This window comes from Desulfosarcina widdelii (assembly GCF_009688965.1).
In the GTDB taxonomy this organism is placed as follows: Bacteria; Desulfobacterota; Desulfobacteria; order Desulfobacterales; family Desulfosarcinaceae; genus Desulfosarcina; species Desulfosarcina widdelii.
Map to the genome: position 1 here is coordinate 806,433 of NZ_AP021875.1, position 113,469 is coordinate 919,901.

121 protein-coding genes, 2 tRNA genes, 1 other RNA gene and 1 pseudogene (2 of these 125 running past the window's edge) are annotated in these 113,469 nt (G+C 54.6%); 91 read left to right on the forward strand and 34 right to left on the reverse strand.

From position 1 onward, the window contains the following. From GN111_RS03770 to GN111_RS03845, 16 genes are all read left to right on the forward strand, one after another. Positions 1-1,033, forward strand: partial view of a 3-deoxy-7-phosphoheptulonate synthase gene (locus GN111_RS03770; protein ID WP_155302468.1) — the 3' portion only. The gene continues 62 nt to the left of window position 1, outside the view; the window shows 1,033 of its 1,095 coding nt (coding positions 63-1,095); the start codon falls outside the window, past its left edge; it ends in the stop codon at positions 1,031-1,033. A 396-nt stretch (positions 1,034-1,429) separates the two neighbouring features. Further along, positions 1,430-1,582 carry a hypothetical protein gene (locus GN111_RS03775; RefSeq protein ID WP_155302469.1) on the forward strand — a complete coding sequence of 51 codons (153 nt, stop codon included), beginning with the start codon at positions 1,430-1,432 and terminating at the stop codon, positions 1,580-1,582. A 151-nt stretch (positions 1,583-1,733) separates the two neighbouring features. Then, entirely contained in the window at positions 1,734-2,393 is a 660-nt protein-coding gene (locus GN111_RS03780; RefSeq protein WP_155302470.1) for a YiaD family glycine zipper/OmpA-like lipoprotein, read from the forward strand. Between the two features lie 381 nt (positions 2,394-2,774). Then, positions 2,775-3,350, forward strand: a complete 576-nt coding sequence (locus tag GN111_RS03785) for an RNA polymerase sigma factor (RefSeq protein ID WP_170302115.1) — start codon at positions 2,775-2,777, stop codon at positions 3,348-3,350. Continuing rightward, complete coding sequence (locus GN111_RS03790) at positions 3,347-3,850, forward strand: anti-sigma factor family protein (RefSeq protein WP_155302472.1); 504 nt, start codon at positions 3,347-3,349, stop codon at positions 3,848-3,850. Before GN111_RS03785 ends, GN111_RS03790 begins: the two co-directional genes overlap by 4 nt. Then, on the forward strand, positions 3,840-4,295 hold the full coding sequence (locus tag GN111_RS03795; protein ID WP_155302473.1) for a hypothetical protein: 456 nt from the start codon (positions 3,840-3,842) through the stop codon (positions 4,293-4,295). The genes GN111_RS03790 and GN111_RS03795 overlap by 11 nt, the downstream gene beginning before the upstream one ends. A 177-nt stretch (positions 4,296-4,472) precedes the next feature. Beyond that, entirely contained in the window at positions 4,473-4,907 is a 435-nt protein-coding gene (locus tag GN111_RS03800; protein ID WP_155302474.1) for a hypothetical protein, read from the forward strand. 209 nt (positions 4,908-5,116) lie between these two features. Next, complete coding sequence (locus tag GN111_RS03805) at positions 5,117-8,677, forward strand: exodeoxyribonuclease V subunit gamma (protein ID WP_155302475.1); 3,561 nt, start codon at positions 5,117-5,119, stop codon at positions 8,675-8,677. Continuing rightward, positions 8,674-12,300, forward strand: coding sequence for a UvrD-helicase domain-containing protein (locus GN111_RS03810; RefSeq protein ID WP_155302476.1), 3,627 nt, complete (start codon positions 8,674-8,676; stop codon positions 12,298-12,300). The genes GN111_RS03805 and GN111_RS03810 overlap by 4 nt, the downstream gene beginning before the upstream one ends. Continuing rightward, a complete protein-coding gene (gene recD / locus GN111_RS03815; RefSeq protein WP_155302477.1) occupies positions 12,294-14,237 on the forward strand; it encodes an exodeoxyribonuclease V subunit alpha in 1,944 nt (647 codons plus the stop codon). The genes GN111_RS03810 and recD overlap by 7 nt, the downstream gene beginning before the upstream one ends. Positions 14,238-14,469: 232 nt before the next feature. Next, positions 14,470-14,796: a PilZ domain-containing protein gene (locus GN111_RS03820; RefSeq protein WP_155302478.1), complete on the forward strand. Its 327-nt coding sequence runs from the start codon at positions 14,470-14,472 to the stop codon at positions 14,794-14,796. Between the two features lie 112 nt (positions 14,797-14,908). Then, on the forward strand, positions 14,909-15,187 hold the full coding sequence (locus tag GN111_RS03825; protein WP_155302479.1) for an HU family DNA-binding protein: 279 nt from the start codon (positions 14,909-14,911) through the stop codon (positions 15,185-15,187). 170 nt (positions 15,188-15,357) lie between these two features. Continuing rightward, positions 15,358-15,822 carry a cereblon family protein gene (locus GN111_RS03830; RefSeq protein ID WP_155302480.1) on the forward strand — a complete coding sequence of 155 codons (465 nt, stop codon included), beginning with the start codon at positions 15,358-15,360 and terminating at the stop codon, positions 15,820-15,822. Between the two features lie 246 nt (positions 15,823-16,068). Further along, entirely contained in the window at positions 16,069-16,404 is a 336-nt protein-coding gene (locus GN111_RS03835) for a hypothetical protein (protein WP_155302481.1), read from the forward strand. 32 nt (positions 16,405-16,436) lie between these two features. After that, positions 16,437-16,619, forward strand: a complete 183-nt coding sequence (locus GN111_RS03840; RefSeq protein WP_155302482.1) for a hypothetical protein — start codon at positions 16,437-16,439, stop codon at positions 16,617-16,619. Positions 16,620-16,633: 14 nt separating this feature from the next. After that, positions 16,634-18,046, forward strand: coding sequence for a DEAD/DEAH box helicase (locus GN111_RS03845; protein WP_231715664.1), 1,413 nt, complete (start codon positions 16,634-16,636; stop codon positions 18,044-18,046). Positions 18,047-18,449: 403 nt separating this feature from the next. Here the strand turns inward: GN111_RS03845 and GN111_RS03850 are convergent, their stop codons facing one another. The 3 genes from GN111_RS03850 to GN111_RS03860 form a co-directional block, all read right to left on the reverse strand. Further along, a complete protein-coding gene (locus tag GN111_RS03850) occupies positions 18,450-19,034 on the reverse strand; it encodes a peptidylprolyl isomerase (protein ID WP_155302483.1) in 585 nt (194 codons plus the stop codon). A gap of 21 nt (positions 19,035-19,055) precedes the next feature. Then, positions 19,056-19,994 carry a radical SAM protein gene (locus GN111_RS03855; protein WP_155302484.1) on the reverse strand — a complete coding sequence of 313 codons (939 nt, stop codon included), beginning with the start codon at positions 19,992-19,994 and terminating at the stop codon, positions 19,056-19,058. A gap of 199 nt (positions 19,995-20,193) precedes the next feature. Then, positions 20,194-21,192 carry a potassium channel family protein gene (locus tag GN111_RS03860; RefSeq protein ID WP_155302485.1) on the reverse strand — a complete coding sequence of 333 codons (999 nt, stop codon included), beginning with the start codon at positions 21,190-21,192 and terminating at the stop codon, positions 20,194-20,196. Between the two features lie 175 nt (positions 21,193-21,367). On the opposite strand from GN111_RS03860, the gene GN111_RS03865 reads away from it, so the two are divergent. Beyond that, positions 21,368-22,282, forward strand: coding sequence for an ABC transporter ATP-binding protein (locus tag GN111_RS03865; protein ID WP_231715665.1), 915 nt, complete (start codon positions 21,368-21,370; stop codon positions 22,280-22,282). A gap of 12 nt (positions 22,283-22,294) precedes the next feature. Then, positions 22,295-23,347 (forward strand): ABC transporter permease, encoded by a 1,053-nt coding sequence (locus GN111_RS03870; RefSeq protein WP_155302486.1) that lies wholly within the window; start codon positions 22,295-22,297, stop codon positions 23,345-23,347. Between the two features lie 17 nt (positions 23,348-23,364). On the opposite strand, the gene GN111_RS03875 is transcribed toward GN111_RS03870, so the two are convergent. After that, positions 23,365-24,006 (reverse strand): HAD family hydrolase, encoded by a 642-nt coding sequence (locus GN111_RS03875; protein WP_155302487.1) that lies wholly within the window; start codon positions 24,004-24,006, stop codon positions 23,365-23,367. Positions 24,007-24,046: 40 nt separating this feature from the next. On the opposite strand from GN111_RS03875, the gene GN111_RS03880 reads away from it, so the two are divergent. After that, the gene (locus GN111_RS03880; protein ID WP_155302488.1) at positions 24,047-24,445 is read left to right on the forward strand and encodes a GGDEF domain-containing protein; all 399 of its coding nucleotides are present in this window, start codon (positions 24,047-24,049) and stop codon (positions 24,443-24,445) included. A 2-nt stretch (positions 24,446-24,447) separates the two neighbouring features. Here the strand turns inward: GN111_RS03880 and GN111_RS03885 are convergent, their stop codons facing one another. Together GN111_RS03885 and GN111_RS03890 are read right to left on the reverse strand one after the other, a co-directional pair. Next, positions 24,448-25,821 carry a PFL family protein gene (locus tag GN111_RS03885; protein ID WP_155302489.1) on the reverse strand — a complete coding sequence of 458 codons (1,374 nt, stop codon included), beginning with the start codon at positions 25,819-25,821 and terminating at the stop codon, positions 24,448-24,450. A 12-nt stretch (positions 25,822-25,833) separates the two neighbouring features. Then, the gene (locus tag GN111_RS03890) at positions 25,834-26,388 is read right to left on the reverse strand and encodes a glycine cleavage system transcriptional repressor (protein ID WP_155302490.1); all 555 of its coding nucleotides are present in this window, start codon (positions 26,386-26,388) and stop codon (positions 25,834-25,836) included. Positions 26,389-26,575: 187 nt separating this feature from the next. Here GN111_RS03890 and GN111_RS03895 point away from each other — a divergent pair, with 187 nt between their 5' ends. The 3 genes from GN111_RS03895 to nadE all read left to right on the forward strand — a co-directional run bounded on the left by GN111_RS03895 (position 26,576) and on the right by nadE (position 29,697). Beyond that, positions 26,576-27,406, forward strand: a complete 831-nt coding sequence (locus tag GN111_RS03895) for a hypothetical protein (protein WP_176603281.1) — start codon at positions 26,576-26,578, stop codon at positions 27,404-27,406. A gap of 52 nt (positions 27,407-27,458) precedes the next feature. Next, positions 27,459-28,796, forward strand: coding sequence for a CBS domain-containing protein (locus GN111_RS03900; RefSeq protein WP_155302491.1), 1,338 nt, complete (start codon positions 27,459-27,461; stop codon positions 28,794-28,796). A gap of 115 nt (positions 28,797-28,911) precedes the next feature. Next, positions 28,912-29,697, forward strand: coding sequence for an NAD(+) synthase (nadE, locus tag GN111_RS03905; protein WP_155302492.1), 786 nt, complete (start codon positions 28,912-28,914; stop codon positions 29,695-29,697). Between the two features lie 451 nt (positions 29,698-30,148). Here the strand turns inward: nadE and GN111_RS03910 are convergent, their stop codons facing one another. The 3 genes from GN111_RS03910 to GN111_RS03920 all read right to left on the reverse strand — a co-directional run bounded on the left by GN111_RS03910 (position 30,149) and on the right by GN111_RS03920 (position 31,996). Beyond that, positions 30,149-30,550 carry a hypothetical protein gene (locus GN111_RS03910; RefSeq protein ID WP_155302493.1) on the reverse strand — a complete coding sequence of 134 codons (402 nt, stop codon included), beginning with the start codon at positions 30,548-30,550 and terminating at the stop codon, positions 30,149-30,151. Between the two features lie 67 nt (positions 30,551-30,617). Beyond that, positions 30,618-31,124, reverse strand: coding sequence for a PocR ligand-binding domain-containing protein (locus GN111_RS03915; RefSeq protein ID WP_155302494.1), 507 nt, complete (start codon positions 31,122-31,124; stop codon positions 30,618-30,620). Between the two features lie 197 nt (positions 31,125-31,321). Then, positions 31,322-31,996 carry a transglutaminase-like domain-containing protein gene (locus GN111_RS03920; protein ID WP_155302495.1) on the reverse strand — a complete coding sequence of 225 codons (675 nt, stop codon included), beginning with the start codon at positions 31,994-31,996 and terminating at the stop codon, positions 31,322-31,324. A gap of 240 nt (positions 31,997-32,236) precedes the next feature. Between GN111_RS03920 and GN111_RS03925 the strand changes: the two genes are divergently transcribed. The 7 genes from GN111_RS03925 (at position 32,237) to GN111_RS03955 (ending at position 40,013) form a co-directional block, all read left to right on the forward strand. After that, a complete protein-coding gene (locus tag GN111_RS03925; RefSeq protein ID WP_155302496.1) occupies positions 32,237-32,620 on the forward strand; it encodes a thioesterase, FlK family in 384 nt (127 codons plus the stop codon). A 39-nt stretch (positions 32,621-32,659) separates the two neighbouring features. Beyond that, a complete protein-coding gene (gene elbB / locus GN111_RS03930) occupies positions 32,660-33,316 on the forward strand; it encodes an isoprenoid biosynthesis glyoxalase ElbB (protein WP_155302497.1) in 657 nt (218 codons plus the stop codon). 172 nt (positions 33,317-33,488) lie between these two features. Next, on the forward strand, positions 33,489-35,909 hold the full coding sequence (locus GN111_RS03935; RefSeq protein ID WP_155302498.1) for an aldehyde ferredoxin oxidoreductase family protein: 2,421 nt from the start codon (positions 33,489-33,491) through the stop codon (positions 35,907-35,909). A gap of 176 nt (positions 35,910-36,085) precedes the next feature. After that, the gene (locus GN111_RS03940; protein WP_155302499.1) at positions 36,086-37,249 is read left to right on the forward strand and encodes an iron-containing alcohol dehydrogenase; all 1,164 of its coding nucleotides are present in this window, start codon (positions 36,086-36,088) and stop codon (positions 37,247-37,249) included. A 9-nt stretch (positions 37,250-37,258) separates the two neighbouring features. Next, a complete protein-coding gene (locus GN111_RS03945) occupies positions 37,259-38,521 on the forward strand; it encodes an iron-containing alcohol dehydrogenase (protein WP_155302500.1) in 1,263 nt (420 codons plus the stop codon). Further along, positions 38,518-39,021 (forward strand): xanthine phosphoribosyltransferase, encoded by a 504-nt coding sequence (gpt, locus tag GN111_RS03950; RefSeq protein WP_155302501.1) that lies wholly within the window; start codon positions 38,518-38,520, stop codon positions 39,019-39,021. The genes GN111_RS03945 and gpt overlap by 4 nt, the downstream gene beginning before the upstream one ends. After that, entirely contained in the window at positions 39,018-40,013 is a 996-nt protein-coding gene (locus GN111_RS03955; protein WP_170302116.1) for a DUF3192 domain-containing protein, read from the forward strand. The genes gpt and GN111_RS03955 overlap by 4 nt, the downstream gene beginning before the upstream one ends. A gap of 54 nt (positions 40,014-40,067) precedes the next feature. On the opposite strand, the gene GN111_RS03960 is transcribed toward GN111_RS03955, so the two are convergent. The 3 genes from GN111_RS03960 to GN111_RS03970 are packed head-to-tail and all read right to left on the reverse strand — an operon-like array spanning position 40,068 to position 42,941. Then, positions 40,068-41,369 (reverse strand): TRAP transporter large permease, encoded by a 1,302-nt coding sequence (locus GN111_RS03960; protein ID WP_155302503.1) that lies wholly within the window; start codon positions 41,367-41,369, stop codon positions 40,068-40,070. Between the two features lie 48 nt (positions 41,370-41,417). Then, positions 41,418-41,909: a TRAP transporter small permease gene (locus tag GN111_RS03965; protein WP_155302504.1), complete on the reverse strand. Its 492-nt coding sequence runs from the start codon at positions 41,907-41,909 to the stop codon at positions 41,418-41,420. A gap of 15 nt (positions 41,910-41,924) precedes the next feature. Then, a complete protein-coding gene (locus GN111_RS03970; protein WP_155302505.1) occupies positions 41,925-42,941 on the reverse strand; it encodes a TRAP transporter substrate-binding protein in 1,017 nt (338 codons plus the stop codon). 107 nt (positions 42,942-43,048) lie between these two features. Between GN111_RS03970 and GN111_RS03975 the strand changes: the two genes are divergently transcribed. Further along, the gene (locus tag GN111_RS03975; protein ID WP_155302506.1) at positions 43,049-43,534 is read left to right on the forward strand and encodes an aminoacyl-tRNA deacylase; all 486 of its coding nucleotides are present in this window, start codon (positions 43,049-43,051) and stop codon (positions 43,532-43,534) included. Between the two features lie 222 nt (positions 43,535-43,756). Then, positions 43,757-44,182 carry a hypothetical protein gene (locus GN111_RS03980; RefSeq protein WP_155302507.1) on the forward strand — a complete coding sequence of 142 codons (426 nt, stop codon included), beginning with the start codon at positions 43,757-43,759 and terminating at the stop codon, positions 44,180-44,182. Positions 44,183-44,201: 19 nt separating this feature from the next. Here GN111_RS03980 and GN111_RS03985 read toward each other — a convergent pair whose 3' ends face one another. Further along, positions 44,202-45,818: a sigma 54-interacting transcriptional regulator gene (locus GN111_RS03985; protein WP_155302508.1), complete on the reverse strand. Its 1,617-nt coding sequence runs from the start codon at positions 45,816-45,818 to the stop codon at positions 44,202-44,204. Between the two features lie 152 nt (positions 45,819-45,970). Between GN111_RS03985 and GN111_RS03990 the strand changes: the two genes are divergently transcribed. Together GN111_RS03990 and GN111_RS03995 are read left to right on the forward strand one after the other, a co-directional pair. Continuing rightward, positions 45,971-47,110, forward strand: coding sequence for a lytic transglycosylase domain-containing protein (locus tag GN111_RS03990; protein WP_155302509.1), 1,140 nt, complete (start codon positions 45,971-45,973; stop codon positions 47,108-47,110). Between the two features lie 43 nt (positions 47,111-47,153). Continuing rightward, positions 47,154-47,972, forward strand: a complete 819-nt coding sequence (locus GN111_RS03995) for an NUDIX hydrolase (protein ID WP_155302510.1) — start codon at positions 47,154-47,156, stop codon at positions 47,970-47,972. A gap of 7 nt (positions 47,973-47,979) precedes the next feature. Here the strand turns inward: GN111_RS03995 and GN111_RS04000 are convergent, their stop codons facing one another. Beyond that, positions 47,980-51,267 carry a PAS domain S-box protein gene (locus GN111_RS04000; protein ID WP_155302511.1) on the reverse strand — a complete coding sequence of 1,096 codons (3,288 nt, stop codon included), beginning with the start codon at positions 51,265-51,267 and terminating at the stop codon, positions 47,980-47,982. Positions 51,268-51,504: 237 nt separating this feature from the next. Here GN111_RS04000 and GN111_RS04005 point away from each other — a divergent pair, with 237 nt between their 5' ends. From GN111_RS04005 to GN111_RS04020, 4 genes are all read left to right on the forward strand, one after another. Then, positions 51,505-51,960, forward strand: a complete 456-nt coding sequence (locus GN111_RS04005) for a hypothetical protein (RefSeq protein ID WP_155302512.1) — start codon at positions 51,505-51,507, stop codon at positions 51,958-51,960. Positions 51,961-51,986: 26 nt separating this feature from the next. Next, entirely contained in the window at positions 51,987-53,843 is a 1,857-nt protein-coding gene (locus GN111_RS04010) for a RiPP maturation radical SAM C-methyltransferase (protein ID WP_170302117.1), read from the forward strand. Continuing rightward, positions 53,840-54,778, forward strand: a complete 939-nt coding sequence (locus GN111_RS04015; protein ID WP_155302514.1) for a tRNA dihydrouridine synthase — start codon at positions 53,840-53,842, stop codon at positions 54,776-54,778. Before GN111_RS04010 ends, GN111_RS04015 begins: the two co-directional genes overlap by 4 nt. Before the next feature lie 229 nt (positions 54,779-55,007). Beyond that, positions 55,008-55,388 carry a response regulator transcription factor gene (locus GN111_RS04020; RefSeq protein ID WP_155302515.1) on the forward strand — a complete coding sequence of 127 codons (381 nt, stop codon included), beginning with the start codon at positions 55,008-55,010 and terminating at the stop codon, positions 55,386-55,388. A 28-nt stretch (positions 55,389-55,416) separates the two neighbouring features. On the opposite strand, the gene GN111_RS04025 is transcribed toward GN111_RS04020, so the two are convergent. Continuing rightward, positions 55,417-56,532 carry a GAF domain-containing protein gene (locus GN111_RS04025; protein WP_155302516.1) on the reverse strand — a complete coding sequence of 372 codons (1,116 nt, stop codon included), beginning with the start codon at positions 56,530-56,532 and terminating at the stop codon, positions 55,417-55,419. Positions 56,533-56,945: 413 nt separating this feature from the next. On the opposite strand from GN111_RS04025, the gene GN111_RS04030 reads away from it, so the two are divergent. Together GN111_RS04030 and GN111_RS04035 are read left to right on the forward strand one after the other, a co-directional pair. Next, positions 56,946-57,362 carry a hypothetical protein gene (locus GN111_RS04030; RefSeq protein ID WP_155302517.1) on the forward strand — a complete coding sequence of 139 codons (417 nt, stop codon included), beginning with the start codon at positions 56,946-56,948 and terminating at the stop codon, positions 57,360-57,362. A gap of 2 nt (positions 57,363-57,364) precedes the next feature. Continuing rightward, a complete protein-coding gene (locus GN111_RS04035) occupies positions 57,365-58,114 on the forward strand; it encodes a uracil-DNA glycosylase family protein (RefSeq protein ID WP_155302518.1) in 750 nt (249 codons plus the stop codon). 99 nt (positions 58,115-58,213) lie between these two features. Here the strand turns inward: GN111_RS04035 and GN111_RS04040 are convergent, their stop codons facing one another. Continuing rightward, positions 58,214-58,423, reverse strand: coding sequence for an FmdB family zinc ribbon protein (locus GN111_RS04040; protein WP_155302519.1), 210 nt, complete (start codon positions 58,421-58,423; stop codon positions 58,214-58,216). Between the two features lie 152 nt (positions 58,424-58,575). On the opposite strand from GN111_RS04040, the gene aroF reads away from it, so the two are divergent. Further along, the gene (aroF, locus tag GN111_RS04045; protein WP_155302520.1) at positions 58,576-59,595 is read left to right on the forward strand and encodes a 3-deoxy-7-phosphoheptulonate synthase; all 1,020 of its coding nucleotides are present in this window, start codon (positions 58,576-58,578) and stop codon (positions 59,593-59,595) included. Between the two features lie 122 nt (positions 59,596-59,717). On the opposite strand, the gene typA is transcribed toward aroF, so the two are convergent. Continuing rightward, entirely contained in the window at positions 59,718-61,550 is a 1,833-nt protein-coding gene (gene typA, locus GN111_RS04050; protein WP_155302521.1) for a translational GTPase TypA, read from the reverse strand. Positions 61,551-61,906: 356 nt separating this feature from the next. On the opposite strand from typA, the gene GN111_RS04055 reads away from it, so the two are divergent. Further along, positions 61,907-63,028: a 3-hydroxyacyl-CoA dehydrogenase family protein gene (locus tag GN111_RS04055; RefSeq protein WP_155302522.1), complete on the forward strand. Its 1,122-nt coding sequence runs from the start codon at positions 61,907-61,909 to the stop codon at positions 63,026-63,028. Positions 63,029-63,174: 146 nt separating this feature from the next. On the opposite strand, the gene GN111_RS04060 is transcribed toward GN111_RS04055, so the two are convergent. After that, entirely contained in the window at positions 63,175-63,831 is a 657-nt protein-coding gene (locus tag GN111_RS04060; protein WP_155302523.1) for a PilZ domain-containing protein, read from the reverse strand. A gap of 225 nt (positions 63,832-64,056) precedes the next feature. Here GN111_RS04060 and GN111_RS04065 point away from each other — a divergent pair, with 225 nt between their 5' ends. Together GN111_RS04065 and hpf are read left to right on the forward strand one after the other, a co-directional pair. Next, positions 64,057-64,863, forward strand: coding sequence for a DnaJ domain-containing protein (locus tag GN111_RS04065; protein WP_170302118.1), 807 nt, complete (start codon positions 64,057-64,059; stop codon positions 64,861-64,863). Between the two features lie 209 nt (positions 64,864-65,072). Continuing rightward, positions 65,073-65,372 carry a ribosome hibernation-promoting factor, HPF/YfiA family gene (hpf, locus tag GN111_RS04070; protein ID WP_155302525.1) on the forward strand — a complete coding sequence of 100 codons (300 nt, stop codon included), beginning with the start codon at positions 65,073-65,075 and terminating at the stop codon, positions 65,370-65,372. A 52-nt stretch (positions 65,373-65,424) separates the two neighbouring features. On the opposite strand, the gene GN111_RS04075 is transcribed toward hpf, so the two are convergent. Next, on the reverse strand, positions 65,425-65,826 hold the full coding sequence (locus tag GN111_RS04075) for a helix-turn-helix domain-containing protein (protein WP_155302526.1): 402 nt from the start codon (positions 65,824-65,826) through the stop codon (positions 65,425-65,427). A gap of 75 nt (positions 65,827-65,901) precedes the next feature. Continuing rightward, positions 65,902-66,984 (reverse strand): HDOD domain-containing protein, encoded by a 1,083-nt coding sequence (locus GN111_RS04080; protein ID WP_155302527.1) that lies wholly within the window; start codon positions 66,982-66,984, stop codon positions 65,902-65,904. 236 nt (positions 66,985-67,220) lie between these two features. Between GN111_RS04080 and GN111_RS04085 the strand changes: the two genes are divergently transcribed. Beyond that, entirely contained in the window at positions 67,221-67,838 is a 618-nt protein-coding gene (locus GN111_RS04085; RefSeq protein ID WP_231715666.1) for a dihydrofolate reductase family protein, read from the forward strand. Between the two features lie 12 nt (positions 67,839-67,850). Here GN111_RS04085 and GN111_RS04090 read toward each other — a convergent pair whose 3' ends face one another. The 6 genes from GN111_RS04090 to tadA form a co-directional block, all read right to left on the reverse strand. Further along, the gene (locus GN111_RS04090) at positions 67,851-68,744 is read right to left on the reverse strand and encodes an NAD(P)-dependent oxidoreductase (protein ID WP_155302528.1); all 894 of its coding nucleotides are present in this window, start codon (positions 68,742-68,744) and stop codon (positions 67,851-67,853) included. Positions 68,745-68,981: 237 nt separating this feature from the next. Next, positions 68,982-70,484, reverse strand: coding sequence for a PAS domain-containing sensor histidine kinase (locus GN111_RS04095; RefSeq protein WP_155302529.1), 1,503 nt, complete (start codon positions 70,482-70,484; stop codon positions 68,982-68,984). A gap of 14 nt (positions 70,485-70,498) precedes the next feature. Further along, positions 70,499-71,251, reverse strand: a complete 753-nt coding sequence (locus GN111_RS04100) for a J domain-containing protein (protein WP_155302530.1) — start codon at positions 71,249-71,251, stop codon at positions 70,499-70,501. A gap of 452 nt (positions 71,252-71,703) precedes the next feature. Continuing rightward, positions 71,704-71,780: transfer RNA gene (locus tag GN111_RS04105), tRNA-Pro, on the reverse strand. A 216-nt stretch (positions 71,781-71,996) separates the two neighbouring features. After that, complete coding sequence (locus GN111_RS04110; RefSeq protein WP_155302531.1) at positions 71,997-73,289, reverse strand: adenylosuccinate synthase; 1,293 nt, start codon at positions 73,287-73,289, stop codon at positions 71,997-71,999. Between the two features lie 63 nt (positions 73,290-73,352). Continuing rightward, a complete protein-coding gene (gene tadA / locus GN111_RS04115; RefSeq protein ID WP_155302532.1) occupies positions 73,353-73,817 on the reverse strand; it encodes a tRNA adenosine(34) deaminase TadA in 465 nt (154 codons plus the stop codon). Between the two features lie 123 nt (positions 73,818-73,940). Here tadA and GN111_RS04120 point away from each other — a divergent pair. After that, positions 73,941-74,017: transfer RNA gene (locus tag GN111_RS04120), tRNA-Arg, on the forward strand. Positions 74,018-74,388: 371 nt separating this feature from the next. Here the strand turns inward: GN111_RS04120 and GN111_RS04125 are convergent. The 5 genes from GN111_RS04125 to GN111_RS04145 all read right to left on the reverse strand — a co-directional run bounded on the left by GN111_RS04125 (position 74,389) and on the right by GN111_RS04145 (position 78,970). Continuing rightward, positions 74,389-75,498, reverse strand: a complete 1,110-nt coding sequence (locus GN111_RS04125) for a hypothetical protein (protein WP_155302533.1) — start codon at positions 75,496-75,498, stop codon at positions 74,389-74,391. Between the two features lie 80 nt (positions 75,499-75,578). After that, positions 75,579-75,824, reverse strand: coding sequence for a hypothetical protein (locus GN111_RS04130; protein WP_155302534.1), 246 nt, complete (start codon positions 75,822-75,824; stop codon positions 75,579-75,581). Between the two features lie 100 nt (positions 75,825-75,924). Then, positions 75,925-76,698 carry a hypothetical protein gene (locus GN111_RS04135; protein ID WP_155302535.1) on the reverse strand — a complete coding sequence of 258 codons (774 nt, stop codon included), beginning with the start codon at positions 76,696-76,698 and terminating at the stop codon, positions 75,925-75,927. 220 nt (positions 76,699-76,918) lie between these two features. Next, positions 76,919-77,779, reverse strand: a complete 861-nt coding sequence (locus GN111_RS04140; protein WP_155302536.1) for a hypothetical protein — start codon at positions 77,777-77,779, stop codon at positions 76,919-76,921. A gap of 573 nt (positions 77,780-78,352) precedes the next feature. Beyond that, positions 78,353-78,970, reverse strand: coding sequence for a helix-turn-helix domain-containing protein (locus GN111_RS04145; protein WP_155302537.1), 618 nt, complete (start codon positions 78,968-78,970; stop codon positions 78,353-78,355). A 222-nt stretch (positions 78,971-79,192) separates the two neighbouring features. On the opposite strand from GN111_RS04145, the gene GN111_RS04150 reads away from it, so the two are divergent. The 16 genes from GN111_RS04150 (at position 79,193) to GN111_RS04225 (ending at position 87,382) form a co-directional block, all read left to right on the forward strand. Then, positions 79,193-79,624, forward strand: coding sequence for a hypothetical protein (locus tag GN111_RS04150; protein ID WP_155302538.1), 432 nt, complete (start codon positions 79,193-79,195; stop codon positions 79,622-79,624). Further along, a complete protein-coding gene (locus tag GN111_RS04155; RefSeq protein ID WP_155302539.1) occupies positions 79,625-79,894 on the forward strand; it encodes a helix-turn-helix domain-containing protein in 270 nt (89 codons plus the stop codon). After that, the gene (locus GN111_RS04160; protein ID WP_155302540.1) at positions 79,894-80,085 is read left to right on the forward strand and encodes a hypothetical protein; all 192 of its coding nucleotides are present in this window, start codon (positions 79,894-79,896) and stop codon (positions 80,083-80,085) included. The genes GN111_RS04155 and GN111_RS04160 overlap by 1 nt, the downstream gene beginning before the upstream one ends. Before the next feature lie 13 nt (positions 80,086-80,098). Beyond that, positions 80,099-80,743, forward strand: a complete 645-nt coding sequence (locus tag GN111_RS04165) for a hypothetical protein (protein ID WP_155302541.1) — start codon at positions 80,099-80,101, stop codon at positions 80,741-80,743. 2 nt (positions 80,744-80,745) lie between these two features. Further along, positions 80,746-82,884: a Mu transposase C-terminal domain-containing protein gene (locus tag GN111_RS04170; protein WP_155302542.1), complete on the forward strand. Its 2,139-nt coding sequence runs from the start codon at positions 80,746-80,748 to the stop codon at positions 82,882-82,884. Positions 82,885-82,922: 38 nt separating this feature from the next. After that, entirely contained in the window at positions 82,923-83,675 is a 753-nt protein-coding gene (locus tag GN111_RS04175) for an AAA family ATPase (protein ID WP_155302543.1), read from the forward strand. An 11-nt stretch (positions 83,676-83,686) separates the two neighbouring features. Beyond that, complete coding sequence (locus tag GN111_RS04180) at positions 83,687-84,268, forward strand: hypothetical protein (RefSeq protein ID WP_155302544.1); 582 nt, start codon at positions 83,687-83,689, stop codon at positions 84,266-84,268. A gap of 4 nt (positions 84,269-84,272) precedes the next feature. Next, a complete protein-coding gene (locus GN111_RS04185) occupies positions 84,273-84,587 on the forward strand; it encodes a hypothetical protein (protein ID WP_155302545.1) in 315 nt (104 codons plus the stop codon). 131 nt (positions 84,588-84,718) lie between these two features. After that, a complete protein-coding gene (locus GN111_RS04190; protein ID WP_170302119.1) occupies positions 84,719-85,129 on the forward strand; it encodes a regulatory protein GemA in 411 nt (136 codons plus the stop codon). Then, on the forward strand, positions 85,126-85,500 hold the full coding sequence (locus GN111_RS04195) for a hypothetical protein (protein WP_155302547.1): 375 nt from the start codon (positions 85,126-85,128) through the stop codon (positions 85,498-85,500). Before GN111_RS04190 ends, GN111_RS04195 begins: the two co-directional genes overlap by 4 nt. Then, positions 85,497-85,667: a hypothetical protein gene (locus GN111_RS04200; RefSeq protein WP_155302548.1), complete on the forward strand. Its 171-nt coding sequence runs from the start codon at positions 85,497-85,499 to the stop codon at positions 85,665-85,667. The genes GN111_RS04195 and GN111_RS04200 overlap by 4 nt, the downstream gene beginning before the upstream one ends. Next, positions 85,664-85,864 (forward strand): hypothetical protein, encoded by a 201-nt coding sequence (locus tag GN111_RS04205; protein ID WP_155302549.1) that lies wholly within the window; start codon positions 85,664-85,666, stop codon positions 85,862-85,864. Before GN111_RS04200 ends, GN111_RS04205 begins: the two co-directional genes overlap by 4 nt. A gap of 19 nt (positions 85,865-85,883) precedes the next feature. Further along, complete coding sequence (locus GN111_RS04210; RefSeq protein WP_155302550.1) at positions 85,884-86,501, forward strand: DUF3164 family protein; 618 nt, start codon at positions 85,884-85,886, stop codon at positions 86,499-86,501. Further along, positions 86,502-86,575, forward strand: an RNA gene (locus tag GN111_RS04215) — hammerhead ribozyme type II. 199 nt (positions 86,576-86,774) lie between these two features. Further along, positions 86,775-87,191: a hypothetical protein gene (locus tag GN111_RS04220; protein ID WP_155302551.1), complete on the forward strand. Its 417-nt coding sequence runs from the start codon at positions 86,775-86,777 to the stop codon at positions 87,189-87,191. After that, positions 87,188-87,382 (forward strand): hypothetical protein, encoded by a 195-nt coding sequence (locus GN111_RS04225; protein WP_155302552.1) that lies wholly within the window; start codon positions 87,188-87,190, stop codon positions 87,380-87,382. Before GN111_RS04220 ends, GN111_RS04225 begins: the two co-directional genes overlap by 4 nt. A gap of 335 nt (positions 87,383-87,717) precedes the next feature. Here the strand turns inward: GN111_RS04225 and GN111_RS04230 are convergent, their stop codons facing one another. From GN111_RS04230 to GN111_RS04240, 3 genes are all read right to left on the reverse strand, one after another. After that, positions 87,718-88,539, reverse strand: coding sequence for an FRG domain-containing protein (locus GN111_RS04230; protein WP_155302553.1), 822 nt, complete (start codon positions 88,537-88,539; stop codon positions 87,718-87,720). 75 nt (positions 88,540-88,614) lie between these two features. Further along, positions 88,615-89,112, reverse strand: a complete 498-nt coding sequence (locus GN111_RS04235; protein ID WP_155302554.1) for a hypothetical protein — start codon at positions 89,110-89,112, stop codon at positions 88,615-88,617. Positions 89,113-89,222: 110 nt separating this feature from the next. Continuing rightward, on the reverse strand, positions 89,223-89,711 hold the full coding sequence (locus GN111_RS04240) for a hypothetical protein (protein WP_155302555.1): 489 nt from the start codon (positions 89,709-89,711) through the stop codon (positions 89,223-89,225). 848 nt (positions 89,712-90,559) lie between these two features. Between GN111_RS04240 and GN111_RS04245 the strand changes: the two genes are divergently transcribed. The 30 genes and pseudogenes from GN111_RS04245 to GN111_RS04390 form a co-directional block, all read left to right on the forward strand. Further along, positions 90,560-91,066 (forward strand): glycoside hydrolase family 108 protein, encoded by a 507-nt coding sequence (locus GN111_RS04245; RefSeq protein ID WP_155302556.1) that lies wholly within the window; start codon positions 90,560-90,562, stop codon positions 91,064-91,066. A 9-nt stretch (positions 91,067-91,075) separates the two neighbouring features. After that, entirely contained in the window at positions 91,076-91,609 is a 534-nt protein-coding gene (locus GN111_RS04250; protein ID WP_155302557.1) for a 3TM-type holin, read from the forward strand. Between the two features lie 3 nt (positions 91,610-91,612). Further along, positions 91,613-92,071, forward strand: a complete 459-nt coding sequence (locus GN111_RS04255) for a DUF2730 family protein (RefSeq protein ID WP_155302558.1) — start codon at positions 91,613-91,615, stop codon at positions 92,069-92,071. Next, positions 92,068-92,361 (forward strand): VpaChn25_0724 family phage protein, encoded by a 294-nt coding sequence (locus GN111_RS04260; protein ID WP_231715668.1) that lies wholly within the window; start codon positions 92,068-92,070, stop codon positions 92,359-92,361. Before GN111_RS04255 ends, GN111_RS04260 begins: the two co-directional genes overlap by 4 nt. 2 nt (positions 92,362-92,363) lie before the next feature. Continuing rightward, on the forward strand, positions 92,364-92,939 hold the full coding sequence (locus GN111_RS04265) for a DUF3486 family protein (protein WP_155302559.1): 576 nt from the start codon (positions 92,364-92,366) through the stop codon (positions 92,937-92,939). Beyond that, positions 92,939-94,582 carry a hypothetical protein gene (locus tag GN111_RS04270; RefSeq protein ID WP_155302560.1) on the forward strand — a complete coding sequence of 548 codons (1,644 nt, stop codon included), beginning with the start codon at positions 92,939-92,941 and terminating at the stop codon, positions 94,580-94,582. The genes GN111_RS04265 and GN111_RS04270 overlap by 1 nt, the downstream gene beginning before the upstream one ends. Positions 94,583-94,694: 112 nt before the next feature. Then, positions 94,695-95,105 (forward strand): annotated as a pseudogene (locus GN111_RS33625) (phage portal protein family protein); the annotation flags it as partial. Positions 95,106-95,256: 151 nt separating this feature from the next. Further along, positions 95,257-95,466 (forward strand): hypothetical protein, encoded by a 210-nt coding sequence (locus GN111_RS33630; protein WP_197740623.1) that lies wholly within the window; start codon positions 95,257-95,259, stop codon positions 95,464-95,466. Then, the gene (locus GN111_RS04285) at positions 95,463-96,593 is read left to right on the forward strand and encodes a hypothetical protein (protein WP_155302563.1); all 1,131 of its coding nucleotides are present in this window, start codon (positions 95,463-95,465) and stop codon (positions 96,591-96,593) included. Before GN111_RS33630 ends, GN111_RS04285 begins: the two co-directional genes overlap by 4 nt. 41 nt (positions 96,594-96,634) lie before the next feature. Further along, positions 96,635-97,000 (forward strand): head decoration protein, encoded by a 366-nt coding sequence (locus GN111_RS04290; RefSeq protein ID WP_155302564.1) that lies wholly within the window; start codon positions 96,635-96,637, stop codon positions 96,998-97,000. A 41-nt stretch (positions 97,001-97,041) separates the two neighbouring features. Next, complete coding sequence (locus GN111_RS04295; RefSeq protein WP_155302565.1) at positions 97,042-98,049, forward strand: major capsid protein; 1,008 nt, start codon at positions 97,042-97,044, stop codon at positions 98,047-98,049. Positions 98,050-98,097: 48 nt separating this feature from the next. Further along, the gene (locus tag GN111_RS04300; RefSeq protein ID WP_155302566.1) at positions 98,098-98,397 is read left to right on the forward strand and encodes a HeH/LEM domain-containing protein; all 300 of its coding nucleotides are present in this window, start codon (positions 98,098-98,100) and stop codon (positions 98,395-98,397) included. A 3-nt stretch (positions 98,398-98,400) separates the two neighbouring features. Continuing rightward, positions 98,401-98,832 (forward strand): gp436 family protein, encoded by a 432-nt coding sequence (locus GN111_RS04305; protein ID WP_155302567.1) that lies wholly within the window; start codon positions 98,401-98,403, stop codon positions 98,830-98,832. Further along, positions 98,832-99,284: a phage virion morphogenesis protein gene (locus GN111_RS04310; protein WP_155302568.1), complete on the forward strand. Its 453-nt coding sequence runs from the start codon at positions 98,832-98,834 to the stop codon at positions 99,282-99,284. Before GN111_RS04305 ends, GN111_RS04310 begins: the two co-directional genes overlap by 1 nt. 6 nt (positions 99,285-99,290) lie before the next feature. Further along, positions 99,291-99,710, forward strand: coding sequence for a phage tail terminator protein (locus GN111_RS04315; protein WP_155302569.1), 420 nt, complete (start codon positions 99,291-99,293; stop codon positions 99,708-99,710). Positions 99,711-99,768: 58 nt separating this feature from the next. Continuing rightward, positions 99,769-100,794: a hypothetical protein gene (locus GN111_RS04320; RefSeq protein ID WP_155302570.1), complete on the forward strand. Its 1,026-nt coding sequence runs from the start codon at positions 99,769-99,771 to the stop codon at positions 100,792-100,794. A gap of 21 nt (positions 100,795-100,815) precedes the next feature. After that, entirely contained in the window at positions 100,816-101,346 is a 531-nt protein-coding gene (locus GN111_RS04325; protein WP_155302571.1) for a hypothetical protein, read from the forward strand. A gap of 100 nt (positions 101,347-101,446) precedes the next feature. After that, positions 101,447-104,125, forward strand: coding sequence for a phage tail tape measure protein (locus GN111_RS04330; protein WP_155302572.1), 2,679 nt, complete (start codon positions 101,447-101,449; stop codon positions 104,123-104,125). Continuing rightward, complete coding sequence (locus GN111_RS04335) at positions 104,122-104,469, forward strand: hypothetical protein (protein WP_155302573.1); 348 nt, start codon at positions 104,122-104,124, stop codon at positions 104,467-104,469. The genes GN111_RS04330 and GN111_RS04335 overlap by 4 nt, the downstream gene beginning before the upstream one ends. After that, positions 104,469-104,990 carry a hypothetical protein gene (locus GN111_RS04340; RefSeq protein WP_155302574.1) on the forward strand — a complete coding sequence of 174 codons (522 nt, stop codon included), beginning with the start codon at positions 104,469-104,471 and terminating at the stop codon, positions 104,988-104,990. Before GN111_RS04335 ends, GN111_RS04340 begins: the two co-directional genes overlap by 1 nt. Then, positions 104,990-106,381, forward strand: a complete 1,392-nt coding sequence (locus tag GN111_RS04345) for a hypothetical protein (protein ID WP_155302575.1) — start codon at positions 104,990-104,992, stop codon at positions 106,379-106,381. The genes GN111_RS04340 and GN111_RS04345 overlap by 1 nt, the downstream gene beginning before the upstream one ends. Beyond that, the gene (locus GN111_RS04350) at positions 106,381-108,267 is read left to right on the forward strand and encodes a hypothetical protein (RefSeq protein ID WP_155302576.1); all 1,887 of its coding nucleotides are present in this window, start codon (positions 106,381-106,383) and stop codon (positions 108,265-108,267) included. Before GN111_RS04345 ends, GN111_RS04350 begins: the two co-directional genes overlap by 1 nt. A gap of 34 nt (positions 108,268-108,301) precedes the next feature. Further along, positions 108,302-108,463, forward strand: a complete 162-nt coding sequence (locus tag GN111_RS04355; protein ID WP_155302577.1) for a hypothetical protein — start codon at positions 108,302-108,304, stop codon at positions 108,461-108,463. A gap of 158 nt (positions 108,464-108,621) precedes the next feature. Then, positions 108,622-109,380, forward strand: a complete 759-nt coding sequence (locus GN111_RS04360; protein ID WP_197740490.1) for a DNA adenine methylase — start codon at positions 108,622-108,624, stop codon at positions 109,378-109,380. Positions 109,381-109,718: 338 nt separating this feature from the next. Continuing rightward, a complete protein-coding gene (locus tag GN111_RS04365; protein WP_155302579.1) occupies positions 109,719-110,402 on the forward strand; it encodes a hypothetical protein in 684 nt (227 codons plus the stop codon). Between the two features lie 84 nt (positions 110,403-110,486). Beyond that, positions 110,487-110,783 (forward strand): hypothetical protein, encoded by a 297-nt coding sequence (locus GN111_RS04370; RefSeq protein ID WP_155302580.1) that lies wholly within the window; start codon positions 110,487-110,489, stop codon positions 110,781-110,783. A gap of 1 nt (position 110,784) precedes the next feature. Beyond that, positions 110,785-111,162, forward strand: coding sequence for a hypothetical protein (locus tag GN111_RS04375; protein ID WP_155302581.1), 378 nt, complete (start codon positions 110,785-110,787; stop codon positions 111,160-111,162). A gap of 314 nt (positions 111,163-111,476) precedes the next feature. Further along, positions 111,477-112,460, forward strand: coding sequence for an ABC-three component system protein (locus GN111_RS04380; RefSeq protein WP_170302120.1), 984 nt, complete (start codon positions 111,477-111,479; stop codon positions 112,458-112,460). Next, on the forward strand, positions 112,457-112,969 hold the full coding sequence (locus GN111_RS04385; protein WP_155302583.1) for an ABC-three component system middle component 2: 513 nt from the start codon (positions 112,457-112,459) through the stop codon (positions 112,967-112,969). The genes GN111_RS04380 and GN111_RS04385 overlap by 4 nt, the downstream gene beginning before the upstream one ends. After that, positions 112,962-113,469, forward strand: partial view of a hypothetical protein gene (locus GN111_RS04390; protein WP_155302584.1) — the beginning only. The gene runs 1,331 nt beyond the window's last position; the window shows 508 of its 1,839 coding nt (coding positions 1-508); it begins with the start codon at positions 112,962-112,964; the stop codon falls past the right edge of the window. Before GN111_RS04385 ends, GN111_RS04390 begins: the two co-directional genes overlap by 8 nt.

The window sequence follows — 113,469 nt, forward strand, 5'->3', positions numbered from 1 at the left end:
TCGGGAAGAATTCCCCATGACGGAAACCGCCACCCGGACCGTGATGGAGAGCCGTCAGGAAATCAAGGATATCCTGAGCGGCAAGGACAGCCGCCTGATGGTGATCGCCGGGCCGTGTTCCATCATCAGCCATCGTCAGGCCGTCGAGTACGGCAAGCGACTGGCCCGGTTGCAGGAAAAGATCAAAACGACCATCAAGCTGGTCATGCGGGTCTATTTCGAAAAACCGCGGACCAATGTGGGCTTCAAGGGCCTGATCTCCGATCCCCATATCGATAAAAAGACGTTCGACATCGATGAGGGCCTGCGCAAAGCCCGAAAAATATTGATGGATCTCAACGAGATGGGCGTGGCCGCGGGCACCGAGATCCTGAGCCAGACGGCTGCCGAGCGTCTGTCGGGGTTGATCGCCTGGGCCTGTATCGGTGCCCGGACGACCGAGTCCCAGAATCACCGCGAGTGGGCCAGCGCTTTTTCCATGCCTGTGGGATTCAAAAACGGAACCGACGGAAATCTGGACACGGCCATCAACGCCCTGCTGGCCGCCTCCAGTCCCCAGGTTTTTGTGGGCAACGATCCTCATGGCGTCACTTCGCGGGTATTTTCCGGCGGCAACCGTTACTGCCATATCGTTCTGCGCGGCGGGAAACGCCCCAATTACGACCCGGTCAGCATCGCTGAAGCCGTTGGCTTTCTATCCAAATACCCGTCGTTGATTCAATCGGTCGTCGTGGACTGTTCCCACAAAAATTCGGGCAAGGACTACCGCCGCCAGGGGGAGGTCTTCAATCACGTCCTGATTCAGCGCATGGGCCACACCAACGGCCTTTCCATTCGTCCCAACAAAGCCATCTGCGGTCTGATGCTGGAAAGCAACATCGAGGAAGGCAGCCAGCCTTTCGTTTATGGCGAAACCCGCAAGGAAGACCTCAATCCGTTCGTTTCCATCACCGATGCCTGCATCGGTTGGGAGGAAACCGAGGACATTCTGCTTACCGCCCACGGGCAGTTGCAGCAAAAATCGGGTTCATGACGATTAAAACCCGAACATAAGAAGTGAACTTTTTTCGGCCGCCGGTGTCTATCTGTACCAAACCGAACAACAGGAGGCCGAAAATGAAAATCAGAAACGGATTCATCGTAGCGGCTGTAGCCATTTCAACATTATTGCTCACGTACCCTTCTGCCTGGGCGGGTTCACAACAGCAGCATCGCTGGGAGGGAGTAGCCATCGGTGTGGGCGCAGCGATTCTCGGGAGCGCGCTGATCCATCATAATGGCATCCACGTTTACACACCGGCTCGGATGGTTCATTCTCCCAGAGCCTCTTTCAGGCACCACCCTCCAGAAATTCACCATCGTTATCATGGTCACCGAAAACCGCATTATCGAGCTTTTTATCCCCACTTGAAGCGACATCGCCAGGGATATGGCGTGCATCCAGGCGGTCTGTATAAGGAGCGCTTGGCCCCTAAGCGCAGCTACCGGCACCCCGGCAAACGGTTCCCATCCCATGGCCCTGATCACCATCGCCACGGACCGGGAGCCGGAAACCGTCACGAAAATCGGCGATCCTGATTGAAAGCCGATACCCATTGATAACGGAAGAAACGGCCGGGCCGTTTACAGGATGAAAGGCCCGGTCTGCCACTTTTTTGTTTTGGACATCCGCTGCGGCATGGATTATATTGGGAACCGATTGAATTCGGTAATATCAGACAGGAGATTTAACGATGAAAAAATCGCTATGGATCGGGATGATCGGGCTGTTGATTCTCAGCGGTTGCGCCGCCCCCCAGACCAATACCGGCAAAGGCGCCACCTATGGTGCCGCAGGAGGTGCGATAGCCGGTGCCATATTGGGACAGGCCATTGGCAGGGACACTGAAGGAACACTTCTGGGCGCCGCCGCAGGCGCTGCCGTGGGGGCTGCCGCCGGTGCTGGTGTCGGCCAGATGATGGATCGGCAGGAAGCGGAAATGCGCGATGCGCTGGCCGCGTCCGATGCCGCCGCCGTTAAAAGGGAAGGGGATTTGCTGGCCATCACCTTGAAAGGCGATGTGAGTTTCGATCTGGATTCCGATATCGTGCGGCCGGGACTGTATACCGAACTGGATCGTATCGCGCAAATCATGATCAAATACCCGCAGACTTCTATCCTGGTGGAGGGCCACACGGACAGCACGGGGTCTGAATCTTACAACCAGCAGCTTTCCGAGCGCCGGGCCAACAGCGTGAAAAATTTATTGGTCCAGCGGGGCGTCCAAGCCTATCGGATCAATATTCTCGGATACGGAGAGAGCCGCCCCGTGGCCACCAATGCAACGCCGGAAGGGCGCCAGATGAACCGAAGGGTGGAAATTCGCATCAACCCCACAACCGCCCAGGGGTAGTGGGACACCCCGGTAGTTCAAATCTACGAAATTAGGGCAACAAAGGTTTCGGATATCTATATGGCATGCGCTTTTATGCCATCGGAAAGGGCGGCGACGGCCGCCTTTTGTATGGTATGGATTTCTCATCAACAGGATCTCATCGCTTTTCATCCTGTTTTCTATCGTAATTGTTCAGATTCTGTTTGACCCGCCTGTGAAATAAATGTATCCACTTCTCATTTTCCCGGTCCGGACCGTATCTTTCGGTCATTATCGGGATATCTAAGGGGATACGCATCGCTTTTCGGCATGCCAACGATCTTCCCCACTGTCACCAGAACCGATAACCGATTGAACTTTATCTGCTGACCGGTGTCTAAGACTATACAAAACAGGATCGTGCATGACGAAGAACTGATTCTCCGACTTCAGCGGGGCGATGAATGGGCATTCCAGTTGTTGGTGCGCCGTTTTCAAAAAAAGATATTTTCGGTGGCGTATGGAATCACCCTGGACCGGGAGGAGAGCCAGGATATCGTTCAGGAAGTATTCTTGCAGGCGTATCGAAATATCGTCGGATTCAGGGGTGATTCATCACTTGCCACCTGGCTGCACCGGATCACAGTCAACCGGTGCCTGAACTGGAAACGAAGATGGGCTCGCCGTTTCAAATGGATGCACGTATCCACGGACAGTAAGGACGATGATGCACCGGCTGCCGAGATTGAAAGCCCGCTGCCGAATCCGGAAGACAGGGTCGCCGACGCACAGACCCGGCAGCAAATCGACAAGGCCTTGAAAATGCTGCCGGAACAAATCAGAACGGTCTTTGTGCTCAGGGAATTGGAAGGGCTTTCCTATGAGGAAATCGCGGATGTCACCGAAATCAAGCTGGGAACGGTGCGTTCCCGCCTGTTCCATGCCCGTAAGCGGCTCAAGGAGATTCTCCAGCCGCGGGTGAAGGAGGAGCTGTGACCAACATCCAATCCAATGGTTGCGATGACGCTTTACTGGTCCGCTATCTGGACGGCGATTTGGATAACGATGAAAAAAAATGGATGGAGGATCACCTGCAATGCTGCAAAACCTGTCGGCGGCAGTTGGCCTTCTTCTCTGATTTTTCACAGGATTTTCGAGATCATGTTCAACGGCAGACCGATCAGGTCGATTTTACGCCCATAGAAAAAGAAGCGATCAACAAGGCCCTGCGCCAACGGTACCATAAACGCGGACCTTCGAGCTTTTTCGCCTCGTTGAAATTCGCCGTGCCCGCTGCGGCAGTGGCCTGCCTGCTGCTTTTTTTCGGCTACACCCGGTTTATGGTCGATCATGGACCGGCACAACCCAGTGCAATCATAAATTCTTTTACAGGATCGATGACTTCTGTTATGATTTTTGAAACTCCCGAAACCCGACAGACCATCCTCTGGTATAATGAAGAACCGGATACGGAAAGTGAGCACAATGCGACTTAGATTGCCCGGTCTGCTGTTCCTTTTGATGTTGACCGGTTTGTGGGTGTCGTTCCCCACGACGGTTCTGGCCAAAGAACGCTGCCGCGTCAGCGTGGACACGATTCTGGCTTCGCGGCAGGGCTCCGGTGTCGATGCCCGTCTAAAAAAGGACGTAAGCGAACTGCAGAACATGTTCAACTACACCTCTTACCAGTTGCTCAGCAGCAAAACCCTCAATCTTAAGAAAGGAGAGTCCGGAACGGTCTCTCTTCCCGGCAATCGCCGGTTGAAGATCACTCCCCACAACATCCATGAAAACAGGGCCGATATCGCTTTGCAGATGATGAAAAAGAAACGTACGGTGTTCCAGAGCCAGATTCAACTGCTCAATCGAGGCAGCCTGTTTGTGGGCGGTCCCAAGTACGAAAACGGCAACCTGATTTTCAAGATTTCCGGCAGCTACTGAAACTTTCAAGAAAAGCTTTTTCAGGCCGCCCATGGCCGCACACCCGAACCGATGACACTCACTTAGAAGCCCGATATCCGCATATCGCTCCATCCCCCGAAAAAAATCAAAGCGGTTTGAACTTTTCCGGCGCTTTGGTGTCTAAGAAAATAACACCAACGCAAAAGGAGAAAGATCATGAAATCGAAAAAACGCTTGATCATTATAGCTGTCGTACTGACTTCGATTGCCTTGGTGACCGCACCCGCTTTTGCGGGAAGCAAGCAGCAGCATCGTTGGGAAGGAGTTGCCATCGGTGTCGGGGCTGCGATTCTGGGTCATGCCATCTATCAGGCCCACAAAGATGCATCCCCGCCACGGGTCGTTTATGTGGAGCCGGAGTCGGCCCCCAGATATCACCATCCGCGTCCCAAGCACCGCCACGGGCACTGGGAATGGCAGAAGACATGGGTGGCCCCCTCATACGAAAAGGTCTGGAATCCTGGCCATTACGACCGCAAAGGTCGCTGGGTGCCGGGACATTGGATCGAAGTCAAGACCTCCGATGGCTACTGGACCAAAGAACGCGTCTGGATCGCCGGCAACAGCCCGCATCCTCGCCATTACCAATAGGTTCCCGCTAAACACGCGTTTTAGCAACGTTTGAATATCCAGTCCCCCGATGGGCGAGCATGCCCCGGGGGATTGCTGTTTTTTGAAGCCTTCGATTGAAAATTGCAAAAATCGAAGCGGACTGATATTTTGCAGCCGTTTAATCGCTTGCTCGCTTTCCCGTACCTCGCAAACCGGTTTTTCGAAAACGACACACAGGAACACGAAGCATGGGGGTCACCCTATATTTCAGCAATCAGTTGATGCCGCTGGTGGAAAAGCTGCAGAAAAATCTGGCGCCCAAAGATGCCGCCACGAATCCGCTCGATCCACCGGTGGTGATCGTGCCCAACATGAATCTTTCCAAATGGATCAAACTTACCTGTGCGCGACGTTGCGGCATCTTCATGAATGTGGATTTTCAATACCTGGAAACCGGATTGTGGCGGATGCTTCGGTCCCTTTCGGACCCGGCTGAACCCGAACCCGAATTGCTGGACCGGGAGCGGATGACCCTGCTGCTGTTTTTTATTTTAATGGGTTCGGACTCCGGGACGCGTGACCTGGCCGTCGTCAACCGCTACCTGGGCAGCCATGAAGGAAGGGACAGGGAGATTCGCTGCTGGCAGTTGGCCGAAGAGTTGTCACGACTGTTTCAGGAATATGAATACCATCGGTCGGACATGATTCAGCGATGGCAGGAGGACCGTCCGGTAGACGATGCTATGGAACGGTGCCAGAAACGGCTCTACCTGGACATGGTGACGCTGAAGAACCAGTTGGGCCAGTCCGGCGGCCGGCCGATGGTTTCAATGGGCGAATACGCTGAAGCCGTCCTGGGCATCGCACCCGCCGATGCGAACCCGGACGACTTAGCCGTGGAACGGATTCATTTCTTCGGGCTTTCCCAGACATCCCCGTTTCATCTGCAATTGCTGGCCCGATTAGAATCGCGCTTCGACATCCACATTTACAGTCTGAACCCCTCCCGCGAATATTGGGAGGACATTAAAACCCCTTCCGAAAAAAAATGGATCCGGCGCAACACGTCCGGCCGCATGGCGCTCGAAGAAGCGGAAATTCTTGCCGGCGAACTTTTTAGCCAGGCGGACCATTCCCTGCTGTCTGCCTGGGGGAAGCCAGGCCGCGAGAGCATCCGACTGCTATGTCAATTGACCGACCACGATTTTCAGGCCGGTTTTACCCATCCGCCCAGTCCGGATTCGGTGCTGGCCGCCCTCGGCCATGGGCTGTTGACCCTTGATGCCGGAGACGGCCCGTCCGCCTCCCTTGCCCAGGATCGGTCCCTGCAGATCGTGGCCTGTCCGGGTATCCGCAGAGAGGTGGAAACCGTATACGACAGCATCCTGGTTAACCTGGAGGCCGATCCGACGCTGTGCATGACGGACATCGCCGTGATGGTTTCGGACATGGCACGCTACAAGCCCGTGGTGGACTCCGTGTTCAGCCGCCAGCCGGGCCGGATCGCCTACAACCTTGTCGATTCGGTTGCACGCACGGAAAGCGTCTTCGCCCGGGCCGTTGTCGCGATCATGGAACTGGCCCGGGGCAACTTTTCCAGGAAACAGGTATTCGACCTTTTGCGCAACCCATGTGTCATGCGAAAGTGGCGCTACGATACGAATGCGCTGAGCGTCTGGATTCGATGGGCCGATGCCCTGGGAATTTTCCACGGCTATGAAAATACGGTCGAAGGAGAAGAGGGCGGTCCCGGTGCCGGTTGCTTTTCCTGGCGCCAGGGATTGGAGCGGCTGCGGTTGTCCCGGATTATGACCCTTACAACAGATGCCGAAGGCTTCGATCGTCCCCATTTCAAAGGCCTGGTTCCTTTTGCCGACCTCGATGCGACCGACGATGCGCTGGTGGAAAAGTTCTGCCTGTTGATCGAATCTTTGGCTCGGGCGCTGGAACCGTTCAACATCCCGGCCGCTGCGTCCCGGCACTGGCGAACTGCCTTTTTCAGGGTCCTGGACGGTTTTGTGGAGATCGCTGCGGACATGCGCGGAGAGGAGGCGGTTTATCGATCCCTGGTGCAGTCCTTCGATCATTTCGTGCGGTACGACGATCTGGCGGCCATCCGGGAAGGCCGCGATCTTACCGCCGAAGCGCTGTGGGCCTTCGTCACGGCTCACCTCGACGGGATATCCGGCGGCCGGGGCGATTATCTGACCGGAGGGGTAACGGTGGCCGCCTTGATGCCCATGCGCCCCATTCCTTTCAAAGTGGTTTACGTACTGGGTCTGGAAGAGGGGGGCTTCCCCGGACACGAGCCGGAAAACCGGCTCGACCTGCGGACGCGCAAACGGCGCATCGGGGACATCACGCCCGTGGAGCGCAACCGCTATCTGTTCCTCGAAATCCTGATATCTGTTGGACGAAAGCTGTACCTGAGCTATGTCTCCAGGGATCTGCAAAAGGATCGGGACTTGCAGCCCTGCTCCGTGGTTCACCAGCTTCGGCGCTACGTGGAGCAGCATATCCTCGGCGGCGAGACATTCAAGATTCGGCAAATTCCCATCCGGCCAGACAGTACGGAATATATCGCCCAGGACGCCTCCAACGACTGGTCGGACGTGATGGTCAACAATTGCCCGGTGGACCGTCTGAGCTGTTATCGACGCAGCAGCCTGTGGGCGGCTTTCAAGGAACGGGCTTCCACTGACGAACGAGCGGTTGCCGACCGCTACCATCCCGATTTTGAAATATCGAAGCGAGCGCTGGAAGACGAAGCGCCTCCTGTCGTGCAGATGACCACAGGCCTGTTGCGAAGCTACCTGCTGGATCCGGTGGATACGGTTTTGCGATACCATCTGGGCATTGGCGATCCCCTCGATCCAACGGCCGAATGGGCCGAGGTGGAGGACGAGCCGCTGGCCTCACAATTTCCCATGGATTATAACATCCGAACCCTGCCGCTGCACCAATGGCTGGCGACGGGGTTGAAAGCGGATCGGTTCGTATACCCGGAGCGTTGCCTGGCGGAGGAATTCGATGCGCTATATGCAGACCTGTCCCGCAAGAGCCTGGTACCGGGCGGTGCATTCGGTTCCCATGACCGGGCCAGGCTGAAACAGCAGGTAGCGATGGTTGGCGAGATGCTCCATCCTCTCATAGAGCAGATGCAGGCGGCCCGCCGCTTCTTTCCCGGCGTGGCGATGGGAACGGCAGTCGAAGCCTCCCCGATCCTTGATGGCAATGTGCTGCGGTTGGATCCTGTTTTGATTACACTGCCCGATGACGACGAACTGCAATCCGTGGAACTCAGCGGCCAGTTGCCATGGCTCTGGCAGGCAGAAGACGAAAGCTGGCACTGCCTGGTGATTACCGGATCCAACCGAAAATCCAGGCACGCGGACAAGTACGTTGTGGGCCCTCTGTTGACCCTGATGGCTTTGGCCGTCGGCGGCAGCTCCTGCCCGTGGTCCGGGGCCAACCACATCCATTTGCACGTAGCCTATCGATCCCGGGTTTTAAGTCGGCAGTACGAGTTGAGTGCCAGACGCTCCGGAATCTATATGGCGGCCCTGCTAAAGGATTTTTTCACTCCCTTGCCGCTGCTTTGGCTTCCGTTTACGACCGTTTTCGACAATAGGGATCTGCGTGATTGGATCATTGCGGACGAGATAGAAGGTTCCGACCGGGCGGCTTTTTTTCTGACCCTGCAGGAAATCATGCGGACAACGGCGGATATGCGCGCCGAAATGGCCGGGGCCGTGCTTGCACCGGATATCCTGGACAGGGCCAGGCAGCGTTTCAGGGTGTTTGTATGATGTTCGATCCCATCGACAATCCGGACCATGTGGATATTTCCCGCCATGCCCTGGTGGAAGCCTCCGCCGGTACCGGAAAGACCTATACCATCGAGAACCTGGTTGTCCGGCTGCTTTGCGAGGAAGCCCAACTCCAATTGGAGAATATTTTGCTGGTGACCTTCACCGAAAAGGCCACCAGCGAACTCAAGCTTCGTATCCGGCAAAAAATCGAAGCGACCCTGGACAAAGAAGGGGACCTTTCCGATGCGGTCCGCAGCAAGCTGTGCGAAACACTGGACGCGTTTGACAATGCCACCATTACGACCATCCACGGCTTCTGCCATACGGTATTGAAGGATTTTCCCTTTGAAACCGGCAGCCTGTTTCGACAGGAGATCGTGGACGACGGTACACTGCTGACCAAGCTGCTCAAGGCGCAGATGCGTTCAACCTGGCCGGAACGCTATGGCCGGTATCTGGAACTGCTGATGGCGCTGGCGAATTTCTCTGCCGATCCGGACCGATTCGTCCGCACCGCGGTGACGCTGGCCCAACGGTTGTCGCACAGTTTTACAAACGAGACCCTGATCCCAGATCCGGCCGAGCTGGATGTGGAAAAAATGTGGGGGCGCTGCCGGCAGACGGTGCTGGAACTCAAGGCCCTGGTGGCAGGACCGCCGGACCTGGTTTCCAGCTACGAAAGGCTCAACATCAACAAACGCTCCCGGGCCGTTATTATTCGGGATATGGTGGCGCCCCTCCAGCAGGTGGTGGCGCAGGTGAACGACACTGACTGGCGGCCGATGGAAATCAAAGCGGTGGTCGATGTTCTGGGTGCGCGGCACAGCTCGGGCGAGCGCAACCTGGACCGGCTTGTTCCCCGAAAGTGGCTCAAATCCGGTGAAAATTCGGAAGTCTGTCCCAATCTGGTTCCTGTCCGCAACCGGCTTGATGCGCTCGTCGACCTTTTCGGTCGTATGGCCCACGTGCTGACCCTGGAGTCCGTGGCCCGGCTGCAAAAGGATGCCAAATCCATGAAGTCTCGCCAGGGGTGGATCAGCTACCAGGACATGATCAGTCGCGTAGCCGATTTTTTATCGGACAAAGGGGCCGAGGAAGGCATCGGCAACATTCGCCGGCGCTTTCCGGTGGCCTTCGTGGACGAATTCCAGGATACCGACGAATTGCAGTGGAAAATTTTTCGGAACCTGTTTCTGGAAACTTGCGGCGATGCGGCCCGATGCCGTCTTTTTCTGATCGGCGATCCCAAACAGGCCATCTATGCGTTTCGGGGCGCCGATGTTTTCACCTATCTGGATGCCCGGCGTCGGATGAAAAACCTGGCCGGCATGGGGCAGGCCAACTGTTACCGGCTTTCGGTAAACTGGCGCAGCTGCCCGCAGCTCATCACCGCCTACAATCTGATTTTTTCACAAAAAGACTGGTTCGGCGGCAGCGACGGCGACCAGTCCTACGCCATCGGCTACACGCCGTCGGACGAACCGCCGCCGGAGCACCCGGCTAATGCCATCGATGAGGATCGATCCCGGCGGCCGGCATTCAATGTCGTGGACTTGCGTGAAGCCAGGGGGCAGGTTGCCGCCAAAAACATGCTGGCTGAATTCATTTGCCAGGAGATTCATCATCTGGTCAGGTCCGGCGGCATTCGGATGGCCGCCGGATTGCAGGAAAAGCGCAGGCTGCATTATGGCGATATCGCCGTCCTGGTGAGAAGCCGGTCCGAGTTTTCTCTGCTTGAACCGATGTTACTATCAGCATCCATTCCTTATACCTTCTATCGCCAGCCCGGCCTGTTTCAATGCCGGGAAGCGTACTGGCTGAGCATGATTCTGCACGCCGTTGCCGAGCCGATGCAGACCGCGACCGCCAAACTGGCCCTGCTGACGCCGTTTTTCGATCTTGGCGCACAATGTCTGGAATCGATGCCGGAACTGCCGCCGGACCATGCCGGCCAGCGCCTGCTGATGCATTGGCACCATCTGGCCCAAAACAGGCGCTGGGGAGCCTTGTTTCAATCCATAATGGAAGATTCCGGACTGATCCTTCGTCACTGCACGGACCCAGGATGGGATCGCACCCAAACCAATTTTCGGCAGCTGTTCGATTACTTCGAAAATGCCGCCTATTTACAGAACCTGGAACCGGAGGGGGTGGTTGCCCTGCTGGATGCCCTGCGTCTATCCAGGATCGACATCGGCACCGACGCGGACATTCATCGGATCGAAGACGAATCCGACAAGGTCCGGATTTTGACCATGCATGTGGCCAAGGGACTGGAATTCCCGGTTGTTTTCATTGCCGGCGGCTTGACCGTGCGCAGCGAAAACGGCGTTCCCGTGTATCACGCAGTGGATTCGAATGATCCCGAACGGGGCTGTCGAAAGGTGATCGACCTCACCGGTGAAAGCGGTCGGGAAGAGGCCGAAAAAGAGAAGAATGACGAAAATAAACGATTGTATTATGTGGCCCTTACACGGGCAAGGCTAAAGCTTTACATTCCTTTTTTTCCGGACGACAGAAATTATGGTTGGATTGGACCTGTCTGCGGCTTCGTTTCCTCCAGCATCGCGTCTGCCGGGGACAACGATAATTTTGACTCCGGAGGCTGGATCAGGGTCGGTGAAAACGATGCGACGCCGCATGGCCCGAAAAGCTCGGCCAGGGAGACCGGAGTAGAGGCAGTAAAATTACCTTCGGATGCCTTGCTCCCCGACCAGGCGGATTTCAGAAGCCGGAAAATTGCACTGGAATCCTTTTCCAGCATCGGACATCGCCTGAACAGGCTAATCGACGCTTCTGGACTACCTTCGGTTTTCAGCCCGGCGGAAACCACCCAACGGGATATGGACGAACCGGCGGACCGGCTTTTCGCCGAATCGGAGATTTTGGGTTCCATCGACAAACTTCCCGGCGGCACAAGCATGGGGTCCATGTTCCATCAGATTTTCGAGCGGATCGATTTCGACAGGGTGATCGACGGCCCTAAAAACATCCTGGAATTGGAAGCGGCTGAACAGGTCGTTGTTTCCGCCATGTTTGACTATCGCATCGAATCGTCTTGGGCGCCCCGGATCGCGGACGTGGTGGCCAGGGTTTTAAGAGAACCCATTGTCCTGGACGGCGCCCCCATGGTGCTGGGAAGGCTGGCCCCCAAACGGAGAAGACATGAAATCGAGTTTTTTTTCCCCCTGGTGGAGACTTTGCCCGAAGGCGTCGAGGTGCCGGGGTGCGACACAAAAATCCAATCCTGCGGGGAAATGGTGCTGCGCGGGTTTATCGACCTGGTATTCGAACATGACGGCCGTTATTACATCGCGGACTGGAAATCCAATCGTCTGGCGGACGGGTACGACCAGGAAGCCATGGCCAGTGAAATCGAAGCAGCCGGCTACGACCTGCAATACCGTCTTTACACCATTGCCACGCTAAGGTGGCTCAAACGGTTGCTCGGCGACGGTTTCGACCCCGAACTTCATTTCGGCGGCGCACTTTACATTTTTATCCGGGGAGTCGGCTCCGGAGGACAAAACGGAGTGTTTCATGTCCCGGCGCATCAGTTACTCCCTTTGAAAACCCTTCAGTCAACCGTCGAGAAACAGATCGGAGGGCTTCAATGGTAAGCGCGGATAAAGCCCTTTTGGCCGAACGGCTTGGCAGATACGGGATTGAGGGGTCAAGCCCATTGTGGGCGCTGTTCGAAAAACTCGACCTTTCCGATCTGGATCTGATGCTCATCCGGGATTTGACCGCCTGCGCATCCGATCCACGGGACCATGGACTCGTGGGGATGCTAGGCCTTTTGCTGGCCGCCCTGAACGAGGGCAGCCTGTGCCTGGTATTGGATCGGAAGCTGTCAGCCTTTTTTCCTCATATCGATGCGTCCGCGCTGGGGACGTTGATTGACGACGTTGTCGCCAAATTGAATCAAGGCGCGTACGACAGTCTCGTCGACCGTTCCAAGGGGGAAAGCTTCAAGCCGCTGGTGATGGAGGGACCTGCCGGGCGGCAGCGGCTCTATTTCCAGAAATTTCACTATCACGAAAAACGGTTGAAAAGTGCTTTGTCCGCATTTTTGGGTCTGCCCCCAAAGCCAGGGCTGCCTGAAGCTGACGTCGAACGAATGATAGACGATCTATACGGTGAAAAGGCCGTTATTCGCAGCCGTTCGGGGGGGGCTCCGATCATCCGGGACGCCCGCCAGGTGGAGGCCATCCGGGCGTCCGTGAGTGCTCCGCTGCTGGTGGTTTCCGGGGGGCCGGGTACCGGCAAGACGTCGCTGCTCGTCAATATGCTCAGGGCGCTGGTGCGTACCGGTGCCGAGCCTTCGCGCATCCTTCTGGCGGCGCCAACCGGTCGTGCGGCCATGCGAATGAGCGAAGCCCTGACGGAGAGTCTGAACACCGTCGCAGGGCCCGACGACGGCGACCGGGCCCTTGGGCAGTTGCAGGGAGCCACCTTGCACAAGCTGCTGGCGTACCGCAAAAGGGCAGGGGACTTTTTCCACAACCGGCATCGGCCTTTCGAGGCCGATGTGATTGCCGTGGACGAGGTTTCCATGGTCGATGTGATCCTGATGGACCGGTTTTTTCAGGCTATCGATCCCAAGCGCACCCGGGTCATATTGATCGGGGACAAGGATCAGCTGCCCTCGGTCGAGGCCGGTTCGGTGCTTGCAGACCTCAGTGCTCAAACCGGCGGCCGTCTCTCCGACCGGTTTTTGACCCTCGATAACTGTTATCGAGCCGGTGGAAAGCTGCTTGAGCTGGGCCAGCGAATCAATTCGGGACAGCCAGTCACCTTGGAGCCGGTGTCCTTCGACGATGCCCTGAACCTTAAAAAAGGAGGGTGGGCATTCGTTCGTGCCAAAGATCAGGATGCGGTCCAGCGTGACCTGATTCGCTGGATTCACAACCATTACGTCGCCCGCAGTGGAGATCTCACCGATAGCTACGTGGAGCAGGTGAGTCGGTTCAACCGGCTTGAAGGAGACGCGTTGCCCGGCGAAACGCCGGAATCGGTGCAGCGGGTCGAATCGCTTTTCGCCATTGCCCACCGCTGCCGTATCGTCAGTCCGCTGCGTCAAGGACTTCGGGGAATTCATTGGCTCAACCGGTGTATTGCCGCCGAATTAAGACCGTATCTCGATCCGGACGGCGATCCGGAAAGCGATATCTTCAACGGCGCGTTGATCATGATTGCCCGCAACGATTATCAGCGCGAATTGTTCAACGGTGACGTGGGCGTGGTTACGCTTCGTCCGGATGGAATGTACCAGGCCACTTTCAGGCGGCAGGACAAGCTGGTGACCTTTCCTGTTTCGGGCCTGCCCGACTGGGATCTGGCCTTTGCCATGACGGTGCACAAAAGTCAGGGCGCCGAATTCGAAGATATCTGGCTCCTTTTACCGGACGATCCGGACCATCGATTGCTGACCCGGGAGATTGTCTACACGGCCGCCACGCGAGCCTCCCGAAGATTGATCGTATCCGGGGAGGAAACAGTTTTCCATCGGGCATTGCAGCGCAAGATCCACCGGCAATCCGGACTGACGCTGTGATTGCCGGGAGCGTCGATCGATTATGGTCGGTTAAGGGCGGAGAGATGAAATTTCCCAACAACTAGGAAGAAAAGTTCACAAATTCCTGTTGCGGAGGCCACACGGTGCTTCAGGCGGAAGGTTATAAAAAAATAAACCACTGAAATATAAGTAAAAGATGTTGTTTTTCAATCTTGGCCCACGATTTGCGTTATCTCTTTGACGATCAACGACAATCAAAGAAAGGCAGGTCATGGGTTTCAAACACTGGTTGAACAACGCCGGCAAGCACCTAAAGGGTCTCTCCAAATCACAGCGAATCTATCAACGCTCTCACATCCGCAACCAATGCCTGATCGCTTCGGAATTCGGTTCCTCCGGCAACAGGGATTCAGCCTTAATCAAAAACCTCAACGGTTCCGGCGCATACATTGAAACCCGCCGACGGTTTCGTGTCGGTGAAGTGGTGCAACTGAAATTTCCCCTGCACTATCTGGATCCGCCCATTGAGGTGACCGGGGTGGTGGCATGGACGGGAGCCGACGGTGTTGGCGTAAAATTTCAGTCGACAGGCAGTTGAATGAACGATGTCCGATTCGCCGGCCGGTTTCGTTACCGTTTCTCATCCACCCGTTGACAAGACGTCGATAAACCTTTACGATTCTTATCATTAACGAAGCCAAGGGGGGATCATGAACAAAGGGGATCTGATTGAAGCCTTGAAAAGGAAAAACGGTTTTACCCGTGAGAAGGCGGAGCGGGTCATCGACCTTTTCTTTGGTGAAATGACCCATGCGCTGGTAAAGGGCGACCGAATCGAGATTCGTGGATTCGGCAGTATTTTCGTGAAAGAATACGGTGCCTACAAGGGGCGCAATCCCAAAACCGGCGAATCGGTCATGGTCGGCGCCAAACGCCTGCCTTTTTTCCGCTGTGGCAAGGAATTGAAAGAGCGGGTAGACACTTTTTGAAACGGTTTTTGACGAGGCGTCAATCCCTTCCTCTAAAGTCATGGTCTTCGGGTTGATCGGCTACCATTGCCGTTTGCGCGGTCTTGCCCAATTTGCTTTATTTCCGGAAAATGGCGGGTGGTTGCTAAACCACCCGCAAAACCATCCGATTTGTCAACCTGCTGGTAATCATGCCCACGCATCTAGAAACAGGTCGCCGTTTCCAAACGACCAAGTCCGATCCCTATCGACGCCCTCAGCTTTTCCGACCGGTTCCCAAACCCAAAAAGAGCAGCCCGGGTCTGTCGGTCGATAAACGGAACCAGGCGATGGAGGCGGCCATGGATGCCATCGTCTGCCGGCGGTGTCTTCACGAGATCACCTCCCCTGCACAAATCCGGGAGATCAACGGCGCTCACACCCACACGTTTGCCAACCCGGAAGGCATTATTTATGAAATCGGCTGCTATGGGGATGCTTGGGGGTGCGGCTATATCGGCCTGCCGTCGACCGAATTCACCTGGTTTTCGGGATATGCCTGGCGCATCGCTGTTTGTATTAATTGCCATGTCCATCTTGGTTGGCTTTTTTCGGCACCGGACGGCCGTTTTTTCCACGGTTTGATTACCAGTCGGATCAGCACCAGGGAAAAGTAAACCGGCTGATGTTTCGGCGAGGTTGGCCAGCCACAAATTGTGCCATGAAGAAGGAGAAACCACCATCCAATGTGTTTTCACGTGAAACGTTTCGCCCGTGATTTCGATGGGTTATTTTCAAACGAAAAATGAAGGGCATTCACGTTTTTGACAGGCGTGACGATCCCTTTTTATAATTCGCGTGCATTTTGTAACGAAATCAGGTAGTCGTGATCATGCTGATGCCATTGAGAGGAGGCCCTGAAAATGAAGCTCCGTGATATCACCGACTGTTGCGTACATCTGGATGTCCATGAAAAACGGTGTGACCGGGAAGATTTTTTCGAACTGGTGTTCTTCCAAAAAGACGTTTCGGAATGGGAGCGAATCCTGGCCGCTTTCCTGGGAGAGCCGGTCAAACCCTCCGGTAAGCCGCCCACGGAAAAGGACCTGAAGATCACGGAAGCTACCGGCAGCATCCGCGTCGAACAGACGCTTTTTGAAAAAGAATTCGAAAACGGTGTGATCATCGCAAAATTCTGGCCGTGGAAAGACGACCGGTGTATTACCCTGCGCATGGCGCTGCTTCCCGCCGGGTCTTAGCGATACCATAACCCAAGGAGTTCCAACCTGCCATGACCATCCTGAAAGCCATACCGGTTCTTGTGGCTGCATTTTTTCTCGGCAACTGGTTTCTGTCCGAAGTCAGAAAAGCCAAAATCGCCGGTAAACCGTGGTATGCCCCCTACTTGACAGTTCCAGGGATTTTGATTCTGATCGTCTTCATGATTCCCGTTTACCTTCGTTTTTTTCATTAGGGCCGTTCGTGTCCATGTCGACAGTCAAACATATCGCCGGTGAAGATGGACTTGAGATCACCATCGACCGTTTCCTGAGGTTGAATCGTACGCCCGAGGCGCTTTTGTCCTCGCTGGTGGAGCGCTTCCAGATGGTCAACCCCAAATGGCTCGAAAACCATCGCATGGGGCGCTGGAATCGGGGAACCAAAAAAGTCCTTCGCTTTTACCATCGTTTCGGAAAGGACGGAATTCGGATTCCTCGCGGGTATGCCCGCCAGTTGTTGCTGAGCTTAAAACGGGACAATCTCGGGTACCGGCTTAACGATCGCAGGCGGCTGCTGGCCGAGGTGAATTTCCAATTCTCCGGCACCCTGAAATCCTTTCAATCCGCTGCCGTCGAGCAGATGAAAAAAAAGGATTTCGGTACCCTGAGTGCACCCACGGGAAGCGGCAAAACCGTCATGGGGTTGGCGTTGATTGCCAGCCGGCGCCAGCCGACCGTGATCGTGGTCCACACCAAGGATCTGGCTTTCCAGTGGATCGAACGCATCGAACAATTCCTGGGCATTCCTTCCGATGAAGTCGGGCTGATCGGCGCGGGCAAAAAAAAAATCGGCAACCGGATTACCGTGGCGCTGGTGCAGACCTTATACCGTTGCACCGACGAGATCGCCCCCCAAACCGGCCACATTGTGGTGGATGAATGCCATCGGACCCCCAGCCGCACCTTTACCGAAGCGGTAACGGCTTTTGACTGCCACTACATGCTGGGCCTCTCGGCGACCCCGTGGCGGCGGGACAAGCTGTCCAAACTGATTTTCTGGCATCTGGGAGATGTTCACCACGAGGTGGACAAGCAGGTACTGGAAGCCCGGGGGGATATCCTGAAGGCCGATGTGGTCGTTCGCATCACTTCGTTTACACCCTATTTCGATCCGGTTAACGACTATTCGCGAATGCTTTCCGAACTGACAAGCGACGATGACCGCAACCGGCTCATCGCCGGGGACGTAGCCAAAGAGGTAGAATCCGGAAAAGGGGTTTGCCTGGTGCTCTCGGATCGCAAGAAGCATTGCGAAACCCTGCAGGGGATCCTGCGGTTCAAGTTCGGCGTCCACGGGGAACTGCTTACCGGCGATGTGAAAGACGAGGAGCGCCGTCAGGTGCTCGAGCGCCTTCAACAAGGCAAAGTCCAGGTGCTGATCGCCACGGGCCAATTGATCGGGGAGGGATTTGACTGCCCGGATCTGGCCACCCTGTTCATGGCAACACCCATCCGGTTCAGTGGACGGGTGATGCAGTACCTCGGTCGAATTTTAAGACCCGCCAAAGGAAAAGCCCATGCCCGGGTCTACGATTATGTGGATGAACGGGTCCCGCCGCTGGTATCGGCCGCAAGGGCCAGGCAACGGGTGTATGGGAGCAGTGCCGGTGAAATTTTGTAAACAAGCGTGGGATGCAGAAACCGTCGGATCTCACAGCAGTGATGGCAAAGCCTTTCCCCCGACAACTATGATCAGGGAGGAAAGATTCCCGCGGCCAGCCGGCGGAATCGACACGATTCGACCGGCACCCGAAACGGGGTAGGGGGGCTGGTACCCGCTAAAACCATCTGCAATCCCACGCCTGTTTGCCGACAACGAAACCGCTGGCAGATGTGGATGGCTACGGAACTGCTGGATCAGGGTATTTGCGCACAATGGATAAGATGCAAATCGAAAGGTACAGGTGTAAATTCACGTTAAAATGGGATGGGGACGCTGTCAAGCATTAAAGCTTGACGGCGTCGTAAAAAGTCCGATATCTGCGTTACGCTTTGCTTCTCGTCAATACGGCCTATCCCGTCTTTTACCCGGCTATCAGGATTGCCTTTTCGATCACCACCGGTGTACCGGGAACATCGCGCATCCCCGCGCGGGATGTGGTCTTAACGTTCTCTATGGCCCGCACCACGTTCATGCCGTCCACCACCCGGCCGAATACGCAGTAGCCCCAGCCTTTGGCCGACTTGGCGCGGTGGTCGAGAAAATCGTTGTCTTTCACGTTGATAAAAAACTGTGCACTGGCTGAGTGGGGATCGTTTGTCCGAGCCATGGCGATGGTGCCGGTACGGTTGGTCAGGCCGTTGTCAGCCTCGTTGCGAACGGGAGCACGCGTGGGTTTGCGCTGCATGTCGGCCGTGAAACCGCCCCCCTGGATCATGAATCCGGCGATGACCCGGTGAAAGATGGTACCGTCATAGTGGCCGTCTTTGACGTAGGCCAGGAAATTGGCCACGGTTTTTGGGGCGGCGGTGCGGTCCAATTCCAGTACGATGTCACCCATGCTGGTGGTCAGCTTGACTTGGGGCTTTGTTTCATCGGCAAAGGAGGGGCCGATGCCCGTAAATCCAAGGGACAGAAAAAGAACAACCAGAACGATCCAGCGTCGCATAACGACCTCTCTTGAAAATGTTTACCACAATTGAAACACCCGCCGCGGCTTGTCCAACCGGCGGATGCCTGCCGCTTTGGTCGCACGCACCGCCTCTTCGTATTCCAGGGGCGACAGGGCGGACGCCAGTTCCGGCATCTCTTTGGCCCGGCCGCAGGGCCGATACTGGGCCATGACATTGACATAGGTGTTGGCAGAAACCCGGTCGGCGATAAACTGCATGATTTTGGCCGTTCCGGCCAGACCGCCGGGCAGCACCAGATGCCGCACCAAAACCCCCTTGTAGGCCAATTCGCTCTCCCGGTCAATCTGCAAATCGCCGACCTGGCGATGCATTTCCACCAGCGCCTGTCGGGCCACCTCGGGATAGTCCGGGGCGTTGCAGGTGTCCTTGGCCGTTGTCGAATCCCAGAATTTGAAATCGGGCATGTAGATGTCCACGATTCCCTCCAGCATCCGCAAGGTTTCCACCCGATCATAGCCCCCGCAATTGTAGACCAGCGGAACGCTCAGTCCCTGACGGGCGGCGATGAGCAGGGCCGACAGGATCTGGGGAACCACATGGGTGGGGGTGACGAAGTTGATGTTGTGGCAGCCGGACTGCTGCAGGTCCAGCATGATGGCTGCCAGTTGTTCGTCATCCAGTTCACGGCCTTCGCCAAGATGGCTGATTTCGAAATTCTGACAGAAGTTGCACAGCAGATTGCAATGGCTGAAAAAGATGGTGCCCGACCCGTTGCGTCCCACCAAGGGCACCTCTTCCCCGAAGTGGGCGTTGTAGGATGCCACTTTGGCCGAGCGTCCGGTTTTACAGATTCCGGTTTCCCCGGCGGTCCGGTCCACGGAGCACTTTCGGGGGCACAGTGTGCAGTTGGCCAGTTCGGCAAGGGCCTGTTCTGCACGACGCTGGAGCGTGCCGTCCTCCAGGGCATTTAAATAGGAGGGGGCGGGTAGCGCCATACGGCCTTCTCCTTTTTTCCTGCTGATACAAAGTGTTTCGATTTAACGCTTTCCCAAACAACCATTTTCAGGACGACTTCGTAAAAGGTCCGAGATCAAGGCTTGCGAATCCCGAGGAGCGAGGCGTACCTGAACGTACTCCGCAGTGACGAGGGATGAAGCGTAACGAAGATATCGGATCTTTTACGAAGTCGTCAGCTTAGCTTTGCAGCATTTTGGCCAACTGACTGACGCTCCTGGCGCGGCCGACCACGACCAGGGTGTCGTCGGTTTCGATGCGCGTATCGGCTTTGGGATTGAAGATCATCGATCCATCGGCTTTCTTGATGGTCAAAATGATCAGGTCCAACTGCTGCCGGATGCCCGAATTTTTCAACTCGACATTCAGCAGACGGGAGGTGCTGTGCACCAGAATTTCCTCCACCTGGATATCGGTGCTGTCGTCGGTGAAGGCCAGTTCCAGGAATTTGATCACCGTGGGTCGCAAAATGGCATGGGCCATGCGACGGGCGCCTAAATCGTAGGGCGAGATCACCTTCCCAGCACCGGCGGCCTGCAGCGTTCGTTTGGCCGTGTTCTGGATGGCCCGAGCCACGACGAAAAGATCGGGATTGAGCTGTTTGGCGATCAGCGTCAGAAAAACATTGTCCGAATCGGTAGCCACGGCGGTGACCAGACCCTTGGCCCGCTTGATACCGGCTTTGATCAGCAGATTTTCATCCGTGGCTTCGCCGATCAGGTAGAGCACGCCGTCTTCGTCCATCTTCTCCTGTCGATCGAGATTTTTTTCGATGATGACCACATCGAGGTACCGTTCGGTTAGATAACGGGACAGCACCCGGCCGATGCGGCCGTATCCGCAGATGATATAATGATTTTTGAGCTTGGCGATCTGGATTTCCAATTTACGTCTCCCGAGAATGACACGAAGGCGGTCTTCGACCAGAAATTGCACGATCAGGCCGACGACATACATGAAGTAGCCCACCCCCATGACGATCAGGAACATGGTAAAGGCACGGCCGGTGTCGCTGACCTGGTGTACCTCGCCGTAACCGACGGTGGCCATGGTGATGATGGTCATGTACAAGGCATCGTCAAAAGGCCAGCCCTCGATAACCATGTACCCGCCGGTACCGAAAAAAACGAGTGCAACGGTCAGGACTATGGTCAGGGTGAAGCGCTTTTGCCGTTCCATGGCTTAAAATGGTGTCCTTTGCCGTACGAAACGGCGTGCGGGGTATGGGGACCTGCTGCAAACCTGCTTGATTTACACGGTTGCTGAGACTATAAAAAAACCTCGGGTGCGTGTCAACTGCCAAAACGATGCAACCCCTTTTTATTAAATAGAATTTCATTCAAACGAGGAGCCTGTGAATCGTTCGCCCGACACGATGTCTTCTGATGATGCACTGATTGAAGCCATCCGGATCGAAAAGCGCTACCGGCAGGTTCGTGCCGTGGACGGCGTCAGCCTCGCCATCGGTCGGGGAAGCTGTTTTGGTCTGCTGGGTCCCAACGGTGCGGGCAAGACTACTCTCATCGAAATTATCGAAGACATCATCGCCCCTACCGCAGGAACCGTTCTTTACAAAGGCCGTCCGCGTTCGTTCCAGTTCCGGCAGGAGGTGGGGATCATGTTTCAGCAGACGGCGCTGCTTTCCTTTTTGACCGTTGCCGAAACCCTGGAAACGTTCGGACGGCTCTACGACAGCACCGACGATGTCGAAACGTTGATCCGCACCTGCCATCTGGAGGATGTCAAAGATCGGCCCAACGACAAAATCTCAGGGGGCCAGAAGCAGCGGCTGCTGCTGGCCCTGGCGCTGCTTAACCGGCCCGAACTGGTATTTCTGGACGAGCCTTCCACCGGACTGGATCCCCAGGCCCGACACAACCTCTGGAATATTATCCGCCGCGTAAAAGAGCAGGGCAAAACCATCGTTTTGACCACTCATTACATGGAAGAGGCGGAAAAGCTCTGCGACGACATCGCCATCATGGACAAGGGCAAGGTCATTGCCCGGGGGGCGCCCGAAAAATTGATTCACGAGCACTGCCGACGGGCGACGCTGGCCGTTCCCAAGGATCGCATCGGCGCAAACCGGCACAAGTTTTCCGGATTCAGCCGTGAACGCGGCGATAAGATTCTATTTCGAACCGAAGACGTCAACGGATTTATACAGAAATTGTTGGCCGAGGGAGTAGATTTGAGCGGGGTGAACCTGACCACCCCCAACCTGGAAGATGTCTTCTTGAAACTTACCGGCCGAAGCCTGCGGGAATGATTGGATTTACGAATGCGCTTTAAAAGAATGTGGGCCATGTTCAGGGCCAGAAACAGGGAATTTTTCCGGGATCGGGAGGCTTTCGGCTGGAATTTTCTGTTTCCTTTCCTGATCATTATCGGTTTTTCGCTGGTTTTCAAAGGCGATTACAAAGCCCAGTTCAAGGTCGGCGTGTTTCCTGTGCCGTCCGGCACAGCGGCCGGCAAGGCTGCCGACAACCTTCCCGCTTCCTTTTCCGGATTCGAAGCGGTCACCCTGGTTGGGTTCGAAGACGGCGACCAGGGACTGGAAAAATTGAAGCACCATAAAATCGACCTGCTGGTTCATGCCGGCACCGATCCGATACGCTATTGGGTCAGCGACGCCTCCCCTTCCGGGGCTATCGTGGAAAGGCTTTTAAAAGAGGCCGCGGAGCCGGGCGACGGAATGCTGCACCTGGAGAAAAAAGATATTCAGGGTGTTCCCATCCGCTACATCGACTGGCTGTTTCCGGGGATCCTGGGCATGAACATGATGTTCAGCGCCCTGTACGGCGTCGGCTGGGTGGTGGTTCGCTATCGCAAAAACGGGGTGCTCAAGCGGCTCAAGGCCACCCCTGTAACCGCCCTGGAATACCTGAGCGCACAGATGCTCTCGCGGATTTTCGTGTTGATGTTCACCCTAGTGATCGTCTGGGTTGGTTGTGACCTGATTCTGGATTTTACCGTCTACGGCAGTCTGGTCGACATGTTCGCAATTTTTCTTTTAGGCAGCGCCTGCATGACCGCCCTGGGGCTGATCATCGCCTCTCGTGGCACCAGCGAAGAGTTTGCCAACGGAATCCTAAATTTCATCTGCTGGCCCATGATGTTTCTTTCAGAGGTGTGGTTTTCCATCGAGGGGGCTCCGCATTGGCTGAAGGCCGCAGCCAAGATTTTTCCGCTGACACACCTGCTGAATGCGGCCAGGAAGATCATGAACGAGGGCGCCGGACTGTCGGCGGTGCTTCCGGAGATTGCGATCCTTTCCGCCATGACCGTGGGGTTTCTGGCGGTGGGCGCTGCGCTGTTTTCCTGGAACAAGTGATAGCTTGAATTCTCCGACTATTTGTCGAATGCGGTCTGCAAGGCCTCGGGATGCCGGATACACGCCTGTGCTCCCGATGCTTCCAGCTCGTCCCGCGTTCCGTATCCCCATAAGACCCCGATTCTAAAAATACCGTTGGATTTCGCGCCGATCATGTCGTGCCTGCGGTCTCCAATCATAATGGTTTCCGCTGGGGCGATCCCTTCGCTTTGGAGTAAATGGGCCAGCAGATCGGCCTTGTCGCTGTTCGTACCATTTAATTCGCTGCCATGAACGGCCCTGAAGTATTGCCCCAAACCAAAATGTTCGATAATCCGCTCTGCGAAAATCGTTGGCTTGGATGTGGCCACATAAAGGATGTGTCCAGCATCCCGAAGCGTCACCAGCGCTTCCGGGATGTCTTTATAGATTTCGTTTTCGAAGAGGCCGACGGTGCCGAACCGTTCCCGATAGATGGAGATGGCAGCCTGGATGAGATTTTCGTCATCGGTTTTAAGCAGTTTGGCGAAACTGTTTTTAAGTGGCGGCCCGATACACCATCGCAGATCCGTTTGGTGATGAACGGGCCGGCCAAGCGTTTTGAGGGCATGGCAAATGGATTTGGCGATTCCCTGATAAGGATTCGTCAGTGTGCCGTCTAAATCAAACAATAGGTTCATGGCGCCTCTTTATGTGACGTTGTCCATAAAATCATAAATTATGGAGGATATCGATCACTTCAAGGGAATTAATCACGAATACGGACGCATCGAGGTAGACAACGTCATTCGCCATATCGTTGGGTGCATGCGGACGAAGCTTCGCAGTACCGACCGGCTGGCCCGATATGGTGGGGAGGAGTTCGTCGTGATTCTGCCGGAGACACCCCCGCAAGGAGCAATACAAGCCGCGGAAATAATCCGCAGAAACATTGCCAAAGCGTCGCTTGAAATAGGACCTGACCGTTCCCTCAAGGTCACCGCCAGCGCCGGAGTGGCTGGTTATAATGTGTTGCCCGATGATATCGGGCTTGAAGAATTGCTGAGGCTGGCCGACGACGCTCTGTACAAAGCAAAGGAGGCGGGCAGAAATCGGGTTGTTGCAGCTGGAGGAGCATGATCTTAATTGACCAGGCTGTGAATGGGCGACGGAATCAGCCCGCCGCGACTGAGAAAACGGTTTTCTCCCGTGGCGTTGTTGACCGGCATGATAATGGATTCGCCCAGCAGACCGCCGAAAAAGGCGTGGTCGCCGGCCTTTTTCCCCGGTACGGGAATAATGCGGGTGGCGGTGGTTTTCTTGTTGATGACCCCGATGGCCATTTCGTCGGCGATGATGGCAGCCAGGGTTTCTTCGCTGGTGTCGCCGGGAATGGCCACCATGTCCAGACCCACCGAACAGACGCAGGTCATGGCCTCCAGCTTTTCAATGGACAGGTACCCCTCGGCGGCCGCCCGGGAGATGTTCAGATCCTCGCTCACCGGGATAAAGGCACCGCTGAGCCCGCCGACTTTGGAACTGGCAAAAGCGCCGCCCTTTTTAACGGCGTCGTTCAACATGGCCAGGGCAACGGTGCTTCCGGGAACGCCGATGGCGGCCAGGCCCAGGCTCTGGAAGATTTCCCCCACGCTGTCACCCACGTTGGGGGTCGGCGCCAGGGAAAGATCGACGACACCGAATGCAATGCCCAACCGCTGGGCCACTTCCCGGCCGATCAGTTCACCGACGCGGGTGACCTTGTAGGCCGTATTTTTTATGATGTCGGCAAGTTGTCCCAGGTTAAGGTTCGGGTTGGCCGTTACAGCCCGGTCGATGGCGTTTTTCACCACACCCGGCCCGCTGACGCCCACATTGATTACCGCGTCGGCCTCTCCGATTCCGAGGTAGGCGCCGGCCATGAAGGGGATATCCTGGGGGATGTTGGCAAACACGCACAGCTTGGCGCAGGCCAGACCATCGCTATCGGCGGTCAGGCGGGCGGCCTCCTTGATTTTCCGGCCCATGAGCAGGACGGCATCCATGTTGATGCCCGCACGGGTGGAGGCCACGTTGACCGACGCACAGACCCGCTGGGTGTCGGTCAAGGCTCGGGGCAGGGCGTCGATCAGGGCGCGGTCGCCTTTGGCCATTCCTTTTTCAACCAGGGCGCTGAACCCGCCGATGAAATCCACGCCGGTATCGGTGGCCGCCTCGTTCAGGGCCTTGGCCACCTCCAGCATCTGCTCGGCATTGAAGGGGGCGCCGGCAACGGCCATGGGGCTGACTGAAATGCGTTTATTGACCACCGGGATGCCGTATTTGTCGCCCACCTCGTCGCAGATCCGCACCAGATCCCGGGCCGCGGTGGTAATGCGGGTGTAGATGTTTTCCGTAAAACGCCCGATGTCGTCGCTGGCGCAATCCAGCAGGTTGAGACCCAGGGTCACGGTGCGTACATCCAGGTTTTCGTGTTTCAGCATCTCCACGACGGAGAGAATTTCACTATCGGTAAACATGGCAAGTTGTCCTTATACGCGGTTGATGGCTTCGAAGATTCGTTTATGCTGGATGGAGATATCCAGGGAGAGGCTCGATGCTTTCTCGCGCAGATCGCGGCGAAGGGCCTGGTGATCACAATCCGTGGGAATGTCCACTTCGTAGATCATGATGTTGGCATTGGGGTCGTCGCCGCCTTTGAAAACGGCCTGAAGGTTGGTCACGTTGACCCGGTAGCCGGCCAGGATGGCGGTGATGGCGGCCACCAGGCCCTTGCGGTCCGGCCCTTTGGTGGTGACCACGAAAGGCTCGCTCTCCACAGTGGCCTCGTTCACATCGATACGGGACAGCGGCTTTTCATAGACATGCAGGCCCATGGGATCCAGGCCGTCGGACAGGTGCCGGTGCAGATCGTCTTCCGAAAGGCTTTTGGGAACTCCGACGATGAAGATGCCGGAAAATTCGTTCTGCAAGATGGTCTGGCTGACGTTTTCGATGTTGCAGTCCTGTTCGAACAGAATCCGGGTGACGGCGGCAATGATGCCGGGCCGGTCTTCGCCCAGGACCGAAATAATCATTTTTTTCATGGAGGATGCTCCAAGTGTTTTACGGGTAATGGTGACGATCCCTTATGGAACAAAAGGGCGGAGGGTGTCAATACAATGCCGGCAGGCGTCACGGACAATCTGGAACAAAAAACGTTTGAACCCCTCAGCACCGCTGTGGTAATCTTTGTTTTTGGTTAACGAACACCCGGTACCAGGAAGAGCCACAGTGAAACCGTCGCGTGTAAGCAATCTGATTCAGGAAAACAAGACCCTGTTCATTATCATCATCGTGGGACTGTTTTTGCTGGAACTGGAAATTTTCGCCCTGGCGGCCATGAAGTCTGGCCGCAAATCGTGGCTTCAGGTCATCGATGCCAATGGCAATGTGATCCACGAAACCAGCGGCAAGAATCTCTCCGAGTTCAACAAATACTATTTCGAGAAAACCTTCGGCCCATTCGAAAACTACGACGTTCGGCTCAAAACCCGGGACAATCCGTTTCCTTTCCGCGCGTGGTTCGTCGCCGCCATCGGCATTCCGGTGGGGGCCATGCTGCTTTTCGGTTTCGTGGTAAAGGCCTATATGGCGATTTTTCACGGCAGCGAGCTGGCGGGTGATGAAGCTAAACCCGAATGCGAACCGCAGTATGAATCCCGCTTGGAATCCATTCTCTACCGCATCAGTCGGATGAATATTTTCATTATCGGCTTTCTCATTTTCATCGGCGTGGTATCCTATTGGATTATTCCCAATATGATTACCTATCTGGGCCGCACCGGCATCGAAACCGTGATTCGCTTCAAGTGGGTTTTTATCAGTCTGGCTGCCGTGGTGGTGGGCATCGGGCTCTGGATCGTCTACCTGCGTTACCTGCTGGCGAAAAAGAGCATCGAGAGTCGCACGGAAATCGAAAAACACCGGCTGGAACTGGAATACAAGGCCCAAGGCGGTTTTCCGCTGCAGTTGGATGCCCCTGCTGCCGATAAGGATTCCCGGACGGCATTGGAATGGGATCGGGCAGGGCAGGGCAATCCCTCTTCTGCCGATTCCCATTGAAACCGACAAGCTTCGAAATGCCAACGGCCAACTTCGACCATCGAACAGAGCAATGAGCCTCCTGCAGACCGAAAACCGCCCCATCACGCAGATCATCACCACCCACAGAAACGCAGACTTCGATGCCTTTGCCTCCATGGTGGCGGCCAGCCTGATCTATCCGGAAGCTACGGCCGTCGTCCCTCGGGCCGTCAACGCCAATGTCAGGGCGTTCATGTCCATCCATAAGGACATCTTCGACTACGTGGACCGCAGCAGCGTTTCGGCCGAATCGGTCAAACGCCTCATCGTCGTGGATACGGCCGACTGGTCACGACTGGGTCCCCTGTCTGTATTGAAAAAGCGCAAGGATATCTCGATCGATGTGTGGGATCATCACGAAGGCAGCGATATTGACGCATGCTGGATATGCCAGGAGCCCGTCGGTGCCACCGTCACTTTGCTGGTCCGTCGGCTCAAGGAACTGCGCAAACTGATTACGCCCATCCAGGCCACCTTGATGTTAACGGGTTTGTATGAAGACACCGGCAACCTGAGTTTTTCCTCCTGCACCTCCGAAGACGCCTATGCCGCCGGCTGGCTGCTGGACCGCAAGGCCGATTTGTCCCTGGTGGCCAAATTTCTGCGTCCGGCCTATGGAGAAAAGCAGAAGGACGTGCTTTTCGAGATGCTGAAAAATACCAGCCGCATGAAGGTTAATGGGTATTCGGTAAGCATCAGCCGAATTCGCGTCGAAGGCCACGTCAACAATCTGGCGTTGGTGGTGCGCATGTACCGGGACATCGTCAACGTCGATGCCGCCTTCGGCCTGTTCGAAAGCCAGCAGAAAAACGGCCGCACCAAATGCATGCTCATCGGCCGCAGCGATCATGACGGACTGGATGTGGGCAGCCTCATGAAAAGCCTGGGCGGCGGCGGCCATCCCGGCGCCGGCTCCGCCATGGTCACCGGGGTCAATCCCGAGGCCGTCGAACAGATGATCGTGGATCTGATCGAGGGCAACCAACAGTCGTCGGTTCAAATCAGCGATCTCATGTCCTTTCCGGTGTTTTCCGTACCTCCGGATACCACCATGGCCGAAGTGGCCAAGATTCTAAGGAACAGGGGGTGTACCGGATTGCCGGTGGTGGACGACGAGGAATTAAAGGGCATCATTTCCCGCCGTGATTTCAGGAAAATCCGCAAGGAATCCCAATTGAGTTCTCCGGTAAAGGCGTTCATGAGCACCAATACGGTCACCATTCAACCGGGAAAAAGCCCCATCCAGGCCGCCCGCGTCATGGTGCGCCACGATATCGGCCGCCTTCCGGTGGTTGAGGACGGCAAACTCATCGGGATCATTACCCGTTCCGACGCCATGACCTATTTTTACGATCTGCTGCCCGATTGAACGCTTGTCGTCGCGGATTTCTGCTTGACCCGCTGAAACTGCCTGGATAAAAATACTCTCCGTTTTTCCGAAAATCGTTTTTTCCGTATGAACCCGCTTTCAGGAAGGAATTTTCATGCAGCCCCAGGCGATTGTCGATCATGTTGTCCAATGGCTCAGCGAATATCTCGACCAATCCAGTATGCAGGGCTTTGTCGTCGGCGTTTCCGGCGGCATCGACTCCGCCTTGACCTCCACGCTCTGTGCCCTGACCGGAAAATCGGTCAACGCATTGAACATGCCCATTCATCAGGCCCCGGACCAGGTGAGCCGGTCGGCCAGGCACATCGAATGGCTCGGGGATCGGTACACCAATGTGCAAGGATTGACTGTCGATCTGACGCCTGCCTTCACGGCCTTGCAGGGAACGTTCCCCACGGACATTCAGGATGATTTGAGTATGGCCAATACCCGCAGCCGCCTGCGCATGCTCACCTTGTACGCCGTGTCCACCCACCACCGCATGCTGGTGGCCGGTACCGGCAACAAGGTCGAGGATTTCGGTGTGGGGTTCTATACCAAATACGGGGACGGCGGGGTGGACCTCTCACCCATCGCCGATCTGAAAAAATCGGAGGTCTACGCACTGGCCCGGCATCTGGGCGTCATTGACGAGATCATCCAGGCGCAACCCACCGACGGATTGTGGAGCGACAACCGCTCCGACGAAAGCCAGATCGGCGCCAGCTACGACGAATTGGAATGGGCCATGGATTTTGAAAGCCGGCAGGGCAGTGAAAAGGATCTGGACGCCCGGCAACTTGAAGTGCTGGCCATTTACAGAAAATTCAACCGGATCAATAAACACAAGATGCTGCCCATACCGGTATGCACCATTCCTGAGCGCCTGAAGCGGGATTGATCCCTGGTTGGGGCGTTGCTTGTCAAAGGACTTGAAATACCCAATCTGGTAGTGCGGATTCCTCAACTATACCTTATGTAGTATCCGGCAACGACCATAAAGGTTTCCTGCTTGCGACGGGGAGTCGTGGCGGGGTTTAGTTTCGCCTGGAAATTGACGGCTTCAAAATTAATGAACACGTAAAAGATTCCGGGTTCGTTATGCCGGTCTTGATCCGGTATCCAGAACCTATTGAAATTACTGGATAGCGCTAAAGCTTCACTGCGTGCGCCGCCATACGCCGGAAGGACACTGACTTGCGATTTCCGATTTTTTCCAAAACCGTCATGATTGACCCGGCTGGAACTGCCCCCTAACCTGCTGGTATTATAATACCGCCCATGGTGGTTGGCATCTATCCGCTATACAAGATGGGGTGTGTTTTGTGTGGCGGTGGCCAACGAAGCGTACGTTATTCGCTATAGGAATAGGCTTCCTCGATGCGTTGTGACACGTATGAAACAAGCTGATTATCTGCTTCGGAGATATCGAAGCAGTAGCCATCCTCCCCCAGAAGACCCTCGGGAATCAGATCGCCCAGTTCGTCGGGGTCCTGAATCATTTCCCCGTAAAAGCAGACCGAGAGCCATCGCTGACCGGGATTGTCGTCGATGACATCGACCATGACAAACAAGGGGCGCTTGTTGCGGTCGCTGCGCAATCCGCGCAGCGAGTAACTGATCCCGGGGCGTTCATGAAACTCGATGTCAGCCTGCGCCTTGTTCTGCAGGGTTTGAAAAAGCGACACAAAAACCGGTTTCATTCCCGGTTCATCATCCGTCCATGCATCGATAAAAGCCTGAATCTTCTCCATTGGTTTCCCGATTGTTCCTGATGGTTTGTAATAAATATTGGCGAACGGATCCGCCATCCGAACGCTTTTATGCAAGATAGCGTTCGACTTCCCTGGCGATCCGACCTTTGATGAAATCTGCCATTTCGCCGGCCTTGGCGTCACTCATGGTGCCCACGCTCGCGCCGAGATCGGCGATCTGTTCTTCGCTCATTCCCGTGGATTTTTCGATCATGAAGGTCTCGATCTCGCCTCCCTCGGGAAGAAGTCCGCATCCACCGGCGGTGCCCAGAAACTCATCTTCGACAAAGATGGGAACGGCAATTTTGATCAACCCTGCGTCGCATTCACCGATCACCGCCTTACCGGATTGTTTGGCACGGGCCATGAAGTTTTGATTTCCCGGCGCGCAGATGGCGGCAAGGGCATCCGGGTTGGCTTTGATCACCGGACACAACCGGTTGCACCAATTGGGTTTGCCGGTCACACCAACGCCGGATGTGTTATACACTGTGCAGTTGATCTGAAAGCGGTCGAACAGTTCTTTTTCAAACCGGGCCCACTCTTCGGTGCTTAAAATATTGGTCAGTTCCATCTGTTTGTCTCCCTTGAACGTCGATTAACGATTGATGGGTGCAGGGTCTGACGATTACTCTGATTAAGAGTATTTGTTCAAAAAAAATGCCTACATGGTCCCATGGGATAAGTCAAGTGAAATTGAAAACCGGGCTAAGTTGAAGCAACGCTAAAAAGTGTCGGACAAAACACAAAAAACGTCGGCAAAGGCCTGTTTCATTGAGCTATCCGGTTTTCGTTCTCCGCCTCCTTGGCGAAATCTGCCTCGGGTGAAGGGCGATGGTGACCGTATCGGCGTGTCATGGTGCCGGTGATCTTTTCCAACGGCAGGTCTGAAAATTCTCCCCGGTAACGGATATATTCCATGTGTTTGTTGCCTGACTGGTCATAAGGGTGAAACAGGGCGTCCTGGTGACCGTCGAATTCCAGCGGTTGGAGATTGAATTTTTGGCACAATTCGATATTGAAGGCCGGAGTGGCCTTTAACCAGTTGCCGTCGATAAATATGGACGTGTAGCCGTGCCAGTAAAAAATATCCGTTTTCATCCGTTGGCGCAGACGTTCGGTGGACAGGTGGTTTCTGACATCGGCAAACCCTAGTTTTGCCGGAATTCCCACGGCACGGCAGCAGGCCGCCAGCAGAACCGCCTTGGGAACACACCAACCGTGACCGGCCTGAAGCGTCGTGCTGGCCCGCATTCCCCGAACGGACAGATCAATGGAATAGGGATCGTAGCGGATGGTGTCCCGCACCGCGTAATAGATATGGACAGCCCGGTCCTTGTCCGAAGCATCCTCGGCGGTTGCCGAACGGGCAAACTCGGCAACCGCTGGATGATCGAAGTCGAGAAATGGCGTCGCTGCAAGATTTTCGTCAGGTTTTGGGGACATGCTGCATCATCCTTTCGTTCGATTCGGTTGTCCGGGCGGAAGGTCTCTATAAATCGATTGCGCAGGTCGTCAATTGCGGTAAAGGCCGTTCCTTTTACATGGATTGACAGGGTCGCATTCCTTTTATTATGATACGAAATCGTTTTCAAGTCACGCCGTCGACAACACCACGTAATCATTGCGATCAACAGCTATCGGTCCGGGAAAGGTTCAGCGTTCCGGACAGTTCCGGAGGCAGGCATGCAGATCGATACCCATCGTCAGATCGACCGGAAATTGTGCGGCAGGCCCCTGTTTGTTGAAGATGGTCAAAGCCGGGTGGAACTGGTGACCACTGACCGGATGGCGGCCGATGAAGCCGGCCTGGTTCATGGCGGTTTTATCTTCGGTGCCGCGGATTACGCAGCAATGATTGCGGTGAACCATCCCCATGTGGTCTTGGGGGCATCGGATGTGAAGTTCCTGAAACCGGTGCGGGTGGGCGAGACGGTGGTTGCCCAGGCCCGGGTTCAGGAGGTCAAGGGCAAGAAATACTGGGTTTCCGTGAGTGTGTCCAAAGACGATGTCGAGGTTTTCCAGGGCATGTTTACCTGTTTTGTTCTGGACAAGCATGTATTGGATTAAAATTCCCCATCTTGGATCGGGAGAGGAAAGGAATCAACAATGAAAAAGACAATCGGTTTGCTTTTGTCCGGATGCGGCGTTTTCGACGGCGCTGAAATTCACGAGGCGGTTCTCACGCTGCTGTTTCTGGATCGTGCCGATGTTGCCGTGCGCTGCATGGCGCCCGATATGGATCAGCTTCACGTGGTAGACCACCTGACCCAGAAGGAGGCCGACGAGAAGAGAAATGTTCTGGTGGAATCGGCCCGTATCGCCAGGGGCGAAATCCAGGATATCGCCGAGATTCATGCGACGGACATCGACGCGCTGATCATTCCCGGTGGATTCGGCGCTGCGAAAAACCTCAGCGATTTTGCCGTCAAAGGGCCCGACGCCAAGGTGCATCCCGAGGTTTTGCGGTTGCTAAAAGAGATGATGGACACTGCCAAGCCCATTGGCGCCATCTGCATCGCTCCGGCAACCCTGACCCGCGCTTTGGCCGACCGGTCGCCGAAGGTGACCATCGGCAACGATGTTGGTACGGCTGCCGCCATCGGGACCATGGGCGGCGAGCATGTCGATTGTTCGGTTGAAGATATTTGTGTGGACGAAAAAAACAGGATTGTCACAACTCCCGCCTATATGCTCGGACCCGGGATCAAGGAAGTGGCTATCGGCATCGAGAAACTGGTTGAAAAAGTCGTCTCCCTTTGCTGAGCGGATGGCCTTAAACGGGTTCGCCCATCGATTTTTTACCATTCCACGCATCGAAACCAGTGGATGATTTTGGCGTACCACAGTCAGGAAAAATTGAAGATCATTCAAAACTCTAATTGTGTTTGATTGCGCAAGGGGTAGTCGTGCAAAAAACCGGATGGGACTTCTGCGGATGAAAACAATTGTCGGAACCAGCAACCGGATCGTCGAGATCGATTTGACGAGTGGCAGTATATCTGAATTTCAGGTTGACGCGGACGATCGCAAAAATTTTCTGGGAGGCAAGGGACTGGGGCTTAAACTGCTCTATGACCGCATGGAGCGGGGCATCGATCCTTTGAAAGAAAAAAACTACCTGGCCTTCATGATGGGGGTGCTCATGGGCACCGGCGCACCGTGCACCGGACGGTTTTCGGCACTCACCAAATCTCCTTTGACCGGCATCATGGTGCATTCATCCTGTGGCGGTCCCTTTGGAATGGCTTACAAGACAGCCGGCTACGACGGTTTATTGATCACCGGAAAAGCATCGTCGCCAGTATTCATTGCCATCGATGCCGACGGGGTCAGCATCGAGGACGCCGCCGACTACTGGGGGCTGGACACCCACGAGACCCAACAGCACCTCAACCCGGACGGTAAATCCGGGGTCCTGGCCATCGGTCCGGCCGGCGAAAACCAGGTGCGCATCGCCAACGTGGCTTCGGGCCACCGTTTTTTGGGACGCGGCGGGCTTGGGGCCGTCATGGGATCTAAAAACCTCAAGGCCATTGTCGCCAGGGGCAAAGCTTACAAAATCGTGCCTTCAAACTCCAAACTGTTCGCAAAAGCGAAAAAGCGGGCGGCACGATATATCGAGAAAAATCCGGTCACCTCCAAGGACTATCGTCAATACGGCACCAGCAGCCACGTCAACTGGTGCAACGACGGCGGCATTCTGCCGGTGAACAACTTCCGGGAAGGCAGCCATCCCCGGGCGGACAGCATCTCCGGCGAGGAACTACGGCAGCGCTACAACGCCCGGCCGAGCACCTGCAAGCCCTGTTCGATCATGTGCGGGCACAAAGGAACCCACGCCGATGGCAGCGTCCATCAGATCCCGGAATACGAAAGCATCGGACTGCTGGGCCCCAATCTGGGCATTTTCGATCCAGATCAAATCACGGCCTTCAGCGACCGCTGCGGGCAGCTGGGCATGGATACCATTTCGGCCGGCGCCGTGCTGGCCTGGTGCATGGAGGCCGGCGAAAAAGGATTGATTGCCACCGATTTGAAATTCGGCCGGGAGGCGGGCGTTCTGGAAGCTCTGGACGACATGGCCCACCGGCGGGGATTCGGGAGCGAAATGGCCGACGGCACACGGCGGTTGTCCGAAACCTATGGGGGTACCGATTTCGCCATTCAGATCAAGGGACTGGAGATGCCGGCTTACGATCCCAGAGGCGCCTGGGGGCAGGGTCTGGCCTACGCCGTAGCCAACCGGGGGGCCTGCCACCTGTCCGCCACCACCTTTGCCCTGGAAGTGGCCTTTGGATTCCTCAACCCTTACACCATCCGCGCAAAAGCCCGTTTCGTTAAATTTTTCGAAAACCTTTATGCGGCCGTCAACTCCCTGCACACCTGCCAGTTCACCTCTTACGCCTATGTGCTGGAACCGCCCATCGTTAAATATACCCCGAAATTTCTGCTGCGCCTGTTTATGCAGTTTCTGCCGGCCATGGCCATTTTGCTCATGGATATCAGTATTTTTTCGAAGCTGTGGCGCTCGGTGACGGGACTGCGGTTGAATCAATGGCAGATGCTCAAAGCCGGAGCACGCATTCATGTATTGGAACGTTACATGAATACCGCCGAGGGAATTTCGCGCAAGGACGATACCCTGCCCGGGCGTTTCCTTAAAGAGGGGCGCGGCTGCGATGCCAGGCAGCGGACCGTTCCGCTGCAGCCCATGCTGGATGCCTACTATCGGTTGCGGGGGTACGATTTCCAGGGCATTCCAAGCCAGAACTGCCTGAAAAGGCTTGGCATCGAACCGAAATGGGAGCTGTCTTCGGATGAACGCGCATTGCTTTTCAAGATGGTGTCGCCGGGAGGCAAGCCCGTCAAACGGCTTTATCTGGCGATTATGCTGTGGTTCGTGGGACGGGCCATCCAGGCCGCGGCCCGGGTCGATAAAACGGTCGGCGAGGCCTTCAACTCCCTTCCCGATGGATTCACATTTGCATTGACTGTCGCGCCGGACGGTCCGGCCATGGTGGTCGGAAAGGATCGCAACGGGAAGGTGAGATATCTGGGGGCGGACACACAAAGTCGACTGATCGATATGCGCATGACCATAAAAAACATCGAAGCGGCGATGCTGCTGTTCACGTTTCAGGAGCCGACCGCTTTGGCTGTTGCCAGAGACAGGTTGGTTGTCGATGGAGATATTCCGGCGGCATGTACCGTGGTCCGCGTTCTGGATAGGGTCGAGGTGTTCCTTCTGCCCAAAATACTGGCATCTTTGGCTGTCAGAAGGTACCCCCGGTGGCCGTTTTTTCGAAAAATTATGGGACGGGTGCTGATTTACCTGCGCACCGTGACCGGTCTGTAGACAATTCAAGGAGGACGGGCTCGTGAAAAGGCCGATATCGGCGTTACGCGTATCCTTCGTCGCTGCGGCGTACGCCAAAGTACGCCTCATTCCTCAGGATTCGCAAGCCTTGATCTCGGCCTTTTCACGAGCCCGTCTGAAATGCGACTTATTACGAGTTCATCAAGGAGAAGCGGATGATTTTGCCCGAAGCCTTTTATTTCAAATGTCCCCTCAAAATCAACTGCGGCAGCCACGCCTTGGATCACCTGCCCGTCGAACTTGCCGCCGTCGGTGCCAGGGCGCCGCTGATTCTGGCCAATGGCAATCATATCGGCAAAAAACGGCTGAAGACCGTCGTCAATGCCTTTCGCACATCGGGGCTGACTCTGGGCATTTATGATGGTCTTGCCGACCGGGTGGAGCCTGAACTGTTGTCCGTTCTGGCAAACGTCTATCGGGACGGGGGCTGCGACAGCCTGATCGTTGTGGGCAGTGGTCCCGTCGTGGACATGTCCAAATGCCTGAATGCGACAATTGCCGGCGGCGATTTAGCGACCTTTGACGACAATGGAGGCGGGGATGCCGACAATTCAGCTGCCCTGGCGCCGCTGATGCTGGTTGCCATGCCGGACGGCAACGGGGACGAGGCCACCGGCTACGTTTCAGACGGCCAACGGCGCTTGAAGGCGTCGGCACTCACCCCGGCGGCTGCATTTATCGATCCCGCCATGATGAAACGGACCGACGACCGGGAATTGGCGGAAGGAGCCCTGATCGCAATGGCCCAAGCGGTGGAAGCCTTTCTGGACGAATCCGGCAGTCCCATGGGGCGGGCCTACGCGCACACGGCCATTGGTCTGATCGTCCAATACCTGCCAATGGCCCTGAGAAAAAACAATCGCGACCGGAGCGTCTGCGCGGTGGTCAACGGCCAGGTAGCGGCCGGCTGCGCTTTTTCAGGCGCCTCTGCAAATATCTGTCACAGCCTGGGGGCCCGGTTGGCGAATCCTCCGGACCTTACCCTCGGATTCACGCTGGCTGCTTTGCTGCCCCATCTGGTTGGATATGTGGGGACGAAATCTCCGGACCGCGGGGGAGAACTGCTATATCCTTTGGCCGGCGAGGAGACCTATGCCATCACCGCTACGGAACTGAAGGTCTCGCGGGTCATGGCCCTTTTGTGGGAGTTTTTCGAGGCCGTGGGCGTGGAACTGGATTGCACCATCCCTTCGTCTCTGGTTGATGCCGGGTTGGACACAGAACAGATCGAAACCCTGCTCTCCCAATTGGCTGACGAACCGTTAGCCAAATGTGCTGCCCATATCATCGACAGCGCAAGATCCAAACCTTTCCGATAGGAGCTGAACATGCACTTTCCGGGCTATTACGAATTTTTTTGCCCCGCCCCGACGCTGGCCGGTCACCGGGCGCTGGAAAAAATACCTACGCTGCTCCACCGGCTCGGGGCCCGGCGGCCCATGCTCGTCACCGACAAGGGAGTTGCCGGCGCCGGGCTCGTGGAAATTGTCCAGGCCGCCATCTCCAAGGACGTCATGATCGGTGCGGTGGAAGACGACGTTCCGCCCGATTCGGATCTTACTGTCGTCAACCGGCTGGCCGGCATTTATCGGGACAAACGCTGCGATTCGATCATTGCCGTGGGCGGCGGCTCCGTATTGGACACCGCCAAAGGCATGAATATCGTAGTATCGGAAAACGCGGACGATCTGATGCGGTTTTCCGGTGCCGGCCGGCTCACCCGGCCGTTGAAGCCATTGATCGCCATCCCCACCACCGCCGGTACGGGCTCCGAAGTGACCATGGTGGCCGTGATCGCCGACCATGCCAACAACCGGAAGATGCTGTTCACTTCCTATTTTCTGGTGCCGGATGCAGCGGTCCTGGATACGCGCATGACGCTCACCCTGCCGCCGGCGATCACGGCGGCCACAGGAATGGATGCCCTCACCCACGCCGTCGAGGCATACACCTGTCTGGCCAAGAATCCCGTCAGCGACGCCCATGCCCTTTCAGCTATTGAATTGATTAGTCAAAATCTGCTGCCTGTGATAAAAGATCCCGAAAACAGGGAAGGGCGGCTGGCATTGGCCGTAGGTGCCAATCTGGCCGGTGTGGCCTTTTCCAATGCAATGGTCGGGATGGTTCACACCCTGGGCCATTCCGTCGGAGCCGTGTGCGGCGTTCCCCACGGGACCTGCATGGCGATTCTGCTGCCCTATGGTCTTGAATACAACATGCACAAAAACGGCCACTTCACCGCCCAACTGCTGCTGCCGCTGGCCGGGGCGCAAGCGGTTGCCCGTACACCGTCGCATCTGCGAGCCCGGCAGGTGGTTGCCATGATCCGGCAGATGAACCAACGCCTGCACCAGGAAACCGGCGGGGCCCATGCACGGTTTTTCAAAGAGGTCGTCGGACCCGACGGGCAGGAGCGCGTGCCGGTGGACAAACTGGAAGCCATCGCCGAAAAAGCGCTGGGAGACGGGTCGATTTTCTACAACCCGGAAGAATTGGAGAAGGATGACCTGCAGATGGTCATGTCCCACGCCTGGGCGGGAACGCCCCTGGATTCGAATCGGGTAAAAAAAGGCAGCCTTCAGATCCGATGAACAGCAACAACAAGGAACCGTATCGCCGAACATTTCCCATTTCGTGGGAGCAGCTTCAACGCGACGCCAGGGCGTTGTCCTGGCGGTTGATGGAACTGGGACCGTGGCAGGGAATAATCGCCATTACACGGGGGGGGCTCGTTCCGGCGGCCATCATCGCCCGCGAGCTGGATATTCGAATCGTTGACACGGTCTGCATTGCGAGCTACGCTGGCCGTCAGCAAGGGCGGATTCAGATCCTCAAACCGGCAACCGGCGACGGAGAAGGCTGGCTGCTGGTGGACGATCTGGTCGATACGGGCAAGACGGCCCGCCTGGTGCGCGAGATGGTGCCCAAGGCTCATTTTGCCACGATTTACGCCAAACCGGCCGGCCGGCCCCTGGTGGACACCTTCATGACCGAGGTCAGCCAAGACACCTGGATCCTGTTTCCATGGGATTCGGAGATCCAGTTTGCCCAGCCCATTGCGGGACGCACAAAACAGGAAAAACAACCATGATCCCCGTTGTTAGAGTGAAGGAGGTTGTCGCCATGCGAATCGGGGCGATTTTTATTCTGACCGCATTCCTGCTGACGGGATGTGTCCATATGAAAATCAATCAAAATGTCAATGCGTTGGAACGCATTCAAAAGGGAGATTCTCAGGAGGCGGTTCTCGAGACCATGGGGCCACCCGATCTTCGCAAAGATATCGGAAACAACCGCTCTATCGTTTATTATCAGACCCGAGCCGGGGCGTTCAACAAGGACGCGGCGGTCACCACTGACTTGTGCACTCCCATTGCCTTCGAAGACGGCGTGGTGGTTTCCGTCGGCGAAGATCTGGCGGACGTATGGATCCAGGAGGAAGCAGCGCACCTTCGCCAGATGGAGGCCGAAGAGCGCCGCCGGCGCGAAGCCGAGATGAAAGCGGCATCCCGACAAAAGGTGGAACAGGAGAGACTCGACAAGATTGCGGACCTGGAAAAAAAGGTCAAGCCGGTTCCGGCATCCAATGCCGCCTTAAACCTGAAACTCTATCGTCAATTGCTGTCGCTGGATCCCGACAATACCCGGTATCAGAAAAAAGTGGCCTTTTATGAAGCGCGATTGGTCCAACAGAAAAAGGCGCGCGAGGCGCTTGCCGCCCGCAACCTCGAGAAGAAGCATCGACAGGCGTGGGAACAGTCCCGCGATCAGCGCAATAAAACGCTGCGGCGGTATACCGGCAACGGAATCGCTGAAATGGCCGTTCACGACATGGGACCCGGTTCCATGTATGTGTGGGTGAAAAATGTGAGCCGGCAGGTTATCACCACCCATCCCGACCATTTCATTCTGTTGGACAACCAGGGCAACCGGGTGGAATGCACGATCAGCAGCAGTCTGGACAGTGTTCTGCAGCCCGGTGCCATCTCCCACGGTAAGATCGAATACAACGAGTCCGTTTATCCGGGAGAACTGATTTTCAGGAACCGCGAAGCGGGTCGGGTCGGCAAGAGTTTTCAGTAAGCGAAATTCGATCATTTCGGACAAAACCACACGGCAAGACAACCGTGTGGTTTTTTATTGCATCAGGTGCGGCAGGAAGAGGGCGATCTGGGGAAAGGGGATCATTATGAGTACGCCGATCACCAGCGCAACCAGCAAAGGAATGACACCCTTGAAAATGACTTCCAGGGGAACCGTACGGGCAACGCCGCTGACCACGTAGACATTCACCCCCACCGGCGGTGTGATGACCCCGATCTGGGTGACCAGGACGATGATGACGCCGAACCAGATGGGATCGTAGCCCATGGAGACGACGACCGGGTAAAAGATCGGCACCGTCAGCATGATAAATGCCAGGGCATCGATGAAACAACCGCCGATCAGATAGACACCGATGATCAGGGCCATGACAAGATACGACGGCAGGTTGGAGCCGGTGACCCAACCGGCCACATCGAAGGGGATCCGGGTAATGGCCAGAAAATGGCCGAAAATGGTGGCTCCGGCCACGATGACCAGTACCATGCAGGAGATGCGGGTCGTTTCGAAAAGGGCCCGTACGAACCCTTTCCAATCAATATTTCGCCGGGCGACGGCGATGATCAGGGTGCCCATAGCGCCGATGGCGCCGGCTTCCGTGGGGGTGAAGATGCCGAAGAAGAGACCGCCCATCACCAGGACGACCAGTATCAGGGTTTCGATCAGACCGGAAAGCGAAGCCAGTTTTTCCTTTGCGGTGGCTCTGGGACCGCGGGGGGCGATGTCGGGCTTCAGCGTCGCCCAGATCACAACTGCCAGAATGAACAGGCCGGTCAGCAAAATACCCGGTACGATGCCGGCCATGAACAGTTTGCCGATGGACTGTTCGGTCATGATTCCATAGACAATAAAAATGACGCTCGGCGGAATGAGGATGCCGATGCTCCCGCCGGCGGCCACCACGCCTGTGGCCAGGCTGTCCCGATAGCCGTATTTCTTCATCTCGGGCAGCGTAACGGCGGCCATTGTGGCGGCCGTGGCGTTGGTGGAACCGCAGATGGCCGAAAATCCGGTACAGGCGCCTAAGGTGGCCACGGCCATGCCGCCCGGCCAGTGGCCGATAAAGGTATAGGCGACCTTGAACAGACGGCTGCTGATGCCGGAGTGAAAGGCGATCTGACCCATGAGAATAAACAGGGGAATAACGGTCAGGCTGTAAGATCCGAAGACGTCGAACAGATCCTTGGCCATGAGATTGAGCGCGGCGTCTACCGTCACCAGGTAGGCAAAACCGACAACCCCCAAAAGGGCCATCAGAAAACCGACCGGCATTTTGGAAAAAATCAGAACGAACAATAAAACGAGGCCGACAAGGCCGGCCAAAGTGGGACTCATTGGGGCTTCCTTTGGTTCATTGCGGTAGAATGCGCGGGCTGTTCGGCATCATCCGGACGATTCGAGGGCTTTGAGCGACCATGACAGACAACTGATATAAAGGACCACGCTGAGCATGGCCGATCCCAAGGCGATGCCGAACACGAAGGGGAAAAGGGGCATTTGCAGGGTCATGGAGACCTCGCCGCTGGCTTTCAGGTCCAGGGCATAGATCACGCACTGACGGCAGATGACGGTGAACAGCAGCGCACAGATACCGGCATTCACCGCTTCGACGGCGTTCCGGAACCGATGCGGCAGCCGCTGAACCAGAAAATCGACGGCAATATGCCCCTGATCCACTGTTGTGCGGGCCAGGGAAAAGGAGACGAAGACCGCGCCCAGCATGCACACGATTTCGTAGGTTCCCGGAATGGGATTTCGCAACAGTCTCAACAGTACGTCCAGGCAGGTCAGGACCATCATCCCGACCACGGCGACGGCGGCAACGCTGTTGAAGGCAGACGCAATCTGGCCCACCCAACCTTCGATCCGTTTCAATGCGATCCCTTTCGGTTATTTTTGCGCGTCGATGGCGCCTATGAGCATGTCGACATATTTTTTGCCGTCCAGCTTGTTGGCCGCTGCGGAATCGATGTATGCGTCGATGATGGGACGCACCCTGGCCTTCCATTTCAGGCCTTCTTCCTTGTCCAGGGCCAGGATTTCATTGCCCAGGCTGGTGGTATATTCGCGGCCTTCCTGGTCCCCACGGTCCCAGCTCTGGCCGTGGACATCGATCCACTTGCGGCTGGTATCCGTGAAAATCTGCTGGATCTCCGGAGACAGGGCGTCCCATTTTTTCTTGTTCATGACCACGAACATGGCGGTAGTATACCCGACCGTGTTGCAGTCGGTGGTGGACTTGACCACTTCGGCCTGGCGCCAGCCCTTGAGAACCTCAATGGGGCCGAACGTGCCTTCAACTACTCCTTTTTGCAGGGATTCATAGGTGTCTCCCTGGGGCATGGCCACCGGAATCGCCCCTAAGGCCTCGACCACCTTTGCGCTGAGACCGGTGCTGCGGATTTTCATGTTTTCAAGGTCGGCCAGCGTTTTTACCGGCTTTTTGGTGTGGAGCAGGCCGGGACCGTGGGCATGGAGGTAAAGGACTTTGACGTCGTTGAGTTCAGCCGGGGTAAATGTTTCGTAGAAGGTATTGGCAACCCGTGTGGCGGCCAGACCGCTGGGATAGCCCAGGGGCAGATCCAGGGCCTCCATGGCTGGAAAACGGCCCCGGGTATAGGCGAAACAGGACATGCCGATATCGGAAATTCCTTTGACCACCCCGTCGTAGCACTGATTGGCCTTGGTGAGTGTTCCCCCGGGAAAGACGGTGATTTTCACCTTGCCATCGGTCGCCCGTTCGATCTCCTTGGCCCAATCCATACCGGCAAGGCACTGCCCGTGGGTTGGCGGAAAGAAGATGCTGTAGGTCAGGTGAGTCGACTTGGCGAAGGCACAGGGAACCATGGACGCGGCTGCAATCGTAACAACGCTGAGGACCAGGACGAACAGGCGAGTGGCTTTCATCGGTGCTCCTTTGGAATTGTGTATGGAAAAATAGGATAAATTATTTTAAAAAATCGATTGCAACTTGATATAAACGATCCACGCTGTCAACCGTTTTTGGAGTTCTCATGGCCAAATCCAAATACCCGATAACACCGGCTGTCCGCTTTTTACGGTCCAAGGGGATCGATTTTAAACCGCACACCTATGCCTATTCGGATCGCGGCGGCGCCAACCAGGCGGCACAGGCGTTAAAGGTTCCCGCCAACCGGGTGGTGAAAACCCTTGTTATGGAAACGGACAACCGGGTTCTTTTTTTGATGCTCATGCATGGTGACCGGGAGGTTTCCACCCGGCAGCTGGCCCGGGTTATCGGACGGAAAAAAGTGATTCCTGCCGCGCCGGCAACGGCAGAACGCTGTACCGGATGCCGGGTGGGCGGGATCAGTCCCTTTGCGACCCGCGACCGTTTGCCGGTTTACCTGGAGGAATCGATTTTGGTGTTGGAATCGGTTTTCATCAACGGAGGCAAGCGGGGTTTTCTCGTGGAAATCGACCCGGCTGTATTGACCGGACCGCTGGATGGCGTTGCTGTGAAGGCGGCCGCATCCTGAAGGAAGATACGTTGGACGTTTACTCGAATCGGTTTTCAAAAACAGATGTGGAACGGGCATTTTGGTTGGATTTGGGCCTAACCTCTTGTCAGAGAGACGTTTTTTGCTTTATAGTCTGGCAGTTGATCAAACGACCGTCTGCCGAAAAAAGAGCCGCACCGAGGTTCATGGAATGTGCCTGAAAGAAGGTTGAGCCCCTTTCCGATACAGAAAAGGAGAATCATGTCAAGCAGTGATCTGGATGCCCTGGGGACCGTTTGTCGGCGAATCAGTTTAAATATTCCGGACCATTGCCCCTGGCGCTGGGACAAGGAATTCAACCTCGCCCTGACGGTGATCGACAGGCAGGACGAGATCATGATCGAACTGCCCATGACGTTGGAATTCAGCCATAAATGGGATTTTGCCACCATCAACGAGGCCGACACGCCCATTCGTAATTTCTTCCAGTCCGGCATCGGCGTGGTGCCCGGTCAGAAATTGTTTACCATGGACCCTGTACGGGGGATCGTTTTATTTGCGGCCTGGTGGCCCTGGGGGGACGACGAGCGCATTTCCCTGCGCCTTGGCCTGGTTTCCGTAACCGACCAAGAGCTTGAAAGCGAGAAAGCCAAACGCCTGGTCTGCGGATGGTTGGATATCAAGTAGTTCCGCAAAGAAGCGTTGATTACGGGTTTGCTTTTACCGCATAACCGGTTGGCGAGGCCTGCAGGCCATGCTTTTTGATTTTGTTCCGCAAAGCAGTATGGGAAATCCCCAGCCCTGACGCTGCCTGACGGATGCTTTTGCTTGAATTCAGGGCATCGATGACAATACGCCGCTCCAGCGCATCCAACTGGCGGGACAAAGGGGCGTTGCCGTGCGCCTTTACTGCAGGACGCCTTTCATCAGGCGCGTGGCCGGACAGTTCGAAGCTGAAGAGGATCGACTCGGCCCCGATATCCGCCGCGTCGCACAAGATTGCGGCCCTTTCGATCACGTTTTTCAGTTCGCGGACGTTTCCCGGCCAGTCGTGCCGGGCGAGTTTGTCCTGAGCCTTGCGTGTCAGACGCTGTAGCCGAGTTCCGAGCCTGCAATTGATCTGAAACAGGAAGTGATCGGCCAGTACGGGGATGTCCTCCCTCCGGGCCTGCAATGGCGGCAGATGAACCGGCAATACATTGATGCGATAATACAGATCCTGCCTGAATGCTCCATCGGCCACCAGTTGCTCCAGGTGACGATTGGTCGCGGTGACGATGCGGGCATCGATTTCGATCTCCGAGCGGCCCCCGATCCGACGGATGCGCTTTTCCTGGATGGCACGCAGGATTTTGGCCTGCGGACCCGGGGGCAGATCGGCAATCTCGTCCAGAAAAAGGGTTCCCCCCTTCGCCTGCTCGAAAAGGCCGGTATGGCCGCTTTTGCTGGCACCGGTGAACGATCCGCTCTCGTAACCGAAAAGTTCGCTTTCCAGCAGCGCGTCGGGTATAGCGGCACAATTGACCGCGACAAAAGGTCCGGAACGACCGCTTTCGAAGTGAATGGCCCGTGCAAACAGCTCCTTGCCGGTGCCGCTTTGGCCGCGAATCGATACGATGGCGGCGGTGGGGGCGATTTTGCGGGCGAAAGCAATGGCTTCGTTGACCGTCGGTGAATCGCCGACAATGGTTTCGAATGAGATGCGCTCGGCCTGCGCGGCCTTTTCGACCAGGGCTTCGATTTCCCGCATGTCTTTCATGATTTTTACGGCTCCGGTGATTCGTCCGGAGGCATCCACAATGGGGCGCGCGCTGATAAAAAACTGAAAGCGCCCCTTGTCTGTAGCGACACTGTGTCGAAGGCGCGAAACCGTTTTGCCCTCGAGGCAGGAAAGGAGCGTATCGTCCATTACCGGAGTCTGGTCGATCCGCTTTCCGATCGGATTGCATTCCAGACAATTGTAAATGGTGCGTGCCAAGCGGTTGATGGTGGTTATGTTTCCCCCGGCGTCAATGGAAACGATGCCGTCACTGACATTGTCCAGCACCGTACGAAACGTATTCTGGCGGTTTTCGTGGGGCATGGTTTCGATCAGGCGGATCGATTGCAGACCATCGAGGCTGGAAAGGGTTTCCAGCACATCTCTGGCCGATATCTCCCGGCGAGACGGATCCACTTCCAGGTAGACATCGGCCAGTTCCTGTTTGCGCTGGACCTCCATGGAGACAATATTGACGGAAAGCCGGGCGACGTGCCTGGAGATATCGGCAACGATACCGATGCGGTCCACAAACTGCAGGTTCAATTTCGATGTCCGGTTCATATGCGATAGCTCCGTAAGATCGGCCAAGGGTTATTCGCGAGACTATAAAAAGGAGACCGGAGCTTGGCAAGTGACAAATGGATGGGACTGCTTATGGTAATAGTCGACGATCCGGCTCCAACAATAATTTCCCCTGGGTTCGATGGTGACAAATGACCAAGCGCTTTTCCATCTGGCTGTTGACGGGCCTTTGTTTGACCGGCAGTTTCTTTACAATGCTGCCCGAGGCAAATGCGGCTGAGCCGACCTCGGACTATCTGCTCAGCGCCCTGCAGATCGATTCGCCCCTGTCGCTGTGCAACGAACCGGTGCCGCTGGCCGATCCTCAAAACAAGGAGCGGTTCGAAAAGGAGATGCTGGTCTCGTTGGGCAACCGTTACCAGGTCATTCTCTGGTTAAAGCGCACGACCCGCTTTTTCCCGACCATCGAGCGGGTGCTGTCCGAAAATGGGCTGCCGGGGGATATCAAGTATTTAGCCATAGCCGAAAGCGCCCTGCGGATTCATGCCGGATCGCCCAAAGGCGCCATGGGGGTCTGGCAGCTGATGCCGCAGACCGCCCGAAAATATGGCCTGACGGTCAATGGCCATGTTGACGAGCGCCGCAGTTTTCAATTGAGCACACTGGCGGCGGCGTCCCATCTCAAGGATCTTTACAGCCGATTCGGCTCCTGGAGCCTCGCCCTGGCGGCCTACAACATGGGCGAGGAGGGGTTGGAAGCGGAAATCCTCGAACAGGCCGTCAGTGATTATTACAGCCTCTATCTGCCGTTGGAAACCCAGCGGTTCGTCTTTCGCATTCTGGCGATCAAGTGCATCGTCGAAAATCCGCAACACTACGGTTTTTTTATCGGGCCGGATGAATTCTACCCGCCCCGCGCCTTTACTACCGTGCAGTTCGACGCCCTTACGGAGCTTCCCTTACGGCTGGTCGCCGAGGCTTCGGGAACCGTTTTCAAGACCGTCAAGGATTTGAATCCGCACATCCGGGGGTATTATCTGACGGCCGGATCCCACCGGTTGAACATTCCGCCGGAAGGCGAAGCGGGATTCGAGAAACGGTTGCGTGAACTGGCAACATCGGATGCCCGAAACCGCGACCGGCGTCTTTACCGGGTCCGGGAGGGCGACAGCCTTTCGGGGATTGCCGAAAAATTCGACGTTCCTTTAGCGGCCCTGCTCATCTGGAACCGCATCCCCATCAATGCGGTGATCCATCCCGGCCAGCGCCTGGTCGTGCTGCCGATCGATCACGGCAATGATTCTGAAACGGAAACCGCCAGCGGTGAATGAGCGGGGTAAGACGTTACACCTGAATCGGGAAATGGATACAGCGATGTTTGATATTCCTTCATCCACCGCATCCTTTATGCGTTTTGTCCAGGATCGGTTCGATCGGCAGCCGCCGGAAGCCTTCGCATTCAATGAAAACGGCGATCTCGGAAAGATTTCGGCGGTCCTGTTCCTGTTGGGTCCGGGTATCGGCGGCAAGCCGGTATTGATTCTCAACAAACGCTCCCGGCACGTTCGCCAGCCTGGCGATCTCTGCTGCCCCGGAGGCGGGGTGCAGCCGAAGCTCGATTCTTTTCTGGCCCGGTGGCTGCGCCTGCCTGCTCCCCCTTTGTCCCGGTGGCCGAAAGGGTTCTGGTGGCGGCGATATCGTGAGAAAGACTGGACCAAACTGGCATTGCTGCTGGCCACCGCCTTGCGCGAAGGGTTCGAAGAGATGCGGCTCAATCCGCTGGGCGTTCGGTTTCTGGGACCCATGGCAGCCCAACGGCTGGTAATGTTCCGGCGGACCATATACCCATTGGTCGGGTGGGTACCGCGCCAACGCCTGTTTTTCCCGAACTGGGAAGTGGAAAAAATTGTTCGCATTCCGTTGGCCAGCCTGCTCGAGGCCGACAACTATGCCTGCTGCCGAATTTCATTTCGGGACATCACTTCCTGCGGGCCGGACATCCCCTATCGGGACATGCCCTGTTTCGTCCATCGCGACAACGGCCAGAGAGAGTTGTTGTGGGGCGCCACCTATCGGCTCACCGAACGGTTTTTGGGCACCGTCTTTGACTATCGGCCGCCGGCAGTGGACACGTTGCCGGTCGTTCCCATTCGTCTGGATAACCGGTATCTGGGAAATCCGACCGTCCGGTGACGGCTTTTTACGCCTCCCGGTCCTTTGTTACCAGTTGCCCGATCACGGACGACAGTTGTCGGATTCGATACGGTTTTTGCAAAAATCCGTCTCCGGGAAGGTCCTGGCCGTTTTCGGCGAGTCCGTCGAGGCCGTATCCACTGGTAAGAACCACCTTGATGGACGGTTTGATTTTTTTCAGCTCCGTGAACACCTGCCTGCCGTTTAAATCCGGCATGATCATGTCCAGAATCACCACGTCGATCCGGTTCATTTCCTTTTTGAACCGTTCAATCGCTTCCTGCCCGCTGCCGGCAGGAATGATTTCATATCCCAGATCTTCGAGGACCGCACAAAGGGATTTGAGAAGATAGGGTTCGTCGTCCACAACCAGTAGGGTTCCGGTACAGGCTAAGGTCGATTCTTCTGCCGGAGCGGGTTTTTTCTCCTGAACCTGGGATGCCGCCGGAAGAAAGATGGTAAAGGTCGAGCCTTTGCCCACGGTGCTTTTAACATCGATAATGCCTCCATGGTTTTTGACGATGCCGAAGACCGAGGCCAATCCCAGTCCGGTTCCCCGGCCCATTTTTTTGGTTGTGAAAAAGGGCTCGAAAATTCGTTTCATGACATCCGGAGAGATTCCCCTTCCCCGATCCTGGACGGTGACGGCCACATAGGCTCCCGGCGGGGCACTGAAGGCCCGGGTGTAGGCTTCGTCCAGAATCACGTTCGCCGTGGAAAGGATCAGCGTGTTGTCGCCTGTCATGGCCTGCCAGGCATTGACGTAAAGGTTGACCAGGATCTGGTCGATCTGGCCCTGGTCGGCCTCTACCGGCCAGATGTTTTCCTGGTAGCCGGCCTGGATCTGGATCTCTTTTCGGGTCCGGCCGAACATTTCGGCGGTGCGCTGAACCGTTTCGTTCAGATCGACGGTGGTGACCCGATATTTCCCTCCGCGCGCATACCCCAGCAATTGGCGGGTGAGGGTGGCGCCGCTCTCCACGCATTGCTCGATGGAACGAAGGTATTCGGAAAACGGTTCGATATCGCCGAGTTTGGCGTTTAACAGTGAAGTATTTCCGATGATTCCCATCATCAAGTTGTTGAAATCGTGTGCGATCCCTCCAGCCAAGGTTCCGACGGCCTCCATTCGCTGGGCATGATTGAGCTGACCTTGAAGCATATCTTTTTCTTTCCGGGCCAGGATGGTCGACGTTACGTCGCGTGCCAGGCCCCGAAAGCCGGTTACCGTTCCCGAATCGTCGCGGATCAGGGTTGCGCTCACATCGAGAAATTTGCTTTCCCCTTCCTTGGTGGTCACCGGCAGGGTGATGACGTGTGCGGGAACACCGGAACGGACCATGTTTCCGAACGCCCGAATGAGGTCACGGGTGGGTTGGTGGCTCGAGAAATGCCTGAAGTGCATACCGGTCAGTTCAAGGCTGCCATAGCCCATGATCCGGGAGGCGGCATCGTTGACGAAAATGAGCGTGCCGGAGCGGTCGGTTTCAAAATAGGCTTCTTCGATGGTGTCCAAAATGGTCCGGTATCGCTCTTCGCTGGTCCGCAACCGGGCTTCGGTTTCCCGTCGGCGCTCGATTTGCCTCAGCAATCCGTCGTTGGCTTCCTGCAACTCGGTTGTCCGATCCCGGACCAGATTTTCCAGATGGTGTTTATAGTTCAGCAGTTCCTTTTCCGCCATCATGCGATCGTTGATGTCGCGCAAGGAACCGATCATGCGATAGGGCTTGCCCGATGCGGTGCGCAGCACCGTCGAATTCAAGGAACAGTGTTTCAGGCTGCCGTCCTTGTCTTCGAACACCACTTCATGGTCGTTGATGGTTCCCTTTTCGATGAGCAGTTCCACGATATCGTCGCGATCGCCGGAATCGGAATAGACTTTCAACAGTTTCTTTCCGATCAGATCCTGCCGACGGTAATTGGATATTTTTTCGATGGAGGGGCTGATTTCGATCAATGTGCCGTTGAGCGAGGTCTCATAGTAAACGTCCTGGATATTGTTGAATATATCCAAATATTTTTTGTGGCTGTGCTCCACGGCGATTTTCATTTCGGCAAAGGCGTCGGCGGTATCCTGAATCTCCTTGTAGACCGATTGAATTTTAGGGCCCGGTGCGAGCAGTCCCATTTTCATTTCGCGGGCGGTTTTGCCCAGTTGGGCGATGGGACGAATGACCCCCCGGGCCAGGAGAAAGCCAATGAATGCGGCGAACAGGGAGATGATCAGCGTGACCAGAATATTGAAGCGTTGATTGGATTTGATGGCGCCCAGGTAGTCGTTTTCAGGCAGGTAGACTCCCGTGATCCATGGCCAGCGGGAGGCGGTAAAGGGCACGAACATGGCAAGATAGCTCTGCCCCTGGTGCTTGAAACGGGCGAATCGAGGGCTGTCAAGGACCAGCAGCCCCGATTCGTCTTCTTGTATCCTGGCGGCCTGAAAGGCTTTGCGACTGAGAGCATCGTCGATTTCCCGGATGGTGGCCAGGCGGGTGGCACCCTTCGGCGATGTTTTGTCGATGATCAGTTTGGACAGATCTCCAAAGGCGACGACATCGCCGTTTCGGTTGATCATGAAGGCTTTTCCGTTCTTGCCGATTTTCAAGTTGCCAATGAAAACCGAAAGCTGATCGATTTCGATGTCTACTCCGACCACGCCCATGAGTTTTCCGGTAGGATCGAAAAATGGCCCCGCTATGGTGATCCCAGGCTTCCGGGAGGTATAGAAAATGTAAGGGTCCGTCCATACGATGCGGTTTTCGGCGATGGCTTTCTGATACCAGGGGCGCTGACGCGGATCGTAGGAATCCGCATCGTCGGTTTCTTCCAGTATCGGTGAAAAGCGGGAATCACGGTAGACCATCCGAACCGACCGGCCCTGGGCGGTGTTCAAAATCAGTTTGGTGCGGAATCCGTCTTTTACTTTGGCTTCGTAATGGCGTACGTCGTAAAAGTCACCGTTGGGCATGCCGACGTAAATACCGGCGAAATGGGGGTTGACGGAGAGCTGCTCGCTCAGATAGCGTTCCAGAACGCCGATCCGGTCGGATTGATTGCTGACGACATTGGAAGAAAGCAGTCGTTTGGTCAACGCGGCCGCTCCATGGGCGTGCAGCAGGTGGCGCTGGGACTGTTCCAGGGCCAGATCGGCAATATTCATCATAATATCTCTGGCGTGCCCGTGGAGCACCTCCTGGGAGGTCAGATAAGAAGAAGTGGTCGTGATCAGATGGGTTCCCCAGATCAGGCCCAGAAAACCGAAAATCAATGCCCAGCGGATGGAAGTTTTAAATTTCATATGGGTATGGGTCCACCTATTTGTGTCAGGGTGTACAATGCCGCATTGATGTATACGGGCCACACGCCGGTTTCAAGAAAAAAACGGGGAAAAAAGACTCCTGCGCGCTTGCGGCTTGATGAATTTGGGCATTAGCGCTATAACCCACCATCAAACCGGATCGAACGGATCTTATCGGGTTTCTTCAAAAACCGGAAGTTAGGAACAAGACGACCAACTTTTTGTTGTGGAGGCGTAATGAAAAAAGCGTTGACGGTCCTTTTTGTGATGCTCATGGCGGGGCTCACCGGCTGTTCGGTGCAGCCATACGGAAGTCAGGACGGCGGCATTGCGGCTGTGTTCGAGGGCGCTCCGCGCCTGTTCGATCCATCGGTGGTTTACATGGGAAATGTCGTCGGGCAGAACCTTTCCAGCGAGTGGCAAAACGGTGTTACCCGGGTCGCTTTTATTCTGGACAGCCCGTTTGACGAACTGGTGAAAACCAATCTGGTTGTCGTGGCCAAAAACGGCCGACTGCACTTGGACACGCTTGGCGGATACGGCGAACCGCTGCCTCCAGGTGCCATTCTCCTTGGATTCGTTAAACCTTCAGCATATCGATGGTTTAAGTTCAAAAACCTCATCAATAACGCCACCATGTCCGCCCACCACCGGGCCCAGCGATTGCAGGCTCAATTCGGGTTGGGTGGTTAGTCCCATCCAAGATGTCGGCGTCCGCCATGTCCCCAAAGGGCCGGGTCCTGCTGGTTTCCGCGCCCTGGCCGTTGTTTAACCGGCCCTCTTTGCCCTTGGGCGCGCTAAAAGGCTACCTGAAAAAAACGCTGCCGTCGCTGACCGTCGATTCCAGCCACTTTTTCCTGGAGGCCGCCCACGCACTGGGATTTGAGCGTTATCATCAGGTGTCCCAAAGTGTCTGGCGGGCCGAAGCGGTTTTTTCCGCCCTGCTTTATCCCCAAAGGGCGCAGCAGGCCGAATCGCTTTACGCGGCCACCCTCAAGAAGAGCGACCCGGCGCCGTCCGACTTTTCCGAACTGGTTAACCAGGTCGAAACCGCCAGTAAAAATTGGCTGAACCGCATCGACGGGGAGGGGTTGGATCTGGTGGGCTTTTCCGTCTCGTTTTGCCAGGTGACCGCATCGTTGTACCTGATATCCAGGATCAAGACCGCATTTCCTGCGCTTCCCGTGGTGGTGGGCGGTTCGTCTTTTTCCGGTGAGCCTTCCCCGGATCTGCTGCGCGCCTTTCCCTGGATCGATTATCTGGTAGCAGGGGAGGGGGAGCAGGTGTTGGAAGCGTTGGTGCGGCATCTGCTGAAACCGGCACGGGAAACGGATCCACCCGAACTGCCCGATGGAATCTTTTCTTTGAATCGTCCCGGTGGATCAAAGCCCCGCTTTTCGCAGATGCGCCGATTGAACGACCTGCCCGTCCCGGATTACGATGACTATTTTCGACTGCTGAACAGGTTCGATCCCGCACGTCGATTTTTCCCGACCCTGCCCATAGAAGCCTCGCGGGGATGCTGGTGGCAAGGACGCGACAGCGGCGGCCGCTTCAAGGGATGCGCCTTTTGCAACCTGAACCTGCAGTGGAACGGGTACCGCACCAAGCCGGTTCGCCAGGTCGTTCAGGAAGTCGATCATTTGGTACGCAGGCACGAGGTGGTTTCACTGGCTTTTGCGGACAACACCCTGCCGGAAAAGCAGGCGGCCTCGATTTTCGATGGGATCCGGGCACTGAATTTCGATCTTTCCATTTTTGCCGAAATCCGGGCCACGACGAAGCCGTCCACCCTGAAAAAGATGAAACGGGCAGGCGTGGATACGGTCCAGGTGGGGATCGAAGCGCTGTCCAGCCGGTTGCTGAAGAAAATGAACAAGGGCGTTCGCGCCATCGACAACCTTTGCCTGATGAAACACTGCGAAGCCGCCGGCATCGTCAATGCCGGAAACCTGATGCTCCATTTCCCTTCCAGCGATGTCGACGATGTTGCTCAAACCCTTGAATGCCTGAAATTCGCCCGTTGCTACCATCCCTTGAAGACGGTGAGTTTCTGGCTGGGGCTGGACAGCCCCGTGTACCGTTTTCCCGAACGATTTCAAATCCGATCGATTTTCAATCATCCCAATTTGAAAAAACTTTTCCCCGTGAGCGTGGCCAACGGATTGCGCTTCATGATCCAGGGCTATCGCGGCGACCGCAAGCGTCAGTACAAGCTGTGGCGGGGCGTCCGGCAGGAAGTGCGCCAATGGTACAAGGCCTACGAGGTCGTACAGCGTCAGACCAATGGTGGACCGGCCCTTTCCTATCGCGATGGCGGCCGATTTATCGTTATCGATCAGCATTTTCCAAAAGCGCCGGTCAACCGGCATCGGCTTACCGGCACTTCGGCCGATATCTACCGCTTTTGCCACACCCCCCGTTCGCTGGAGCAGATTGCCCAGCGGTTTAAGGCCTTCAACACGCAGCAGATCCGCTCTTTTCTCCAATCCATGGTGACGAAACGGCTCGCCTTTGTGGAAAACGACTGGTATTTGAGCCTGGCCGCATCGAAAGCGTGGCGCTCCGGGAGATGAAAATATTGATCATGGCACCGCTGCGCGGCATTACCGACGCTGTGTTCAGAAACGCTTTTAAAAAACATTTCAACGGCGTCGATGAAGCGGTGGCTCCTTTCGTCACCTCGCTCAAGGGGCGCCGCATTAAGGCTTCCCATCTTCGAGACCTGGCACCGGAATGCAACCGAAGCCTTTCGGTCGTGCCCCAGATTTTGAGCAACGACGCCGACGAATTCATCCGACTGGCCAACACCCTCACGGATATGGGCTACCGCGAAATCAATTGGAACCTGGGCTGTCCCTATCCCATGGTTGCCAAGAAAATGCGCGGCTCCGGTTTGCTTCCGCATGCCGATGTCATCGACCGGCTGCTGGACAAGATACTGAATGAATTCAAAGGCCGGCTGTCCATCAAAACCCGCCTGGGCCGCTTTTGCGCTGACGAAATGGATCGTCTGGTTCCGGTGTTCAACCGCTATCCGCTCGTCCGCCTGGTCGTTCACCCGCGCACCGGGGTGCAGATGTACACCGGTGCGGTGGATTTGGATGCCTTTGCCGTATGCCTGGCGCAGATTGCCCATCCAGTCGTGTATAACGGGGACATCTGGGACCGAAATGCCTTCTTCGGGCTGGCCGCCCGGTTTCCCGAGGTGCACCAATGGATGCTGGGGCGGGGACTGGTCGCCGATCCATTTCTGGCGGAGACGATCCAGGCCGACAGCCATCCCATAGATCGCCGCAAAGAACGCTTTGCCGCTTTTCACGACGATCTGCTGGCCGGCTACCTCGACCTTTTTTCCGGGCCCGGTCATGCGCTCGACCGCATGAAAGGGCTCTGGGGATATTTTGCCGGCGGTTTAGAAGACGGCGCCCGACTGTTGAAACGAATCCGCAAGGCCCGCAGCCTGGATCGCTACCGGCAGCTTGTGGATCAGGCCTTTTTGCAGCCGTGACCTTTCGGGCCCGCAGGCGCCCTTTTATGCAGCAAAATCGGCCCGGTGGTTCTTTTTCGGCGCCCGACAACAGAAGCTCGACGGACCACGGGGTGGACCATTGGGTTGCGCAGTCGGACCGAAATCGATTATACTGAAAAAAATTCGAATTTATGAACTGTTCCGGATACGCCTGCAATCTTCGATTCCCCAAAAACGACGGGGTGATTCCTTGCCCTGGAGCGAGCCAATGCCTTCCAAAACGATCCTGATCGTGGATGACGAGTTAAGCATCCTGGTGCCGCTGCAGTTTCTCATGGAAAAAGAAGGGTATGTGGCCAAGCTGGCCCAAAGCGGCAAAGAGGCCATCGAAAAAATTCACGATATTCGACCGGATTTGATTTTGCTCGACATCATGCTCCCGGATCTGGACGGCTATGAGATCTACCAGATGATCCGGAACCGCAGGGAATGGGAATCCATTCGCGTTATTTTTCTCACGGCCAAAAACAGGGATGCCGACATCGCCAAAGGCTTGGCCATGGGAGCGGATGCTTACGTCACCAAGCCTTTTTCCAATACCGAGTTAATGGAGAAAATACGAAAGCTGATCGGTCCGGGTGAGCGTTGACCGCGCCGGAGCGGTTTCGGCGGGCGAATCAGACCAGCGTCATCAGGTAGTCCCGCAACTGGATGCGCTGGTTGGTCAGTCCCAGTTTTTTTCGCAAGCGGTTGCGATGGGCCTCGATGGTTTTGGATGAGGCGTTGAGAATCTGGGCGATTTCCTTGGTGGTCTTATCCTTGCGGACCAGGTCGGCGATCTGGATTTCCGTAGGCGTCAGATCGAAAAATTTCATGGGAATCTGGCGCAGGAAAGGGGAGACGATGTTGGAAATGTTAGACTGGATGATCTCTACGTATGTGGCCTGTTTTTCATCCAGTTGGCTGTGGCTGAGTTTCTCCAGAAAGGGGAGGACCATGTCCTTGACATTGGCGACAATGATATTTTCCATGTCCGCCTGATCCTCTTCCCGGTTTTTCAGCAGAACATTCATTGCCGTGTTCACCTCTTTGAGCGCGGCGCTTTTGTCTTTGAGCGCGATTTCGCTTTCCTTGAGCTTCTTTTGCGCGAATTTTCTTTCGGCGATTTCAAGATTGGCCCGTTCGAGCAACTGCGCGTTTTCAATGGCCGTCGCCGAGGCGTCGGCCAACAACTCGAGCAGGGTGGCATGGGTATCTTCAAAACGGCCGACCTTTTTGTCGACAACCTGCAACGCGCCGATGACCTCGCCTTTCACACGCATGGGGACGCTGACGATGGAGCGCAGCTCCACCTTCATCTTATCCGCCACCCTGGCAAAGTGACGCAGATCCTCCCGGGTATCCGGCAAGATGAGGCTTTTCCCGCTGGAGCTGACCCAACCGGCCACCCCCTCGCCGGGCATAAGACGCCAGCCTTTGACAATATTGCGTTGGAATCCGGCAGCCTGGCGGCAGACCACTTCGCCGGAATTCGGGTCGATCAGCCAGATCGAACTGCCCACCACGCCAAAAAGGTTGCGAATGGCTTCCAGGATGGTGGACAGCACCCGGTCGAGTTCCAGGCAGGAGTTGATGGCCAGAAAAGCCTGGCTGATCAATTCCAGTTCCCGGTTTCGCTGTCTCAGGTTTTCGTTTTCCCGATGCAACCGGCGGTTCTCGGATTGGAGCCGTTTGGCATTCAGCGTCTTTGAGGTTTGCTGCAAGCGATCGGGCGTTTTTTTATCGTCGGCCATCGATATATACCTGCAAGCGAAAAATGGATATTGTGAGCGGTAATTTCATGATCCGGAGCGGTTCAGTGCAAACTAGGACCATCATCTTTCTAAAAAGTCAATGAAAATCTGAATGTTACGAATTCATCCAATCTATTGTGAGACCTCCGGCATCGGTTATTTTCTACTCATTTACGAGGTTGAAATACACATGTGCCGCAACTGCCTGATCAGTAAGCCTTCACAGGGTGCCGCAGATGTGAGGCGCCGAGCACGCAGACGGTTTGGTCAACCCTCAAGTTCCCGGGAACAAGCAGATGCGGTCCCTTGTGAACGCTTACGTTGTTTTTGACCATGGTTTAAGATATAGAAAGCCAACCGGATCAAGATCGACATTTCGTCTACCCTCATGTTTCACGAAAGGAGCAGGGCGTATGCAACGAGGCCTCTGGTCGCTGGGAATGGTTATCCTCACTTTTTTGGTGATTGGCTGTGGCGGCAAGTACGATGAAGTCGAAAGCACGCTGAACGATTACGCGGATGCCATGGAAGATTACATCGGCAGTATGGAAAAGGCGGACAGTGCCGAATCGGTCGCCAACGCCATGCAGGATTACACGGAAAAGATGAATGCCCTGATACCCCGGCTTCAGGAGATGAATCGGAAATTTCCCGAACTGGCGTCGGACAAGGATGCGCCCAAGGAACTGGAAAAGGTTTCCAGGCGTATGAGCGAGCTGAGTCCGAAACTTCAGTCGGCCATGATGAAGGCCATGCCGTACATGATGGACCCGCAGGTCCAGCAGGCAATGACCGCACAGGCTCAGGCCATGGCCCAGGCAGGCAAATAGGCATGTCCCCGGCAGGTAGCGGCCCGGCTGAAAACATCGGCATTCTCACCGACGATCTGGCACGGCGCCTGACGCCGCTGACGTTTTCCGATCCGGTCACCCACGTTTACAATCCCATCGTTTATGCCCGCAGCGGCTATGACCGCTATGTGGCATGTTTCGGCAATTCGGCCAAAAAGGTTCTTCTGATCGGTATGAATCCGGGACCGTTCGGGATGGCTCAGACCGGGGTGCCCTTCGGGGATGTCGAAATGGTAAAGGACTGGATGGGGATTACGGCTTCAGTCTCCCAGCCGGACCATCCGCATCCCAAACGGCCGGTGGACGGATTTTCCTGTGCCCGCCGGGAGGTAAGCGGACGGCGGCTGTGGGAGTGGGCCAAACAGCGCTTCGGACCTGCCGAGGCCTTTTTCGACCATTTTTTCGTCCTCAACTACTGTCCGTTGGTGTTCATGGAGGCCAGCGGACGCAACCGGACACCGGATCGACTGCCCGCAGCCGAGAAGAAAGCGCTGTTTTCGATTTGCGACGCGGTGCTGCGACAATCCGTTTTCATCTACCGGCCCCGATGGGTGGTCGGCATCGGGGCTTTCGCTGAAAAAAGAGCGGCCGTGGCAATGGATGGTGCAGACGTGAAGATTGGACGAATATCCCATCCCAGCCCGGCCAATCCCAAAGCCAATCTGGGGTGGGCCGCCGTTGTGGAAAGGGAACTTGCAGAGCTGGGAATCGACCTGTACCCGAAAAAATAAGGTCAGACGACAATCGAAGAGAAAAAGGGCTTTCCGTGGCGGCCAGCCCTTTGTTGCAATCGTTGGATTTTCCGAACCGGAAAATAAAAATCAGATGCTTCAGCCACCGGCGGAAGGAGAGCAGGCGGGCGGTTTGAACCCGCCGGAACCAGTGGGGATGCCGTTGGGGCGAACCGCACCGGCGGACATCAGTTTTTCCACATCGCCGCAGTTGCATTCCGGGCATACCGGAGGTTCGGTATCCGAGGCAAACACCAGTTGTTCAAATCGATGGCAGCAGGCCTTACATTGGTACTCGTAAATTGGCATTTTCAGGCTCCTTGTTTTCTTGGGCCATACAATAATAGTCGAACCTTTTAAGTCAAGTCCCTTTTTGAGTAACAGTTCACAAAAGAGAACCTTTTTCCGGGTTACGAAAAGCAACCAGGGGCATCGGGCATGAGGACCAAAGGAGGCGAACCATGTTAGTCGTGATGGAAAAAACAGCGACCCGGAAGCAGATTGAGCGCGTGGTGGCGGTCGTTGAAAGAAACGGGTTCACGGCCCGACCGATTCCCGGCGGTGATCGCGTTTCCATCGGGGTATTGAACAACGAAGGACCGGTGGATGCGGCCCTGTTCATCGGACTACCCGGTGTAAAAGATGCCGTGCCCATTACCAAGCCCTACAAACTGGTCAGCCGTGAGACCAAAGCCGATGACACCCTGATCCAGGTGGGGGAAACCACCATCGGCAACGGCCATCTGACCATCATCGCCGGCCCGTGTGCCATCGAAAGCCAGGATCAGGCCCTGACCATCGCCAAACACGTGAAAAAAGCCGGTGCCCACCTGTTCCGCGGGGGGGCTTTCAAACCGCGCACCTCCCCCTATTCCTTTCAGGGGCTTGGTGAAGAGGGGCTCAAAATTCTGTCCATGGTTAGGGATCAAACCGGACTTCCGGTGGTCACCGAGGTCATGGACGAAAGAACCTTCGATCTGGTTGAGCACTATGCCGACATCGTCCAGATCGGTACCCGCAATATGCAGAATTTCAGTCTGCTCAAGCGGGCAGGGGAATCCTATCGACCCATCATGCTCAAACGCGGCATGGCCGCAACCATAGAGGAGTGGCTGATGGCGGCCGAGTACATCATGGCCCGGGGCAACCATCAGGTCGTTCTGTGCGAGCGCGGTGTGCGGACCTTTGTCCACCACAGCCGCAACACCCTGGATCTTTCCGCCATTCCCGTGGTGAAAAAAGAGAGCCATCTGCCCATCGTGGTGGACCCCAGCCATGCTGCGGGACGTCGTGACCAGGTGCTGCCCCTTTCCCGTGCGGCTGCAGCTGCCAAAGCCCACGGATTGATGGTTGAAGTTCACCACCAACCGGACCAGGCGTTAAGCGACGGCGCCCAAAGCCTTTATCCGGAGCAATTCGAGATTCTGTGCCGCCAGGTCATGGCCATTTTCAAGGTTTGCAGCGGCGAGGAGCCGTTTTAAAAGACAAAACAATATGAATATGGTCAAGGATCCCGGCGAAAAAAAGGTCTACTTCGAGTTTTCCGACTACGCGACCAACTATGTTTTTTTCGAAAATCCAAGATAGGTGTTGGCAAGAGCCATCATTTATTCTTTCTGTCCCGCTGAACGTAACGTTCCTTCGCCCCTAACGTCACCTTGCGCAGACGGATGGACTTGGGCGTCACCTCCACATATTCGTCATCGCGGATAAAATTGATGGCCTGTTCCAGGGTCATGGGCCGAATGGGAGCCAGGATCACGTTGTCGTCCTTGCCCGAGGCCCGCATGTTGGTCAGTTTTTTTTCCTTGGTCGGATTGACGTTGATGTCCTGCTCCCGGTTGTGCTCGCCGATCACCATGCCTTCGTAGACCGGTTCGCCGGGTTGTACGAACAGCCGGCCGCGCGGTTCCAGATTGTACAGGGCATAGGGTACGGCCTTGCCCTGACGGTCGCTGACGATGGAACCGGTGAACCGGCTGGGAAAGTCGCCCCGGTAGGGCTCGTACCCCGAGAAATAAGAATTCATAATGCCCGTTCCCCGGGTGTCGGTCAGAAATTCGTCCCGATAGCCGATCAGCGCCCGGGAAGGGATGGAAAACTCGATCCGTACCCGGCCGGTTCCGGTATTGGACAGGTTCATCATCTTGCCCTTGCGCAGCGAAAGTTTTTCCGTGACGATTCCCATAAAGGATTCGTCGCAGTCCACGAAAAGACGTTCGATGGGTTCATGGACCTTCCCATCAATCTGTTTTTCGATCACCTTGGGACGGCCCACGCAAAATTCGAATCCCTCCCGGCGCATGGTTTCGATGAGAATGGCGAGCTGAAACTCTCCGCGGCCCTTGACCATTACGGAGTCGCGGTCGTCGGTGGTTTCGATCTGAACGGCCACGTTCATCAAGGTTTCCTTGGTCAGCCGTTCGCGTATTTTCGCCGATTGCACATAACGTCCTTCCTTGCCGCCCAAAGGACCGTTGTTAATGGTGAACAACATGGAAACCGTAGGTGGGTCCACGGTAATGCGCGGCAGGGCGAAAGGAGCGTCTTCGGTGCAGATGGTGTCGCCGATGGCCACATCCTCGATGCCGGACAGGATGGCGATCTCGCCGGCCTCGACCGCAGAGGCCGGGGTGATGTCCATGCCTTCATAGGTCTGCAGGCGGGTCACTTTCACGGGGCGCTGCTGACCGTCGCTGTCGATTCGAATGAGCCGGTCCCTGGATTCCACGCTGCCGCCGGCCACACGCCCCACGGCCAGACGCCCCAAATAGTCCGAATAGCCCAGATCGGAAACCAGCATCTGAAACGGAGCCTCCGGCTTGAAAGCGGGCGGGGGGATTTCTTTGACGATGGCCTCGAAAAGCGGCTGGAGATCTTCGGACAAACGATCCGAGGCGTCGCCGACCACGCCGTCACGGCCGATGGCGTAAAACAGGGGGAACTCCAGCTGGTCCTCGTCGGCGTCCAGATCGATCAGCAGATCGTAGACCTGGTCCAGCACCTCGGCGGTTCGGGCATCCTGGCGGTCGATTTTGTTGATGACCACGACGATTTTCAGTTTGGCCGCCAGGGCTTTTTGCAGGACAAACCGGGTTTGCGGCAAAGGACCTTCGGAAGCGTCCACCAGCAGTATGGCGCCGTCCACCATGGACAGGGCCCGTTCCACTTCACCCCCGAAATCGGCGTGGCCGGGGGTGTCCACGATGTTGATTTTTACCCCCCGGAAAATTACTGAACAGTTTTTGGCGGCAATGGTAATGCCCCGCTCCCGCTCCAGATCCATGCGGTCCATGAGCCTTTCGGCCACCTGTTGATCCTGGCGGAAAAGACCGCTCTGGCGGAACATGGCATCGACCAGGGTGGTTTTGCCGTGGTCGACGTGGGCGATGATGGCGATGTTGCGAATGCGGTCGTTTGTCAGTGAAGATGTCATAACGGATTGTTTCTTTTAAGGTTTTTTGTACGGCAATCGAACGTCGACGGATGGGCATCCCATACGGATTGCTGGATCGGTCAACTTTTGGCACGTGCCAATATAGCCATCCGACCGTTCAATACAAGCTGGACAGTCTTTTTATTTCGGGTGAAGCGCGAAAGATGGATTGGATGTAGCTTAATTGTGACTACAAAACAGCCTTGACCGGCGGATTAAGGAGTGCGATAAGGGGAGCATTTCAATCTGCCCTAAAGACCACGTTTCCGTTGTTCACATATTCAATCCGCAAGCGGACGGCCAGCATCGAAGGGTGGGCGGTCCGACCTGTCGGCCATGCCAGAGGAGGTGTGAGGATGAAAATCGAGACTGTTGGAATCGTAGGATTCGGTGTGATGGGAGCGGCCATCGGGCTCAACGCGGCAGCATCCGGCTATCGTGTTATTTACAAGGAGTTGAACGACGAACTGGTCGCTGCCATGTATGACCGCTGGGTCAAAGGTAGTCTGGAGAAGCGGGTGGCCAAAGGCAAGATGACACAAAAGGAGATGGACGAGATAACCGCTTTGATCTCCGGAACCTCGAGCTACGCGGACCTGGCTCCGTGCGATCTGGTCATCGAGGCGGCCGTGGAAAAAATGGATCTGAAAATTCAGGTCTTCAAGGATCTGGATGCCGTTTGCCGGCCGGATGCCATCCTGGTCAGCAACACGTCCACCTTCCTGATCGAACGGCTGATGGCGTCGGTTTCCAACCCCTCCCGCACCGCGGGCCTGCACTACTTTTTTCCCGCCAACATCAATCGACTGGTGGAGGTGATCCGGCAAAAAGAGACCAGCGACGAAACTTTCGAGGCCCTGATGGGCTTTGCCGAAAAAAATCGCAAGGTTCCTATTGCGGTCAAGGATTTTCCGGGGTTTGCGATCAATCCGGTGTTTATCTCCAGCTACATGATTCTGGATTCTTTTTATGGTGAACAGGCCAATGTGGCCACCCTGGAACACATTTCCCAGCAGGCCTTAGGGGTGCGCTTTGGCATCATGTGGGTCCAGAACGGTTCCGGCTTGGGCACCTGCTACCATGCCGCCGTATCCATGAACGATTATCTGGCCGATACCGATGTAGGCTATCCGGCGGTGCCCGACCAGTTGAAAAGCCAGTTCGAAAGCGGGGCACCCTGGAACCTGGAAGATGGCCCGGTGGCAGATGATTCGGAGTTGGCCAATACCGTCCGGGATCGCCTGCTGGGAAACATTTTTACCATCGCGACCCATCTCGTCGAAAAAGAAGTGGTTTCCATGAGTGACCTGGAACGGGGGATCTGCACGGCCCTGGCCTGGCCCAAGGGGCCTTTTTCCATGATGAATGCGCTGGGGATGGATGAGGCTGCCCGGCTGGTGGCCTTGACCGTGGAAAGCGGCGAGTACAAGATGCCCAAAACCTTTTCGGGCGGAGTTCCAGTACCCTGGCCCTTGTAAAATTAGGTAAAACAATCCGACGGAATGTTGATGAACTCGTAACAAGTCCCGGACTCGTCATGCCGGACCTGATAGGCCTGCCCCGGACCTGATCCGGGGGCATCCAGCAGGTATCGAAACACCCGGACAGCTCCGTTCGGGTGTTTTTATTTGGTATCCTTCAATCGACAAATTCCCTTGACGCGTTGGCTGGGAAGAGAACGGGGCGTTGTATCCAACAGGGCTTCACTCACCACCGGTTGGGGGCCTATGTCTTTTTCCCTGACTATTTTTTCCCGCTGCTCGTCCATCAGCAGGGGAGGATCGATGCCGCAGTGCAGTTGAAGGCTGGTGTATTGGCCATCGTCCCGTAGGACCACGCCGTTGATGGGAGCGGTTCGTCCGCTGGGAAAATGGATTTCGCCGAGGACCGCCTCTCCTTGTGCGTACACGCCCGTGCAACCAAGGCCAATACCGGTTTCCGAGACATCTTTGACAGGACAGGTGAAGGCCGCGGCGGCCGGCAGGTCGGTCGATTTTTCGATAAAGCGGGGGCGGGGAGAATCGTCATACTGCAGCCGGTAATGTTGTCGCTGCTGTGCCAACGGGTCGTGATCCGATTTTATCGAGGACGCTTGCCCCTGTTTTGTCCCCTGGCGCAGGCGCACGACTGCGATCAAAAAGACCAGGGCACTGATGGTCAAAATCGATGCCACATAATAGCGGCCGTGTGCAGAAAGGTTTTCGGGCCAAAATTGGCGCGCGCAAAGCGTTGCCAGAAATACAGCCATACTGATCGTCAGCGTGATCAATGTACTTTTCATGGTACGGATTCCAATGGATGAAATGGGTGCGGTGCCTTCATGGCACTAAGACGATTTTCGGCATCTTTCCGGGATTCTTGAACAGCAAATGAAATCCTTCCATCGCCAAAACCCGATTCGTGACTATAGTATGGTTCGGGTCGAACGATGCCAGCAGAAACGTTCGATGCATATGGGCAGATCTCAGGACGGGGTGTTGCAATCCAAAAGAGGGAAGCGAAAAGAATGGCACAAGAGGATTATTACGAGGTGCTGGGGGTCAATCGCGATGCGGATGCGAAAACCATAAAGGAGGCCTTTCGTCAGCTTGCTTTTAAATATCATCCGGATCGAAGCGAAAACGGTGAGCGAAACGCAGATATAATGAAGCGGGTCAACGAAGCGTATGCCGTTTTGTCCCACCCGGAGAAACGGCAGGCTTACGATGCCATGCGCACGCAATATGGAGACAACGCCTACGGTCAGTTCCGCAATGCATACAGCCAGCAGGATATTTTCAACGGCTCGGATGTATACCGGGTTTTCGAAGAGATGGCACGCTCCTTCGGGCTGCGCGGAGTGGACGACATTTTCAGCGATTTTTATGGGCCGGGGTATCGAAAATTCGAATTCAAACGGCACGGTCTGCACGGAAAGGGATTTATTTATCGGGGCGGCTTCGGCAAACGACGGGGTCAGACCATGGCCGGGCAGCCCCCCAAAAGTTTCGGCCGTTTTGCACGGTACCTGTTGCAGAAAGCAACCGGCGTGGCCCTTCCCAAGGACGGTGAGGACATTTACGACACCATCCATCTGACCCCGGAATTTGCGAGAACCGGCGGCCCCTATCCCTATCGACACCGTCAGCGGGACAAAAAGCTGGTGGTCAAGATCCCCTCCGGTGCCAGAAGCGGGCAGCAGATCCGGTTGGTACAGATGGGAGCCCTGGGGAAAAACGGCGGTATTGCGGGGGATCTCTACCTGAAAGTGAAGCTAAAAAAACCGTTGTTGGAAAAAGCGAAGGATTTTGTTGTCTCGACTTTCAGCCGATGATACATTTATAGAAAATGTGTGTTGCAATGGCGCATTTGATGTCGCCTTACTGGAAAATTACGCGAGCCGGCTTCAGAAGGGGCCTAAAAATCGGTCCGGCAGCTGATTTCCGAAAGGGCGATTCCTACCTCCCCATCGGTCCATACTCATGTGGGGGTTGCACAAAGTCGTGGTGAGCGGACCGGGCAGCCGCGAAAGGAGGATGCACGATGCAAATATTGGTGACCTTTAAAAACGTAGACTCCTCAGATTTCCTGAAATCCTACCTTGAAGAAAAACTCGAACGCCTCGAAAAAATCATGCCCCACCCCGGGACCGCCGATGTGGTTTTCCAGGAAGAAAAGCTCCGCAAAATCGTGGATGTCAGCCTGACCGGCAAGGGCTTCGACGTCCATGCCAAAGAAGAGAGCGGGGCCTGGAACGAAGCCATCGACCTGGTCGTCGACAAAGCCAAAAAACAGTTGGTTAAAAACAAGGAAAAGCTTCAGGCCCATCGCGCCGAAGCTTGATTTCACCAGCGATATTGAAAACCTGCGGTTATCGGCCTTTTGTGGACGGGCGCTATCTGACCAGATGCTTGAAGTCGTCACGCTCAAGGTTGGATGCGTCCACGTTCATCTTTCCGCTGGAATCCGTACTGCCGGTAAGGCGTCCGTCCCTGAGCCATTGACGGACGCCGTTTTCCGTCAGGTAGGTCAGTCGGGAAAATGTTTCGATGTCGTAGGACTTTGTGGAGGAAGGCGGGTTTTCGGAGACGGGGGCCGGGCTTGAAGGCGTCTTTGCGGCCGGTTGTTTCTTTTCTGCGCTGTCGCTTTCGGGTCCATCGGCAAAAATGACCCATTTGCCGCCGCGTTTTTCACCGCGGAGTTTTCCTTCGCGCAGCATTCGGGCAACGGTGGATGTGGCAAGGCCGGTCTTTTTCGAATATTCGGCTGTGGTCAGGGTCGCTTCGTTTTCGGTCATATGCTCTGCTCCTTTTCAAAGCCCGAATCGATCAGGCATGCGGTTATACGAAAATGGGTGAACAGGTGAAGCGAATCAGGCCATGCTCTGGGTGATCTGGCCGACGGCTTCGATGGTGGCCTCCTTGTATTTGGCCAGGTCCTCTTCGTCAAGTGCGAGAAAGTCCAGCGCATCCGGGGCCAGTTCGTAAAGGGACGCGTCCGTATTGCTGCCGATGTCGCACTGAAGGGCTATATGGTTGGCGGTATGGACGATATACGCCAGTTGATTGCGGTCCGATTCACCGGGTTCGTGATGGTAGCGCATGGCGCTCACATGGTTTTCCGGGAGTTTCCATTTGGTGCAAAGATCCGAGGCCAGTTCGGTATGGTCGAAGCCGAGCACCTGGCGTTCGACTTCCAGAAACGTGGTTCCGGCCTTCAGGGCCTGATCCACCTGATCTTTGCGTTCGAGCAAATACTTATCCAAGGCCAGTTTGCCGGCGTCGTGGATCAATCCCACCGAAAAGGCGTCGTTTTCCATTGCAGGGGCACGATCCTTGGCGATCAGGCGTGAACACAGGGCCACGGCCAAGGAGTGTTGCCAGAGGGACCCGGACCCCATACGGTAGCCTTTGAGGTGGCTTCCTAAAAGGCTGGTGGCCGATACCATGGCGATGAGCTGCTCCAGAGTTTTGTGGCCCAGTACGACGGTTGCCTGGTGGATGGAAGAGACCATGCCCGAAAGCCCGTAATAGGCGGAGTTGGCCACCTGAAGAACCTTGGCGGCAATGGCCTGGTCCGTTTCGATAACTTCGGCGATTTCTTTGAAACCCGATTTGGGATTGGCCATGATCTCCCTGGCCTTGAGGATGATCTTCGGCATCGGCGGCAGATCTTTTACGCTGGTAAGAATTTTGCGCCTCAGATCGGTTCCGTCCAGTTCGCCGGATTTTTTTTCGGCAATCGGCGTAAAAACGACCTTGTCCTCTTTTTCGGCCGCCGGGGGTGCGGGCGCCGGTTGTTCCGGCTGTTCCTCAACCGGTTCAGATGGGACGCGAAGATCCAGCGTAATTTTGGATTTGCAGGCGGGGCAGGGGAAAGAGATTTTTTTTCCGGCCGGAAGGCGGTCGTCGGGAAGTTCAAAGGATTTTGCGCAGTTTTCGCATTCAACTTTCATAGGAACACCTTTCTCAATCCCATCCGGGGTTCATCTTTTTTGGAAGCTGTTAGCAAATTCAAATTATATCGGTTTTCGTCGATTTTGGCCACCATCAAATTGATGCGTGATCGGGCCGCGATGCAAGGAGGCATCGTCACCTCTTTTCATCGACCCTGTCGTGGAAAACTTTATAGCCGATTTGGCCATGTTTGTGGCCGGTGTGCAGGATTGTACATGTTTTAAGGATGATAAAATTGTGGTATGAGGCGTTCTGGTATTCGAAACGGGTCGCCCCGCAAAACAGAGCGGCCGACAAGCCTATTTTTATCGGAAAAGATATCGCCATGCATGTATGTCTGATGGTTGCCATCACCGCCGACGGCAAGATCGCCAGAAACTCGGATCATTTCCCGGACTGGACCGGCAAGGCCGACAAGAAACTCTACGTCGAAATTACCAAGAAGGCCGGGGTCATGATCATGGGGTCCAAAACCTTCGACATCATCGGACGGGTGCTGCCCGGAAGAAAAACTGTCGTCATGACGCGAAACCCAGAGCGCCGCTCGGACCGGGACGATCTCGTGTTCACCCGTGATCCTGCGGACAAAATCCTGGCCGATCTGGCGGACCAGGGCTATACCGAAGCCGTTGTCGTCGGCGGCGCGATGATCAATCAGCTCTTTGCCGCCAACGGCCTGATCAACGAACTGATCCTGACAATTTCACCCTATGCCTTCGGGACCGGCATCTCTGTTTTTGCGGACACGGTGGACCTCAAGCTCTCCTTGAAGAAATTCTGGCAACTGGACGACAACACCCTGTGCGTGCGCTACGCCGTACTTCGCGACCAAGAAGTCCCCATCCAGAAATAGAACATTTCTGGCCTAAACAAAGGATGGCTGTCTGCTCATCGCTTCCAATACCTTATAGAGCCCCTGGGTGCCCAGGTTTTCCCACCCCATGGCCATGGCGGCGACATAGAACTGGTGGACCAGCGCCAGGCCGGGAAGGGACAGGCGCATGCGCTTCGACTCTTCTAAAGCAATGCCCATGTCTTTGACAAAATGTTTAATGTAAAACCCGGGATCGAAGTCGCCGTCGGCAATACGCCGGCCCTGGTTGTTAATGGACCAGGAACTGGCCGCCCCCTTGCCGATGACGTCGATTACCCGGTGGGCGTCCATCCCCATACGGCTTGCGTAAAGCAGCGATTCCACCACGCCGATCATGGTGCCGGCGATCAGAATCTGATTGGTCATCTTGGTGTGCTGGCCGGCTCCGGCTGCACCCATCAGGGAAATGGTTTTGCCCATGATTTCAAGCAGGGGCCGCATTGCATCGAACACCGGTTGATCGCCGCCCACCATGATGGCCAGCGAAGCCTGCCGGGCGCCCACGTCGCCACCGGAAACCGGGGCGTCCAGGGCCAGGACGCTTTTTGCCTGGCACTGCTGATAAATGGTCCGGGCCAGGTCCGGGCTGGAGGTGGTCATGTCCACCACGGTGTCCCCGGGTTTGGCCCCGGCCAGAACGCCGTCGTCGCCCAGAATCACCTCATTAACATCCTCCGGAAATCCCACCATCGTGAAAACGATGTCGCTGCTGCGGGCCACTTGCTCGGGTGTTTCGGCCCAGGCTGCGCCCTTTTCCAGCAGGGGAGAAGTTTTTTCACGGGTGCGGTTGAATACGGTCAGCCGGTGCCCGGCGTCGATCAGGTGACCGCACATGGACAGGCCCATAACCCCGGTTCCGATCCAGCCGATGTTTTGCGTTGTCATGTGATCCTCCTATCCAGGGCTGCCACTGCTTGCCAATGGCCTCCATTTAATGAAATGGCGTTGACGACTTCGTTAATAATCGCTTTCCAGAAGACTTCGTAAGAAGCCCGAGATCCCCCGCTAAACACCAGACGGGACAAGAAGGCTTGCGAGTCACGAGGAAGGAGGCGTACCTAAACGTACTCCGCACGACGAGGGACGAAGCGTAACGCCAATATCGGGCTTCTTACGAAGTCGTCACCGTTCGGTAACGTCCTCGGCAACCGCAGGCAGATACACGGAAAAGATAGCTCCCTTGTTGATTTCGGATTCAACCGTGATTTCCCCATTATGGCTTCTCACGATGCCATAGGCGGTGGACAAACCCAGGCCGGTTCCGCGTTCCAACCCCTTGGTGGTAAAAAAGGGTTCGAAGATGCGGTCTTGAATATCCTTGGGTATTCCGTGTCCGCAATCGGATACCTTCAATTGGACATAGGTCTGTTCGTCGGACAGCGAGGCGATTTTGTTGATTTTGCGGCCTTCGACGCAGGATGTTTCGATGAAGATATCCCCGCCGTCCGGCATGGCATCGGCGGCATTGAGCACCAGGTTGATCAGAACCTGCTCGATCTGGCCCTTATCGGCTTTAACGTCCGGAATATTTTTGGATAAAGTGGGTTGGATACGGATCCGCTTTTTCGTTGCCGCAACCGTTTCGGACACCTCTTCTACCAGCGTATTCAGGTTCACCATGCTGACTTTAAAGTCCCCGCCCCGGGCATAGTGCAGCAATTGGTTGGTCAGTTTAGCGCCGCTCTCAACCAGTTTGTTGATTTTTTCCAGGTGTTTTTCAATCGGAGAGGGGTCGTCCAGCTTCACCTGGCACAGCGATGCGTTGCCATGAATGCCCATCAACAGGTTGTTGAAATTGTGTGCAATACCGCCTGCAAGCGTTCCCAGCGCCTCCATTCGCTGGGAGTTTCTCAGTTGGGCCTCCGTCATTCTTTGCGCGGTGGTGTCCTTTCCGAAGCATAAGATTGCCGGTTGCTCTTCCCACACGATCAACAGGGCATTGAGTTCAATGTCTCGAAAATCGCCGTTTGTATTTTTCATTTTGAAGCAGATGCGATTGGACAGCTTCTCCCCGCGCATGCGCCGTTTGTAGCGGTCCTGGATCATGGGCCGGTCGTCGGGATGAACGAATTCGAGAAATGAGCGCTCGGAAATATTGTCTAAGGTGTCTCCCAGGATTTCGGATGCGCTGGGATTCATGAATCTGATCCGCTGGTCCTGGAGCACAAATATGGCATCGTTGGCATGTTCGATGACGATCCGGTATTTTTCCTCCGAACGCCTGAGGGCATCTTCGATATTTTTGCGGTCGGTAATATCCACAAGGATGCCCTGCACCCCGGTAACCTGGCCGTTTTTAATGATCGGACGGGCGCTTGTATGCGCCCATTTAATTTCTCCCGTTTTGGTGACAAGCCGGTATTCCGTGGCTTCTTCCACACCTTCAAGGATCCTTAAAAATTGGTCCATCCTGTCCCGCAGGTCGTCGGGATGAACGAATTCCACAAAATTTCTTCCGACGACTTCATCAAGGGTATAACCGGACAACCGGACAATGTTGGGGCTGACATAGGTCACCACCGCATTCCGATCGGTGGTGTAGAGAACATCGTTCAGGTTTTCCACCATTTCGCGATAATTCTCCTGGTCGTTCGACTTTGCTGTATCCGCGGCTGCCTTTTTCATGGGAGGTTCCTTTGTCAAAAAGATCCGGTCTTGTTTTTACGCGGCATGATGGGTTTGATCCAGCGGTTTCGGGCGCCTTCATAGAGCCATTTGTCGGGAAATCCCTTTCTATGGATGAAGGTTGGCCGTTGGGCCCACTCGGTCAGTTTTTCATAGGCTTCCTGGATCTTGAGAAACGTTTCACGGCTGCCGCCAAGATCCGGATGGTGTTTCATGGCCTGTCGACGGTAAGCAGTTTTTATTTTCGATTCCAGATTGGACGGAGTCAGATCGGACGAGTCCAATTGCAATCGGACCAGGCTGCTGGCCTTGACCGACGGAACGACGAATACGGCCGGCAGGACGGAATTCAGCGGGGCGCTGCTCTTGCGAGCCCGATGCAACACCTGTCTGGAGGCCAGATAGCGTTTATGGGTGCGGTGCTTTTCGCTCCACCACAGATTGCCCAGCAGATTGGACAGATGACAGAAGTCTTCCACGGGTTTGCCGCCCGAAGATCGCGGCAGCATATAACTGTGAATCTGCCCCGTACCGTACAACAGAATATCCATGATAACGGCAAAATCCGTAAAATAAAATGTGGCGTAGCGGGTGCTCAAGGCCCGCAGCAAACCGGTGCGTCGATTCAAAGAGGCCAGCAGCCGTTCCTGGCATTGTGTACTGCAATAGCGACGGCGGCGCCTCGGCAAAAAAGCGCCGCACGAAAGACAACGCCGGTTGGTTTCGGGGGCGACGACGGATATCGATTGTCGGGTGTGTTCCGGCATAGCAGGGATACCATACCAGTAATTTGCAAAAACAAAAAGTAGGCGATTGTAGAGCCTGCCGCAGATTCAAGGCAGCCGTCACAGTAGGGACGACCCGACGGTCGCCCGTATATTTGCCGTGGCGGCTATCGCCGAAGATGCGGCCAATGGCAAGATCAGATCGGCAATCCCGCAGGGTTTTGCCTTTTGAGACGCAAAACCGCAAATAAACTTACGAAATCAAAAAGTTCGTCTGTTTTTCGAAAAAGGAGAAACGCATGCTTTGATCAACTCGTAAAAAGTCGAAATTACCATATTTTCGTCATTCCGGCGCAGGCCGGAATCCAGTTATTTCGATACGTTCTGGATGCCGGATCAAGTCCGGCATGACGAGTTTGGTACTTTTTAGGAACCCGTCAACTAGGAAAAATAAAAAGGGGTTATGCGTACCCGCACAACCCCTTGATTTTTATTGGTCGGGACAGCAGGATTTGAACCTGCGACCCCAGCGTCCCGAACGCTGTGCTCTACCAGACTGAGCCATGTCCCGATGGGAGGTGCTTTTATGTTATGGCATAATAAATGTCAATAGTGCCCATCCAGAAATGGCCAATTTTCCCGATATCTTTGTTGCGCGAAAAATTTCATCCTCGGAATATGACCACAATATGCCTGCGGTAAAATTTTTCGTGCGCCTTGATCTCGACCAAATTTGACTATTTCTGGATGGACACTCGATAGATCACGCCATCACGGACTACATTTTTTATCCGGCAAAAGGATTGTTCAAAACGATGGTTTCCTCTCTTCCGGGACCCACGGAGACGATCTGGATCGGCACGTTCGTCAACACTTCGATGCGAGCCAGATAGCTGCGGGCAAGATCGGGCAGATCTTCGTATTTGCGGATGCCGCGGATATCCTGCCGCCATCCCGGCAGGGTTTCGTAGATGGGTTTGCATTCGGCCAGCTGATTGAGATTGGCCGGAACTTCTTCGATTTGCTGCCCGCTTAGTTCATAGGCGGTACAGATTTTCAGTTCGTCCAACTCCCCGAGAACGTCGAGCTTGGTGATGGCCAGGCCGGTAAGCCCGTTGAGACGCACCGCGTTGTTGAGGATGACCGTATCCAGCCAGCCGCAGCGTCGGCGGCGGCCGGTGGTGGCACCGAATTCCGCACCGGTTTTTTGAATCTGGTCTCCGATTTCGTCGAACAGTTCCGACGGAAAAGGGCCGGCGCCCACGCGGGTGGTATAGGCCTTGACGATGCCGACCACACCGTTAATGTCCTTGGGCCCCACACCGCTGCCGGCGCAGGCGTTGCCCGAAACGGTGTTGGAAGACGTAACGAAAGGGTAGGTTCCGTGATCGATGTCCAGGTGGGTTCCCTGGGCGCCTTCGAACAGGATCTGACGGCCGGATTGAATTGCTTTCTGCAGGGCGATGGAGACGTTGCAAACGTAGGGGCGCAGCCTTTCAGCGAATTGGGTGTACTGCGCTTCAATCGCTTCCAGGTCGACCGTTTCGGTATTCAGAAATTTTTCCAGGTAGAAGTTTTTATCCGGAACGATGGCTTCCAGCCGTTCCCTGAAGGATTGCGGGTCGACGAGGTCCACGAAGCGAACGCCCCGGCGGGTGGCCTTGTCTTCATAGGAAGGGCCGATTCCCCGTCCGGTGGTGCCGATCTTCTTGTCGCCCTTCATTTTTTCCCGGCCGTGATCGACCAGTTTGTGGTAGGGCATGATCACATGGGCCCGGTCGCTGATCATCAGCATGTCAGGTCCGACGGCGATGCCTTTGGATTCCAGATAATCGATCTCGCCGATCAGCACCTCCGGGTCCACGACGACCCCGTTACCGATCACGCAAACTTTTTTCTGCAGAATTCCCGATGGAATCAGGTGGCTGATGAACTGCTCGCCGTTGACGACCATGGTGTGCCCGGCGTTGTTGCCTCCCTGAAAGCGCACCACCACATCGGCTTCCGCTGCCAGCAGATCCACGATTTTCCCTTTTCCTTCGTCACCCCACTGGGTCCCCACAATTGCAATATTTGCCACTTGCTGCTCCTTCATCGAAAAAGTGAACCCAAACCAGTCCAAAACCGGCGTTTCCGGCCCAAATCATTTGCGCTTGCGCCGCATTCGGAAAAAGTCCTGAATGATGCGGCGGCAGCGCTCTTCGCAAATACCATGTATGATTTCGACACGATGGTTGGTGCGGGAGTCCTGGCCCAGTTGGTAAAGGCTTCCGGCCGCCCCCCATTTGGGGTCGAACGCGCCGAATACCAGTGCTTTCACGCGGGCATGGACAATGGCTCCCATGCACATGGCACAAGGCTCAACCGTAACATAGAGCGTGGTGCTTAACAAACGATAATTTTGAATGCGGAGGGCGGCGGCGCGCAGTACATTGATCTCCGCATGGGCCGATGGATCGCAGTTTCCGATGGTGCGGTTGTGGTCGCTGGCGAGCACCTGCTGGTCGGCGTCCACGATCACCGCGCCCACCGGCACTTCGTCTTCTTGGCCGGCGGCCAGGGCCTGATCGATGGCCATCTGCATGAATGTTTCGTGTGGATTTTCCATCTGCCGGCAGTTAGCGGGTTTTCCAATATTGATCAATATCTATTTGGAGATCAGACGGCCATGCCGAAAAAGAATTCATTGACATGTTTCCCGCTTTGGCTTAAGAACCTGTCCAACTTTTTAGCGCCCGTAGCTCAGCTGGATAGAGTGCCGGACTACGAATCCGTAGGTCGCAGGTTCGAATCCTGCCGGGCGCGCCAGAACTTCCAAGGGGTTGCAGTCTCCAAACTGCAACCCCTTTTTTTTATTGGTTGAAGGTGGGTTTACGCGTATGGCCCGCCGGATCTGATTTACCGCACGCACACTATCTAAGAAAAACGAATTGGCGGGATTTGACGGGATTTGACGGGATTCAGTGGGTTTTGGGCGTGGCTGGATATGCTGTCATGTCGGCATGTTTGGTGTGGTGTGATGTTTTTACGAGAGGTTTTGGAGCGGAATTTTTGGCGAATTCTATAAATCAGAAAAATGGTCTGAAACCAGTTCCATCTTGCTCAGATTTGCACACTATCTCAGAAATTTGAACGACGTGGCTTTGCTGCGAAGGCACCGAGTCCGCAACAGCCTCAGGTTAGAGTTCTTCAACATTAGCTTGCATAGCAATTTTAGCAATTGAATCTTTTAAAAAGTTTAAATTTACATCTATACCCTCATTTTTAGTAAATTCATTGGTCCAAACTATCGGAGATGAAATTTTGTTATATTGGCCAAGGGTTGCGAACATTCCATCAGCTTTTTTGAAATTTTGCCACAAAAAGACATTGCATATATATCTTGAATTAAAGGAATTAGGGGAATAGTCTTTTATTTCATTTGGATTTATTTTTCTATAGATAGGATTTATTAAATGCAATTCGTCACTATCAATTTTGCATACTCCAGGTGTCTTTGCCTGTGATGCCCTGGCACTTCTAATGATAAACAGGTCTCTAAAATATGAATAATTGAAAATTAGAAACGGGAAAGGAATTATCATCCATTTTTGTGGTTGATCTTCTAATGCTGTCCAAAAAACATATGTTAGATCAGAGAATTTTGATAAATTAGCACCCAGCGGATGCACAATTTCATATCCGACACCAAATAAAGATTCTATCGGCAGTTGAGATATAATTTCATATGAGAGCAATGCTGTACTGAATTGAATGGCGGTAGATATTCCGATTTCAAGTTTATTAAGGTTACGCGATGGTGCCCACCTACCCATTTGAGGAATTGATTCTAAAAGAGTAGCATATCCCGAACCTGCGGCTTTAAAATATTGAAATCCCGGATCAGGGAAATCCACTGGCCAAGATTCAAAATCAAATAGCTGCATTTCTGTTCCGTTTCGCAGAATGCCAATTATTGAAAGATCATTTTGTCCACATAGGTCAGAGTAGATCTGCATCAGTAAATCATAGGATGGGTCTATATGTGCGTTAGACCTAATAATTTCTTTTATAAAACTGCTTGCATAAATTTTTTTATTAGCCCAGCAAATTGCAAGCTTTGGAGATAATTGAATAGCTTTTTGACAAAGATGTGAAGGACTGTATTCACCTTTTGAAATATCTTTTTTAGAAACCCTACCAACAGTAGGAAATAAAAATTCCTTATCTGCTGTAGCATTATCTGAAACCAGTAGATCTCCCATTAAAATAGGACATCCATCTCTAAAAAAGCCTGTAATAAGAGTCATATTAAGCTCTAATGGAATTGCATCTCGATGGTTCGTTGCCCTTTTACCAATTTGTTAAACGGAAAATAACTATCACAACGTCAACTGTTTCTTACTCGCTTATCCCCGATGTAATAGTTACCGTTTTGGTAATGCTCTATTCTGTCGAGCTTTCCTGACTCAATTCGTTTGTATAAAATGACTCTATCCCAATTTTCTTTTTGACTTTTAGAAAATTCTCTTGCCTCTTCTATTTTTTGAAATTCATGAAGCTCTCCACCACGAGTATTTTCACCAATTAGCGGTGCAAGAGGCAAATCTGCAGTGAATACCACAAAATCCATCATAAGTAGACCCTCCATAGAAACGCATGCTTAACGCGTGGCGGCTTTTTGCCGTTGCTGTTAAAGCAGAGGTTAGCTATTGAAACATCTAAAAGAAAATGTATTAGTCAGAATCTATACCAACGCCCTCTTTAATATATACAAAATCTATTATTTGTTCTGCGCCATCACCTAAATAATTCCCCGTAGTGTAAGACAGCTTTGGTTTTTCGATGAAATGAATTTTATTTCTTTCGATTTTTATCTTTGCAGTTATATTTGCTAACCCTTTGAAATTATATGTCTGGGAGGGTATGGGTGGATTAGGTATTATGCTAGGGTTAGGGCTCGGCAAATGATCTGATAGAATACCATCAGTTATTTCAAATTCTTGGGAAATGTACCACGTTTCCTCTTTATTTGCTTTTGCAATTCTCAATTTTGTAGGGTAAATATTGAATCTCCCTTTTATCCCATTTAATGGATCACGCCAGTGAGGCCCCCAACTTATTTCTCTTTTAATTGGTTCTAATTTAAATATTTCCTCTAACTTGGTTTCATATGAAACGTCAGAATTAATGCTTACTTCGCTTACAACATTAAACAAAACTGGAATGATAATTATGCAAACAATAGTGATTGCAATTCCAGGTGATTTTTGTATTGATTTTGACCACTTTTTAAAAACTAATGGTGTGGAGGAATATTTCTCAATTTCTTCATTCGTGAGACCGTGAATAATCCTATTTCTATCGGTATTTAGCTGTGATTCAAGATTTGCAATTTTTAGTTTCGCCTCTCTAATATTGAGAGTATCCAAATAGAATTTTGTTAATGCTCCAATTACCCCTGCGGCACCGACAAGATAAAGCCAATATTGTTTTAATATAGCTGCCATTTTGATGCCTTATATTACTATTTTTGCATGCTGAAATATTTTTTACGAACCAAGTCATCTATCTTTTCATAAATTAGCAACGACTCAGAAGCTAACGCATTGTTCACCCGCTGGAAGCCCAATGCAGACTTGCTTTTTAAAAAGCGCTGAAAGCTGAAAGTCCTATGCAAAAAGGCCGCCCCGGGTTCCCGGTCGAGTGTGAAACAAATGGTTATACATTTTATTTTTTTGGTGCGGTCTTAGTAAATTCATATAGAGAAATCCATTTGGCTTTAACCGTCCCTTCGGAAACATTAATCTGATTTTTTATATAATCCTCTAATTTTAAATAAGTTTCATAGTCCATTCTGTTGCACCAATTCAAAGCATACATAGATTTTCCCTCAACATCTAATTTAATGATATCCCTCAAAGCTATCCTGTGTTGTATTGCTGAATTACATAAAGGGTTTTTCAAAGCAGATTCAGGCAAAAATACTCCTATGCTATTGATTTTGCCTTCCATCAAATAAGCGTCTGTTAATGCATCACCAAAATGCATAGGTAATCTAACAGCATCAAGGATCTTATTTTCATAGTCTTCAGGTATAGGCGGGGGGTCACCCAAATCTTCAATAAAATATGTTGGTATCATTCTTGGCCCCCTATAAACTTTATCAGGGACAACAGATAATGCTTCACCCGCAAAAAACTCACCTACATTAATAGCACCTCTAATTGGAATTCCAGCAAGAAGAGATGTGGCCACAACGTCGCGAACAATAAATTGAAATGATTCAAAAATATTATGGTTAATTTGAAAAGACCAAGTACCTTTCTTTTCAAATAGTGGCTGGTAAATAATAATACTATCTGAAAAATTTATAACTTTCGGGTAAAATATGTTTTCCCAAGCAGATAGGAAACTGCGCCTCTTGTACTGGTATATTGTATCAGCTATTTCCTCAAACAACACATTTATGTCATTATATCTTCTTTCTTGGAGTATGTTTTTGAAGCCTAAGATATCTAAAAAAGCAACGATGTGCATTTTTAATTCTAGTTTAGTAGACTGTCGATTCCATCTTCTTTGAATAATCATTACTGTCGATTCATTAATATGTTGTATAGCCTATTATATACGTCCCAATAGCTGCATTATAAGACGACTGTTTTGCAGACGAAATCGTGTTATACGACAAATTGGTCGCGTATTACCCGTATATGACGGTTTATGCGACTAATTAGGCGTATAACAATTTGAGCATTATTAATGAGTGACCCATTTTAAAATTGCCTGAACCGTTTTTCGAAGAGGGAATCGGTATTTGCCCAAAAAGCACTGTTTTTTGCCTTCGTTTGTTGTGGTACGACTAACGAAATGCTTTGCTAATCAGTTTATATCATGTTCTTGGTATGTTGACGCAAAGTACGCGATTTTGGATAGCGAAAGGGTCTTTTAGTAAAAAATGAAAAGTGAGCAGATTTTAGGGTAATTCGATACCCTTTCGGGATTTCAAAATAAGAACAGGTTCAGCAAGAACTTTATACGGTATTCCTTATTTTTGCTGAACCAAGGCTTGCTAAAGGAAAGAACGATAAAAATTTAAAAAATAACCAGGGAGATAATCTTTTTTAGGTTTTTTGTGTAACGATTTATTATTTTTACAGCTACTTATCCTGTCGGAGAATCATTTTTCCGGGAAGGCGGCAGTTCCTCAGAAACCGATTTACGTCGGTCTTTCCCCGATCTGCGTTCGGTTCCGTCCCAGACTTCGGAATCATTTTGTTGGGTTTGGGAATGGCCGTGCTGAGTGCGTATTTCGATCCCGCTTTCCGACAGGGCCTTGATATATCCTCCTATCTTATAAAACTCCTTTAAAGAAGTTTTTTCTACAGCCATGAGGGCTTGGTTGATCTCCAGCGCAAATTCCTTATCGTCGAATTCCCGAATAATGTGATCATGTTGCATGTCGCGAATGCTATCGGTGGGGACCTTTTTATCCTCGATGGACAGATCTCCTTGATCCCCCTCGCCCATAAGTAACCAATTTAGAGAACAATCTAAGATAGCTGAAAGCTGTACCGTTTTATCAGCTTTTGGATAGACGTTTTTTTCCCAACTCTGGATTGTGTTGGTGCTAACACCAAGTTTATTTGCTAGCTCGTTTTGGCTAATACCAATATTTTCACGTGCTAATTTCACTCTATGGAAGAAATTATCTTGGTTCCGGCTTCTTTTCTCTAAGTCGGAACCTAAGTCGGAACTGATTTTTGAAGTGGGAACTGGCATTTAATTATTGTTAATTTAGTAGTTTATATAATTTTCTAAGCAAATTTACTAAAAAAATAGCGGGAACCAAGAAAAACTGTTGACCACCAAGAAATCTTGGTGTAAAACGTTTTTAGTGCTATACAAGTTAGCGACGGTCTTACTCTAATTTAGATGAGCCCGTAATGTCAATGTCCGAGTCTTCGTAAAAACCGGACAACCTGGATCGAATCGGCGGACAAGATGAACAAGCCCATCACCATCCAACTCGGTCTCTTCGACCAACCCACCCTGAATGTGATCCGCCCGATCAAACAGGTCATGAACACCGATGTCCGCGAATGCGGATTATCCCGAGAGCAGATCGTGGATCGAATGAACGATCTGGCCGCCCGCTACGGCGTATGCCTGGTCAACGGCAACTGCAAACGCCTCACCGTCGAAACCTTCGAAAAATGGCTTAATCCCAACGAACTCAACCGATGCATCCCTTTGAAGGCGCTGCCCGTTTTTTGTGCCGCCGTCGAGCGATGTTCGGCAATCGATACACTGGCGCGTCCGTTGGGGCTTCGAATAGTAGATGACCGCGAACAAAAATTGCTCTCATGGGCCAAGGCAAAAATGGACATCAAGGAGAAAAACCGGATTGTCCGCAGAATCGAATCGGAGCTTTAGATGAGCCGCAAACGAAAAATCACCTACACCCTATATGTAGACGACCGTGACGATGAAAAAAGCATCGGCCGTAAAGTGATTGCCAGGCGTATCCGTTCCATCGCCCTGCGAAAAGGCGAAAAGATGTCCGACTGGGCCGACGAGCTGGGGGTGTCGCGGCAATACATCTCGCAGGTGGTGAACGGCAGGCGCCGGCCGCAGGAAATCCAGGACTTTATTGAACGGCGCCTGGGTCAGAAATTCTGGCCCGAAAGGAAGAAGGTGGCCTGATGGCGAGAAATGCAGTCTCCAGCTGGCTTTGGCAGCATAACATTTCCATCGGCGACGTGGTGATGATCACCGGCGCATCGATGGAGACGACCTGGCGCACCGTACAGGGCCAAGAGGACGATGAACGGGTGCTGGCGTACCTGCGTAAAAAAGGCTGTCCAGAACATATGATCGATGACCGTATCGCATAAAAAGGTGGTGAACATGGAAAACAGCGAAGTTGAAGTGATCGATCCGTTGACGGAGCAAGAAGAAAACCGTTTGGAGGAACTTGAGAGGGTCGTTGTCGAAGGCATGAAAGGTCCCTTCGATAGCGGGTTCGCGCTGCGGGAAATCCATGGGGAAAAATATTATCGCAAAACCCATCCGACCTTTGAGGTCTATGTGGAATCGAAATTCGGGATAGCCAGACAGACTGCCTATCGACTGATCGATGCCGCCAATGTTTTCGAAAATGTCACCCATGGGTTACAAAATCCACCTTTGGGTTCGGATATCAGCCCGTTTCTTTCCCTGCCATCGAACGAACGTCAGATCCGGTCGATGGCAAAACTTGCCGGACCGGAAGAACAGATCGAGGTTTGGCAGCGTGCCGTCCAGACCTCCCCGAAAGGAAAGCCCACAGGTGCCCATGTCAATAAATTGGTCAACGAAAAATTAGGTGTCACCCTCCAGCGGACCGGAACGAAAATCACCCAGGCCGCGCGCGAACTACCCGAGGACTTTATACAAGCATTCCTGACGATCACGGAAAAACTCTTTGCCGCCAAGAAAGACAATTTCAAAGGGATCGACCGTAAAAAGGTGATCGAGTTCATCGAACGGTTGAGGCGTTTTATCGAGGATTGATCATGCAGGCACTCACGGCAAAAGAAATATCAAAATTACTTGGCGTGACCGTCAGGGCATCCAGGAAACGGGCGCTGAAGGAGGGCTGGAAATATAGCCTGGCAACCGGCCGTGGTGGAAAGATCAAGCATTACCCCGTCAACCGCCTGCCCGAGGACATCCGTCTCCTTTATAATAAGGAAATAGTTTGTAACCTGCCGGAGGCATCCACGAATCGCCTTCCGATGGCCGCACCGGAGAAAACGCCGGTGCCGGCGATGACCGAAAAGCAAAAGGCGGTATTCAGCGCAAAGACCGACCTGCTTCTGCAGTACATCCGCACCCTGGCCGCCGCCGGACATGGCAACAAGGCCGTGGCCCGGGACAATTTTATCCTGGCCTACAATTCCGGACTGATCTTCGAAGAGATCCACGCCATCGTCGGACCGGTCTCCTGGAAAACCATCGAGGGCTGGAAGCGCACCATTCGTGCCGGCGGCGATCTTTCCGACCGCCGGGGCCGTTGGCGGCGTGGCAAATCCATCGTCACCGCGCAGCAGGCCACCATCATCCTCCAGATCTCCCTGCATCCAAACAAGCGTTTGATTTCCGAAATCATTCGTAAAGCCAAGAATCGCATGGCCGAACTGGGGATCGACAACGGTCACAGCCCGGATACCTACCGGCGCTGGCTGATGGATTTCAAGGCCCACAATTATGACATCTGGTGTTTCCAGCGCCATGGCAAGAAATACTGGAACGACAATTGTTGCTATTCCATCGAGCGCAATCCGGAACTGATCAACGTGGGCGACATCCTGGTTGCCGACGGTCATAAACTCAACTTCCAGATCCTGAATCCGTGGACCGGCAAAATCGAGCGGATGCAACTGATCACGTTTTTTGACATGCGGTCCAATATGCCCTGCGGCTGGGAGATCGCCCCTACGGAGAACACGGTGGCGATTTCGGTCGCACTGCGCCGGGCGATCCTGATGCTGGGCAAGATCCCGCGCGTGGTCTACTTGGATAACGGTAAAGCCTTTAAAGCCAAGTATTTCCAGGGCACCGGCCTCGATACCGACCTCGAACAGGCTGGTCTTTCCGGCATCTACAGCAATCTGGGCATCCAGACCATTTTTGCCTGGGCGTATCACGGCCAATCCAAAACCGTGGAGCGTTTCTTTGGCGTTATGGCAGAAATGGAGCGCGACGCACCCACCTACACCGGCACCTCTATCGCCAACAAGCCGCCGCGATTGATGCGCGGCGAAAAACTCCACCGCAAGGTTTACGAAAAAGTGGTGGCCGGCAAGTGCCTGACAATGGAAATGGCCCATTGCATGGTAGCCAACTGGATGGACGAATACGCCCGCCGGCCCCAGGAGCGCAGCAAATACCTGAAAGGCTGGGCGCCCATCGACCTGTTCGAACCGGGCAGGGGGAAGGGCGTCGATCCAATGGAGTTGACCGCCCTGATGTGGACCAGAAAGGACGCGTTGGTCCGTGCCAGCCGCATCTCTCACATGGGCCGCTACTATTATCATGAGAATCTCTACGGCCGTCACCACAAGGTCGAAATCTACTACGACATCCAGGACCCCGGCTATATCGCCGTTTATGAAGACGGCGAGTTTGTCTGTATCGCACACGAACAGGAGACAACCCATCCGGCGGCCAGGCAGTTGGGGACCGAAGAGGACAATCTCCAGCTGGAACGGCAGATCGCAATCAAGCGCCACCAGTACAAGCTGGCCAGTGGATTGTCCAAGATGCTGTTGGAAAAGGAAGTCCTGCCGGCGCATCAGCAGCAATTGGAACGCGACGGCGTAACGCCTGCCGGACCGCTGCAGATCGACCGTGAGTCCGCGCCCAAACAGCTCACCGCCGCCGACGAAAAACGAATTGAGCGGGAAGCGGCCGAGTATTTCGAATCGCACGAGGAAAAGCCGGTGAATGTCTTTGCCGAACTGGATCAGCTGGACGAGCCGGACCGGTACGAGCAGCTGGTCAGACTGGAGGCCCGGCAGGTGGTGATTCCGAAAAAGTGGCTGGCCTTCATGCGCTATTTCGAGCAGACGCCGACCTATCGCAGCCTCGAGGAGAACGATTATTGGGAACAGGTTCGCAAAAAGGAGGCCGTGATGGCGGAGGCGATGTGAGTCGGCGATCCGCGAACGGATAACAGAAAGGAGCATCAATGCCGGAATTACGCATATCTCACTCGGTTTTTATTCAAACGCAGAATGTCCGCAACGTTGTAACGATGATGGACGATGTCGGAATGGATGTGGGCGAAGGCAAATTCGGAGTCGTCTACGGCAAAGCCGGACTGGGCAAATCCGAAACCGTAAAGTGGTATCATGCCAACCGTAAAAACACGGTGTATCTCGAATCCACGGCTATCTGGATCACCAGCGAATTGGAATTCCTGCGCGACTTTTGTTTCGAGCTGGGAATCGAGAACATTGCCCACCGCAAAGGCCGCTGCTTCCGTGACATCATCGAATATCTGTTCGAGCACCCGGATACCATCATTTTCATCGACGAGGCCGGCCGGTTGAAGGGCGGCCATCTGGAGCTGATGCGCGATATCACCCGTATGACCCTGTGCCCCATTGTGCTGATCGGTGAGCACAATCTGTTGAACCTGCTTAAATACGGCGGCCGGGACGGAATTCAGACCCGTACCTTCAACCCGGTCAAATTCTCCCCCATGAAACAGAGCGATGTGATCATCTTCGCCAAGGAGGCCGCCGGGGTCAAGATCGGTGCGGATGTCTCTGCCATCCTGCATAAAACCGCCACCAAAAACACGACCGACGGCAATTTCCGGCTGGTCAAGCGGGCGCTGCAGTACGCGATCCAATATGCCAACGGCAAGAATACCGACCGGATTACGCCGGAGATTGCGAACATGGCCATCAAGTCGGCCATCAAGTGGACAGAATAAGGGAGTCCGCCATGCCGAAACCGTTCGCCCAAAAAGTCCGGGAGATCATGCAGATCGACCTGAAAGGTCGCGAGGAGATCACTTACAACGATATCGCCGTTCGCCTGGACATGATCTCCGACAAGGAAAAGCGTCCTCTTTATCGAACCATGAGGGATTTCATCAAGCGCGGCGAAGTGGTGCGCGTGCGGGACGGCGTGCTGTCCTACAAAGGCCTGGGAAGGGAATTGCGGCCGGCGGACAAGACTCACTGCATGTTCCGGCTTATCCGGGCCAACCGGAAATCTACCCTCATGGTCAGCGACCTGGTGGCTAACTGCAATGTGGAGGAATGCACGGCCAAGGAATACCTGCGCATGATGGTTCGGCACGGCTTCATGCGCCGCATCGATATGCCTAACAACCAACCATCCCATTACAAAATGATCCACGATCCCGGTCCCAATTTGGTGAGGAACGAGGAGAACGCGGAAAAGATGCGACGGCTGCGCGAGAAACAAAAGGAAGTGGAGGCGGCGCTCACGGCTGTGGAATTGGCCGTTAAAAAGGGGCGGGCGGCCATCGCCGACATGGCCGTCATTACCAAGGAATAAGCACATGAATCCCATTGTCGCCGTTTCGATAGAAAAGATGAGGCTTTATTTCGATGCCGCCACGTTTCTCCCGTACAGGCGGTACATTCTGCAGATCGTCCTGGAAGGCCGGCGCACCTGTCCCATTCAACGGTTCAAGAACAGGCAATCCGCCCTGGCTGAAAAATCTCAACTCGCCGGCTATCGGGGGATGCGGCCCAGAGTAGTCGACACCAAAACCGGTCTGGAGGTTCCCGATGAGGAAACGACACCATCCGGGCAAATGTCCGGTGAATGCGGTAGCCAACAGCAGGGCCTATTCCTGCCTGGACTGCAATAACATCTTCCAGCCATTGCCAGGCTGGTCGGGTCGTTGTCTTTTGTGCGGTTCAACCGCGATCTGGCCGGTCGATGCCTGGATGTTGGCGGAAGATGAGCAGGAACGCTTACAACCCTGGAGGAAAAAAGATCATGACGACTCCGACAATCAGCAACGGCAAGAAGTCTCTCCTTCATGTTGCGAAGTCACGGTTGGGACTGTCTGACGTCGAATACCTCGATATTCTGGCCAACCATGGCAATGGGGCGCAGAGCAGCCGCGATCTTAACGACCATACGTTCGAGTCCGTGCTGGATCATTTTAAATCCCTCGGATTCGTTCCAAAGAATAAATTTTACCGCCCGGTTGGGAGTAAACAGCGGCTGTTGTGGAAAATCGCGGCCATCCTTAAGGAGCTTAAACGCGGCGACGATTATGCGGACTCCATTGCCGAGCGCATGTTCAAAGTGCAGTCCCACCGCTGGCTTGATGCCGACCAGCTGCGCAGACTGGTGGCCTCTCTCACTTATCACCAGAAACGAAAACGGAAGCGGCAGTCATGATGAATGTAGACGATATTCTGCTGAGCCCTCATTTCCATAAAAACTGGGACACGCGGATGGGTTGCGATCCGTCTCCGGAGGCGGTCATGGCCGTCATCCGCAGCGGCATCCGGGTACACAGCGGCCGGGAATTGCGGGATCTGGCCAATCAGCGCTTTGTCATGCTGGCCGTCTACTGGCATCCGGATCTGGACATCGTCATCAGTGTCGACACGACCATGCGACCGTGGCGGGCGATCTCGGTGCTCAGCAGGGATTCCTGGCGCCGGCGACAGGAAAGGAAAATCCGCAAGCCCAAGCGTCGGAAACATGACAAACCGGGCGGCCGGTTGCGTCGCAAACCAACCGAGAAAAAATGGAGGTTCCGATGAGCAACATCAGTCAGGAAGATATCGGCCTGGTGCTGGATTTCATGAAGGAACGGAAATCCGATTTCGAACGGTTTTTGAGCGAGGATCGCGGTCTGAGCGCCCATGCCGCAACGTTCATCCTCGAGGATCTGGAGTTCCATCTGAAACACGAGCAAGTCGAATCGTGAGTCGCGGACAGGAACAGATCCTCGGCTATGTGAGGCAACTGGACTTGTTGTGCCGGGAGATGAACGGGAACCTGAGCGTCGGCATCGCTTCGCGCATGCTGGTGATCTCGACCTGTATCAACGACATCCTGCTGGCGCAGCTAACCAAACACAAGCCGGATGTATTCGGATCGGAATCGATAGAGATGCCGGATTGAACCGGAGAAGGAGGAAATCATGCCGGAAACATTGAATTTAGACGATTTCATGGAAGATGCGCGGGGGCGCCTGGTCCCGAAGAGCATTGTCCCGGAGATCGACCGGGAGAGGGATGCGCTGGTTCGCGAAACTGTCGATGCGGCCAGGGAGCTTCAACAGAAGATGACCAAATTCAAGATGCGGGCCATGGGTGACGTTCATGCATTCGTCGAGCTTTCCGCCGAGAAATACAAGGCCCGGCTGGGCGGGAACAAGGGCAACATCACCATGGTTTCCTTCGACGGTCGTTTGAAAGTCCAGATTTCCATTGCTGAACATATCACCTTCGACGAACGCCTGAAGGCCGCCAAGACGCTGATCGACGAATGCCTGACCAGCTGGACGGACAACGGCCGCGATGAGATCAAAATGATCGTCATGGACGCCTTTGATGTGGACAAGGACGGCTGTTTGAACGTCCGCCAGATCCTCGGCCTGCGCCGTTTCGAAATAGAGGACGAGACGTGGCAGCGCGCCATGGAGGCCATCAGCGACAGCATCCAGGTGATGGGCTCGAAAAGCTATCTGCGGGTGTACGAACGCACGGCGGCGGACGGCCGGTGGGAGCCCGTACCGCTGGATCTGGCGGCGTTGTAACTGCGAAACGCCTCCTCTTTTCGGGATGGGGCGTCGTCGTCTGGTGGCGCGGACGGCCTGAAGAGCAGCCGGGATGAGGGAAACCGTGCCCAAGATCGCCCGCCAGATAGAAAAACGGATTTGCATGTATTGTGGCGGTTACACATTCCGCAGGCGTCCGGTCGGGCTCTGGGCCTATTGCACAGAACACGAAAAATGGGCTGATGACGATCCGAAGAAACCGCCTCCCGGTAAACGGTCCTGCGATAAGTTTTTCGTAAAAGGAGAGAAAAAATGATCGAAATGGCGGGATGGATTTTAGCGATATTGCTTGGCATGGCGATGCTCTACGGCTTTTTAAAACAGGAGCATGAGCTAATCGAGGAATGGAGAGAAGGCTCCATCCGGGAAGCCCTCGAGGTTCAGGAAAAGCTGATCGATGCCAAGGCTGAATATCTCACCGCCCACACGGAAAGAATAAAAAACGAGCCGCCACCGATCACGATATCCGGCGACGGCCTGGAACCGCATCTTGAAACGATCATGTGGGATCTTTTTGAAAAAATCCAAATAAGGGCCGCCAAAGAAGGACTCAATCAGCTGTGTTTGGATAACTCGACGGTGACCAATCGTCCCGAGCAGGATTCCATCCTGGAAGAGATCCTGACAAGGGATGATCGTCTGCGCCCGGACCAAGGAGGTTTATTATGAACGAATTGCAAGAAAACAGATCGAATATCGTGCATCTGCAGATTCCCTGCAGCTATTGCGGGACCATTATCATGGAAATCGACTGCGACCCGGACGCCAATGCCGTCGGGATTCTTACCTGCCCGGAATGCGGGGATACGCGGACGTTCGATGTAACGGATATGCTGGCCATGGCAGAAATCGCTGGATGACGGCACCGAGAAGCCAGGGAGTTTGATGTGAATAGACAGTTACTTATAACGGCCAGGATTTGTTTAACTGCCGGCACTCTGATTGTTGCTATCGGAACGGTAATTTTTCAAGAAGCTACTGTCGCAAGCCAGACTGCCGGGTGGTTGTGTGCAGCTATTTTCGTGGCGTTTGATAGTATTTAACTCGTAGAAGATAGGACGTAAGCTTTAGGGGTTTCATACTCTATTGAAGAAAGCTGAAGTTGATCTGGTTTTATCGCTCTTTGAAAATTTGTATTGGTAACATCAATGATGGATCGCGTGTAGTCGTTTTGTGCACCCTTACAAGCAAGAGGTTAGAGGTCGATCCTTTCAATCTCTTCCATTGCCATCGTTTTTATAAGTGCTTCGTCGGACTGGAATAGTGTAAAATAGTTGATATTACTTTCATTTAGGTTCGAGAGAACCTTAGACCTCTCCGATCTTGGTATGGTAATCTTAACCAGGATATTTTGGTCTTTGTCTCCTCTTGACGTCACAGCCTCGTGAGAGCAAAAGGTGTGTTGATTGTTCTTAAAAAAGGTGCAGATTGTATATCTCGCTTGTTGAAGGAAATGCCTTTTGTGTGTGCGAACATATGGGCCACGTACGTTTATTTGAGGCGCACCTAAGAACCCGCCCTTGACCCCCATTTTGCTATCCACAAAAGCGAAGATAGACGCTTTTTCCGAATCAGACTTATCCGCAAATGCGAAGAAAGCAGCCACCAGCGGTGAGGCTGTCCAGTCAAGAAGTGGTGAGGGAAAACCATGGTGCCTCAAATACACCCAGAACGAATAGTCAGGGATGTTTGGTAAGGCAACCTCACCAGGGTTTTCATCCAAATGTCTTTCAAGTTCCTCGTACGGTGTGGTATTCCATTCCTTTTCCGTAAATGTTTCAATACGGGGCGTGCATCGCACAACGGCCTGAGCGTAATCAAGTATCGTCCATGTTCTTGCAGATACTCGCTCCAACGTCGTTTCCAACTTCCAATCGGAATCTGTTTGGCCTCTATAGAGAACGCGATTTCTATAAGTGATGCCTGAGCCTTCAATCTTATATTCTCCGAATTCCTTTTTTACAGTATCAATTGCGGCCGGAAATTCACACCAACTTGTCAAGTTTATGGTTTTCATCTTTTGCCTCAGCGCCGCGTTTCAGCGGACGCATGATCCTCTCGATCCGTTGAAAGCGCATAGTTCGGTATTTCATTATGCAATTCTTAAGATTCCACTAACTCCTACAGAATTTCCATCGCACAGAATCCAAATTTGATTAAAAGGGTGATTTTCAGGAACATAAATACGGCTCTTATTCTTTTTATAGTCACTCAGGCCCCATAACGAAAATCCATTCCTAATCAGTAGCCATACCGGGGAAAAAGAATATTGTTTTTCTGCCTTTTTACCAAGCCGCCTATTTAGTGAACCAAGCGCCCTTATATCAACTGGTGTCATTCGTCTTTTTAGATGTATTTCTTTTGAATAATGTGATGATTCACGATTACCGAGTCTTATTGCCGCTTCCTCATCTGTCCCATATGAGTGGACGACCTCAATACCAATTTTCCTTTTATGTAGTTTACAAAATGCATCTGGCATTGGGGGTCTATGCAGTGCGCCAAATGCAAACTGCTTTTTATGCGTTTGATTATATTCTCGGATAAAATTAATTATAGCGTAATATTCAAGATTCTCTTTTTGAGTCATTTTTTTATACCGGACACCGGGCCTTAAAGGTGTGACAGCATTAACTTTGATGACCTGCTGAGTTTAGCGAAGCTAGTACTATGCTGTTTCGAATTCCCTACAGGCTTAGGTTAGCCCCCTAATAGTATTTCATATTCAATACCTACCTTTTTATATCGTGCAAAAACATCATTATACAATGGATCATCTGTATTATAAAATTCGATTGGCATTTCACTGCTTAACTTGGCTTCTCTAAGCAGTTTGTCCTCCTTTTTAGTTATTGTGGCGAATAGTGTATACCTATCAAGGACTGACTGAATTGTGGGAAGTGTTGTTGTATTATTCTCCGCAAGTTTTTGAAGTTTATGTGTGATTACTTTCAGTGGAACAACATGTTCTTTTACAACCAATTTTTGATCTGTTATTTGTTTAGCATTTTTAGATACAATTTCTTTCCAAAAAAGAGCGGTCCACTTCGCTCTACCTGTTCTGGTAACATATCCGTTTTTATAACAATAATATTGATCTATAAAACTTCTAAAATGCTGTGTGCGACCGTTATCAAGCTCCAGCTTAATATGCATTAATTCGATTTGAGTATTTTTTAATTTTGTCATTTTGAACTTAACTTATTTGTTCATTCGCTACGAAGAAAGACAGGTTCGGCAAAAAACGAATGAATCCATTAGAACGGCAGTCATCTATGTTTAACAGGCATCTTAACAGGTTGATTATCATATCCAGCTGATTATTCAACAGAAATCGGAATAGCATACAAAAGTGAGCTATTTTTAAAGGAATTTAGAATACGAATATTTGTAATAAATATCCATGTTATTTCACTGCGAACTAATTACACTCCTGACTTATCGAACGGATATTTAACTGCCTTTGCTTAGAAAGGAGATTGAATGAATAGGATTTGCCCTCACGATGACATACACGACAGAATCCGTCGCACGTTGGGATATGTACGCGACGGGAATGACGATCACCACAGCGTCTGCATGCTTTGTTGGATGGAAACTGCCAAGTCCGAAAAAGACCTAGATCGATTCCATTCGCCACACGGCGCTGTCGTCTGCACATTTTAGTCGATGATGGATACAGGAATTCTTTAACTGTGTAAAAAAAGAGCCTGAATATAGAGGTCATTGAATTGATATGGGAACCAAACACACAATAATTGGAAGAAGAAAATATAAAACCGGTATTCCGGTCTTATGCCCGAAGTGCAAGAAGAGAGTCGTTTTTTATGCCACCGGAACCAATCCTAAAGGTGATGTGAAGATCAACGTCTTCTGCAAAACATGCAATCGTGAAGTGGCAATAGACATGGATTATATTAAAAATACGTTGACTCTGGACGAGTCCTTTGCTACCTGAAAAATAGCTTCGAGAGCCCTGTGAGGCCGGAGAGACTGCAAAAGCAGTCTCTCCGGCCTTTTTTATTTTGGAGCCGACCATGCAATCTCTCAATTACGCAGAAAAAATCCGTTTCGAAATGGCCGTAGAAAAAACCCTGGCCCACGAAGGCGGCGACGTCGACGATCCCGCCGATCCAGGAGGCCACACAAAGTTCGGGATCTCCAGGAGCGCCTATCCCCACGTGAACATCTCCACACTCACCCGCGAAGATGCCATAGAAATTTACCGGCGGGACTACTGGCTGGCGCCGAATTTCGATCTGATCGAACCCGAGTGGATCGCCTGCAAGCTGTTCGACCTGGGCGTAAACACAGGCACCGGCCGGGCTACAATGCTGCTCCAAAAGGCCGTCAACCGTTTCCGGAGGTTCAATGAGAAACTGGTCGTGGACGGCCGCCTGGGACCGAAAACCGCCGAGGCGGTCAACACCTTCCGGCATCCCAAAGCCCTTCTTATGGCCCTGAAGATCGAGGCCGGCAACCACTATTTTGCCATCGACAACCCGAGATTTCTGGCCGGCTGGCTCAATCGCCTGGCCGAATAGGAGGAAGCTATGAGCAATGTTTTTAAGAAAATCGTGGAGGGCGTCAAGATCGTTGCCCCGACGGTCGCCAACCTGGTGGTTCCCGGTTCCGGCACGGTGCTTGACGGCCTGATGCGGGCGGTGACCGGCGATGGCCCGGAAACTTCCATCGAGGCCGTGGCAGAAAAAATCGCCGCCGATCCCGCGCTGATGGTGCAGCTGCAGGAAAAGGCGATGGATCACGAGGCCAAGCTGGCCGAGATCGAGGCCCGCAAACTGGAATCCGTCAACGCGACCATGCGGGCGGAAGCCAAAAGCGAAAAATGGCCCCAATACACCTGGCGACCGTTCAACGGATTCACCTTCCCCCTGGCCGTGCTGCTGATCTATTTCGCCTTGCCAGCATTCGGAAAAGACGTTCCCGACGTCCCTCAATGGGTGTGGATGGGCTGGCTCTCCATTCTGGGCGTGGCCACCTGGGACCGGGGCAAAGAAAAGCGCGCCAAAGCCGGCGAGAACAAGCCCGGATTGATCGCCGGTGCGATTCAGGCGCTACGGGGATAGTCGATGGATGCAGTCGTTGATTACACGGTCTGGCGGTTCTGGTTCGATGTCGCTCAAACCATCGGCGGTATTTTACTCGGCTTTTATGTCTGGTGGGTGAATCGCAAAAAGGCGGCCGAGAAGCGGTTTTCCGGAATCGAAAAACGGATTTCAGAAGTCGAAGCCAGCCTCAAGGGACTGCCTGCTTTGTGCGGATCGCGCGGCCGTGAAATCGAAACCATGAAACGGGAAGGGAGGGATCTGCAGGTGAAGGTGGCCCATATGCCCGACCATGAGGACGTCAAGGCTCTTTCCGGCCGGATCGAACTGCTCAACGGCTCGCTGTCGGAGTTAAACGGCCGGTTGACCGGCATCAATCGGGCCGTGGATCTGTTGAATCAGCACCACATCAATGGGGGCAATAGCGTGGAGCTGCTTCAGGCACTCGGCAAAATTATCGCTGGCAAGGAGGAAACCCAGTGAACTTTAAAGAATTGACGCGCAACGATATGCGGCTGGCGATGCTGCGTAGCATCCAGGATGACGGCTATGCGCTTAATGAATCCGTGCTCCAAAGCGTGCTGAAACTTTACGGTCACAACGTTAGCCGCGACCAGGTCCGTACCCAGATCCGCTGGCTCGAAGAGCAGGGGCTGGTTTCCGTCGAGGATGTATCCGGCATTTTGGTGGCCAAATTGACCGGTCGTGGCGTGGATGTCGCCAATGGCAGTGCCGTGGTCGACGGAGTCAAACGCCCCAGGCCCAGAGGCTGATCATGCCGAAAGAGCACCAATCCAGCATTGACCGCCTGCCGGACAATATCCGTGAACGGCTGCAGGATCTTTTGCGCGATCCCCATATCACGCAAAAAGACGCCAGGGAAAAAATCAACGCCATCCTGGACGAAACGGATCATCCCGAGCGCCTGAGCAAAAGTGCGGTCAACCGTTACTACCAGAAAATGAAGGAGGCCGGCGCCAAGCTACGCCAGTCCCGCGAAGTCGCAGAAATGTGGATCGGCAAGCTGGGTGCCGCGCCCCAGGGCAAGGTCGGCCACCTGGTCAACGAGATCCTGCGCACCCTTTCTTTCGACATGGCCCTGGTGCTCCAGGAAGGCAAACTGGACGAAAAGAGCGCCCCTGCCGTTGTGAAAATGCTCAAGGGACTCTCGCTGACCATGATGCGCCTGGAAAAAGCGGCCAGCGAAAATGTCAAACGGGAAGAAGAGATCCGCAAGCGCGCGCTGGAAGAAGCCGCCGACCGGGTGGGGGAAGCCGCCACACAGATGGGGCAGGACAAAGAGCAAGCCGATTTCTGGCGTAAAAAAGTCTTGGGCATGGAGGCGCTGTGATGAAACTGCCCGGTGACGTCATTCGCGTGCTGGACCGGGAGGAACTGCCTGCCAGCGTTCGGGATATCCCCGACGATCACGATCCCATGGCCAAGGGCATCCTGATGAAGCACCAGCGCAATTGGGTCTGGTTGTGCGAGCATCACGATCTTTGCCTGGGAGAAAAGGGCCGCCGCACCGGCATCACCTACGCCACTGCGCTCAACGACACCGTCACCGCATCCAGCAACCGTGCCGCCGGCGGGGACAACGTCTATTATGTTGGTGATACCAAGGACAAGGGGTTGGAGTTCATCGGCTATTGCGCGCACATGGCCAAGGTGATGGCCGCCCGCATGGCCGAGGGCTGGCGCGGCATCGAGGTATTTCTCTTCGAGGATCAACAGCCTGACGGCAGCACAAAGGAGATCCTCTCCTATCGCATCCGCTTCGCCTCGGGGTTTCAGATCGTGGCCCTGTCCAGCAATCCAGCCAACATCCGGGGACTGCAGGGCATCGTCAATATCGACGAGGCGGCCTTTCACAGGAATGTGCAGGCCGTGATCGACGCGGCCCTGGCGTTGATCATCTGGGGCGGCAAGATCCGCATCATCAGCACCCACAACGGCGCCAAGAACCCGTTCAACCAGCTGGTCCAGGATACCAGGGCCGGATTGTACGCGTTTAAAATCCTGCATGTGTCTTTCGACGACGCCGTTGCCAACGGACTGTATGAGCGGGTTTGCCTGATCAAGGGATGGAAGCCCACCGAAGAGGGCAAGCGCCAATGGTACCAGCGCGTACGCGGCGCCTATGGCGCCAACAAGGCGGCCATGCGCGAGGAACTGGATGTCATCCCGCGCGAAGGAAGCGGCGTGGCCATCCCCGGCATTCTCATCGAAGCCTGCATGAACGAAGAGCGACCGGTCCTGCGGTTGACCCTGGATCGAGAATTTGCGCTCAAGGGCGAGGCCTATCGGCGCAGCTGGTGCGAGGCATGGATACGCCAGCATCTGGACCCGGTTCTGGAAACCCTGGACCCCAAACGCGATCACTATCTGGGTCAGGACTACGCCCGGCACATGGACCTTGCCGTTACCGCGCCTCTTTCCATCGAGCAGAACCTGACCCGGCGTTGTCCGTTCATGGTGGAAATGCATGACGTGCCAACCCGCCAGCAGGAGCAGATTCTCTGGCATATCATCGATCATATCCCGAATTTCCGGGCAGCGGCCATGGACGCCACCGGCAACGGGGCGATCCTGGCCGAATACACCGGCGACCGGTACGGCCGCGATCCCGACCTGGGACCGATCTTCGAGGTCATGCTCAACGATGCCTGGTACCGGGATAACATGGGCGCTTTCGTCGATGCCTTCGAGGATCAGACCATCGACCTGGGCCGTGACGCCAATGTGAAAAACGACCTGCGCGCCCTGGAACGCATCGACGGCATCGTCAAGCTGCCCCACCTGCGCCATGCCGACATCGTAAACACGGAGATCAAGCGCCATGGCGATGCGGCCGTCGCCCTGGCTCTGGCGCATTTCGCCAGCCGCCAGGACGTAATCGGGTCCTTTCCGAATGTGATCACCGCCGGCACCCGATCCATGGTCGACCGGACCGCCGGCTTTTACATCCGGCCGCGCATGTCGGCTTATTGAGGCAATCATGAAACTGTACATCTCGCCAACCGAATCCGTTGAGATCGACGATAACCGTGAAATGCTCACCACGGATATCGCCACTCGCAGCCGCTCCATGGACTGGTGGGGCATGTTCGGCTATCTGCCCGATCCGGACCCGGTACTGGCCAAACTTGGCCTGGGCCTGGAGGTGTACCGCGAGCTGCTCTCCGATGCCCATGTCTGGAGCTGCTACGACAGCCGCAAATCCGGCGCCCTTTCCTGCGAGTGGGAGATCCGCGCCGGGGGCGACAGCCCGGCCGACAAGCGAGCCCTTAAGATCGCCGAGGAAAGCCTGGCCAATCTGGACATTTACCAGGCCATCATGGAAATGCTCGACGCTCCCTTTTACGGTCTCTCTCCCCTGGAGATCACCTGGTCCTACAAAGGCCGCCAATGGATGCCTGCAAAACTGGAAGGCAAGCCGCCCGAATGGTTCGTGTTCGACGATGAGAACCGCATGCGCTTTTTGTCCGCATCCGAGATGATCAACGGCGAACTGTTACCCCAGCCGAAACCCTCGGCCTCACCATCTGGCCTGGGATGGTTTGGTTCTGCCGGCGGACGATCCCTGGTGGAAAACCCACTACCCGCCCAACGGCTGGGGCTGCAAGTGCCGGGTGTTTTCCATCAGCCAGCGCGAGCTGAAGGCCATGGGCAAGTCCGGTCCGGATCCCGCGCCCGATGACGGCTCATACGTGTGGACGGACAAAAATACCGGCGTGACGGTTACCGTGCCCAACGGCATCGATCCGGGATGGGCATACAACGTGGGCGAGGAGACGGACTGGACGCCGGATTTGTCAAAATACCCGTCCGGCCTGGCCGAACATCTATCAAACGAATTGGAGAAATACGCATGACTTCAGCGCAGGGATTCGATGGGTGGGTGGAGATCTGCTTCGGCGGTAAACACTTTGCCATGAACGGAAAGGCATACGACACCGATCCGTTGATCGACAAAGCCGTGGCGACGTTCGACCCGAATTTTCACGAACCGCCGGCCGTGATCGGCCATCCCAAGCATGACGACCCGGCTTATGGACTGGTGCAGGCGGTCAAAACCGAAACCCGCGACGGCAAAAAAGTTCTCCTGGCCAAGTTCAAAAACGTGGAGCCGGAATTCGCCGAAATGGTCAAGGCGGGCCGCTTTCCGAAGCGGTCGGCAGGGTTTTATCCGGACGGCCGCTTGCGCCACGTCGGTTTTTTGGGCGCCACACCGCCGGCCATCAAGGGACTGAAAAATATCGCATTCGGCGATGGAGACAATGCCATTGCCTTCGAATTCGCCGAGCCGGCTCCCTGGACCTGGCAGGCGATTACCAGCGTGTTCCGAAAATTGAGGGAATATTTCATCGAAAAAGAGGGCGCCGAAAAGGCTGACGCCATCATCCCGGAATGGAACATCCAGGATGTCGACGAAGAAGCCCAGCGGGCCTCTCAACCAACCATAGAGGAGGATTCAGCCATGAAGTTTTCAGAGTTTTTTAATGTCGTCAATCTTTTCAAAAAGCTTGGCGGCAAGGATGAGGAGATCGACATGATCGTGCCGGCGACCACAGGTCCCGGCGACGGCGCCAGTTTCAGCGAAGCGGACGTGGAAACGGCCAAAAAACAGGCCGCCGAGGAGGCCGAAGCGCGGGTGCGCGCCGAGTTCGCCGAGTCCCACAAAACCGAGGCCAAAAAACAGCGCGATGCGGATATCGCCACATGGGTCGAGGGCAAGGTGTCTGCAGGCAGCATCCCTCCGGCCATCCGCGACGGCGGCCTGGTAGCCTTCATGCAGGGCCTGCCCGACGATGCGATCCAGTTCGCCGAGGGCCAGGAAAAACAGTCCGGTCTGGACTGGTTCAAGGGGTTTCTGGACACCCTGGGCGAAAGTCCGCTGTTTGCCGAGATTGCCACCAAGGGCGCGGCCGGCAAGCGCAATACCGAGGCCGAGGCAGAATACAAGCTTGGCAAGGAGATCGGCGAGCGGGCCAACCGCTAAACCGGGCTAACGAAATTTAATTCTCATCAAGGAGGAATGTCATGGAAGTTCAGGATACCGAGGTGGTCAGCCAGCTTATTGCCGGCGAAACCCACGAAATGAAACCGGTCACCATCGCCAGCGGCGCCGGGGAGCTTGCCCGAGGCACCGTGCTCGGTCTGGTCACGGCCAGCAATCAGTACAACCAGCACAATCCGGCCGGATCGGATGGCACGGAAACGGCGCGGGCCATCCTGGTCGGGGATGTCGACGCCACGTCCGAGGATGTTTCCGCTCTGGCTTACGTCCTGGGCAAATTCAGGACCAGCGATCTGATCTGGCCGGGCGGGATCACCGACACCCAGAAAGAAGCCGCTCTGCTGGATCTGCAAGATCGCGGCATCCTGGTCGACACCGACTGGTCGTAACCGGCCGATAGCCAAAACCGTAAACGCAAGGAGAAATTCTCATGGACAACCTGTTTAAGATTCGCACCCTGACCGCAGCGGTCAACGCCATCAAGGCGCCCATGCGTCGGGTGTACAACCGTCTTTTTGCCGGTTACGAGAACATGCAGCCCTCGGACCGGCTGGCCTTCGACGTCATCTCCGGAAGCGAGACGCTGCTGGGCAATATTTCCGTATCCGCCCCGGCGACCGTGGATGACAAAACCGGTCGAAAGACCGTCACCCTGACCGCCCCGCGCATCGCCAACAAGCGCTTCATCTCCACGGCGGAACTCAATTCCTATCGCAGCTTCGGCGAGGCGGGCGTGGAAATGATGAAAACCCGCATTGCCCGGGAACAAAAGGACATGCGCGGCAAGCACGACCGCACCCTGGAATTCTGGGCGGTCAACGCCTTAAAGGGCGTCATCTACGATGCGGACATGACCACCGTGCTGGTCGATTACAACGTGGCCGCCGGACACACGCCCACCCTGACCGGCACCGACCTGTTCACGGATGCCGACAGCAACCCCATCGCCAAGATCCGGAGCTGGAAGCAGCTGATCGAGGACGATTGCGGGACCAGCATCGATTCCTGGCTGGCCTATGTCGGCTCGGGGGTGATGGATGCCCTGATCGCCCACGAAAAGGTCAAGGATTTTCTCAAGCACGACAGCGGCAGCAAGATTGCCGAAAACGGCATCATCGAGCGCCTGGCCGGGGTGGATCTGGATGAGTACAACGGGTCGTACCTCGACAGCGCCCAGGCCCGCCAGCGGTACATCTCCAATGACGAATTCCTGCTGATCGGGATCTGCGACGAGCTGGTCGACGTGCCCTATGCGCCGGTGGTCGACGATGCCGCGCCTGGCGGTGTGGGGAATGTCGGCGAAGGCGGCCAGCCGGCCATGTTCTTTTCCAAGTCCTGGACGAAGGAAGATCCGTCCGGCCGCTGGATCAAGTGCGAATCCCGGCCGCTGCCGGTGCTCAAGCGTCCCGGCGCCGTGGTCAACGCAACGGTGATCTAACGCCAACAAACCGAAAGGCCGGGGCTCCCGGCCTTCGAGGAGGATTCGATGGACGTTATCGTAAAAGGCAAGCGCAGTATTGATTTCAAAGGCAAGAGCTATCTGCAGGGCCAGACGATCCGCAATATGCCGGAAAAAGAGGCCCTGCGGTTGATCGGCAAGGGGCACGTCGAGCGTGCCGTCGATGATGACGGAGTGATCGCCGAGATCAAACCGCCGGAGAAGATGACCGTTCCGGAACTCAAAAAGCTGCTGGAAAAGCTGGAGGTGGATTATCCTTCCGGTGCGGTTAAAGACGACCTGGTCGACCTGGTCGAAAAACACACCAGTGAACCGCCGGCGGAGTAACCCATGGCCTATTGCACCCTGGACGATTTGAAGGAGAAGGTCAGCGAGGATGTGCTGATCGAGCTGACCGACGATGACGATGCCGGCGTCATCGACACCTCCCGAACGGACCGGGCCATCGGCGATGCGGAAGCGGAGATCGATGCCTATTGCGCCTCCCGGTACCGGGTGCCGCTTTCTCCGGTGCCGGGCATTATCCGCAAATTCTGCGTGGACATTGCCATCTACAACCTGTTCCAGCGCAGGATCGGGGCCACCGAGGAGCGGCAGCGCGACTATAAAAACGCAATCTCTTTTCTGCAAAACGTGGCGTCCGGGAAAGCCTCCCTGGGACAGCAGCCGGAACCGGAGGCACCCGAAGAGAGCACCGGCCAGGCCAGCCTGGTGGGGACCCGGACAAAAATCTTCGGACCCGATGTCATGGAGAAGTACTGATGGGCGGTATCACCCTCGATGTTTCCGTGGACGACAGGGAGGTCCGGGACCTGTTCGCCAGAATCGAGCGAAGGGGCGCCAGTCCCCGTCCGGCCCTCAAATCCATCGGCGAGTACATGATTCGACGCACCTTCGAACGATTTTCCGACGAAGAAGATCCGGAAGGCATCCCCTGGCTGCCACTGTCCGAAGCCACACTGAAACGGAAAAAGCCGGGATTGAAGATACTGCAGGGGGACACGAACCTGCTCCGGGACGAGATCAACTATCGGGTGGACAGCAGTTCGGTCGGGATCGGTACCGCCCTTATCTACGGCGCCATCCATCAGCTGGGCGGCCAGGCCGGTCGCGGCCATAAAATCACCATCCCGGCCCGTCCTTACCTGGGCGTCAACGATGAGGATCTGAGAGAATTTGCCCTGATTTTATCGGACTATTTGATGGAGGACTGAACCGCCATGATCCAGGAAAGCATCGACGATATCATCACGGCCCTGGGTGACATTTCTGAGGCCGCCGGCGGTGTCGATCAGTTCGCCGGGGATATCGAAGAATTGAAAAGCAAGCCCAAGCGGCTGCCGGCATTGTGGGTGCTTTACGACGGGGCCAGTTTCGAAGACCGAAAAATGGAAGAGATCCTGGCCGAGCACACCATGAACTTCACGGTTGTGCTCATCGCCAAGAATCACCGCAGCAGGGCCGACGGCGCCGAGGCGTGCCATCTGATCATCGAGGCCGTGCGGGACCGGCTGATCGGCCGAATCGTGGAAAACGTGGGAGAGCTGTGGCCGGTGCGGGAACGATTGATCATGGCCTCCGGCCCGCTGCTCGTTTACGGCCTGAACTATCGCATAGAAGCCGAGTACACCAGTTCGTAGCAAATAACCTCGCAAGGGCCGCCGGACGGCATCCCTTGTGGAACCAAAGGAGATCGAAATGTCATCATCTCAACGAGGAAAGGTAGCGGTCGAGTTGAGTCGCACCCTGACCGACTTCTCGGTTATGGCCGACTCGGGCGACCACCAGCGTTTCAACCTTGGCGCCCTGTGGAGCGGGCGCTCGGGATACGAGCCCGACGTGCGGCCCAACGGGATCGTGACCGGGCAGCGGGTGCTTTCTCCCAACGCAGCCAACGACACGGTGACCGTGGCCGCATTTACGGCCTATTCCAAGGGCGTCGAGCACTCTGTTGCGGCCGGCAGCCAGGCGGTGACCCGGCCGTCCACCGAAAATTTCAAGATTTCGTCAATCATCATGACCGACGTTGGCGGCCTGGACGAAGTCGAGGGCACCGAGGGTACCGAGTTTTCAGAAACCCGTGGCGCCGCCGGCGGCCCGCCGCTGATCCCGGAGGATGCCGTCGAACTGGGACAGGTTCGCATGAACAGCCAGTCCAGCGCCGTCATTGCCGAGTCCGAGATCTACCAGGCGCCCAATGATCACGCCGAATATGCGGACATTCCCGGCTTCGAGGAGCACAACGTGGGCAAGGGCAGCTACGCCGAAGTGGCTGCTGAGAAAAACGCCCACATAAAATTCAATACGCCCTTGCCGGCGATCCATACCGGCCCTGCGGCCAAGCGGGTGTACATCAAATTCTATACACCCAGCCTGACGGTTCAGCAGAACGTGGCCGATTTCAAACCGGCCGAGATGGGCGTCACCAAATCCAGCACCGCCGTCTACGAGGGATCGGGCGTTTCCGGCGCCATCGGATCGATGAAGGCCGACTCGGTCGGCGACGCCTCTTTTACCCTGTATGTGAAAGACGGCATTACCGACGGCATCGTGCGGGAGAAAAACCAGACGGTGACCGTCAAATGGTGGCCGGACGCCAACAAGCTGCCCTACATGCTGACCCAGGGGCTGCTGGCGTTCGACCGGGAGTTTCCGTCGGGCAATCCCAACAAGATCAGCTGCACCATCTACTGCGAAAAACCGTCGGTGGAGTTCTCATCGTAACGGGAAAGATCCGGAGGAGACATGCCGTTTAATATCGAAAAGTACCGAACGACGGAATACGAGCGGCGGACAGAACCGGTGCCGGTTCCTGCCCTGTCCGCCTTTTTCGACGATGGCGAAAAGCCGGTAATCGTCGTCCAGAACCTGACCGGCCCGGAAGTTTATCGGGCCGAGCAGCGGGTGGCCGTCAACAAGAATCTCGAAGGGCTGGTCAAAAAGCTGGCTGACGGCAAGGGTGCCGAGGCGATTGAAGCGGCGCTCGCGGCTCTGGGACTTGGCGGCAATAGCGTTCCAGACGCGCTTGCCAAGGCCATCGCCTATGTGCAGTTCGGGTGCGCGTCGGTGACACTTGAGCAAAGCGATGCGGTGCGGCTGGCAGAATTTCACATCGATTCCTTCCTGAAACTGTTCAACGCCATCAATCGGCTGACTTCCCTGGGGCATGTGCCATTGGGGGAATCGAACGCCTCTGGGCCACCCCTCGGGTGCAAGACGCCCTCACCATGTGCTCCGGAGGCGGACTCGGAGGGCACCGATTTCTCTTCGAAGTGATACCCGATATTTTTCCTCACGGGTATCTGACGGAGACGGAGCGGATGTTGTGGCATCGGTTCCAGAAAAAAATGTCACGGTAGAAGTGAAGACCTGAATCATGGCCGGCGACCTGACCAAAAAAATCGAACTGCTCATCCTGGCAACCAATCGTACAGGGCCGACCTTTACTGCCGTCGGTCAGGGGCTGGACAGCCTGAACAGCAATGTGCGCGACATCGCCCAGCCTTTTGCCGATGTGGCCACCGCCGTTGTAAAGCTTGACGCCTTGCTGGCGGCGCTTGCGGCCGGCGGCATCGCCTATGCATTCAATGAATCGTCTAAACTCCAGACGGCGGCAACGGAACTGAAAAAGGTGATCGGCGAAGAGGTGGGCGCTCTGGACAAAGCCAAGGCAGCTTCTAAGGGCCTGTCCAACGAATACGGCGAGTCGGCAGCCTCGGTGCTCAGTTCCACGGCCAGCTACAAGCAGGCCGGCTTCGATATCCAGGGGGCCATGACCCTGGCCAAGGACGGCATGGACCTGGTCATTGCCGGTGAACTCGAAGCGTCCGCCTCCAGCGAAATCCTGATCGCATCATTGAAGGGTTTCAAGGCGCCGGCCGAAGATGCCCGGCGGCTGATCGACATCCTCAACGAGGTTTCCAACAACTACGCCACCGACATCGAACAGCTCGGCCGGGGCATGGCCGGAATCTCGCCCATCGCCCGCACCATGGGTTTCTCCATGGAGGAGACCGCCGGGGTCGTCACGCCTGTGATCGAGGTATTCCGGTCCGGCGATGAGGCGGCCGTGGCATTGAAAACCGGTCTGCTCAAGCTCATCGATGACAGCAAACCGGTTCAGGAGGCCCTGGCCTCCATCGGCGTGACCCAGAAGGATGCCAACGGGAACCTGCGATCCGGCAAGGATATCCTCTATGACGTGGCCAGGGCTTTTCAGACGATTGACGAGCCGCAGAAGCTGTTCGTTACCCAGCAGCTGGTGGGGATCGAGCAAAGCGCCCGCATGGTGGAGGTGTTCGACGGCCTGAGCAAATCGAACGAGATCACCGCCGTGGCCATGAACGCGACCGGGTCCGCTGCCAAAGAGGTGGCCGAGCGCTTGAAGGACCCGGAGGTGGCGGTCAACCGGCTGGTGCAGGGATTCAAGAATCTTTCCTCTTCCATTGGCGACGATTTCCAGAAGGCCGGTACCGGGGCGGTCGATGGCATCACGGCCGTTTTGAACGCCCTCGAGGATGCCGTGGATACCGGTGCTTTCGAACCGATCCTGGATGCCCTGAACGATTTTCTCGACGGGGTCGCAGCCAAGCTGGAACAGATTGCAGAGAACCTGCCCGAGGCCTTAGAGGGCGTTGACTATTCCGGATTCCTGGACTCGCTGGGAGAGATAAAAGATGTCATCACGAGCCTGTTTGACGGCATCGATTTCGGCGATGCGGACAGCCTGCGCGACGGTATCCAGCGGGTGGTGGATTCACTGGAAAGTTTGGTCGACTTCAGCAGGGGGCTCGGCGAGATCTTTGTTGCCGTCGCCGGAAGAATCGGCGATCTGATCGGATGGTTCAACTCCCTTGATGAAGGCACGAAAACGACCGCTGCGAACATAGCCGGCATCGGCGCCGCCGTGACGGCCATATCCGTTCCGATTGCCACGGTTTCTACTGCGATCAAGGGCATGGGCGGCGTGCTCAATGTTTTGTCTACCGGTTCAGTCACCAAATTAACCACATCCCTGGTGGGTACCGGCGGCCTCGCCTCGGCGCTAAAGGTTGTCGGCAGCGCAGCAGCCGCATTCGGCATTGGATGGGAGATCGGTACGCTTTACCGCGAGTTGGTCCCCGAGGTCGACACGGCCACCCAGTCCGTACTCAAATTCATCGACAAATACACGGGCGTCTTCGGCGTAGAGGAAGAAGCCCAGCGCGTCCGCCAGGAGGCAGTCGAGGTCGAGCAGCGGCTCAGGCAGGTAATGGCCGAAAGAGCCGAGGCGGCTGAGGATGCCGCAGAGAACACCTACGAAGACAACCTGGCACTGGTCAACAGCATGGACGGCGCCGTCGATTCCACGGCCGAGTTGACCGAGAAGATGCGGGAACTGGGCATCCTGGTCGAAGAGGAAAAAACCGTCGATATCGACACGGCCGATGCAGAGAAAAAACTGCAGACGCTGGAATACTACAGCGAGAAGACGGGCCAGTGGGAAACGATTGTCGTACCGGTCGACACCGCCCAAATCGACGATGCCCAAAAGAAAATCGAAGAGGCCATCCCCGCCGTCAAACGCCTCGAAATCGAAACCGATCTTCAGATTGCCCAAGTCAAGGCCCAGGCAGAAACCCTTCAGACAGCCATCGAGTTCAAAGCCAAGCTGGATATCGCTGAGGTCGAGGCCAATGCCGAGATCATGAAGGCGGCCTTCGAATCTGCCGGCGAAAGCGTGGCGGCCATCGCCGATGCCTCTTCCAGTATGTTCTCCGATCTGGCCGACTTCGAGGGATCGATGTCGGACAAATGGTTCTTGCAGGACATCCTGGAAGAGCAAGTTGCCCTCGAGAAAGAGGCCCTCGAATCCCAGAAGAAACTGACCGAGGCTCAGGCCAAATTAACCGAGGCCAAGGCTGCGGCCCTGGAGCGTGGCGACAGTTTGATCACCATCAACGGCGACGGGCTGGCGCCCGAGCTTGAGATGATGATGTGGAAAGTCTTCGAGGCGATCCAGGTCCGGGCCACCCAGGAAGGGCTCGATCAACTTCTGCTTGGCGGTGGGTCATGATTTTTATCAGCAAGACCACTGCCGATAGCAACGGCCATCTGCGCATCCGCAATTACCAGCTCACCGCGCCCTATGAAAACACCGCCCGGATCAGCCGGGACAAGACCCTGGACGGCGGCGGCGTACTTTCTCACTATGGCGTCAGCGAGATCGACCGCAGCCTGGTCGCCGAATGCCGGCTGTCCGATACCGATATCGCCATTATCCGGTCGTTGTTCGAAAATGCCAGCCAGATCCGGGTCTCCTACTGGGACGGCGCTTATATCGGTTACATCTATGGCTTGAAAGCCGCCCGCGACGGCGTTTCCAGGATCACCATCTATTTTTCGGAGAAATTTTTCTAATGAAAAATCCCCATCAAAAAGTGCTTATTGGCAGCCGTTGGATCATTCAGCACTGGCGAGACAAAAGGCTGCTTGCCGAGCGAATCGAAGAGAACCTGTGCCCCGACGAATTCATCAACTACCTGCTTGACGTGGCCCTTTCCGGCGGCAGCCAGAAAGCGAATTGGTATGTGCTGTTGTTTTCTGACGATCACACACCGGAGGTAACCGATACCTATGCATCGCCCGGATTTACCGAGTCCGACGGATACGACGAAAGCACCCGGCCGGCCTGGTCGGAAGATGGCGTATCGGGCAAGTCCATCAGCAACACTTCCTCTAAGGCCGAGTTCACGATGGACGGCACCGACACAACGATTTACGGCGCGGCCCTGGTATCCGACGATACCAAGGGCGATCAGGCCGCTTCCAGCGCCATCCTTGGCCCGGTGGTGCAGTTTACCGGCGGTGCGGTCACCGGGATCTCTGACGACGATGTCATCAAGGTCTTTGTCACGGTCACCGGAGCTGATGACGCATAATGGCGGTTTACGGCAACGACGATTTCAGCGGGGTGGACGGCGACGCCCCCAACCCGGCGTTTTGGGATGAGAACGCCGCGCTCTCCGTGCTGTCCGCTGCCGACGGCGTCTCCGAGATCTCCGGCAACCAGCTCAAGCAGTTCGCCAGTTCGACCTCCGGGCGGCATGCCAACGTCCGGACCAACTACAAACTCATCGGCAATTTCCAGTTCACGGTCGACCTGGACTTCTCCCAACATTCTTCCACGGCGCAGCGGTCGTTTATTTATCTTTATATGGACTCGAACAACTATGGTTTTTTCGGGGCCTATGGCGATGATTATGCGGCCAACTTCTGGGTTTCCGGGTCGCCGGGAACAACCGGAATCATGTCAAATAACGATACCGTTGCAACTCTGCGGGTGACGCGGACGGGAAGCAGCTTAAAGCTGGAAAAGTACGATAACGGCTATTTCTGGCAAACCATGTGGACCCGCACGGTCCCGACCGATGACATCTGGACTTATCTCACGTTTCGCGACATCACCTACACGACGACCTATTGCCTCTGGGATAATTTCACGGTCGTCTACGCCGACGGCTTCGATGGCGTCGGGGGGACGGCCGGGTTCACATTAAATGACGCGCCCGGAGTCGAGACTGTCTCTTCCTTTCAGAGCGCGCCGTCCGGGATGGTTTTCGGGGCGACCGCCGGCGTTAATTTCGAAAAGCAGGTCGGTGGAAGTGCCGGATTTGTCCTGTCCGCCGTCGCCGGCGGCGGTCTGGTTCGCAACGCCAACGGCCAGGCAGGAATTTTGTTCGGAGCGACCGCCGGTGCGCTGAATCTGACGAAATGGATGGCCCAATACGGCGATCTGCTGCTGATCTATCGATATCATGCGCGCATGACCGGCGCGGCGGACGGACTGGAGGATTACGATTTATCGGGCTTGAAATCGCTCCAGCTCCGGATGCGGACGGGGGAACCATCCTATCTTGCGCTTTCAATTGTGTACACCGCTGCGGCGGCTGCGGCAATCGCGGCCAGGCCAAACGGTGAGATCGTGGTCGACATGGCGGCGGTCGACGAGGGCGAAGAGGTTTTACGGGAAGAGCTGATCCGGGTCGATTATTACAGCGACCGGACAGATCGCGGCGGAAATAGCCAGAGCATCACCCTGGTGGGCTACCGGACCCGGACATACCTCTCTCCGAGTGTAGTCGCCCTGAAAGGCGTCAAAACTGAAACCGTCATGGCCGACGGACGTCGGCAGTACCGATGCGCCAAGCCCGATTTCTATCTACGGCCCGGAGACACTGCGGTTTATGGATCGGACGAGATGACAGTGGGCAGCATCGTTTGCATGCTGTCACCGACGCGGCAATATGTCGATGTAGTCGAGGCCGGGTGATGGGCAAGGCACAAATCATAAGCGAGATCGGGGATGGGCAATATACCATCGAGGTCAAGCATGACACCGCAGCGGCAGCGGTAAAACTCAGCCATCTCGCAGCGGCCCTGGCCAACATAGATGCCCGAATCGCTGAAGAAAGCGATCCGAATATTCTGGCCGCACTTCAATTGAGAAAGTCCTCCCTTCAAAAAAGGATCGCCGAACTGGATGCGATCATCGAAAGCATGGACTATCGGACCACGGCCTGGTGTGCGGATTATTCCGAAGGATTGACCGGGGAGGTCGGCACCATCGAGCCCGGCGCCGAGGCGAAAAACGGGATCAACATCCGGCCGGGCTACGATGACGGCGCTGTCTGGGTACAATCCCTGGACGGGCAGGCCGTTCCCTTCCTTACCTTGCCGGTGGCCGACGCCATGCGGAATTTTGCCATCATGCCCGCCATCCAGAAATGGCGCCCGACCTATCGATACGCGACGATCCACAATATCGACGAGATCCAAAATACCTGCCGGGTGGTTTTCGATCCGCTGTTCAGCAGCATCCAGGATCTGGACATCAACGCGGTCAACGCCCTGGATGACGTGCCCATTGAATACATGTCCTGCAACGCTGCAGCCTTCGAGGACGGTGACACGGTGATCGTCAAATGGGAGCCCTATCGTACCGATGCCCAGGCGACCGTTATCGGTTTTAAGCAAGAGCCAAGGGCATGCGGGGATCAGTTCGTTGTGATCGTTGTCGCGGCTGACGGCCAGGATGGGGCCTATATCGTCTGGGACCCGAGAACCGACGACTATGCCCATGATGCGACGCTGGAAGGGGTCACATGGCCGGCCTCTTCGGACGATCTGGAACTTTTTTTCGAGCGGTTCGAAGAGGACTGGCCGGATTCTCAGCAGGTCTACCAGACGGTGGATACCGATGGGCTTCAGACAGGTTCTTGGGGCGGCCAGCCTGGGACAGTTTATTGGCCTGACGATCTGTTAAACTACTCTAATTTTTTGATGAGAGAATACCCGTCCGAGTTCGATTACGACGGGGAATACAAGATGACGCAATATGAATCCCTTTCCCAATCCGGAGAATGGCCGGAAACCTATTGCACGGAATATATGGAGGGCGCGGGAGCCTCTAGCCATGTGTCAGGGGTCTGGTATAATCCGACGTTTAACTCGTCCGATTATAACGACACGCGGTCGCTTTTTTATTCGATTAACGTGGATTTGGGCGCGAATGCGCCGGCGCTCTCCGACTCCAATTTTTTCTTTTACACGCGGCGACTCCGGGATCGGATCAACCAGGAGCATTACGGAATCATGCGGCTGGAGCATTGGGTCTATTATCAACAATCGTCAACGGTTCATCCCGGTTCGATACCGGACGTCGAGTGCGACGCGGAACGATGGCGGACGGGCCAATCGAAGTTACGGATACACACCCCGTTAGGCATGACGGAGCCGATCAATTTGGGAGAATTCGATGCCTATTGCTATCAGGAAAAAAAGACCGACTACCATTGGGATGCGGTCAATCAAACGTTCGTCCTTGACGGGACCTACATCCAGGCGACCCGATTCAACGAATCAATAATCACTCAGATTTTCGGAATCCTGATCCAAAAGGCAACCCAGTCCGCGAGCGGCGGAGATATTTGGGTCGATGGAAGTTACACGGGCGACGTCGATCACGAGGAAAGCTACGAGATCCACATCATGGCCCAGGCGGATTGGTTCGACGATGGCACGGATGGGGTCAATCCGACAAATCTGAGCCGTTCGAGCGCCCTGGAGGCCGCCATCAAAAGCATGTACGCCCAGTATTCCGAAGAGATTGGATGGACGCAAAATCTGGGCGCAAAAATTTATAAACGGCCTGAATAAAGGCGTTTTATTCATCAACCAAGAGGAGGGAAAAATGGCAGCGGCAGGATGGGTTTTATTGGGAATCTGTATCGGTGTGGGCGGTACATTTTTGATCGCCCGGAACAATGAAAAACATTTCAACAAGGCGCTGAACGCCGACAAGGATCTCAAGCGCCGGCTTAAGGCAGCGATGAAAGCCGCCAGGTCAAGTTAGGAGGGTTTGGGCCGCCCCGGTGGATGTGGGCGCATCCCCGGGGCGAATGGCTGCTCGAGGACAACCAGACATCTGAAATCAGACGGCCCGGTGCGATGGAGGGACCAAACGCACGGGTTTAATATCACACGTCGATTCGAATGCACAAGGAGGCGGCCGTGAACAGCCCATTAGCGTACATTGGCGGGAAATCGAAGCTGGCGAAAACAATTATCGATATGATGCCCGAGCATAAAGCTTACTGCGAGGTGTTTGCCGGGGCGGCCTGGGTGTTTTTCAAAAAACCGGAATCGAAATATGAGGTGATCAACGATCTGGACAGCGACCTGGTGGCTTTTTACCGGGTGCTGCAAAACCATCTGGAGGAATTTTTACGGCAGTTCAAGTGGCTATTGTCATCGCGGGAATGGTTCGAGGATTGGAAACGCCAACAGGCTGCCGGCGGGCTTACTGATATTCAGCGGGCGGCCCGCTACTATTACCTGCAGCGCCTTTGTTTCGGAGGAAGGGTCAAAGGACGGGTATATGGCACGGCGCCCATGCATGCACCGCGCATCAACCTTTTACGGATTGAAGAGGAGCTGTCGGCGGTCCATTTGCGCCTGGTGGGCGTGACGATAGAGCATCTACCCTGGGAGGATTTTATCAGGCGCTACGACAAGCCGGGGACGCTTTTTTATTGTGATCCGCCTTACTACAAGGCACCGTTTTACGAGCACAATCTTGAGTTGTCCGATTATCAGCAGTTGGCGGACGTTCTGGCCGGGATTCAGAGCTATTTTATATTGAGCATCAATGATCATCCTGAAATCCGGGAGGTGTTCAGGCTGTTTAAGATAAATCCGGTAAGCCTGAAATATACGGTGGCGAAGGGGAAACAGACCCATGGCAGGGAATTGTTGGTCAGCAATTATTGAGGGTGCCTCAACATTTCACACGACTCTAACTTTACAAGAATACACCACAAAGAGTTAAAAAGTGTACACAAAATTGATGTGGTGACAACAGAACTGTTGTGCTTACGTGGAAATTTCAAAATTCATCGATAAGCGTGCAAAAGTGAATAGCGGACAACCAAACGATATGAAAGGTATTCAATCAAATAGTGTTGACTAAACAAAGGTTTATGGTAGAGTCGACGAAATTGTCAAATATTTGAAGAAAATTTCATTTCTGCAGCGAAGGGTCTTTATTTCATAAAGACAGATTTCCGCTTAGATAAGTTAGTATTTAAAACGATAAGGAGACACTCACGATGGGGACATATATGAGAGTGTTTTCAGTAGAGAGTCCGAGTGCTCTGGATGCGTTCGAGGAACGGAACGAAAGCGCCACGCTTAGCGCACTATGCAAGTTACTGGGGCACCATTTCACAGCAACTATCGTAAGATCTAAAGTGGAATTCGAGACTGCCCTGGAATATCTAACCAGCATAAACCCAGACCATATTCCGAAAAATCAGCGCAAGTGGCCCCTTTGCTTGCATTTCGCAGCACATGGCGACGAATTTGGATTGTCATTAGGAGCTGAAGATGCCACGTGGAAATATCTCGCGAAAAAGATTAGCTCTTTTATCAAAGACAACGATTATCCTGGTCCTGTGTTGGTCGTCATTTCTGCTTGTGGCGCTGGGCAGCAACAAATCACGAAAGAGCTGATAAATCTTGCAGCAAGACAGGAGTTTGAACCGCCAGCATATCTGTTTGTAACTCAGGGTGATGAAAAAGGTGAAGTCCACTGGAGAGATGCTGTCGTGGCTTGGTCCATCTTCTATCATAACATTGGTCGTGCTGTACTAGAAAGAAAACATGAGATTATGACAATCATGGATAAAATCCGATTGACTGGCGCTGGAACACTCAAATACTTTAGATGGGATGAGCAGCATAGGAAATTTAAGCAATACATCCCCAGATGCGACGAGTATGAGCATTCATAGCTAACCTCGCTGGTGCAGGAGACGGCAACTAATTGCCATACTTAACCAGCCCGTTGTGCCTTAAATAAATCTAAAGGATAAAAAATGCATTTTGTCATATCTTGGGATATCAGCGCACAAGGAGATGACTGGACGAGACTCAATGACCAAATGAGGGAAATGTTGAATCCCTATTCTTGGGCGAGACCACTATCAACCTTTTACATTGTTCAAGTTGAATCTCAAGAAGCTTGGGATTTAATTTTAAAGCAAATGGGAGAATTTACCCAAGGAGCGCCTTATAATATCAACTTTCTCATGAGTCCATTAATGAGCGGTGGGAGGTATAACGGCATATTGCCCAAAGAAATGTGGGAAGAGATCAATAAAAGGAGCGAATAGCATGTCTGAAAATGTAAAACATGCTGAAGCTGCCTCAGCATCTTCGACTCAGAATACTGGAAATCCAGTCAGTAGTTCTCTCAATGTTGTAGTATCAATACCAGATTCAATTGAGATTAAAATGGTAGATGCTTCAGTTTTATCTGATTATGAAGTTTGGTTTGCTATCTCTTCGATTCTTGCAAGCGCTGTTATTGGTTTCTTAGTTGCCTATTTCCAAGCATGTGATGCAGATGCTAATAATTCTAGCCAACTAGGGTACACAGTTGTTGTTTTTGCTATCTTACTGGTAGTAGCAGTTGTTACTACATTTTGTAAAAGAAGGTTATTAAGAAAAAAAGGAAAGAGTGTAAAATTAAAAGCATCAAATGAATATTGATAATAATTGCACAACGAACAGTTCCACCGGACCCGCCGAAGATTGCCGGTGAATTACACATTAGCCCACGAAACACAAGCAAATCCGGAGGTGGTGTTGGCCCAGCATGAACACATAGAAGTGTTTGAAAAGAGGGTATGGAAAGCCGCCAACGCCCTGCAGGTCCAAGCTCGCGACCTGCTATCAACAAGCCTAATGGAGAACGGGGAGGTGGCGGCTTGAGACAGACCATGCCACTACCCACCCCGCCAGAGCCGCCGGAGCCGGCGGCTGACACAGTCGCCAGTGGACCCCTCGTCCCAGCGATGGACCTGATGAAGCTGTTTAGTCATGACGACTGGGAAGCGTTTGTACTGGAGTGGGCACACAGCCTCAAATCGGAATACTATCTCGTTGAAAAATGCGGAGGCGCGGGCGACATGGGACGGGATGTGATCGCAACCGTCTCGGAAAACGACCCAGATGTCTGGGACAATTTCCAGTGCAAGCACTACGACCACCCTTTGAGGCCGAGCGATATCTGGCTCGAATTGGGTAAGGCGGTGTACTACTCGCAACAGGGCGAGTTCACGTTCCCAAGGAAGTACCGTTTCGTGGCACCTCAAGGAGCAGGCACCACACTGATTAAGCTGTTCAAGAAACCTGATGCCCTGAAGGCGAAACTGATCGAGGAATGGGATGGACATTGCCGCAATGGGATCACGTCCACCCAAGAAGTCGTACTCGAAGGTGACTTGCAAGATCACCTTGACGCTTTGGATTTCAGCGTAATCGGCTACATCCCAGCCCAGCGGTTGCTGGATGACCACCGAGGGACACCCTGGCATGTTGCCAGATTTGGTGGTGGACTGCCTCAACGACCGCAGATTCCTGAGCCTCCTGACGAACCCGCCGAGAATGAAGTTGTCTACCTGAGCAAGTTGCTCGCAGCCTACGCTGATCACCGGGGTCACCCCGTCGTGACCATGGATGATATAGCCGGCGTCGATGAATTGATTAGGCACTACGGACGGTGCCGGAAGGATTTTTATAGCGCCGAGTCATTGCGGGGCTTCTCGCGCGACACGCTGCCGCCGGGCTCATACGAGGCACTGCAAGAAGAAGTCCTTGCGGGAATCCAAGATATTATAGATGGATGCCACGAAGATGGCTATCGACGCCTGCTTGAAGTCGTTCGAGCAGCCAGACAGCTACAATTGACCCGACACGCGCTGGTTCAAAGGCTGGACACACGAGATCGGAGTGGGATCTGTCACCAATTAGCCAATGATCGAGAAGAAGTGAGGTGGGTTACATGATGAAAGATGGCACCACCCGCAACATTGCCCCTTTCAACAGTTCGACCGAGATCGGACTCAGATCGACTGTCTTGCTGTTTGAGATGTACCCGGATATCGCGTCGCTCCAGAGACTGGTTGTTTACGATTACTTACTGGTGCACTCAGATGACGTACCCGATGGCCCGGAGGGCCTGCATCCGAAGACGCCATACAGGAGCGGGGAACTCCTCGTCAGACGAGACACACTACAAAAGGGGTTGCTGCTTTACATGAGCCGGGGGTTGATTCGCGGAACGTACCTGCCCGAGGGCGTGCGCTACTTGGCGACCGAGAGAACCGGTGGGTTCATCGAGTCGTTCGACGCCAAGTATGTTGATGATCTCCGCAGCCGTGCGACCTGGCTGGTCGAGCAGTTCGGTGAGCGTACGGATGAGCAGCTCGACGAGTTTGCGAGGGAGCACTTAGGCGAATGGGGTGCCGAGTTCGAAACGGAAGCATTGCTCTGGGAGGATAATCACGATGAATGACTCCGGCTTCCATCTCCGCCGCCTCGCGTTGACCGGTCCTGGGCTTGAACCTGCGGTGGTCGAATTCACATTGGGGCTGAATGTTATCAGTGGACCATCGGATACCGGCAAGACATTTATTCTGCAATGTATCGATTATGTTCTGGGCGCGCGAGATCGCCCGGACGAATTACCAGAAGCTGAAGCCTATGATAAGGTCGCGCTTGAACTGCAAGCTGTGTCGGACGGTGGGCGGTATGTTCTCGAACGTGCTATTCGTGGAGGGGATATCGCGCTGACTCATCCCGATCAAAGCATAGAACAATTGAAAGCGAAACATGCGGCTGGTCGCACCGACACAGTGTCGTACTTTCTGCTGCAGCTATCTGGATTGCAAGACAAGCGCATACGAATGAATAGTCTGGGCGAAACACGAGGCCTCAGTTTTCGCGATGTGGCTCACTTAGCAATCGTGTCTGAGCAAGATGTCATACGCGAGTCATCCCCAGTGCATGCCAGTT

Bases quoted from the DNA above. Each gene is read 5' to 3' on its own strand.
- GN111_RS03825 (WP_155302479.1), top strand. From the start codon at position 14,909: ATGAACAAAGGGGATCTGATTGAAGCCTTGAAAAGGAAAAACGGTTTT.
- GN111_RS04345 (WP_155302575.1), top strand. From the start codon at position 104,990: ATGGCGGTTTACGGCAACGACGATTTCAGCGGGGTGGACGGCGACGCC.
- GN111_RS04155 (WP_155302539.1), top strand. From the start codon at position 79,625: ATGAGCCGCAAACGAAAAATCACCTACACCCTATATGTAGACGACCGT.
- GN111_RS04160 (WP_155302540.1), top strand. From the start codon at position 79,894: ATGGCGAGAAATGCAGTCTCCAGCTGGCTTTGGCAGCATAACATTTCC.
- GN111_RS04220 (WP_155302551.1), top strand. From the start codon at position 86,775: ATGATCGAAATGGCGGGATGGATTTTAGCGATATTGCTTGGCATGGCG.
- GN111_RS04190 (WP_170302119.1), top strand. From the start codon at position 84,719: ATGACGACTCCGACAATCAGCAACGGCAAGAAGTCTCTCCTTCATGTT.
- GN111_RS04235 (WP_155302554.1), bottom strand. From the start codon at position 89,112: ATGACTCAAAAAGAGAATCTTGAATATTACGCTATAATTAATTTTATC.
- GN111_RS04135 (WP_155302535.1), bottom strand. From the start codon at position 76,698: ATGGCAGCTATATTAAAACAATATTGGCTTTATCTTGTCGGTGCCGCA.
- hpf (WP_155302525.1), top strand. From the start codon at position 65,073: ATGCAAATATTGGTGACCTTTAAAAACGTAGACTCCTCAGATTTCCTG.
- GN111_RS03955 (WP_170302116.1), top strand. From the start codon at position 39,018: ATGATCCCCGTTGTTAGAGTGAAGGAGGTTGTCGCCATGCGAATCGGG.
- tadA (WP_155302532.1), bottom strand. From the start codon at position 73,817: ATGGAAAATCCACACGAAACATTCATGCAGATGGCCATCGATCAGGCC.
- GN111_RS03880 (WP_155302488.1), top strand. From the start codon at position 24,047: ATGGAGGATATCGATCACTTCAAGGGAATTAATCACGAATACGGACGC.
- GN111_RS03970 (WP_155302505.1), bottom strand. From the start codon at position 42,941: ATGAAAGCCACTCGCCTGTTCGTCCTGGTCCTCAGCGTTGTTACGATT.
- GN111_RS04180 (WP_155302544.1), top strand. From the start codon at position 83,687: ATGCCGAAACCGTTCGCCCAAAAAGTCCGGGAGATCATGCAGATCGAC.
- GN111_RS04170 (WP_155302542.1), top strand. From the start codon at position 80,746: ATGCAGGCACTCACGGCAAAAGAAATATCAAAATTACTTGGCGTGACC.
- GN111_RS03870 (WP_155302486.1), top strand. From the start codon at position 22,295: ATGCGCTTTAAAAGAATGTGGGCCATGTTCAGGGCCAGAAACAGGGAA.
- GN111_RS04140 (WP_155302536.1), bottom strand. From the start codon at position 77,779: ATGATTATTCAAAGAAGATGGAATCGACAGTCTACTAAACTAGAATTA.
- typA (WP_155302521.1), bottom strand. From the start codon at position 61,550: ATGACATCTTCACTGACAAACGACCGCATTCGCAACATCGCCATCATC.
- GN111_RS04335 (WP_155302573.1), top strand. From the start codon at position 104,122: ATGATTTTTATCAGCAAGACCACTGCCGATAGCAACGGCCATCTGCGC.
- GN111_RS04210 (WP_155302550.1), top strand. From the start codon at position 85,884: ATGCCGGAAACATTGAATTTAGACGATTTCATGGAAGATGCGCGGGGG.
- GN111_RS03830 (WP_155302480.1), top strand. From the start codon at position 15,358: ATGCCCACGCATCTAGAAACAGGTCGCCGTTTCCAAACGACCAAGTCC.
- GN111_RS04165 (WP_155302541.1), top strand. From the start codon at position 80,099: ATGGAAAACAGCGAAGTTGAAGTGATCGATCCGTTGACGGAGCAAGAA.
- GN111_RS04305 (WP_155302567.1), top strand. From the start codon at position 98,401: ATGGCCTATTGCACCCTGGACGATTTGAAGGAGAAGGTCAGCGAGGAT.
- GN111_RS03915 (WP_155302494.1), bottom strand. From the start codon at position 31,124: ATGGAACTGACCAATATTTTAAGCACCGAAGAGTGGGCCCGGTTTGAA.
- GN111_RS03775 (WP_155302469.1), top strand. From the start codon at position 1,430: ATGGCGTGCATCCAGGCGGTCTGTATAAGGAGCGCTTGGCCCCTAAGC.
- GN111_RS03855 (WP_155302484.1), bottom strand. From the start codon at position 19,994: ATGGCGCTACCCGCCCCCTCCTATTTAAATGCCCTGGAGGACGGCACG.
- GN111_RS04200 (WP_155302548.1), top strand. From the start codon at position 85,497: ATGAGCAACATCAGTCAGGAAGATATCGGCCTGGTGCTGGATTTCATG.
- GN111_RS04365 (WP_155302579.1), top strand. From the start codon at position 109,719: ATGGGGACATATATGAGAGTGTTTTCAGTAGAGAGTCCGAGTGCTCTG.
- GN111_RS04100 (WP_155302530.1), bottom strand. From the start codon at position 71,251: ATGCCGGAACACACCCGACAATCGATATCCGTCGTCGCCCCCGAAACC.
- GN111_RS03890 (WP_155302490.1), bottom strand. From the start codon at position 26,388: ATGAAAAAAATGATTATTTCGGTCCTGGGCGAAGACCGGCCCGGCATC.
- GN111_RS03850 (WP_155302483.1), bottom strand. From the start codon at position 19,034: ATGCGACGCTGGATCGTTCTGGTTGTTCTTTTTCTGTCCCTTGGATTT.
- GN111_RS04370 (WP_155302580.1), top strand. From the start codon at position 110,487: ATGCATTTTGTCATATCTTGGGATATCAGCGCACAAGGAGATGACTGG.
- GN111_RS04040 (WP_155302519.1), bottom strand. From the start codon at position 58,423: ATGCCAATTTACGAGTACCAATGTAAGGCCTGCTGCCATCGATTTGAA.
- GN111_RS04130 (WP_155302534.1), bottom strand. From the start codon at position 75,824: ATGATGGATTTTGTGGTATTCACTGCAGATTTGCCTCTTGCACCGCTA.
- GN111_RS04230 (WP_155302553.1), bottom strand. From the start codon at position 88,539: ATGAAAACCATAAACTTGACAAGTTGGTGTGAATTTCCGGCCGCAATT.
- GN111_RS04315 (WP_155302569.1), top strand. From the start codon at position 99,291: ATGATCCAGGAAAGCATCGACGATATCATCACGGCCCTGGGTGACATT.
- GN111_RS03835 (WP_155302481.1), top strand. From the start codon at position 16,069: ATGAAGCTCCGTGATATCACCGACTGTTGCGTACATCTGGATGTCCAT.
- GN111_RS03795 (WP_155302473.1), top strand. From the start codon at position 3,840: ATGCGACTTAGATTGCCCGGTCTGCTGTTCCTTTTGATGTTGACCGGT.
- GN111_RS04310 (WP_155302568.1), top strand. From the start codon at position 98,832: ATGGGCGGTATCACCCTCGATGTTTCCGTGGACGACAGGGAGGTCCGG.
- GN111_RS04340 (WP_155302574.1), top strand. From the start codon at position 104,469: ATGAAAAATCCCCATCAAAAAGTGCTTATTGGCAGCCGTTGGATCATT.
- GN111_RS04000 (WP_155302511.1), bottom strand. From the start codon at position 51,267: ATGAAATTTAAAACTTCCATCCGCTGGGCATTGATTTTCGGTTTTCTG.
- GN111_RS04080 (WP_155302527.1), bottom strand. From the start codon at position 66,984: ATGAAAGTTGAATGCGAAAACTGCGCAAAATCCTTTGAACTTCCCGAC.
- GN111_RS04060 (WP_155302523.1), bottom strand. From the start codon at position 63,831: ATGAAAAGTACATTGATCACGCTGACGATCAGTATGGCTGTATTTCTG.
- GN111_RS04300 (WP_155302566.1), top strand. From the start codon at position 98,098: ATGGACGTTATCGTAAAAGGCAAGCGCAGTATTGATTTCAAAGGCAAG.
- GN111_RS03840 (WP_155302482.1), top strand. From the start codon at position 16,437: ATGACCATCCTGAAAGCCATACCGGTTCTTGTGGCTGCATTTTTTCTC.
- GN111_RS04090 (WP_155302528.1), bottom strand. From the start codon at position 68,744: ATGACAACGCAAAACATCGGCTGGATCGGAACCGGGGTTATGGGCCTG.
- GN111_RS04355 (WP_155302577.1), top strand. From the start codon at position 108,302: ATGGCAGCGGCAGGATGGGTTTTATTGGGAATCTGTATCGGTGTGGGC.
- GN111_RS03810 (WP_155302476.1), top strand. From the start codon at position 8,674: ATGATGTTCGATCCCATCGACAATCCGGACCATGTGGATATTTCCCGC.
- GN111_RS04065 (WP_170302118.1), top strand. From the start codon at position 64,057: ATGGCACAAGAGGATTATTACGAGGTGCTGGGGGTCAATCGCGATGCG.
- GN111_RS03990 (WP_155302509.1), top strand. From the start codon at position 45,971: ATGACCAAGCGCTTTTCCATCTGGCTGTTGACGGGCCTTTGTTTGACC.
- GN111_RS04175 (WP_155302543.1), top strand. From the start codon at position 82,923: ATGCCGGAATTACGCATATCTCACTCGGTTTTTATTCAAACGCAGAAT.
- GN111_RS04255 (WP_155302558.1), top strand. From the start codon at position 91,613: ATGGATGCAGTCGTTGATTACACGGTCTGGCGGTTCTGGTTCGATGTC.
- GN111_RS03975 (WP_155302506.1), top strand. From the start codon at position 43,049: ATGGCCAAATCCAAATACCCGATAACACCGGCTGTCCGCTTTTTACGG.
- GN111_RS04075 (WP_155302526.1), bottom strand. From the start codon at position 65,826: ATGACCGAAAACGAAGCGACCCTGACCACAGCCGAATATTCGAAAAAG.
- GN111_RS03995 (WP_155302510.1), top strand. From the start codon at position 47,154: ATGTTTGATATTCCTTCATCCACCGCATCCTTTATGCGTTTTGTCCAG.
- GN111_RS03945 (WP_155302500.1), top strand. From the start codon at position 37,259: ATGCACTTTCCGGGCTATTACGAATTTTTTTGCCCCGCCCCGACGCTG.
- GN111_RS04010 (WP_170302117.1), top strand. From the start codon at position 51,987: ATGTCCCCAAAGGGCCGGGTCCTGCTGGTTTCCGCGCCCTGGCCGTTG.
- GN111_RS03925 (WP_155302496.1), top strand. From the start codon at position 32,237: ATGCAGATCGATACCCATCGTCAGATCGACCGGAAATTGTGCGGCAGG.
- GN111_RS04030 (WP_155302517.1), top strand. From the start codon at position 56,946: ATGCAACGAGGCCTCTGGTCGCTGGGAATGGTTATCCTCACTTTTTTG.
- GN111_RS03980 (WP_155302507.1), top strand. From the start codon at position 43,757: ATGTCAAGCAGTGATCTGGATGCCCTGGGGACCGTTTGTCGGCGAATC.
- GN111_RS04145 (WP_155302537.1), bottom strand. From the start codon at position 78,970: ATGCCAGTTCCCACTTCAAAAATCAGTTCCGACTTAGGTTCCGACTTA.
- GN111_RS03985 (WP_155302508.1), bottom strand. From the start codon at position 45,818: ATGAACCGGACATCGAAATTGAACCTGCAGTTTGTGGACCGCATCGGT.
- GN111_RS04265 (WP_155302559.1), top strand. From the start codon at position 92,364: ATGCCGAAAGAGCACCAATCCAGCATTGACCGCCTGCCGGACAATATC.
- GN111_RS03885 (WP_155302489.1), bottom strand. From the start codon at position 25,821: ATGTTTACCGATAGTGAAATTCTCTCCGTCGTGGAGATGCTGAAACAC.
- GN111_RS04330 (WP_155302572.1), top strand. From the start codon at position 101,447: ATGGCCGGCGACCTGACCAAAAAAATCGAACTGCTCATCCTGGCAACC.
- GN111_RS04375 (WP_155302581.1), top strand. From the start codon at position 110,785: ATGTCTGAAAATGTAAAACATGCTGAAGCTGCCTCAGCATCTTCGACT.
- GN111_RS04015 (WP_155302514.1), top strand. From the start codon at position 53,840: ATGAAAATATTGATCATGGCACCGCTGCGCGGCATTACCGACGCTGTG.
- GN111_RS03780 (WP_155302470.1), top strand. From the start codon at position 1,734: ATGAAAAAATCGCTATGGATCGGGATGATCGGGCTGTTGATTCTCAGC.
- GN111_RS04240 (WP_155302555.1), bottom strand. From the start codon at position 89,711: ATGACAAAATTAAAAAATACTCAAATCGAATTAATGCATATTAAGCTG.
- GN111_RS04350 (WP_155302576.1), top strand. From the start codon at position 106,381: ATGGGCAAGGCACAAATCATAAGCGAGATCGGGGATGGGCAATATACC.
- GN111_RS04285 (WP_155302563.1), top strand. From the start codon at position 95,463: ATGACTTCAGCGCAGGGATTCGATGGGTGGGTGGAGATCTGCTTCGGC.
- GN111_RS03960 (WP_155302503.1), bottom strand. From the start codon at position 41,369: ATGAGTCCCACTTTGGCCGGCCTTGTCGGCCTCGTTTTATTGTTCGTT.
- GN111_RS03800 (WP_155302474.1), top strand. From the start codon at position 4,473: ATGAAATCGAAAAAACGCTTGATCATTATAGCTGTCGTACTGACTTCG.
- GN111_RS04320 (WP_155302570.1), top strand. From the start codon at position 99,769: ATGTCATCATCTCAACGAGGAAAGGTAGCGGTCGAGTTGAGTCGCACC.
- GN111_RS04020 (WP_155302515.1), top strand. From the start codon at position 55,008: ATGCCTTCCAAAACGATCCTGATCGTGGATGACGAGTTAAGCATCCTG.
- GN111_RS04245 (WP_155302556.1), top strand. From the start codon at position 90,560: ATGCAATCTCTCAATTACGCAGAAAAAATCCGTTTCGAAATGGCCGTA.
- GN111_RS04385 (WP_155302583.1), top strand. From the start codon at position 112,457: ATGATGAAAGATGGCACCACCCGCAACATTGCCCCTTTCAACAGTTCG.
- GN111_RS04270 (WP_155302560.1), top strand. From the start codon at position 92,939: ATGAAACTGCCCGGTGACGTCATTCGCGTGCTGGACCGGGAGGAACTG.
- GN111_RS04035 (WP_155302518.1), top strand. From the start codon at position 57,365: ATGTCCCCGGCAGGTAGCGGCCCGGCTGAAAACATCGGCATTCTCACC.
- GN111_RS03920 (WP_155302495.1), bottom strand. From the start codon at position 31,996: ATGTCCCCAAAACCTGACGAAAATCTTGCAGCGACGCCATTTCTCGAC.
- nadE (WP_155302492.1), top strand. From the start codon at position 28,912: ATGCAGCCCCAGGCGATTGTCGATCATGTTGTCCAATGGCTCAGCGAA.
- GN111_RS03805 (WP_155302475.1), top strand. From the start codon at position 5,117: ATGGGGGTCACCCTATATTTCAGCAATCAGTTGATGCCGCTGGTGGAA.
- GN111_RS04005 (WP_155302512.1), top strand. From the start codon at position 51,505: ATGAAAAAAGCGTTGACGGTCCTTTTTGTGATGCTCATGGCGGGGCTC.
- GN111_RS03910 (WP_155302493.1), bottom strand. From the start codon at position 30,550: ATGGAGAAGATTCAGGCTTTTATCGATGCATGGACGGATGATGAACCG.
- GN111_RS03900 (WP_155302491.1), top strand. From the start codon at position 27,459: ATGAGCCTCCTGCAGACCGAAAACCGCCCCATCACGCAGATCATCACC.
- elbB (WP_155302497.1), top strand. From the start codon at position 32,660: ATGAAAAAGACAATCGGTTTGCTTTTGTCCGGATGCGGCGTTTTCGAC.
- recD (WP_155302477.1), top strand. From the start codon at position 12,294: ATGGTAAGCGCGGATAAAGCCCTTTTGGCCGAACGGCTTGGCAGATAC.
- GN111_RS04290 (WP_155302564.1), top strand. From the start codon at position 96,635: ATGGAAGTTCAGGATACCGAGGTGGTCAGCCAGCTTATTGCCGGCGAA.
- GN111_RS04125 (WP_155302533.1), bottom strand. From the start codon at position 75,498: ATGACTCTTATTACAGGCTTTTTTAGAGATGGATGTCCTATTTTAATG.
- GN111_RS04055 (WP_155302522.1), top strand. From the start codon at position 61,907: ATGAAAATCGAGACTGTTGGAATCGTAGGATTCGGTGTGATGGGAGCG.
- GN111_RS03845 (WP_231715664.1), top strand. From the start codon at position 16,634: ATGTCGACAGTCAAACATATCGCCGGTGAAGATGGACTTGAGATCACC.
- GN111_RS04250 (WP_155302557.1), top strand. From the start codon at position 91,076: ATGAGCAATGTTTTTAAGAAAATCGTGGAGGGCGTCAAGATCGTTGCC.
- GN111_RS03935 (WP_155302498.1), top strand. From the start codon at position 33,489: ATGAAAACAATTGTCGGAACCAGCAACCGGATCGTCGAGATCGATTTG.
- GN111_RS04325 (WP_155302571.1), top strand. From the start codon at position 100,816: ATGCCGTTTAATATCGAAAAGTACCGAACGACGGAATACGAGCGGCGG.
- GN111_RS33630 (WP_197740623.1), top strand. From the start codon at position 95,257: ATGGGCAAGTCCGGTCCGGATCCCGCGCCCGATGACGGCTCATACGTG.
- aroF (WP_155302520.1), top strand. From the start codon at position 58,576: ATGTTAGTCGTGATGGAAAAAACAGCGACCCGGAAGCAGATTGAGCGC.
- GN111_RS04095 (WP_155302529.1), bottom strand. From the start codon at position 70,484: ATGAAAAAGGCAGCCGCGGATACAGCAAAGTCGAACGACCAGGAGAAT.
- GN111_RS04150 (WP_155302538.1), top strand. From the start codon at position 79,193: ATGAACAAGCCCATCACCATCCAACTCGGTCTCTTCGACCAACCCACC.
- GN111_RS04380 (WP_170302120.1), top strand. From the start codon at position 111,477: ATGAAGCTGTTTAGTCATGACGACTGGGAAGCGTTTGTACTGGAGTGG.
- gpt (WP_155302501.1), top strand. From the start codon at position 38,518: ATGAACAGCAACAACAAGGAACCGTATCGCCGAACATTTCCCATTTCG.
- GN111_RS03820 (WP_155302478.1), top strand. From the start codon at position 14,470: ATGGGTTTCAAACACTGGTTGAACAACGCCGGCAAGCACCTAAAGGGT.
- GN111_RS03860 (WP_155302485.1), bottom strand. From the start codon at position 21,192: ATGGAACGGCAAAAGCGCTTCACCCTGACCATAGTCCTGACCGTTGCA.
- GN111_RS04195 (WP_155302547.1), top strand. From the start codon at position 85,126: ATGATGAATGTAGACGATATTCTGCTGAGCCCTCATTTCCATAAAAAC.
- GN111_RS03875 (WP_155302487.1), bottom strand. From the start codon at position 24,006: ATGAACCTATTGTTTGATTTAGACGGCACACTGACGAATCCTTATCAG.
- GN111_RS04185 (WP_155302545.1), top strand. From the start codon at position 84,273: ATGAATCCCATTGTCGCCGTTTCGATAGAAAAGATGAGGCTTTATTTC.
- GN111_RS03940 (WP_155302499.1), top strand. From the start codon at position 36,086: ATGATTTTGCCCGAAGCCTTTTATTTCAAATGTCCCCTCAAAATCAAC.
- GN111_RS04225 (WP_155302552.1), top strand. From the start codon at position 87,188: ATGAACGAATTGCAAGAAAACAGATCGAATATCGTGCATCTGCAGATT.
- GN111_RS04295 (WP_155302565.1), top strand. From the start codon at position 97,042: ATGGACAACCTGTTTAAGATTCGCACCCTGACCGCAGCGGTCAACGCC.
- GN111_RS04025 (WP_155302516.1), bottom strand. From the start codon at position 56,532: ATGGCCGACGATAAAAAAACGCCCGATCGCTTGCAGCAAACCTCAAAG.